General features: G+C 72.5%; 110 protein-coding genes. 66 read left to right on the plus strand and 44 right to left on the minus strand.

Translation table 11 applies throughout. From position 1 onward, the window contains the following. The 3 genes from ACIP4P_RS30550 to ACIP4P_RS30560 all read left to right on the plus strand — a co-directional run. Window positions 1-803, plus strand: an 803-nt coding sequence (locus ACIP4P_RS30550; RefSeq protein WP_400923966.1) for an ALF repeat-containing protein, incomplete at its 5' end; no start/stop codon positions are given. An 88-nt stretch (window positions 804-891) separates the two neighbouring features. After that, entirely contained in the window at window positions 892-1,422 is a 531-nt protein-coding gene (locus ACIP4P_RS30555; protein ID WP_400923968.1) for a GNAT family N-acetyltransferase, read from the plus strand. Window positions 1,423-1,776: 354 nt separating this feature from the next. After that, window positions 1,777-2,673: a ribosome-inactivating family protein gene (locus ACIP4P_RS30560; protein WP_400923970.1), complete on the plus strand. Its 897-nt coding sequence runs from the start codon at window positions 1,777-1,779 to the stop codon at window positions 2,671-2,673. A gap of 58 nt (window positions 2,674-2,731) precedes the next feature. Here the strand turns inward: ACIP4P_RS30560 and ACIP4P_RS30565 are convergent, their stop codons facing one another. The 3 genes from ACIP4P_RS30565 to ACIP4P_RS30575 form a co-directional block, all read right to left on the minus strand. After that, entirely contained in the window at window positions 2,732-2,926 is a 195-nt protein-coding gene (locus ACIP4P_RS30565; protein WP_400923972.1) for a DUF397 domain-containing protein, read from the minus strand. Between the two features lie 61 nt (window positions 2,927-2,987). Then, entirely contained in the window at window positions 2,988-3,182 is a 195-nt protein-coding gene (locus ACIP4P_RS30570; RefSeq protein ID WP_400923974.1) for a DUF397 domain-containing protein, read from the minus strand. Between the two features lie 2 nt (window positions 3,183-3,184). Further along, the gene (locus tag ACIP4P_RS30575; RefSeq protein ID WP_400923976.1) at window positions 3,185-4,054 is read right to left on the minus strand and encodes a helix-turn-helix domain-containing protein; all 870 of its coding nucleotides are present in this window, start codon (window positions 4,052-4,054) and stop codon (window positions 3,185-3,187) included. Between the two features lie 155 nt (window positions 4,055-4,209). Between ACIP4P_RS30575 and ACIP4P_RS30580 the strand changes: the two genes are divergently transcribed. Further along, window positions 4,210-4,581 carry an ATP-binding protein gene (locus tag ACIP4P_RS30580; RefSeq protein ID WP_400923978.1) on the plus strand — a complete coding sequence of 124 codons (372 nt, stop codon included), beginning with the start codon at window positions 4,210-4,212 and terminating at the stop codon, window positions 4,579-4,581. Then, window positions 4,578-4,823, plus strand: a complete 246-nt coding sequence (locus tag ACIP4P_RS30585) for a hypothetical protein (RefSeq protein WP_350517180.1) — start codon at window positions 4,578-4,580, stop codon at window positions 4,821-4,823. Before ACIP4P_RS30580 ends, ACIP4P_RS30585 begins: the two co-directional genes overlap by 4 nt. A 48-nt stretch (window positions 4,824-4,871) precedes the next feature. On the opposite strand, the gene ACIP4P_RS30590 is transcribed toward ACIP4P_RS30585, so the two are convergent. Beyond that, a complete protein-coding gene (locus ACIP4P_RS30590) occupies window positions 4,872-5,465 on the minus strand; it encodes a TetR/AcrR family transcriptional regulator (protein ID WP_400924156.1) in 594 nt (197 codons plus the stop codon). Between the two features lie 86 nt (window positions 5,466-5,551). Here ACIP4P_RS30590 and ACIP4P_RS30595 point away from each other — a divergent pair, with 86 nt between their 5' ends. The 5 genes from ACIP4P_RS30595 to ACIP4P_RS30615 all read left to right on the plus strand — a co-directional run bounded on the left by ACIP4P_RS30595 (window position 5,552) and on the right by ACIP4P_RS30615 (window position 9,649). Next, window positions 5,552-7,051 (plus strand): MBL fold metallo-hydrolase, encoded by a 1,500-nt coding sequence (locus ACIP4P_RS30595; RefSeq protein ID WP_400923981.1) that lies wholly within the window; start codon window positions 5,552-5,554, stop codon window positions 7,049-7,051. Window positions 7,052-7,176: 125 nt separating this feature from the next. After that, window positions 7,177-7,635, plus strand: a complete 459-nt coding sequence (locus tag ACIP4P_RS30600) for a MarR family winged helix-turn-helix transcriptional regulator (protein ID WP_400923983.1) — start codon at window positions 7,177-7,179, stop codon at window positions 7,633-7,635. Between the two features lie 64 nt (window positions 7,636-7,699). After that, entirely contained in the window at window positions 7,700-8,227 is a 528-nt protein-coding gene (locus ACIP4P_RS30605; RefSeq protein ID WP_400923985.1) for a hypothetical protein, read from the plus strand. Between the two features lie 130 nt (window positions 8,228-8,357). Next, window positions 8,358-9,221 (plus strand): alpha/beta hydrolase, encoded by an 864-nt coding sequence (locus ACIP4P_RS30610; protein ID WP_400923987.1) that lies wholly within the window; start codon window positions 8,358-8,360, stop codon window positions 9,219-9,221. Between the two features lie 74 nt (window positions 9,222-9,295). Continuing rightward, window positions 9,296-9,649: a hypothetical protein gene (locus ACIP4P_RS30615; protein WP_350517847.1), complete on the plus strand. Its 354-nt coding sequence runs from the start codon at window positions 9,296-9,298 to the stop codon at window positions 9,647-9,649. Between the two features lie 72 nt (window positions 9,650-9,721). Here ACIP4P_RS30615 and ACIP4P_RS30620 read toward each other — a convergent pair whose 3' ends face one another. After that, window positions 9,722-10,282, minus strand: a complete 561-nt coding sequence (locus tag ACIP4P_RS30620; RefSeq protein WP_400923990.1) for an NIPSNAP family protein — start codon at window positions 10,280-10,282, stop codon at window positions 9,722-9,724. Beyond that, on the minus strand, window positions 10,279-10,755 hold the full coding sequence (locus tag ACIP4P_RS30625) for a hypothetical protein (protein WP_400923992.1): 477 nt from the start codon (window positions 10,753-10,755) through the stop codon (window positions 10,279-10,281). Before ACIP4P_RS30625 ends, ACIP4P_RS30620 begins: the two co-directional genes overlap by 4 nt. Window positions 10,756-10,811: 56 nt before the next feature. Here ACIP4P_RS30625 and ACIP4P_RS30630 point away from each other — a divergent pair, with 56 nt between their 5' ends. Further along, window positions 10,812-11,738 carry a helix-turn-helix transcriptional regulator gene (locus ACIP4P_RS30630; protein ID WP_400923994.1) on the plus strand — a complete coding sequence of 309 codons (927 nt, stop codon included), beginning with the start codon at window positions 10,812-10,814 and terminating at the stop codon, window positions 11,736-11,738. Between the two features lie 32 nt (window positions 11,739-11,770). Here the strand turns inward: ACIP4P_RS30630 and ACIP4P_RS30635 are convergent, their stop codons facing one another. After that, on the minus strand, window positions 11,771-11,968 hold the full coding sequence (locus ACIP4P_RS30635) for a DUF397 domain-containing protein (protein ID WP_350517851.1): 198 nt from the start codon (window positions 11,966-11,968) through the stop codon (window positions 11,771-11,773). Window positions 11,969-12,166: 198 nt separating this feature from the next. On the opposite strand from ACIP4P_RS30635, the gene ACIP4P_RS30640 reads away from it, so the two are divergent. From ACIP4P_RS30640 to ACIP4P_RS30650, 3 genes are read left to right on the plus strand one after another with little or no spacing between them, the layout of a single operon-like run. After that, window positions 12,167-13,615, plus strand: a complete 1,449-nt coding sequence (locus ACIP4P_RS30640) for a TIR-like protein FxsC (RefSeq protein ID WP_400923997.1) — start codon at window positions 12,167-12,169, stop codon at window positions 13,613-13,615. Then, window positions 13,612-17,613: an FxSxx-COOH system tetratricopeptide repeat protein gene (gene fxsT / locus ACIP4P_RS30645; RefSeq protein ID WP_400923999.1), complete on the plus strand. Its 4,002-nt coding sequence runs from the start codon at window positions 13,612-13,614 to the stop codon at window positions 17,611-17,613. The genes ACIP4P_RS30640 and fxsT overlap by 4 nt, the downstream gene beginning before the upstream one ends. Window positions 17,614-17,644: 31 nt before the next feature. Then, a complete protein-coding gene (locus ACIP4P_RS30650; RefSeq protein WP_350517853.1) occupies window positions 17,645-18,613 on the plus strand; it encodes a D-glycerate dehydrogenase in 969 nt (322 codons plus the stop codon). Between the two features lie 13 nt (window positions 18,614-18,626). On the opposite strand, the gene ACIP4P_RS30655 is transcribed toward ACIP4P_RS30650, so the two are convergent. The 3 genes from ACIP4P_RS30655 to ACIP4P_RS30665 form a co-directional block, all read right to left on the minus strand. Next, window positions 18,627-19,481, minus strand: a complete 855-nt coding sequence (locus tag ACIP4P_RS30655) for an alpha/beta fold hydrolase (protein WP_400924158.1) — start codon at window positions 19,479-19,481, stop codon at window positions 18,627-18,629. A gap of 22 nt (window positions 19,482-19,503) precedes the next feature. Beyond that, a complete protein-coding gene (locus ACIP4P_RS30660; protein WP_400924001.1) occupies window positions 19,504-20,442 on the minus strand; it encodes a DUF4231 domain-containing protein in 939 nt (312 codons plus the stop codon). A 184-nt stretch (window positions 20,443-20,626) separates the two neighbouring features. Next, window positions 20,627-21,391: a sugar isomerase domain-containing protein gene (locus ACIP4P_RS30665; protein WP_350517855.1), complete on the minus strand. Its 765-nt coding sequence runs from the start codon at window positions 21,389-21,391 to the stop codon at window positions 20,627-20,629. A gap of 221 nt (window positions 21,392-21,612) precedes the next feature. On the opposite strand from ACIP4P_RS30665, the gene ACIP4P_RS30670 reads away from it, so the two are divergent. After that, complete coding sequence (locus tag ACIP4P_RS30670; protein ID WP_350517856.1) at window positions 21,613-22,305, plus strand: metal-dependent transcriptional regulator; 693 nt, start codon at window positions 21,613-21,615, stop codon at window positions 22,303-22,305. Between the two features lie 477 nt (window positions 22,306-22,782). On the opposite strand, the gene ACIP4P_RS30675 is transcribed toward ACIP4P_RS30670, so the two are convergent. Further along, window positions 22,783-23,487, minus strand: a complete 705-nt coding sequence (locus tag ACIP4P_RS30675; protein ID WP_400924004.1) for a bifunctional DNA primase/polymerase — start codon at window positions 23,485-23,487, stop codon at window positions 22,783-22,785. A gap of 305 nt (window positions 23,488-23,792) precedes the next feature. On the opposite strand from ACIP4P_RS30675, the gene ACIP4P_RS30680 reads away from it, so the two are divergent. Beyond that, window positions 23,793-25,169 (plus strand): transcriptional regulator, encoded by a 1,377-nt coding sequence (locus ACIP4P_RS30680; protein WP_350517858.1) that lies wholly within the window; start codon window positions 23,793-23,795, stop codon window positions 25,167-25,169. A gap of 164 nt (window positions 25,170-25,333) precedes the next feature. After that, window positions 25,334-26,575 (plus strand): hypothetical protein, encoded by a 1,242-nt coding sequence (locus tag ACIP4P_RS30685; RefSeq protein ID WP_400924007.1) that lies wholly within the window; start codon window positions 25,334-25,336, stop codon window positions 26,573-26,575. Window positions 26,576-26,605: 30 nt separating this feature from the next. On the opposite strand, the gene ACIP4P_RS30690 is transcribed toward ACIP4P_RS30685, so the two are convergent. Further along, window positions 26,606-27,910, minus strand: a complete 1,305-nt coding sequence (locus ACIP4P_RS30690) for an ABC transporter substrate-binding protein (protein ID WP_400924009.1) — start codon at window positions 27,908-27,910, stop codon at window positions 26,606-26,608. A 175-nt stretch (window positions 27,911-28,085) separates the two neighbouring features. On the opposite strand from ACIP4P_RS30690, the gene ACIP4P_RS30695 reads away from it, so the two are divergent. Then, the gene (locus tag ACIP4P_RS30695; RefSeq protein ID WP_400924011.1) at window positions 28,086-28,601 is read left to right on the plus strand and encodes a hypothetical protein; all 516 of its coding nucleotides are present in this window, start codon (window positions 28,086-28,088) and stop codon (window positions 28,599-28,601) included. 160 nt (window positions 28,602-28,761) lie between these two features. After that, window positions 28,762-29,628 (plus strand): formyltetrahydrofolate deformylase, encoded by an 867-nt coding sequence (gene purU / locus ACIP4P_RS30700; RefSeq protein WP_350517862.1) that lies wholly within the window; start codon window positions 28,762-28,764, stop codon window positions 29,626-29,628. A gap of 44 nt (window positions 29,629-29,672) precedes the next feature. Here the strand turns inward: purU and ACIP4P_RS30705 are convergent, their stop codons facing one another. Together ACIP4P_RS30705 and ACIP4P_RS30710 are read right to left on the minus strand one after the other, a co-directional pair. Further along, entirely contained in the window at window positions 29,673-30,944 is a 1,272-nt protein-coding gene (locus tag ACIP4P_RS30705) for a zf-HC2 domain-containing protein (RefSeq protein ID WP_400924013.1), read from the minus strand. Continuing rightward, on the minus strand, window positions 30,941-31,522 hold the full coding sequence (locus ACIP4P_RS30710) for a sigma-70 family RNA polymerase sigma factor (RefSeq protein ID WP_400924015.1): 582 nt from the start codon (window positions 31,520-31,522) through the stop codon (window positions 30,941-30,943). The genes ACIP4P_RS30705 and ACIP4P_RS30710 overlap by 4 nt, the downstream gene beginning before the upstream one ends. A 679-nt stretch (window positions 31,523-32,201) precedes the next feature. On the opposite strand from ACIP4P_RS30710, the gene ACIP4P_RS30715 reads away from it, so the two are divergent. Then, window positions 32,202-32,675, plus strand: a complete 474-nt coding sequence (locus ACIP4P_RS30715; protein ID WP_400924017.1) for an ATP-binding protein — start codon at window positions 32,202-32,204, stop codon at window positions 32,673-32,675. Window positions 32,676-33,157: 482 nt separating this feature from the next. Here ACIP4P_RS30715 and ACIP4P_RS30720 read toward each other — a convergent pair whose 3' ends face one another. After that, window positions 33,158-34,129 (minus strand): GlxA family transcriptional regulator, encoded by a 972-nt coding sequence (locus ACIP4P_RS30720; protein WP_400924019.1) that lies wholly within the window; start codon window positions 34,127-34,129, stop codon window positions 33,158-33,160. A gap of 134 nt (window positions 34,130-34,263) precedes the next feature. On the opposite strand from ACIP4P_RS30720, the gene ACIP4P_RS30725 reads away from it, so the two are divergent. The 4 genes from ACIP4P_RS30725 (at window position 34,264) to ACIP4P_RS30740 (ending at window position 37,920) form a co-directional block, all read left to right on the plus strand. Further along, window positions 34,264-35,628 (plus strand): MFS transporter, encoded by a 1,365-nt coding sequence (locus tag ACIP4P_RS30725; protein WP_400924021.1) that lies wholly within the window; start codon window positions 34,264-34,266, stop codon window positions 35,626-35,628. Window positions 35,629-35,742: 114 nt separating this feature from the next. After that, a complete protein-coding gene (locus tag ACIP4P_RS30730) occupies window positions 35,743-36,270 on the plus strand; it encodes a GNAT family N-acetyltransferase (RefSeq protein WP_400924023.1) in 528 nt (175 codons plus the stop codon). Window positions 36,271-36,450: 180 nt separating this feature from the next. Further along, window positions 36,451-36,795, plus strand: a complete 345-nt coding sequence (locus ACIP4P_RS30735; protein WP_400924025.1) for a DUF4229 domain-containing protein — start codon at window positions 36,451-36,453, stop codon at window positions 36,793-36,795. Window positions 36,796-36,813: 18 nt separating this feature from the next. Then, the gene (locus tag ACIP4P_RS30740) at window positions 36,814-37,920 is read left to right on the plus strand and encodes a LacI family DNA-binding transcriptional regulator (RefSeq protein ID WP_400924027.1); all 1,107 of its coding nucleotides are present in this window, start codon (window positions 36,814-36,816) and stop codon (window positions 37,918-37,920) included. A 135-nt stretch (window positions 37,921-38,055) separates the two neighbouring features. On the opposite strand, the gene ACIP4P_RS30745 is transcribed toward ACIP4P_RS30740, so the two are convergent. Further along, the gene (locus tag ACIP4P_RS30745) at window positions 38,056-39,264 is read right to left on the minus strand and encodes an MFS transporter (protein ID WP_400924029.1); all 1,209 of its coding nucleotides are present in this window, start codon (window positions 39,262-39,264) and stop codon (window positions 38,056-38,058) included. Between the two features lie 450 nt (window positions 39,265-39,714). On the opposite strand from ACIP4P_RS30745, the gene ACIP4P_RS30750 reads away from it, so the two are divergent. Next, window positions 39,715-41,037, plus strand: coding sequence for a dicarboxylate/amino acid:cation symporter (locus ACIP4P_RS30750; RefSeq protein ID WP_400924031.1), 1,323 nt, complete (start codon window positions 39,715-39,717; stop codon window positions 41,035-41,037). A gap of 262 nt (window positions 41,038-41,299) precedes the next feature. Here ACIP4P_RS30750 and ACIP4P_RS30755 read toward each other — a convergent pair whose 3' ends face one another. After that, on the minus strand, window positions 41,300-41,503 hold the full coding sequence (locus ACIP4P_RS30755; protein WP_030287184.1) for a cold-shock protein: 204 nt from the start codon (window positions 41,501-41,503) through the stop codon (window positions 41,300-41,302). A 396-nt stretch (window positions 41,504-41,899) separates the two neighbouring features. Between ACIP4P_RS30755 and ACIP4P_RS30760 the strand changes: the two genes are divergently transcribed. The 7 genes from ACIP4P_RS30760 (at window position 41,900) to ACIP4P_RS30790 (ending at window position 49,899) form a co-directional block, all read left to right on the plus strand. Then, window positions 41,900-42,820 carry a menaquinone biosynthesis protein gene (locus tag ACIP4P_RS30760; RefSeq protein WP_350517872.1) on the plus strand — a complete coding sequence of 307 codons (921 nt, stop codon included), beginning with the start codon at window positions 41,900-41,902 and terminating at the stop codon, window positions 42,818-42,820. 219 nt (window positions 42,821-43,039) lie between these two features. After that, window positions 43,040-44,722 carry a serine/threonine-protein kinase gene (locus ACIP4P_RS30765; RefSeq protein WP_400924034.1) on the plus strand — a complete coding sequence of 561 codons (1,683 nt, stop codon included), beginning with the start codon at window positions 43,040-43,042 and terminating at the stop codon, window positions 44,720-44,722. Window positions 44,723-44,850: 128 nt separating this feature from the next. Then, entirely contained in the window at window positions 44,851-46,071 is a 1,221-nt protein-coding gene (gene mqnC / locus ACIP4P_RS30770) for a cyclic dehypoxanthinyl futalosine synthase (protein WP_400924036.1), read from the plus strand. A 33-nt stretch (window positions 46,072-46,104) separates the two neighbouring features. Continuing rightward, window positions 46,105-46,740, plus strand: coding sequence for an imidazolonepropionase-like domain-containing protein (locus tag ACIP4P_RS30775; RefSeq protein WP_400924039.1), 636 nt, complete (start codon window positions 46,105-46,107; stop codon window positions 46,738-46,740). Window positions 46,741-47,002: 262 nt separating this feature from the next. Then, complete coding sequence (locus tag ACIP4P_RS30780) at window positions 47,003-47,590, plus strand: hypothetical protein (RefSeq protein WP_350517876.1); 588 nt, start codon at window positions 47,003-47,005, stop codon at window positions 47,588-47,590. A 122-nt stretch (window positions 47,591-47,712) separates the two neighbouring features. Next, the gene (locus ACIP4P_RS30785; RefSeq protein ID WP_350518850.1) at window positions 47,713-48,408 is read left to right on the plus strand and encodes a demethylmenaquinone methyltransferase; all 696 of its coding nucleotides are present in this window, start codon (window positions 47,713-47,715) and stop codon (window positions 48,406-48,408) included. A 201-nt stretch (window positions 48,409-48,609) separates the two neighbouring features. Continuing rightward, window positions 48,610-49,899 carry a geranylgeranyl reductase family protein gene (locus ACIP4P_RS30790; protein WP_350518851.1) on the plus strand — a complete coding sequence of 430 codons (1,290 nt, stop codon included), beginning with the start codon at window positions 48,610-48,612 and terminating at the stop codon, window positions 49,897-49,899. Between the two features lie 90 nt (window positions 49,900-49,989). Here the strand turns inward: ACIP4P_RS30790 and ACIP4P_RS30795 are convergent, their stop codons facing one another. The 3 genes from ACIP4P_RS30795 to ACIP4P_RS30805 all read right to left on the minus strand — a co-directional run bounded on the left by ACIP4P_RS30795 (window position 49,990) and on the right by ACIP4P_RS30805 (window position 52,059). Beyond that, window positions 49,990-50,400 (minus strand): MazG-like family protein, encoded by a 411-nt coding sequence (locus ACIP4P_RS30795; RefSeq protein ID WP_400924042.1) that lies wholly within the window; start codon window positions 50,398-50,400, stop codon window positions 49,990-49,992. 138 nt (window positions 50,401-50,538) lie between these two features. Further along, entirely contained in the window at window positions 50,539-51,249 is a 711-nt protein-coding gene (locus ACIP4P_RS30800) for a peptidylprolyl isomerase (RefSeq protein WP_400924044.1), read from the minus strand. A gap of 153 nt (window positions 51,250-51,402) precedes the next feature. After that, a complete protein-coding gene (locus tag ACIP4P_RS30805) occupies window positions 51,403-52,059 on the minus strand; it encodes a TetR/AcrR family transcriptional regulator (RefSeq protein WP_400924046.1) in 657 nt (218 codons plus the stop codon). 93 nt (window positions 52,060-52,152) lie between these two features. Here ACIP4P_RS30805 and ACIP4P_RS30810 point away from each other — a divergent pair, with 93 nt between their 5' ends. Both ACIP4P_RS30810 and ACIP4P_RS30815 read left to right on the plus strand, forming a co-directional pair. Continuing rightward, the gene (locus ACIP4P_RS30810) at window positions 52,153-52,818 is read left to right on the plus strand and encodes a CatB-related O-acetyltransferase (protein WP_400924048.1); all 666 of its coding nucleotides are present in this window, start codon (window positions 52,153-52,155) and stop codon (window positions 52,816-52,818) included. Between the two features lie 176 nt (window positions 52,819-52,994). Beyond that, a complete protein-coding gene (locus ACIP4P_RS30815) occupies window positions 52,995-54,032 on the plus strand; it encodes a DMT family transporter (protein ID WP_400924050.1) in 1,038 nt (345 codons plus the stop codon). A 13-nt stretch (window positions 54,033-54,045) separates the two neighbouring features. Here ACIP4P_RS30815 and ACIP4P_RS30820 read toward each other — a convergent pair whose 3' ends face one another. Next, window positions 54,046-54,621, minus strand: coding sequence for a hypothetical protein (locus tag ACIP4P_RS30820; RefSeq protein WP_400924052.1), 576 nt, complete (start codon window positions 54,619-54,621; stop codon window positions 54,046-54,048). 194 nt (window positions 54,622-54,815) lie between these two features. Here ACIP4P_RS30820 and ACIP4P_RS30825 point away from each other — a divergent pair, with 194 nt between their 5' ends. The 20 genes from ACIP4P_RS30825 to ACIP4P_RS30920 all read left to right on the plus strand — a co-directional run bounded on the left by ACIP4P_RS30825 (window position 54,816) and on the right by ACIP4P_RS30920 (window position 79,211). Continuing rightward, window positions 54,816-55,937: a sensor histidine kinase gene (locus ACIP4P_RS30825; RefSeq protein ID WP_400924054.1), complete on the plus strand. Its 1,122-nt coding sequence runs from the start codon at window positions 54,816-54,818 to the stop codon at window positions 55,935-55,937. Next, window positions 55,934-56,629: a response regulator gene (locus ACIP4P_RS30830; RefSeq protein ID WP_400924056.1), complete on the plus strand. Its 696-nt coding sequence runs from the start codon at window positions 55,934-55,936 to the stop codon at window positions 56,627-56,629. The genes ACIP4P_RS30825 and ACIP4P_RS30830 overlap by 4 nt, the downstream gene beginning before the upstream one ends. A 922-nt stretch (window positions 56,630-57,551) precedes the next feature. Next, window positions 57,552-57,911 (plus strand): NADH-quinone oxidoreductase subunit A, encoded by a 360-nt coding sequence (locus ACIP4P_RS30835; RefSeq protein ID WP_030060100.1) that lies wholly within the window; start codon window positions 57,552-57,554, stop codon window positions 57,909-57,911. Window positions 57,912-58,127: 216 nt separating this feature from the next. After that, entirely contained in the window at window positions 58,128-58,682 is a 555-nt protein-coding gene (locus ACIP4P_RS30840; protein WP_031079294.1) for an NADH-quinone oxidoreductase subunit B family protein, read from the plus strand. After that, complete coding sequence (locus ACIP4P_RS30845) at window positions 58,679-59,392, plus strand: NADH-quinone oxidoreductase subunit C (protein ID WP_400924059.1); 714 nt, start codon at window positions 58,679-58,681, stop codon at window positions 59,390-59,392. The genes ACIP4P_RS30840 and ACIP4P_RS30845 overlap by 4 nt, the downstream gene beginning before the upstream one ends. Then, window positions 59,392-60,768: an NADH-quinone oxidoreductase subunit D gene (locus ACIP4P_RS30850; protein ID WP_400924061.1), complete on the plus strand. Its 1,377-nt coding sequence runs from the start codon at window positions 59,392-59,394 to the stop codon at window positions 60,766-60,768. Before ACIP4P_RS30845 ends, ACIP4P_RS30850 begins: the two co-directional genes overlap by 1 nt. Then, window positions 60,765-61,610 (plus strand): NADH-quinone oxidoreductase subunit NuoE, encoded by an 846-nt coding sequence (gene nuoE, locus ACIP4P_RS30855; protein WP_400924063.1) that lies wholly within the window; start codon window positions 60,765-60,767, stop codon window positions 61,608-61,610. The genes ACIP4P_RS30850 and nuoE overlap by 4 nt, the downstream gene beginning before the upstream one ends. Further along, window positions 61,610-62,971 (plus strand): NADH-quinone oxidoreductase subunit NuoF, encoded by a 1,362-nt coding sequence (gene nuoF, locus ACIP4P_RS30860; protein WP_350516921.1) that lies wholly within the window; start codon window positions 61,610-61,612, stop codon window positions 62,969-62,971. The genes nuoE and nuoF overlap by 1 nt, the downstream gene beginning before the upstream one ends. Before the next feature lie 35 nt (window positions 62,972-63,006). Beyond that, entirely contained in the window at window positions 63,007-65,499 is a 2,493-nt protein-coding gene (locus ACIP4P_RS30865) for an NADH-quinone oxidoreductase subunit G (RefSeq protein WP_400924066.1), read from the plus strand. Beyond that, window positions 65,496-66,827, plus strand: coding sequence for an NADH-quinone oxidoreductase subunit NuoH (gene nuoH, locus ACIP4P_RS30870; protein ID WP_400924068.1), 1,332 nt, complete (start codon window positions 65,496-65,498; stop codon window positions 66,825-66,827). Before ACIP4P_RS30865 ends, nuoH begins: the two co-directional genes overlap by 4 nt. A gap of 6 nt (window positions 66,828-66,833) precedes the next feature. Further along, window positions 66,834-67,436 (plus strand): NADH-quinone oxidoreductase subunit NuoI, encoded by a 603-nt coding sequence (gene nuoI, locus ACIP4P_RS30875; protein WP_350516918.1) that lies wholly within the window; start codon window positions 66,834-66,836, stop codon window positions 67,434-67,436. Next, window positions 67,436-68,320 (plus strand): NADH-quinone oxidoreductase subunit J, encoded by an 885-nt coding sequence (locus ACIP4P_RS30880; RefSeq protein WP_350516926.1) that lies wholly within the window; start codon window positions 67,436-67,438, stop codon window positions 68,318-68,320. The genes nuoI and ACIP4P_RS30880 overlap by 1 nt, the downstream gene beginning before the upstream one ends. Then, entirely contained in the window at window positions 68,317-68,616 is a 300-nt protein-coding gene (nuoK, locus tag ACIP4P_RS30885; RefSeq protein ID WP_350516917.1) for an NADH-quinone oxidoreductase subunit NuoK, read from the plus strand. The genes ACIP4P_RS30880 and nuoK overlap by 4 nt, the downstream gene beginning before the upstream one ends. Before the next feature lie 14 nt (window positions 68,617-68,630). Further along, window positions 68,631-70,526, plus strand: coding sequence for an NADH-quinone oxidoreductase subunit L (nuoL, locus tag ACIP4P_RS30890; protein WP_400924071.1), 1,896 nt, complete (start codon window positions 68,631-68,633; stop codon window positions 70,524-70,526). Between the two features lie 34 nt (window positions 70,527-70,560). Next, window positions 70,561-72,207 (plus strand): NADH-quinone oxidoreductase subunit M, encoded by a 1,647-nt coding sequence (locus ACIP4P_RS30895; RefSeq protein WP_400924073.1) that lies wholly within the window; start codon window positions 70,561-70,563, stop codon window positions 72,205-72,207. Beyond that, window positions 72,204-73,841, plus strand: a complete 1,638-nt coding sequence (gene nuoN, locus ACIP4P_RS30900) for an NADH-quinone oxidoreductase subunit NuoN (protein WP_350516914.1) — start codon at window positions 72,204-72,206, stop codon at window positions 73,839-73,841. The genes ACIP4P_RS30895 and nuoN overlap by 4 nt, the downstream gene beginning before the upstream one ends. A gap of 254 nt (window positions 73,842-74,095) precedes the next feature. Further along, window positions 74,096-75,106: a polyprenyl synthetase family protein gene (locus ACIP4P_RS30905; RefSeq protein ID WP_350516913.1), complete on the plus strand. Its 1,011-nt coding sequence runs from the start codon at window positions 74,096-74,098 to the stop codon at window positions 75,104-75,106. A 160-nt stretch (window positions 75,107-75,266) separates the two neighbouring features. Beyond that, window positions 75,267-75,929, plus strand: coding sequence for a response regulator transcription factor (locus ACIP4P_RS30910; protein ID WP_350516912.1), 663 nt, complete (start codon window positions 75,267-75,269; stop codon window positions 75,927-75,929). Window positions 75,930-76,176: 247 nt separating this feature from the next. Continuing rightward, window positions 76,177-78,144, plus strand: a complete 1,968-nt coding sequence (locus ACIP4P_RS30915; protein ID WP_400924161.1) for a 2-oxoacid:acceptor oxidoreductase subunit alpha — start codon at window positions 76,177-76,179, stop codon at window positions 78,142-78,144. Beyond that, window positions 78,141-79,211, plus strand: coding sequence for a 2-oxoacid:ferredoxin oxidoreductase subunit beta (locus ACIP4P_RS30920; protein WP_400924077.1), 1,071 nt, complete (start codon window positions 78,141-78,143; stop codon window positions 79,209-79,211). The genes ACIP4P_RS30915 and ACIP4P_RS30920 overlap by 4 nt, the downstream gene beginning before the upstream one ends. Before the next feature lie 69 nt (window positions 79,212-79,280). On the opposite strand, the gene ACIP4P_RS30925 is transcribed toward ACIP4P_RS30920, so the two are convergent. The 3 genes from ACIP4P_RS30925 to ACIP4P_RS30935 all read right to left on the minus strand — a co-directional run bounded on the left by ACIP4P_RS30925 (window position 79,281) and on the right by ACIP4P_RS30935 (window position 81,868). Continuing rightward, window positions 79,281-79,661, minus strand: coding sequence for a VOC family protein (locus tag ACIP4P_RS30925; protein WP_400924079.1), 381 nt, complete (start codon window positions 79,659-79,661; stop codon window positions 79,281-79,283). Window positions 79,662-79,875: 214 nt separating this feature from the next. After that, window positions 79,876-81,531, minus strand: a complete 1,656-nt coding sequence (locus ACIP4P_RS30930; RefSeq protein WP_400924081.1) for an LCP family protein — start codon at window positions 81,529-81,531, stop codon at window positions 79,876-79,878. Continuing rightward, window positions 81,524-81,868 (minus strand): DUF6542 domain-containing protein, encoded by a 345-nt coding sequence (locus tag ACIP4P_RS30935; protein ID WP_400924083.1) that lies wholly within the window; start codon window positions 81,866-81,868, stop codon window positions 81,524-81,526. The genes ACIP4P_RS30930 and ACIP4P_RS30935 overlap by 8 nt, the downstream gene beginning before the upstream one ends. Before the next feature lie 427 nt (window positions 81,869-82,295). Between ACIP4P_RS30935 and ACIP4P_RS30940 the strand changes: the two genes are divergently transcribed. Beyond that, entirely contained in the window at window positions 82,296-82,937 is a 642-nt protein-coding gene (locus ACIP4P_RS30940) for a TetR/AcrR family transcriptional regulator (protein ID WP_400924085.1), read from the plus strand. Window positions 82,938-82,996: 59 nt separating this feature from the next. Here the strand turns inward: ACIP4P_RS30940 and ACIP4P_RS30945 are convergent, their stop codons facing one another. The 4 genes from ACIP4P_RS30945 to ACIP4P_RS30960 all read right to left on the minus strand — a co-directional run bounded on the left by ACIP4P_RS30945 (window position 82,997) and on the right by ACIP4P_RS30960 (window position 88,410). Beyond that, on the minus strand, window positions 82,997-83,707 hold the full coding sequence (locus ACIP4P_RS30945; protein WP_400924087.1) for a hypothetical protein: 711 nt from the start codon (window positions 83,705-83,707) through the stop codon (window positions 82,997-82,999). Window positions 83,708-83,978: 271 nt separating this feature from the next. After that, window positions 83,979-84,761 carry a GNAT family N-acetyltransferase gene (locus tag ACIP4P_RS30950; protein ID WP_400924089.1) on the minus strand — a complete coding sequence of 261 codons (783 nt, stop codon included), beginning with the start codon at window positions 84,759-84,761 and terminating at the stop codon, window positions 83,979-83,981. Window positions 84,762-84,830: 69 nt separating this feature from the next. Further along, window positions 84,831-85,283: a CAP domain-containing protein gene (locus ACIP4P_RS30955; RefSeq protein ID WP_400924091.1), complete on the minus strand. Its 453-nt coding sequence runs from the start codon at window positions 85,281-85,283 to the stop codon at window positions 84,831-84,833. 208 nt (window positions 85,284-85,491) lie between these two features. Further along, the gene (locus ACIP4P_RS30960; protein WP_400924093.1) at window positions 85,492-88,410 is read right to left on the minus strand and encodes an AfsR/SARP family transcriptional regulator; all 2,919 of its coding nucleotides are present in this window, start codon (window positions 88,408-88,410) and stop codon (window positions 85,492-85,494) included. A 140-nt stretch (window positions 88,411-88,550) separates the two neighbouring features. Between ACIP4P_RS30960 and ACIP4P_RS30965 the strand changes: the two genes are divergently transcribed. Then, the gene (locus ACIP4P_RS30965; RefSeq protein WP_400924095.1) at window positions 88,551-89,975 is read left to right on the plus strand and encodes a BTAD domain-containing putative transcriptional regulator; all 1,425 of its coding nucleotides are present in this window, start codon (window positions 88,551-88,553) and stop codon (window positions 89,973-89,975) included. A 35-nt stretch (window positions 89,976-90,010) separates the two neighbouring features. Here ACIP4P_RS30965 and ACIP4P_RS30970 read toward each other — a convergent pair whose 3' ends face one another. Both ACIP4P_RS30970 and ACIP4P_RS30975 read right to left on the minus strand, forming a co-directional pair. Next, window positions 90,011-90,487 (minus strand): hypothetical protein, encoded by a 477-nt coding sequence (locus ACIP4P_RS30970; RefSeq protein ID WP_400924097.1) that lies wholly within the window; start codon window positions 90,485-90,487, stop codon window positions 90,011-90,013. A 222-nt stretch (window positions 90,488-90,709) separates the two neighbouring features. Continuing rightward, entirely contained in the window at window positions 90,710-91,195 is a 486-nt protein-coding gene (locus ACIP4P_RS30975) for a hypothetical protein (protein ID WP_400924099.1), read from the minus strand. A 180-nt stretch (window positions 91,196-91,375) separates the two neighbouring features. Here ACIP4P_RS30975 and ACIP4P_RS30980 point away from each other — a divergent pair, with 180 nt between their 5' ends. Next, window positions 91,376-92,062: a hypothetical protein gene (locus ACIP4P_RS30980; RefSeq protein ID WP_400924101.1), complete on the plus strand. Its 687-nt coding sequence runs from the start codon at window positions 91,376-91,378 to the stop codon at window positions 92,060-92,062. Window positions 92,063-92,213: 151 nt separating this feature from the next. On the opposite strand, the gene ACIP4P_RS30985 is transcribed toward ACIP4P_RS30980, so the two are convergent. The 9 genes from ACIP4P_RS30985 to ACIP4P_RS31025 all read right to left on the minus strand — a co-directional run bounded on the left by ACIP4P_RS30985 (window position 92,214) and on the right by ACIP4P_RS31025 (window position 97,647). Next, window positions 92,214-92,381: a hypothetical protein gene (locus ACIP4P_RS30985; protein ID WP_400924103.1), complete on the minus strand. Its 168-nt coding sequence runs from the start codon at window positions 92,379-92,381 to the stop codon at window positions 92,214-92,216. A 161-nt stretch (window positions 92,382-92,542) separates the two neighbouring features. Beyond that, complete coding sequence (locus ACIP4P_RS30990) at window positions 92,543-92,683, minus strand: hypothetical protein (RefSeq protein ID WP_400924105.1); 141 nt, start codon at window positions 92,681-92,683, stop codon at window positions 92,543-92,545. 107 nt (window positions 92,684-92,790) lie between these two features. Next, window positions 92,791-93,282, minus strand: coding sequence for a hypothetical protein (locus ACIP4P_RS30995; RefSeq protein WP_400924107.1), 492 nt, complete (start codon window positions 93,280-93,282; stop codon window positions 92,791-92,793). A gap of 162 nt (window positions 93,283-93,444) precedes the next feature. Next, complete coding sequence (locus tag ACIP4P_RS31000; RefSeq protein WP_400924109.1) at window positions 93,445-93,591, minus strand: hypothetical protein; 147 nt, start codon at window positions 93,589-93,591, stop codon at window positions 93,445-93,447. Between the two features lie 119 nt (window positions 93,592-93,710). After that, on the minus strand, window positions 93,711-94,880 hold the full coding sequence (locus ACIP4P_RS31005) for a methyltransferase domain-containing protein (RefSeq protein ID WP_400924111.1): 1,170 nt from the start codon (window positions 94,878-94,880) through the stop codon (window positions 93,711-93,713). Between the two features lie 216 nt (window positions 94,881-95,096). Beyond that, entirely contained in the window at window positions 95,097-95,945 is an 849-nt protein-coding gene (locus ACIP4P_RS31010; protein WP_400924113.1) for a helix-turn-helix domain-containing protein, read from the minus strand. Window positions 95,946-95,951: 6 nt separating this feature from the next. Further along, window positions 95,952-96,470, minus strand: a complete 519-nt coding sequence (locus ACIP4P_RS31015) for a DUF6879 family protein (RefSeq protein WP_400924115.1) — start codon at window positions 96,468-96,470, stop codon at window positions 95,952-95,954. An 84-nt stretch (window positions 96,471-96,554) separates the two neighbouring features. Continuing rightward, complete coding sequence (locus ACIP4P_RS31020; protein WP_400924117.1) at window positions 96,555-96,755, minus strand: DUF397 domain-containing protein; 201 nt, start codon at window positions 96,753-96,755, stop codon at window positions 96,555-96,557. A 10-nt stretch (window positions 96,756-96,765) separates the two neighbouring features. Next, complete coding sequence (locus ACIP4P_RS31025) at window positions 96,766-97,647, minus strand: helix-turn-helix domain-containing protein (protein WP_400924119.1); 882 nt, start codon at window positions 97,645-97,647, stop codon at window positions 96,766-96,768. A 185-nt stretch (window positions 97,648-97,832) separates the two neighbouring features. On the opposite strand from ACIP4P_RS31025, the gene ACIP4P_RS31030 reads away from it, so the two are divergent. From ACIP4P_RS31030 to ACIP4P_RS31050, 5 genes are all read left to right on the plus strand, one after another. Then, window positions 97,833-98,201, plus strand: a complete 369-nt coding sequence (locus ACIP4P_RS31030; RefSeq protein ID WP_400924121.1) for an ATP-binding protein — start codon at window positions 97,833-97,835, stop codon at window positions 98,199-98,201. Continuing rightward, a complete protein-coding gene (locus ACIP4P_RS31035) occupies window positions 98,198-98,458 on the plus strand; it encodes a hypothetical protein (RefSeq protein WP_400924123.1) in 261 nt (86 codons plus the stop codon). Before ACIP4P_RS31030 ends, ACIP4P_RS31035 begins: the two co-directional genes overlap by 4 nt. A 105-nt stretch (window positions 98,459-98,563) precedes the next feature. Next, window positions 98,564-98,851 carry a hypothetical protein gene (locus tag ACIP4P_RS31040; protein ID WP_350516883.1) on the plus strand — a complete coding sequence of 96 codons (288 nt, stop codon included), beginning with the start codon at window positions 98,564-98,566 and terminating at the stop codon, window positions 98,849-98,851. Between the two features lie 12 nt (window positions 98,852-98,863). Further along, the gene (locus ACIP4P_RS31045; RefSeq protein WP_400924125.1) at window positions 98,864-99,313 is read left to right on the plus strand and encodes a hypothetical protein; all 450 of its coding nucleotides are present in this window, start codon (window positions 98,864-98,866) and stop codon (window positions 99,311-99,313) included. A 99-nt stretch (window positions 99,314-99,412) separates the two neighbouring features. After that, window positions 99,413-99,862, plus strand: coding sequence for a VOC family protein (locus ACIP4P_RS31050; protein WP_400924127.1), 450 nt, complete (start codon window positions 99,413-99,415; stop codon window positions 99,860-99,862). 61 nt (window positions 99,863-99,923) lie between these two features. Here the strand turns inward: ACIP4P_RS31050 and ACIP4P_RS31055 are convergent, their stop codons facing one another. Continuing rightward, the gene (locus ACIP4P_RS31055; RefSeq protein ID WP_400924129.1) at window positions 99,924-100,394 is read right to left on the minus strand and encodes a hypothetical protein; all 471 of its coding nucleotides are present in this window, start codon (window positions 100,392-100,394) and stop codon (window positions 99,924-99,926) included. Between the two features lie 253 nt (window positions 100,395-100,647). Between ACIP4P_RS31055 and ACIP4P_RS31060 the strand changes: the two genes are divergently transcribed. After that, on the plus strand, window positions 100,648-101,154 hold the full coding sequence (locus ACIP4P_RS31060) for a SigE family RNA polymerase sigma factor (protein ID WP_350516880.1): 507 nt from the start codon (window positions 100,648-100,650) through the stop codon (window positions 101,152-101,154). A gap of 11 nt (window positions 101,155-101,165) precedes the next feature. Then, window positions 101,166-101,810: a hypothetical protein gene (locus ACIP4P_RS31065; protein WP_400924134.1), complete on the plus strand. Its 645-nt coding sequence runs from the start codon at window positions 101,166-101,168 to the stop codon at window positions 101,808-101,810. A gap of 32 nt (window positions 101,811-101,842) precedes the next feature. On the opposite strand, the gene ACIP4P_RS31070 is transcribed toward ACIP4P_RS31065, so the two are convergent. Further along, window positions 101,843-102,382, minus strand: coding sequence for a hypothetical protein (locus ACIP4P_RS31070; protein WP_400924136.1), 540 nt, complete (start codon window positions 102,380-102,382; stop codon window positions 101,843-101,845). Window positions 102,383-102,558: 176 nt separating this feature from the next. Here ACIP4P_RS31070 and ACIP4P_RS31075 point away from each other — a divergent pair, with 176 nt between their 5' ends. Then, window positions 102,559-103,677, plus strand: a complete 1,119-nt coding sequence (locus ACIP4P_RS31075) for an alpha/beta hydrolase (RefSeq protein WP_400924138.1) — start codon at window positions 102,559-102,561, stop codon at window positions 103,675-103,677. 88 nt (window positions 103,678-103,765) lie between these two features. On the opposite strand, the gene ACIP4P_RS31080 is transcribed toward ACIP4P_RS31075, so the two are convergent. Then, entirely contained in the window at window positions 103,766-104,476 is a 711-nt protein-coding gene (locus tag ACIP4P_RS31080) for a DsbA family oxidoreductase (protein ID WP_400924141.1), read from the minus strand. Window positions 104,477-104,621: 145 nt separating this feature from the next. Beyond that, window positions 104,622-105,161 carry a GNAT family N-acetyltransferase gene (locus tag ACIP4P_RS31085; RefSeq protein WP_400924143.1) on the minus strand — a complete coding sequence of 180 codons (540 nt, stop codon included), beginning with the start codon at window positions 105,159-105,161 and terminating at the stop codon, window positions 104,622-104,624. A 160-nt stretch (window positions 105,162-105,321) separates the two neighbouring features. Here ACIP4P_RS31085 and ACIP4P_RS31090 point away from each other — a divergent pair, with 160 nt between their 5' ends. Next, on the plus strand, window positions 105,322-106,290 hold the full coding sequence (locus tag ACIP4P_RS31090) for an oxidoreductase (RefSeq protein WP_400924145.1): 969 nt from the start codon (window positions 105,322-105,324) through the stop codon (window positions 106,288-106,290). A gap of 34 nt (window positions 106,291-106,324) precedes the next feature. On the opposite strand, the gene ACIP4P_RS31095 is transcribed toward ACIP4P_RS31090, so the two are convergent. Continuing rightward, the gene (locus ACIP4P_RS31095) at window positions 106,325-106,882 is read right to left on the minus strand and encodes a hypothetical protein (protein WP_400924147.1); all 558 of its coding nucleotides are present in this window, start codon (window positions 106,880-106,882) and stop codon (window positions 106,325-106,327) included. Window positions 106,883-107,050: the final 168 nt, after the last annotated feature.

Below are 107,050 nucleotides of genomic sequence, written 5' to 3' on the forward strand. Positions count from 1 at the left end.
TGCGGGAGGCCGGGGAGAAGGCGCTCGCGGGTGACGCTGCCGCCGTGCGGCACTTCCTGGAGAAGGAGTTGGCCGAGCAGCGTTTTGTGGACAACCGGGTGCGGGTCTCCCAGGTGATCAACAATGCCGGGCCGGTGCTGAGGGAGGCCGCCAAGGCGGTCCTGCGGCATGGCACGGCCGCTGAGCTGGAGAAGTTCCTCAAGGAGGGCCAGCACAAGGCTCGGGCGGAGGATGAGGACCGGGCCGAGGTGGCGCGGATCCTGGCTGACAAGGAGTCCGGTCCGGGTGTGCGGGAGGCCGGGGAGAAGGCGCTCGCGGGTGACGCTGCCGCCGTGCGGCACTTCCTGGAGAAGGAGTTGGCCGAGCAGCGTTTTGTGGACAACCAGGTGCGGGTCTCCCAGGTGATCAACAATGCCGGGCCGGTGTTGAAGGAGGCCGCCAAGGCGGTCCTGCGGCACGGTACGGCCGCTGAGCTGGAGAAGTTCCTCAAGGAGGGACAGTTCAAGGCCCGCGCCGAGGACGAGGCCGCGGCCGCCCGCAAGGGCGGTACGGACCGCACCCCGGACCCGGCCGGGCAGCCGGAGCCGCAGCCGGGCCAGGGGGTCAAGCCCGTCGCGGTGACCACTGGTGCTGGTGCGGGTGCCGGTGACACCTCCGGCGCCGTGGTGTCGGCCGGTCATGCCGGTCAGCTGGCCGCCACCGGCAGCGAGGGTCTCGGCTGGGAGGCCGGTGGCGCGGCCGCCGCCCTGGCCGCGGGTGCGGCGCTGGTGGTCGCCTCCCGCCGCCGCTCCACCGAGGACTGACCCGCTCCGACGAATCCCCGGGCACCGTTCGATCGGTGGCCGGGGACTCTTCAATTCCTGTCCGGCGTGCGCCTGTTAGCGTGGACGCATGGACGATCTTGAAGGTGTGGTCTGGCCGCCCGAACCGATCAGGACCGAGCGACTCGTACTCCGTGTGCCCGAGGCCCGGGACCGGGCAACGTTCATCGACCTGCACGCCTCGCCGGAGGTGCACACCTACCTCGGCGGCGCCCGGGCGCGGGACGAGCTGGAGCAGCTGGTGCCCGAGGAGCCCGAGGGGTGGCCGGGGAACTTCGTCGTCGAGCTCGACGGGACGATGATCGGACAGGTGCTACTGAGGAGGGCGACGGGCCACCAGCGCCCGGCGGCCGATGGGAAGGCCGACCTCGGCTACCTGTTCCTGCCGCAGGCCTGGGGGCGCGGGTACGCCACCGAGGCGTGCACGGCGGCGCTCGACTGGTTGGCGGGCGCCCTGCCGGGGGAGCCGGTGGTGCTCACCACCCAGAGCGCCAACCTCGGATCGATGCGGCTGGCCGAGAAGTTGGGGTTTGTCGAGGTGGAACGGTTCGATGCCTGGGACGCCGAGCAGTGGCTCGGCATGCGGGCACCGGTTCGCTAGGGCGGACCGGGCGCTCACTGCCTACGCGCAGGAAGTCGACCCCGTCGACTTCCTGCGCTCGCCGTGATGCCGGAACAGCTGCCGTGAACCCGTCGCTCCCGACTCCCCGTTGGCATGAATGAGCCAATCGGCTCACGGAGGTCGCCCGCGCCGGACTTCAGCGGTCGACCGCCGGTCAACGACAGTCGCACCGGCAGCGGATTCCGCCCGACGGGTAGTCACGCCCGCCCGGCCTCGGGATCCTGCTGCGCCACCACCGCCGACTGGTAGCTCAACAGGAACAACTGACACATGGCAGCCCTCTCACCCGTACGTCGACTCCTCCGCCGAATCGTCGCCGGCACCGTGGCCCTCGTGGCCGCCGTCGGCGTGTCGCAAGGCCTCTCCGCACAGCCCGCCCAGGCCCTCCCCACCGGCCTGTGGACGTTGGTCGACTGGGACATCAGCAACCTGACCTCGGACACGTGCAGTTGGTCGGCAAGTCTGGCCTACAACGACATGATCAGCACCGTCCGGAACGTCTCGGGCCAGCCCATCGGCAACGGAATGTCCGACAGCGTCACCACCACCGAGCATGGCCGCTACATCGAGGTCCGTCTGATGGATCACGGTGCGAACCGGCTGTCGATCCTCCTGCGGGCCGACAACCTGTACATGGACGGCTTCATCAACGCCTACGGCCGCTTCGTCTTCAGGGGCACCAACACCGCGCCCCTGGCGACCGCGCTGCTGAGCAGGTACCCGAACACCCCCACCCCGATCACCTTCCCTGAACTTCCGTGGAACGAGAACTACAACTCGTTCTCCAGCGACAGCTGGCGCCGGAACACCCCGTTCACCGCGCTCCGCTCGCAGGTGAACACGCTCATCGACATGCAATCGTCCCCCCGGTCAGGGAACGCGCAGGGAAACAACGTCGCCCAGGCGCTCACCCAGCTGGTCGCCGCGACCTCGGAGGCAGCCCGGTTCCCGTGGATCCAGCGCCGGATCGCGAACACCATCGGCAATGGCGGGGACTATGACACGAACGGCCTGCAGACCACGCTCGGCCCGTTCGGGGCCGAACTGGAGAACAACTGGAGCACCCTCTCCGTCCTGCTCCGCCTGAACGCCGCAGGCCGGACCGGCGCCCCCGTCACCGTCGACGGCCGGATCTACCGGAACCACACCGACATCGAACTCGGGAACTCGAACGTCGCCGCGCCCGCGATCGGCCCGATGCTGACGCTGGGATCGGTTCCGCTTCCCTAACCGACGCCCGGACCGCCCACCGGGGTTCCCCGGTGGGCGGCCCGCTGCGGTGCCGCGATCAGGTGGTGAGGTGGTCGAACTCGCCGGCCTTGGCGCCGTTGATCCAGGCGTTGAGCTTGGCGCGGGTGGTGGTGACGATGGTGGTTGGGTCGTCGGACTCGCGGATATGGACCAGCTCACCGGCGGAAGCGACTTCGATGCAGTTGGCCTGGTCACTGCTGAAGCTGGACTTCTGCCAGCTGAGCTGATTCATGTTCACTCTCCCGGTCTGTACTCGCGGCTTCCGCCGCCTTCACGGGCCTGGGCGCAGGGGGTTAGGCGGTGAGGTGGTCGAACTCGCCGGCTTTGGCGGCGGCGAGCAGGGCGTTGAGCTTGGCGCGGGTGGTGGTGACGATGGTGGTTGGGTCGTCGGACTCGCGGATGTAGACGAGGCTTTCGGCGGAAGCAATTTCGATGCAGTTGGCCTCGTCGCCACTGAAGCTCGATTTCTGCCAGGTGAAGTGGTGCATGGTCACCATCCTTGGACCTTGTATCGGATGTGCTGGATCAAGCCCAGCGAGTCACGATAGGTGGCGGACGACGTAGGTGTGGAAGCGGAGAGGGGAGGAAGCGCCAGCCCCCTGATCCGGTCGAACTTCTGGTCAAACTTAGCCACAGACTCAGGATCGCCGACGAAGCTCCCGCCGTGGGGCTGTTCGAGTAGAACCGTGTGGAGTCGATGGTGTGGCCCACGAAGCAGCATGAACGGCGTGTCGGTCGACGCGAAGCTCGTGCAGTCGAACGGAAGGATCTGAATCGTCACGTTCGGCAGCCGACTCACCTCGATCAGATGGCTCAGTTGGTCCCGCATGACCGTCGGACCGCCATACATCATGTGAAGTGCTGCTTCATGGATCACTGCGCGAAAGGGTGGAGCATCCTCACCACTCAGCAGCTTCTGACGCCGGTGGCGGAACTCGACCTTCCTCTCGTTGTAGCCATGGATGACCTCGCTGTAGGACCTGGTCTGCAAGAGGCCGGGGATCAGGAGGGTCTCGTAGCTGTCCAGGGCCGTCGAGTTCGCTTCGGCTTCGGCGAGATCGAGTGCGCGGCCGATCACGTCATGCTTGAAGTCGGTCCACCAACCTTTTCCAGAGCTCTCGCTCATGGCGCTGAGACCGGCTCGGTAACCCGGATCGTCGATCGCACAAAGGTCCAGCCAGGTGTTCAAGCGTTCAAGTGTGAGGCCGATCCGTCCAGCCTCGATGTGGCTGATGTTCGGGCCCTTCACGCCCAGCGCCTCGCCGACTTCTGATGCGGATAGCCCAGCAGCGTCGCGAGCTCGGCGAAGTTCCTCGCCAACACGGCGCTGTCGCTCGTTGATTCCACTCCTGAATCCCATCGAACGTCCCCTCCTTGCAGACTGTCGCCAACGCAAAGTGTAGGGGCATGTGCGGAGCGTGTTGAAATCTTCCGGCGTATGGCTCTAAAGTCTTAGTGAACCGCGCACCGTGGGTGGATCCGGTGCGTTTCGACTACACCGCTGGGAGACTCCCCATGTGTGACCCCAACCTCAACTCCCCTTCCCTCACCGTCTCGCGTGAGGTGTTGCGCGACGTCATGGAGCGCGCCCGCTTCGTCCGCTCCTCCATCGCGGATGCCGAAGTCGCCCTGGTCGAACTGATCTCCAACGCCTGGCGGCACGGCAAGACCCCCTCGCCCGCGGTCGCCATCACCGTCGAGAACCGCACCCTCCGCGTCATCGTCGGCGACCGCAGTTCCGCCCTCCCGCAGCCCTGCGCGACCGCCGAACTCGCCGAGTCCGGCCGTGGGTTGCTCCTGGTGGAGGGCCTCACACACCGGTGGGGTGTCGAGCCGCAGAAGCTCGGCAAGCGGGTCTGGTTCGAGCTGGACGGTGACGTCGCGTGAACGCCCTCCATCCCATCCACCCCGCCGATCCGGCGATCCACCACCTCACCACCCCGCAGCTCACCGAGCTCATCGTCGAACTCCGGACCGAAGGGCGCGAGTTCGGGCTCCTCTGGCCGTCCGCGAAGCCGGGCGAGACGGTCCTCAACGGTCGCGTCCTGGTCGACCTCGGCAACGTCCCGGCCAGCACGGTGATCAACCTCCTCGCTCTGCTGCGGGAGTTCAAGCGGCACCGGGGCTGAGTGTGGCAGTCGACGCCGGGTGCCAATATTGCTCCCAGTAGGTCCGCGTCAGGCCGCGAACCCGCCCGCGAGGACCTCCAGCCGGCCGAGCAGGTTCTCGGCCAGCGAATAATCACCATCGGCGGCGAGCCAGCGGACCACGGCCGTCACATATGCGTCGGCGATCAGGTCGGCGATGGCCTCCGCGCTGACGTCGTCGCGGAGTTCCCCGTCGGCCTGCCCCCTTGCCACGGTGGCCAGGATCGCGCGGGGCGTCCTCGCCCCGGCGCCGAACACGACCTGCAGCACGCCGCCGTCGAACAGCCCCTTTGCCAGTTCGTACTCCTCGACCATCAGGTCGGAGAGCTCCTTCAGCACGTCCGCGAGGGCCTCCACGGCGGACCGGCCGGCGGCCGTGTCCGCCGCCTCCCGCCGGTCCAGCAGCTCGTGGCGCTGCTCGATCCAGGCGGTGACGAAGTCCTCTTTCCGCCGGAAGTAGTTGAAGGCCGTCTGCCGCCCCACGTCCGCGCGTTCGGCGATGTGGTCGTAGGTGGTGGCCGCGTACCCCTGGGCGGCGAACAGTTCGAGGGCTGCCGCCAGCAGCCGTTCCCGGGTCGCGGTGCGGCGCTGTTCGCGGCGGTCGATCCCGCCCTGCGGTGTCATCGGGGTCACTCCATGACTGTACTTGAATCCATCGATGTACTGGAGTACATCTTGTACTCCAGTACATCGAGCGAGGAGTTCGAGAGATGGACGTCCCCTACGCCCTCGGCCTGCACGAGGTCGCCGCCGACACCTATGCGTACCTCCAGCCGGACGGATCCCTGGGCCTCAGCAACGCCGGGCTGGTCGTCTCCGGCAACGAGGCGCTGCTCGTCGACACCCTGTTCACCGTCCCGCAGACCCGGGACCTGCTCACCGCCGTGACCCGCGCCCTCCCCGGCGTCGCCCTCACCACCCTGGTCAACACCCACAGCGACGGCGACCACTGGTGGGGCAACCAACTGCTCCCGGACGCCGAGATCATCGCCTCCGAGGCCGCCGCCGCCGACATGCGCGCCGACCACCTGCACGAACTGCTCGCCGACCCCGGTGATCTCCAACTCCCCGGCGTCGTCGCGGGCCTGCGGAAGGCCTTCGACTTCACCGGCATCACCCCGACCTTCCCGACCCGGACCTTCAGAGGCGAGCTGGAGCTCACGGTGGGCCGGCGCACCGTGCGGCTGATCGAAGTCCCGTACGCCCACACCCGGGGCGACGTCCTGGTCCACGTCCCCGACGCCGGGGTGCTGTTCACCGGGGACCTGCTGTTCATCGGCGGCCACCCGGTGATCCACACCGGCCTGATCGGCAACTGGATCGCCGCCTGCGAGCTGATCCTCGGCCTGGACGGCGTCGAGACCATCGTGCCCGGACACGGCCCCGTCGTCGGCAAGGCGGAGGTCCGCCGCTTCCGCGCCTACCTGGAACGGGTCCGCGACCACTCCACCGCCGCTCACCGCGCGGGCACGCCCGTCCTCCAGGCCGCCCTGGGGACGGACCTGACCGGATTCACCGACCTCGCCGACCCCGAGCGGCTGCTGCTCAACGTCGGCGCCGTCTACCGCGAACTCAACGGCGACGGCACCCCGACCGAGGAGGAACTCTTCGGCCTGTTCGACCACTGGACCGTCCCCACCCCGCGCCTGGCCCCGCGCCCCGCCGCCGAGTTGGCCGCCCTCGCCGAACGCGCCACGGGTCCCGCCGCCCGGCTGCTCGGCGGCGGCGACCCCGAGGTGCTGGACGGGCACCCGGTGCCCAATGTGCTGGCCGTCATCGGCCACCACCCCGAGCTGCTGATCGCCCTGGCGCCCCTGCTCGTCCAGCTCAACCAGGGCCTGCTGCCGCCCCGCACCCGGGAGTTGGCGATCCTGCGGACCGCGCACCGGTCCGGCTCGCCGTACGAGTGGCAGCACCACGTCCGGATAGCGGGCGGGGTCGGGCTGACCAGGGCGGAGATCGCCCGGGTCCCGGAGGGGCCGGAGCATCCGGACTGGGACGCGAATGACCGGGCACTGCTCCGGGCCGTCGACGAACTCCACGACGGACACCGGCTCTCCTCGGCCGTTTGGCGGGCGCTGCTCGAACGGCACTCCGAGGCACAGCTGTTGGAGCTGCTGGCGCTGGTCGGCACGTACCGGACCGTCGCGGGGATCCTCAACACCTGCCGGGTGCCGATCGACGACTGGCTCGCCGGGGCGCCTTCCTAGCGAGGTCCGGTCGTGGCGGGCGTGCCGGCGGTGGTGGTCGCGGTGACGGCGCTTGACCTCAAGTCGGCTTCACCTTCTAGTTTCGGTCGCGCCGAAGCGATCGACGAGAAGGGGAGGCCCCGGTCATGGAGTACTCGCACAGCGACGCCGAAATGATCAAGCAGCCGATCGGATACTGGAGCTGGGCCGCCTACGACGCCGTCGTCAGCCGTACCCGCGGCGCGCTGGCCGAGCTCGGCGCCACCCAGCCGCAGTGGTGGGTGCTCGCCCAGCTGGGCAGGGCCGAGGGGCCGAGGAGTCGTGCGGACGTCTCCGCCGTTCTGCGCGGCTACCTCGACACCGGGCAGGAGGCGCTGGATGCGGAGATCGACGCGACCGTCGGGCGCGGCTGGGTCACCGAGTCCGCCGGGGGCCGGGTCGACCTGACGCCCGAGGGGCGGGCGTTCTTCGACCGGCTGGCCGCCCGGCAGGACGAGTTGTGGGCGGAGCGTCACGCCGGGATCTCCGACGACGAGTACCTGACCACGATGAAGGTCCTGCAGCGCTTCATCCGCAACACGGGGGGCCGGGCCTGGCACCACTGAGGATCCGGGTCCGACAGGTCCGGCAGGGCCCGGGCTGTCGGACCCCGCTCCTACGATCGGCGCCATGCCCGATGCCTTCACCGTTCTCTGGACCCAGGACACCTGCCGCGCGCTGCTCAAGGCGGGCCGCGAGGGCGAACGCCCGCCGGTCGCCTTCAGCGGGACGCACCAGTCGCTGCCCGCCTGGTCGACCGCCCGCGCCGGGGACGAGGTGTACGCGCTGCTCGTCCAGCAGCGTGAGGTGTTCGTGGTGAGCCGGATGCGGGTGGTCGACCAGGAGCGCGGGGAGTGCTGCGGGGCCGCCCCGGAGAACTGGGGGGACCCGGGGTTCCCCGGACACCTGGACTGGTCGGCCCTCGGGGCCGGCGGTTGCGGCGCCACGGCGGTGCACGTGGACGCGACCCCCGTGCGCTTCGACCTGCCGATACCGGGGGAGCGGCTGGGGGAGCTCACCTGGCGCAATCAGCGCGGCCGGGTCCGCGGCCTCAAGTACGTGGTGGACGGCCGCCTCGAACGGTTCGTCAGCCTCCAGGGCTTCTACCGGCTGACTCCGGAATCGGCCGACGAACTGGCGGCGCTCGTCGGCCCGTGAGCCGCCCGGGAGAGTGCGCAGGTGAGGGGCCGTCGGCCCTGGTGCGGATGATCTTGCGTCAGTAGGGTGGACGCCAAGTCGGGGCCGGTCGTTCGCATGCCGTCCCCCGGGGGACAGGGAGTCAGAACAGATGCAGCCGACCTTCGTACTGGTCCACGGAGCCTTCGCGAACTCCTTCTCGTTCGCGCCGCTCCAGGCCGAGCTGGGGCTGCTCGGGCACCGCTCGGTCGCCGTCGACCTCCCGGGACACGGCTTCGCCGCGACGTACCCGCGGGCCTACCAGGCGCCGCAGGACCTCGCCGAACTCGCCGCCACGCCCGGCGCGATCAAGGGCGTCACGCTCGCCGACAACGTCGCGCACCTGATCGGGATCCTGGAGCGGGCCAAGCGCAACGGGCCGGTCATCCTGGTCTCGCACAGCCGAGGCGGCCTGACGGCCACCGTGGCGGCGAACCGGCGGCCCGACCTGATCGACCGCATCGTCTACGTCTCCGCCTGGGCGCCGGTCGACCTCCCGGTCGGCGGCTACTACGCCGAGCCCGAGATGGCCACGGTCGACGCCGGGGCGATGGCGGCGGCGCTCGCCGGCAACCCGGCCGAACTCGGCGTGCTGCGCTGCAACTTCCGCACCGCGGACCCGGCCGTCCTGGCCGGCTTCAAGGCGGCGTTCCTGGCGGACGGGACGGACGACGAGTTCCTGGCCTTCCTCAACACCTTCCAGCCCGACGAGAACCTCGACACCGGCACGCCCGAGGACCGGGCGCAGCGCGACAGTTGGGGCCGGATCCCCCGGACGTACGTGCGGCTGGCCGAGGACACCAGCATCCCGCCGGCCATGCAGGACCGGATGATCCGCGAGGGCGACGCCCTGACGCCGGACAACCGCTACGACGTCCGCACGCTCGCCGGCAGCCACCTGAAGTGGCTGGTCGACCCGGCCCCGGCGGCCCGGGTGCTGGACGAGGTCGCCGCGCTGCTGGTCGAAGGGGCCTGACCCACCGGGCCGCCGGGGCACAGGAAGTCGGCCCGGCCGACTTCCTGTGCACCGGCAGCGGCACAATCGGTCCCGTGATCACGTGGGCGAGGAACAGGCGGCGGCGCCGGGAGGCGGCGCTCGTGGAGGAGCGCGTCGTGGTGGCGGCGGGCGCCGACGAGCCGTTGACGGTGGTGTTCGAGCCGATGGGGAGCCTCTACGAGGTGCCCGCGGGGGAGCGGCTGACGGTCGTGTTCAGGTCCCGGCCCGGTCACTCCGGCGAGGTCGAGTACCGGCCGGACCACGCCTCGGCCTGCGCCGGGGCGGGAGGCACGATGGCCGCGTGGACGGCCTCGGGGGCGGAGATCGACCTCGGTACGGGCGAACCGGAGGATGCGGGGCCGGGAAGGACGTACTGGTACGGCCCGCCGGTCGATCTGGAGGCCTGACCCACCGGGCTGCCGGTGCGTGGGAAGTCGGTCCGGCCGACTTCCCGCGCACCGGGAACCCGGCCCGGCGGCTCAGCTCGTCACCGGCTCCAGCCGGAGCTGCCGGCACGCCCCCGGCGGCTCGACCTCGACCGGGCCGAACCAGACCCGGACGTCCTCGCCGGTGCGGACGGGCAGGGCCGGGAAGTCGTTCTCGGCGTGCTCGGTGCGGTGCAGGGCCTGCTCGGTGCCCAGGTGGGCGGCGGCCCAGGCGTCGAAGGCGTCGAAGGCGGCCGGGGCCGGCTGGCAGACGGTGGCGAGCACCTCGCGGGCCCCGGCGGGCGGCAGGTAGTTCGGGCCGCGCAGCAGCAGGACGTCGTCGCTGTCGATCATGGTCGCGTTGGCCGCCTCGCGGTGCGCCCGCCAGACCGGGCCGCCGTAGAAGGCCTCCAGTGCGCGCCGGCGCTCGGCCATGGACGGGAAGGCGCGCAGCCAGACGAAGCGGTCCGGGTCGTCCAGGTCGCGGAAGCGGCCGCCGAGGGTCATGCCGACGGCCTCCTGCCCGGTCACGAACTCGCGCTCGAACAGCTCGATCAGGGTCTCGCGGGCGCCGGGGTGCAGGGTGTACCGGCGCAGTTCGACGATCAGGCTCATGCCGCCAGCCCCTCGAAGGCCGGGCCGGTGCGGGTGAAGTCCATCGTCCAGTTCGGCTCCCAGCCGTGGCCGCCGTCGACGGAGAACTCCTGCTCCCAGCGGGCGGTGTCCGGGCCGAGGCGGTGCCAGGTGAAGTGCACCCGGATCGGGCTGCCGGCGTAGTGGTCCTCGCCGTAGAAGTCCCCCCGGTCGCCGGTGAAGCCGCCGACCACCGGCGGGTCCAGCCGGCCGGTGCGGCTGTCGGACCAGAAGATCGACCACTGCCGCGTCCCCTGGTCGAAGAGCCGCAGGGTCACGCCCCGGCGGGCGAGGGTGGGGAAGAGGATCTCGTCGATGTTGCCCGCGCCCCCGAAGAGCGGCCGGACCACGGAGCGGCCGGGGAACTCCTCCCAGGTACCGCCGCCGTCGAGCGGCGTGCTGAGGCGGCGGTTGGCCACGTCCCAGGTGCCGTGCAGGAAGTCGAAGTCGTTCATGCGGCGCAGGTTAGGGGCACTCCCCTGACAACCGCTGTCAGTGGATACTGGCCGATGTGCGCGCGAGTCGACTGGTCACCCTGCTCCTGCTGCTCCAGAACCGGGGCCGGATGACCGCCCGGCAGCTGGCCGACGAACTGGAGGTCTCCGTCCGTACCGTCTACCGGGACGTCGAGGCGCTCGCCGCCGCCGGGATCCCGCTGTACGGCGAGGCCGGGCACGCGGGCGGCTACCGGCTGGTCGACGGCTACCGCACCCGCCTCACCGGGCTGACCGCCGACGAGGCCCAGGCCGCCTTCCTCGCCGCGCTCCCGGGCACCGCCGCCGACCTCGGCCTCGGCGGGGCGCTGGCCACCGCCCAGCTCAAGCTGCGGGCCGCGCTCCCCGCTGAACTGCGCGAGCACGCCGGGCGGATCCAGGAGCGCTTCCTGCTGGACGCCCCCGGCTGGTACGGCCGCGCGGACGAGACCCCGCACCTGGCGGCGGTCGCCTCGGCGGTGTGGGCGCGGCGGGCGGTGGTGCTGCGCTACCGGCGCTGGCGGGCGCCGGAGGAGATCGAGCGGCGGGTCGAGCCGTACGGGCTGGTGCTCAAGGCGGGCCGCTGGTACCTGGTGGCCGGCGGGGCGTCGGGGACGCGCACCTACCGGGTGGACCAGGTGCTGGAACTCACCGGGACGGACGACGGGTTCGCGGTGCCGGACGGTTTCGCGCTGGCCGCCTACTGGCAGGCCTACCTTGCGGACTTCCGGGCCCGGCTGCACACCGGGGAGGCGCTGGTGCGGCTCAGCCCGGAGGGGGCCCGACGGCTGGGGCTGACCGCCCCGGAGCGGGGCTGGACGGAGGCCCAGGTGCCGATCGAGTCGATCGACCATGCCCACGGGGAGTTCCTGCGCCTCGGTGCCGAGGCCGAGGTGCTGGAACCGGCCGAGCTGCGCGAGCGGATCGCCGCGACGGTGCGCGAACTGGCCGCCCGCTACCGGTAGGAGAGCGTTCAGAGCCCGACTCAGAGCCCGACTCAGAGCCCGACGAAGTGGTCGAACTCGCCGTCCTTGGCGCCCAGGATCCAGGCGTTGAGCTTGGCCCGGGTGGTGGTGACGACCAGGTCGTGGTTGTCGGACTCGCGGATGTAGACGAGGTCGCCCTCGGAGGCGATTTCGAGGTAGTTGGTCTCGTTCTCGACGAAGCTGGACTTCTGCCAGGTGAGGTGGTCCATTCTTCTTCTCCTCCTTGCGCGTGGCGTGGCCGGAACGAGGGTACTGCTTCGCGAGTACGACGGCGGCATCGTTTCGGTCATGTCAATTCGTGCGAGGCGTTGTGCTATTCCATTGGGGTGTCAGTCGTTCCTACACTGAGACCCCGCCGCACGGGGGCTGCGGGAACCAGGTTGCCGACGGGCCCGGGGGAGGCACGTGTGACTGACCGGGGCTGGGACGAGGACGAGGCCCGGCCGTACTTCTTCCTCTCCTACGCGCACACCCCCAAGTCCGGTGCGCGCGGAGCCGGTGACCCGAACCACTGGGTCAGACAGCTGTACCGCGACCTGTGCGAGGCGGTGCTGCAACTCACCACCGTCCCCGCCGGGGTGCCGGTCGGGTTCATGGACGAGTCCATGCACCAGGGCGAGTTGTGGGCCGAGCGGCTGTCCGAGGAGTTGGCGACCTGCCGGGTGTTCGTACCGCTGTACTCGCCGCGGTACTTCAACAGCGTTCCGTGCGGCCAGGAGTGGCACGCCTTCACCCGCCGCCCGGTCTATCCGGCGACCATCGACGCGGAGCGCACCAGCGGCATCGTCCCGGTGCTGTGGGCGCCGATGAGCCGCTACCGGCTGCCCCAGGTGGCCAGTGAACTCCAGTTCAACCATGCGGGCTTCGGGCCGGACTACGCCACCGAGGGCCTGTACGCGCTGATGAAGCTCAGCTACTTCCGCGCTGCCTACGAACTGGCCGTGCACCGGCTGGCGGCGCGGATCGTCCAGGTGGCGGAGGAGACGGTGATCCCGGTCGGGCGGCGGCTGGGGTTCAACGGGCTGCCCAGCGCCTTCAACGTGACCGCCCCGACCAAGCAGCTGCGGATCTCGGTACTCGCCTACCACCAGGGCGAGTTGCCCACCGACCGCAACCCCGACTTCTACGGCGCCCGGCGCACCGACTGGCACCCCTACCGCCCGGCCGGGTCGCCGATCGCCCAGCACGCGGTGCGGCTGGCCCGGCAGTTGGGGTTCCAGCCGACCGTGCACGAGTTCGACGACGAGGCCGAGTCGATCATCGAGGGCAACGCCGAGGCCCCCGGGCTGCTGCTGCTGGACCGGTGGGCGCTGCGCGACCCGCACCGGCGTGAACTGGTCCGCCGCTTCGACCGCTCCGACGCGACCTGGGTCAGCGTGCTGGAGCCGTGGAACACCGACGACCGGGAGTGCCTCGAACGGGACGGCGAGTTCAGCGGGTTGAGTGACCAGACCCTGCGCAAGACCCGGCGGGCCGGCCGCCCGAGCTTCCTCGGCGTGACCGGCCCGACCGGGCTGAACAGCCTGGAGGACTTCGACGACGCACTGCCCCGCGCCGCGATGAAGGCCAAGTACGCCTTCGAGAGCCGGACCAGGGCCGAACCGGAGGAGCCGTCGGCGTCCCGGCCGAGCCTGCGGGAGGCCTTCCGCCCCGGCCCGGGCACGGACGGCTTCGGCGGCCACCGCACGGAACCGTACGGACCGGGCTCCTTCGACCGCGACCGCGACCGCGACTACGACCGCGACGACAGCACCGACCGCACCGCCCGTGACAACGATCGCTACCACCGCAACGACCGTGACGACGGCGATGACCCCGATGACGGGATGGCGCCCTTGGGAGGACCGAACCGATGAGCGACAACACCACCAGGAACTTCCGCCTCGGCGCCGCCGAACTGGCCGCCGCCCGCGAGGCCGCCCGGCAGGCCGCGGAACAGGACCGCAACGGCCGGATCATCACCTTCTACTCCTACAAGGGCGGCACCGGCCGCACCATGGCCCTCGCCAACACCGCCTGGATCCTGGCCGCCAACGGCTTCCGCGTCCTCACCGTCGACTGGGACCTGGAGGCACCCGGCCTCGCCAAGTTCTTCCACCCCTTCCTCGACCCGGCCTCCCTGGCCGGCACCACCGGGATGATGGACCTCATCGCCGAGTACCGCGAGGAGGCGCTGCGCCCGGTCGAGCACGCCGAGGGCTGGCACCTGGACTTCGCCCGGGTGCACCCGCACGCCCTCTCGCTCTCCTGGCCGCACTTCCCGGCCGGCGGCAGTCTGGACTTCCTCTCGGCCGGCCAGTTCAACCGCGACTACTCCGAGGCCGTCACCCACCTCGACTGGGACATCTTCTACGACCGCTTCGACGGCGGGCAGTTCTTCGACGCGCTCAAGGCCGACATGGCCAAGCGCTACGACTACGTGCTGATCGACTCCCGCACCGGCCTGTCCGACATCGCCGAGATCTGCACCGTCCAGATGCCCGACGACCTGGTGGTCTGCTTCACCCTCAGCGACCAGTCCATCGACGGCGCCTCCCGGATCGCCCAGCACATCCACGACCGCTACCGCGACCGCGGCATCCGCATCCTGCCCGTCCCGATGCGCATCGACGAGGGCGAGAAGGAGAAGGCGGACGCCGGCCGCGCCCTCGCCCGGGTCCGCTTCGACGGCCTGCCGGCCGGCCTGAACGGCGACGAACTCGCCGGCTACTGGGGCTCGGTGGAGATCCCGTACCGGCCGTTCTACGCCTACGAGGAGATCCTCGCCACCTTCGGCGACCAGACCGGCAGCCCCACCTCGATGCTGGCCGCCTGCGAACGCCTCACCTCGATGATCACCGAGGGGCGGGTCACCGGCCTGCCGACGGTCGAGGAGGAGGTGCGGCTGCGCTACGTGGACGCCTTCACCCGCCGCCGCCCGTCCGTCCCCGCCGACCTCTACCTGTCCTACGTGCCCGAGGACCGGATGTGGGCGGACTGGATCGAGTCCGTGCTGACCCGGGCCGGCTTCCGGGTGCTGCCGCGCGACCTCAGCGCCGGCACCGACCCGCGCGAGGAGACCGAACGCGGCATCGACTCCGCGTTCCGCACCGTCGCCGTGCTCTCGCCCGCCTACCAGCGCTCCCCGCAGGCCCGGGCGCTCTGGGAGTCGGTGGTCAACTCCGACCCGTCCGGCACCCGGCGCCAACTGCTGCCGGTGCGCGTCGGCGACGTCCGGCTCACCGCGCCGTTCAGCAACCGCAACCCCGTCGACCTGGTCGGCCGCGACGAGACCCAGTCCATCCAGAGCCTGCTGCGCGCCCTCGGCCGCGGCGACACGGTGCTCGACGACGCCCCCAGCGGCGGCCCCCGGTTCCCCGGCAGCAAGCCCTCGGTCTGGGACGTCCCGCCGCGCAACCCCTCCTTCACCGGCCGCGCCGCCGTCCTCGAACAGCTGCGCAACCAGCTGCGCGGCGGCATGGCGGCCGTCCTGCCCACCCCGCAGACCCTGTACGGGCTCGGCGGCGTCGGCAAGACCCAGGTGGCGCTGGAGTACGCCCACCGCTTCATGTCCGACTACGACCTGGTCTGGTGGATCGACGCCGAACAGACCGAACTGGTCGCCCCGGCGCTCGCCGAACTCGCCCGCCGGCTCGGCCTGCGGGTCGGCGACTCGGTCACCGAGGCCGCCGAGGCCGCCCGCGAGGCGCTGCGCCGCGGCGTACCCACCTCGCGCTGGCTGCTGATCTTCGACAACGCCGACGAGCCCGCCGAGATCCGCCGCTTCTTCCCCGGCGGCTCCGGCCACATCCTGGTCACCTCCCGCAACCAGGCCTGGACCGGGCACGCCGAGGCCCTGGAAGTCGACGTCTTCACCCGCGGCGAGAGCGTCGAGCACCTGTGCCGGCGCGCCCGCAGCCTCTCCCGGCCGGACGCCGACCGGGTCGCCGAGGCCGTCGGCGACCTGCCGCTGGCCGTCGAGGTCGCCGCCGCCTGGCTGGACACCACCGGCACCCCGGTGGACACCTACGTCGCCCAACTGCACGCCGAGGCCGCCCGCGCCCTCGCCGTCGACCACCCCACCGACTACCCCACCCCGGTCGCCGCGACCTGGAACGTCTCGATCGGACGGCTGCGCCAGCAGTCCCCGGCCGCCGTGCGACTGCTCCAGCTGTGCGCCTTCTTCGCGCCCGAGCCGATCTCCATGAACCTCTTCTACAGCGACCAGATGATCAGGGCGCTGGTGAAGTACGACGCCGACCTCAGCGACAAGTTCATGCTCGGCAAGGTCATCCAGGCGATCGGCCGGTACGCGCTCGCCAAGGTCGACGCGGGCAGCAACAGCTTCCAGGTGCACCGGCTCGTCCAGGCGGTGATCCGGGCCGGGATGACCGACGACGAGCAGGAGATCGCCGTCCACGAGGTGCACCGCATCCTCACCGGCGCCCGACCCGTCCTCGGCGACACCGACGACCCGGCCAACTGGCCCGCCTTCGACGAGATCTGGCCCCACCTGTCGCCCTCCAAGGCGCACAACTGCGACGAGGCCGACACCCGCCAGCTGCTCATCGACCGGGTCCGCTACCTGTGGAAGCGCGGCGAACTCGACCGTGCCCGCGACCTCGGCCACGCCCTCGACGACGAGTGGACCCGCAAGCTCGGCGAGGACGACCGGCAGACCCTGCTGCTCCGCTTCCAGCTCGCCAACGTCCTGCGCTCGCAGGGAAGTTACGCCGAGGCGCTGTCCCTGGACGAGGCCACCCTGGAGCGCCAGCGGGTGCTGCTCGGCGAACACCACCCGTACACCCTGATGACCGCCGGCTCGCTCGGCGCCGACCGCCGGGCACTCGGCCGCTTCCAGGCCGCCCTCGACCTCGACCGGGAGATCCTCGACCAGTTCCGGGAACTGTTCGGGGACGACAACCCGCGCACCCTCTCGATGGCCAACAACCTGGCGATCGACTACCGGCTGGTCGGCGAGAGCGAGGCCGCCCGCGAACTCGACCAGGAGACCCTGGACCGGCGCACCGCCGTGCTCGGACCCAAGCACCCGTACACCCTGATCACCAAGTCCGCCCTGGCCCGCGACCTGCGCGAACTCGGCGACTACCGGGGCTCGGTGGACCTGCTCCAGGAGGTGATGACCGACTTCGGCGACGGACAGCTCGACCCGGGCCTGCCGGAGAGCCTGCGCAACGCCAAGTCGCTGGCCGTCTCGCTGCGCCGGATGGGCCAGCTCGCCGACGCCCGCCGGATCACCAAGGAGACCTACGAGCGCTACCTGGAACGCTACGGCGCCGACGCCCCCGACGCGCTCGCCTGCGCGCTCAACCTGGCCGCCGACCACAGCGCCTTCGGCGACAAGGAGGCCGCCCGCGACCTCTGTTCCACCGTCTTCGACGGCCACCGGCGGCTGTTCGGCGACGAGCACCCCTTCACCCTGGCCTGCGCCAACAACCTGGGCATCTACCTGCGCGGCAGCGGCGACGTCCCGGGCGCCATCGACCGCGGCCGGCTCACCGTCGAGGGACTCACCGAGTCGGTCGGACCGGAGCACCCGTACACCCTCAACGCGATGATCAACCTGGCCAACGCCTACGGCGACGACGGGCAGAACGACGTCGCCGAACAGCTCGGCCGGGCCGCCTACACGGGCCTTTGCGAGCGCTACTCGGCGCAGCACCCGGACGCGGTGGCCTGCGAGGCCAACCTGGCGATCACCCTGCGCGCGGCCGGCCGGCACACCCAGGCCGCCGAACTGCGCGCCCGGGCGATCGCCGAACTGATCCGGCAGTTCGGCGAGGAGCACCCCAACACCGTCGCCGCGCGCGGCTGGAAGCGGATCAACCGCGACCTGGAGCCGCAGCCGGTGTGACCCGGGAGGGGGCGGGGTACGCTGCCGAGCCATGAACACCCCGCCCCCGCCCCCGGTCCTGGTCACCCGGCAGCCCGCCCCCGGCGTCATGGCACGGCTCACCGACCGGTACGCCGTCACCCTCAACGAGGCCGACCGGGACCTGGACCGGGCCGAACTGCTGGCCGCCGTCCACGGCCGCCGGGCCGTGCTCACCACCCTCAACAACCGGGTCGACGCCGAGTTCCTGGACGCGGCCGGCCCGCAGCTGGAGATCGTGGCCAACCACGCCGTCGGCTACCACAACATCGACCTCGCGGCCTGCGCCGACCGCGGCGTCCTGGTCACCAACACCCCCGGCGTCCTCACCACCGCCACCGCCGAGACCACCTGGGCGCTGCTGCTCGCCGCCGCCCGCCGGCTCGGCGAGGGCGAACGCCTGCTGCGCTCCGGCACCCCCTGGACCTGGGGGCCGAACTTCCTGCTCGGCCTGGAACTGGCCGGCACCCCGCTCGGGGTGCTCGGGATGGGCCGGATCGGGCAGGCGGTGGCCCGCCGGGCCCGCGCCTTCGACATGCCGGTCGGCTACCACAACCGCCGCGCGCTGCCGCCCGAGCAGGCCGAGGGCGCGGAGTGGAAGCCGCTGGAGGACCTGCTCGCCACCTCCACCGTGCTGGTCGTCACCTGCCCCTGCACCGAGGAGACCCGGCACCTGCTGGACGCCCGTCGGCTCGCCCTGCTGCCGCCCGGGGCGGTGGTGATCAGCATGACCGCCGGGGTGGTGGACGAGGAGGCGCTCGCCGCCGCGCTGGAGTCCGGTGCGCTGTTCGCCGCCGCCGTGGACAACTTCGAGCACGAGCCCAGTGTCCCGTCCGCGCTGCTCGCCCAGGAGCGGGCCGTCCTCGTCCCGCACCTGGGCAGTGCCACCGTGCGCACCCGGCAGGCGATGGGCGGCCTCGCGGTCGACAACATCCTGGCCGTGCTGGACGGCGGCGAACCCCTCACCCCGGTGAAGCGCTGACCCCGGTGAAGCGCTAACCCGCCGCCCAGGCCAGGGCCGTGGTCAGCACCCTGAACGCCCCGAAGTGCGCGGCGCCGGGCTCCAGGAAGAGCTCGGCGCCCGGGATGTGGTCGGCCAGCCAGCGGGAGTGGTCGACCGGCGAGAACTGGTCGTCCGCGCCGTGCCACAGCCAGGTCGGCACGCCGATCGACCCGACCTCGAAGCCCCAGTCGGCGGTGAAGGCCAGCATGTCGTCGATCCAGCCGTCCGCGCCGTGCCGGAACGCCTCCCGGTAGTTGCTCTGCAGCATCCCGCGCAGCCCGCTGTCCGCCACCACCGCCCGGTCGGCGGGGGAGAGTTCGGTGCGCAGCCCGTTCAGCAGCCGGACCGGGTCGTCCTTGATCTGCCGGGAGCGGAACTCCATCGCGTCGGCGATCCGCCCGTGCCCGCGGTCCGCCTCCCGGTAGGCGCGGACGTTGGACGGCGTCATCCCGGCGTACCAGTCCAGGCCGGCCGCGTTGCGCGGCGCCAGCCCCACCAGCACCGCCACCCGGTTGACCCGCTCCGGCAGCAGCGCCGCGCAGGCCAGCGCGTGCGGTCCGCCGCCGGACCGGCCCAGCACGGCGAAGCCGCCCAGCCCCAACTCGTCGGCGATGGTGCGCACATCGGCCGCCGCGTGGGACACCCGGCGGCCGAGCAGCCGGGTCGAGTCGCCGTACCCGGGCCGGTCGTAGGAGATCAGCCGCACCCCCAGCCGGTACAGCACGGTGCTGCGCGGGTGCGGTCCGACCCTGCTGCCCGGCATGCCGTGCAGCAGGAACACCGGACGGCCGCGCGGGTCGCCGAGGGACTCGACGGCGAGGGCCCGGCCGTCCGCCGTTTTGACCATCCGTAACGCCACGCGTTCCTCCTCAGTGCTCCCGGTCAGTGGTGGTGCGCACCTCCCGGCGGGCCTGCCAGGTGGTGTGCTCGCGGGACACCGCGTCCTCGGCGTCCCGGGCCAGCCGGGCCCAGATCTCCTCGGCGTCCATCGACTCCAGGTCCAGCCGGGCGAGTTGGAGGCGGATCAGCTCCAACTCCTCGGCCGCCAGCCCGTACGCGGCGGCCAGCGGGCGGTACTGGCGCAGCTGGGCCCAGGCGGTGACCGAGGCCGCCACCGCGGAGACCGTGCCCAGCGCGTCGTAGCCGAACGCCCCGAACGCCCGCAGCACCGCCAGTGCCAGGCCCAGCGCCGGCAGCAGCACGCCCAGCACACCGGCCCAGTACCCGGCGCGGGCGCAGTGGCGGGCCTTGCTCCGGTACCACTCGTGCTGCACCCGGATCCGCTCGTTCAGGTACACCTCGCGGCGCACCGCCAGCGGCTGCCCGCGCAGGTCGCGCATCGCCGCGGTGATCCCGGCGCGCTCGACCCCGGGCGCGGGCACGGCCACCGGGGAGTGCCGGAAGGCGCCCAGCACCCGCTCCAACTGGAAGCGGTACAGCCCCTCGGCGTCCGGCAGGCTGCGCGGCGGCGGCTGGTAGGCGTCCGCCCGGACGGCGAACTTCCAGGCCAGCGTCTTCACCGACTCGGCGGCCGCCCGGCCCTCGTACCACAGGCCCTGCGGGTTCTGCCGGCCGATCATCACCGCCAGCGCCACCGCGCCCAGGTAGGCCGCGGCCGCCGACCAGGCCCACGGCTCGCCGTCGGCCGAGCCGGTCGCGGCGGCGGCCAGCAGCAGGGCCAGCTCCCAGGCGGAGAGCAGCACCGAACGCCGCTGGCCGCGCAGCGAGGCCGCGTCGGCGGCCCAGAAGAACTCGGGCAGCAGCTCCCGTTCGCGCACCCAAGCGGTCCGCCCCGCACCAGATGCCATGCTCGGCCCCCACCCGTCGCTCCGGTCCCTCCGCTCTCCTGCCCCGGGCGGCTTCCCGGTACGCCTGGCGACGGGCGGGGCGGCGCGCAATGGCCGGGAAGACCCGGTGGATTGTCCGGGACGCCGCGTAGTCGTACCGGTACGGAACGTCATCGGGTGGCGCGGTGGGGGCCCCGGCACGGTCTCAGTAGGTGTAGAGGATGCGCTCGGCGTTGTCGGCCATCTGCTTGGCGTTCCACTCGGTCCCCCCGGGGACGTTGCCCGAGCGGAACAGCGGCGGCGCGGGGGCGTCCCCGGCGGCCGCCCGGTCGGCCAGCCGGCCGACCGCCGAGGCGACCACGGCCTGCATCAGCGCGCTGGTGACGATGGTGGAGACCGGTCCGAAGGAGGTCTCCGCGCCCGGGTGGGTCAACTCGCCGTCGCCCACCGCGACCTTGCTGTCCAGCACCACGTCGCAGTGGTCCTTCAGATAGGTGCCGGAGGGGTGCGCGGAGGGCACCTCCGCCGGGTAGGCCAGCGAGGTCACCCCGATCACCCGCAGCCCGCGGTCCCGGGCGTACCGGGCCAGCTCGACCGGCATCACCTGGCGGCCGGACAGCGAGATCAGGAACAGCAGGTCCCCGCTGGTCGCCGGGGTCAGGTCCAGGGTCGAGGTGGCCAGCCCGGACACCCGCTCCAGGGCGCTGGCCAGCGGCGCGGGCATCATCGTCACCCCGGCCATCCCGGGCACGTTCAGCAGGTTCATCGGGACCAGCCCGCCGGCCCGGTAGACCACGTCCTGGGCCGGCAGCGAGGAGTGCCCGGCGCCGAAGGTGAAGACCCGGCGACCCTCGGTGATCGTCTCGGCCAGCAGGGCGGCCGCCGCCTCGATGGTGTCGCCCTCCTCCGCGCGGACCCGCTCCAGGTGGGCGATCGCGGCGTCGAAGTACCTGCCGACCAGGTCGTTCATCGGTTGCCTTCGCTCTCTGCCGGTGGGGGAGCCGGCCGGGTGGGGCGGCCGGAACGGGCCGGACCGCCAGTGGAGAAAGCTACGGCGAGCACGGTCGCGCCCCGGCGGCACCGCTGTCAACAGGAACGAAAACCGGTACCGGAAAGCCCCGGGCGGGCCCGGTTGTCGGTGCGGTACGTCAGAATTGGCGGTGAGGACACCGAAGAACGGAGCCAGCGGCGATGTCTGGGCTGATCGACACCACTGAGATGTACCTTCGCACCATCCTGGAGCTGGAGGAAGAGGGCATCGTGCCGATGCGTGCCCGGATCGCGGAGCGGCTGGAGCAGAGCGGCCCCACGGTCAGCCAGACGGTCGGCCGGATGGAGCGCGACGGCCTGCTCCAGGTCGCCGGGGACCGCCACCTCGAACTGACCGAGGACGGCCGGCGGCTCGCGGTCCGCGTCATGCGCAAGCACCGGATCGCCGAGTGCCTGCTGGTCGACGTGATCGGCCTGGAGTGGGAGCAGGTCCACGAGGAGGCCTGCCGCTGGGAGCACGTGATGAGCGAGACGGTCGAGCGCAAGGTGCTCGCCATGCTCGGCCACCCGACCCAGTCCCCGTACGGCAACCCGATCCCGGGCCTGGACGAGCTGGGCGACACCAAGGCCGAGGGCGAGGGCTTCGACGCCGCGCTCGTCCCGCTGGACACCGTCAAGCCCGGCGAGGCCGGGGCCGACGTCGTGGTCCGCCGGATCGGCGAGCCGATCCAGACCGACAGCGAGCTGATGAGCACCCTGCGCCGGGCCGGCGTCCGGCCGGGCTCCACGGTCAAGGTCAGCATCGCGGCCGGTGGCGTGCGGGTCGGCACCGGGGACAACGCGGCGGAGCTGGGCAAGGACATCGCCCAGCACGTCTTCGTCGCCCAGGCCTGAGCCCGCAGTCCGGACTCTCGGGCCGGTATCTCCGGCAGGGCCGGCTGCTTCGCCTCGCGCTCGCCCCGTAGCGACGGGCGGGGCCCGCTGCTCCCCGTGCAGCGGGCCCCACTCGCCCTCCCCGGCTCCCTCCCGGTCCCCTCCGTCCCTCCCGCTCCCTCCCGACCCCTCCACCGCCTCGCCCGGCTTCCCCGTCCGAGCGACCCTTCCGGCGTCCCCACACAACGCCATTCCTCCCCTCGGCCGATCATGGCAATCCTTGAGCGCTGTCACTCGTACGAGGGGCTTTCCCGGTTGACCAGCGGGTAGACCGAGGCCTTATCCGCACATGCGTATGACGGGCCCCGTCTCCGGTGGGAGACAAGGCCCGTCACTCGCGCGCGGGGGTGTCGCGCGGTGCGCGCCCTCACCCGATCGGCGGTGGGCGGCAGGTTCCGGGGAGGCGTCCGGGGGCGTCCGGCGAGGAGGCCGGACGGCTCAGACGCCGGCGGGCTGGGCGGACGGGACCGCCTGGGCGGGCGCCTCACGGCCGCAGGCGTACGCCAGCGGGCTGATCAGCTCGGCGGCGTCCGGCAGCCAGCGGTTGGACTCGGAGGGGGAGCGGGCCCACTGGGCGTAGCCGGTGGAGCCGATCCGCGACGGCGGGGCGACCGTCCAGTCCCCCTCGCCGCGGGCGACCAGGTCCAGCCGTCCGGGCGGCCAGCCGAGCTTGCGGAGCATCTCCGGCAGCTTGGCCGCGACCCCGGGCAGCACCAGGAAGTGCAGCCGCCGTCCGACCCGCCCCGGCGAGGTGGGCAGCACCACGACCGGGCCGAGCTGGAGGTCCATCCGCTCCATCCGGGCCAGCGCCAGGCACCCGGCCGTCTCCGGCACGTCCAGGACGTCGAAGGACCGGCCGGTGGGCAGCAGGATCGAGGCCTTCGGCCGTTCGGTCCACCAGCGCCGCACCGCGCCCGGTCCGGCGCTCGCCTTGCGCGCCCAGTCCGCGTCCAGCGGGTGGGCGCCCGGCTGGGTGCAGCGCTGGTCGCCGCAGGAGCAGCGGGCGGGCCCGTCGCCGTCGATCAGCCAGGCGCCCGGGGCCACCTCCCAGTGGCGGTTCTCGGCGTAGCCGACGGCTTCGATCAGCAGCGGGGGCAGGCCGGCGTTCTTGTCCTGTCCGGGGGAGTCGGGGATGTCATCCACGGGCTGCTCAACTACCGTGTGTGAGGCTGGTTACGGGCCGACGGGCCCCGGTCGGCCGCATCCCCGCAATGTCACCCGAACCGGTGACTCAAGCGAGTTGGGGCGGGCGGAGGCAGGCGCAGCGGGGGCGCACAGAGGCATTTCCCAGGGCGCGCGGGGGGTGCGGTTCGTCACCGTGGGTATCCCGCTGACGTTGCTGATCGCTAACCTGGTGTCAGATTCCTTGGACGGTCGGACAGTCGGCAACAGATCAGCACATCGTCGCCCGCCGGCCGGGACCGGAGGGTGTGGGGAGGCGAAGCCCAATGGCCGCGAGACCACTCGTCGCACGACAGCCCAACGAGCGCCTGCAGCAACTGATCCAGGAGGCCAGCTGCTCCAACGCCGGACTGGCCCGCAGGGTCAATCTGTGCGGCGCGGAGCACGGGCTGGACCTGCGCTACGACAAGACCTCCGTCGCCCGCTGGCTGCGCGGGCAGCAGCCGCGCGGGCAGGCGCCGGCCGTGATCGCCGAGGCCCTCGGGCGCAAGCTCGGCCGCAGCGTGTCGGTCGAGGAGATCGGCATGGCCGACGGCAAGAACCTCAGCTCCGGCATCGGGCTGCAGTTCGCGCCGACCCTGAACGCGGCCCTGGAGCAGGTGTGCGAACTGTGGCGCAGTGACGTCGGCCGGCGGGACTTCCTGACCGGGGCGACGGTCGCCGCCTCCGCGCTGGTGGAGCCCAGCCGGGACTGGCTGATCACCCCGCCCGACCCGGTGGTGGCCCGGGCCGGCGGTCCCCGGGTCGGCCCGACGGACGTGGCCGCGATCAAGGCGACCACCGCGATGCTGGTCGACCTGGACCACCGCTTCGGCAGCGGGCACGTCCGCCCGGTCGTGGTGCACTACCTCAACTCGGTGGTCTCCGGCCTGCTCGGCGGCGCCTACCGGGAGGAGACCGGACGCCAACTCTTCGCGGCGGTGGCCCGGTTGACCGAACTGGCCGGCTACATGGCGGTGGACACCGGCCAGCCCGGCCTGGCCCAGCGCTACTACATCCAGGCCCTGCGGCTCGCCCAGGCCGCCGACGACCGCGGCTACGGCGGCTATGTGCTGGCCGCCTCGATGAGCCACCTGGCGGCCACCCTCGGCAACCCGCGGGAGATCGCCCAACTCGCCCGCGCCGCCCAGGAGGGCGCGCGCACGGTGGCCACCCCGACGGCGATGGCGATGTTCTACGCCGCCGAGGCCCGCGGCCACGCCCTGCTCGGCGACGCCCGCTCCTGCGAGGCGGTGTCGGCCAGGGCGCTGGAGATGATGGAGAAGCGCCGCCCCGAGGACGACCCGGACTGGATCGCCCACTTCGACGACGCCTACCTCGCCGACGAACTCGCCCACTGCCACCGGGACCTGGAACAGGCCGGCCCCGCCGAGCACTACGCCCGCCGGGCGCTCGACCTCCACCCGCCGACCCGGGTCCGCCGCCGCGCGGTGGACCTGGTGCTGCTCGCCACCGCCCAGCTCCAGCAGCGCGACCTGGAACGCGCCTGCGAGACCGGCACCCAGGCGGTGCGGCTGCTGAGCGGGCTGCGCTCCAACCGGGGCGTGGAGTACCTGGACGAGTTCCGGCGCCGGCTGGAGCCCTACCGGGAGCAGCGGGTGGTGCGCGAGTTCCACGCCAGGGCGGACGCGGAGGCCGCCTGAGGACCCTCTGTGCAGGGAGCGTGTGGGAATGTCCCGCCCACGTGGTCACCCGGTGAGGCGAACCGGTAGCGTGGGCGCGACGTCCAAGGAACTGTGATGCTCCCAAGAACCGACGAGATGTGGTCCGCCGCCAGTGCGCGGTCCTGCACAGGTGAGGAATCGCGTTGAGTCAGCGCCGCTCGTACCCCAACTCGGGTGACTTCAACCTGGACGACCTGTTCCGCCCCGAGCCCGGCCAGACCCAGGGCCAGGGCCAGCCGGGCCAGCCGCAGGGCCCCACGGCCGTGCCGCCGGTGGGTCAGCCGTCCGGGCAGCCCGAGTACCTGGGCGAGGGCGCGCACCCGCTGCCGACCCAGGGCGGGCCCGCCCAGCAGCCCCACTGGGGTGCCGCGCCGCAGCCCGGTTACGGCGTTCCGGCGCAGGCCGACCCGGCCCCCGAGACCCAGTACCTGCCGCCGTACCCGGCCGGCGACCCGCAGGGCGGCTACGGCGTGCCGCAGCCCGGCTACGGGATCCCGCCGCAGGCCGCCCAGCCGCAGCAGCCCGGCTACCCGGGGCACCAGGGCTACCCGACGGCCGGGCACCCGCAGCAGCTCCAGCACCCGCAGCACCCGCAGCAGGCCGGTTACCCGGCGCAGGGCTACGCGCCGCAGGAGGCCTACGGCCAGGACGGGTACTCCCAGGACGGGTACCCGCAGAACGGCTACGGCCAGGACGGCTACGGCCCGGACGCCACCCAGGCCGGGCGCCCGGCCCGCGGCGGCCGTCCGTCCAACAAGCTGGTGATCGGCGGCGTGGTGGCGGCCTTCGCGGCGGCCGGCGTCCTGGTCGCCGTGCTGGTGGGCGGCGACGACAAGACCAAGACCGACCAGAAGACCTCCCCGGTCGCCGCCACCGGCAGCACGGCCCCCGGCGCGGCGAGCGCCAGCGGCTCCGGTGCGGCGGTCGACCCGGAGGTCAAGGCGCAGGCGCAGCCGCTGTCCGACCTGCTGGGCACCGCGAGCGACAGCCGCAGCGCGGTGGTCTCCGCGGTCGCCTCGGTGCAGAAGTGCGACAAGCTCCCCGACTCCCAGCAGGCGCTGGCCGCCGCGGCCGGCAAGCGGCGCGAGCTGCAGACCAAGCTCGGCCAGCTGAAGACCGACAAGCTGCCCGGCGCCCAGCAGCTGGTCGAGCAGCTCAACGCGGCCTGGACCGCCTCGGCCCAGGCCGACGACGAGTACGCGGCCTGGGCGACCGACGCCCAGTCCTCCTGCGACCCGAAGAAGCCGGACACCGGCAACCAGCACTACAAGAACGCGGTGCAGGCCAGCGGCACCGCGACCACCGCGAAGAAGCAGGCCTCGACGCTGTGGAACGCGATCGCCACCCAGACCGGCCTGCCCAGCCGCGGCGACGGCGACCTGTAGGGCCGCCGGGCCGCGGGGCGTGCGCCGGGGTCAGCTCGGCGAGCGGGCCCCGGTCAGCACCCAGCGGACGTCCACGAAGCCCGGCTGCTGCAGGGTCATCCGGCCGCCCTTGACCACCTGGTAGGTGACCCAGGTGTTCACCAGCCGCGGGGACTCGGTGCTGGGCAGCATGTTGGTGGTGCCCCAGTTCAGCGGCGGGGTGAGGCCGACGTCGACGCCCTCGCCGCTGTCCAGCAGGGCGGCGATGGTCTTCGCGGAGACCGGCTTGCCGGCCGACGACAGCTTGTCCGTCACCACCCGGAACACCTCGTAGGCGACCCAGGTGGTCTCCACGCCCGGGTCGGAGACGTCGATGCTGTGCCCGTCGGTGGCCTGGGAGCGCACCACCGCGCGCAGCCCGTCCCAGGTCTTGGCCGACTCCGGCGGGTACCAGCTGGTCACGAACGCCCCGGCCAGCGGCCCGGAGTCGCCGCCGGTGGAGTCGACCACGGACTGCTGGACGCTGCCGATCACCGAGGCGATCCGGGTGTTCTTCGCGTTCTGCCGCCGGTAGGCGTCCAGCAGGTTGCTGGTCGGCTCGGCCGCCAGGGCGCTGGTGACGCAGTTGCCCGGCTCGTCCTTGCCGATCGCCTTGCGGACCACCGGGGTGTAGTCGGAGGACTGCTCGGGCGCCTTGACGTCCAGCAGCTTGATCCCGGCCGGCCTGAGCGCGTTGCCCAGGTAGCCGAGCAGGTTGTCGCCGGCCGGGGTGTCCGGGCGGATCAGCGAGACGGCCTTGCAGCCGGCGTCGACCAGTTGGCGACCGCTGCCGGCGATCAGCGCGGGCATGCCGCCGTCCACCGGGTAGGAGAGCGGGCTGGAGAACTCGGGCTGGGACAGCCCGTACCCGCCGATCAGCGGGATGCCGGCCCGCTCCAGCACGGGCATGAAGGCGTCGCCCCACTGGCTGTAGGAGCCGAGCACGGCGATCGCCTTGGCGTCCACCGCCCGCTGGGCGCAGGCCTTGGCCCCGTCCGCGGTGTTGTGCTCGTTGCAGGTGATCACGTGCAGCCGGTGGCCGTTCAGCCCGCCCTGGAGGTTGACGTCCCGGCCGATGGCCTCGGCGAGGGCGGTCATCCCGGGGCGGTCCGCGGAGCCGGTGCCGGACGGGGCCCAGGTCATCACCGTCAGCTCGTCGTCCGTCCCGGCGGAGGCACCGGCCGGTCCGCCGCACGCGGCGGTCGAGAGGAGGGCGGGGAGCAGCACCGCGGCGGTGGCGGCGAGGGCGAGCGGGCGCCGCCGGCGGCGCCCGGCGATCGCCGGACGGCCCGGGAAGGAGTCCCATCGGCTGGTCATCGGTCTTCCCTCTCTGGGCGCCGTCCGGCGCACCGGGGACAGCCAAGCCCCGGAGCCACAAGCCGAGAGGACCGCAATACGAACACTGGGAAAACGGCCGCCGAAATCCGGGTCCGTACGCGTGTAGATCCCGCGAGTGGAGCACGAACGGACGGGGAACGTACGATCGTTCATCATGTCCGCCAGCACAGATTCTTCGCACCGGTCCGCCCGAAACCCTTCTCGTCCGGGCCACCGCTCCAGCACCATGGGCGGCATGCCGCTCAACGACCTGCCCTGGTGGCGCTGGCGAGCCCGACTGCGCTCCGCGCTGCACATGCTGTCCGACCCCGCCTTCCAGCACGAGGCCTGGCTGACCGGCCGGGAGGGCTACGGAGACGTGACCGACGCCGTCTACCGGCTGGTCGAGGACACCTGGCTGGACCGCTGGTCCGCCGAGAAGTACGTGGGCACCATCTTCCGCGACTCCACCGAGGCCGCCCTGGTCGACGGGGCGGTGCTGCGCGCGGTGCAGATGCTGCACGAGGTCGGCGCCGACGCCCCGGCCTCCGCCTACCTCGGCCACCCCGGCTGGCCGGAGACCGTCCGGGCCGCCCGGGAGGCGCACGTCGCCCTGGCGGTGGGCGACGGGGACGATCCGGACGCGGCCCCCAAGTCGCTGGACGTGCTGCGGATCCTCACCCAGGTCTGAACCCGGGGCCTGGACCCGGGGCCGGGGCCGGGCCTGGTCGGGCCGTCCCGCAGTACGGGCAGCGGGGCGGCGACCGTCCGGAATGTGACACGCTGGACCATTCAGCACGCGACCGACGACCGCTCGCGCACTCGCACGACCTCAGGACGGGACACCCCCAGTGGAACAGCAGCCGGCCAGCGCCCAGTACGTCCTCACGCTGTCCTGCCCCGACAAGCAGGGCATCGTCCACGCTGTCTCCAGCTACCTCTTCATGACCGGCTGCAACATCATCGACAGCCAGCAGTTCGGCGACGGGGACACCGGACTGTTCTTCATGCGGGTGCACTTCTCCGCCCCCGAGCCGGTCACCGCCGACAAGCTGCGCGCCAGCTTCGCCGCGATCGGCGCGTCCTTCGGGATGGACTGGCAGATCCACCCCACCGAGCAGCGGATGCGGATCGTCCTCATGGTCAGCAAGTTCGGGCACTGCCTGAACGACCTGCTCTACCGCACCCGGATCGGCGCCCTGCCGGTGGAGATCGCCGCGGTGGTCTCCAACCACACCGACCTGCGCGACCTCACCGAGAGCTACGGCGTCCCGTTCCGCCACATCCCGGTCACCAGGGACACCAAGGCCGAGGCCGAGCGCGAGCTGCTCGACCTGGTCGCCAAGGAGAACGTCGAACTGGTCGTGCTGGCCCGCTACATGCAGGTGCTCTCCGACCAGCTGTGCACCGAGCTCTCCGGCCGCGTGATCAACATCCACCACTCCTTCCTGCCGAGCTTCAAGGGCGCCAAGCCCTACCACCAGGCGCACGCCCGCGGCGTGAAGCTGATCGGTGCCACCGCCCACTACGTCACCGCCGACCTCGACGAGGGCCCGATCATCGAGCAGGAGGTGGCCCGGGTCACCCACGACGTCAGCCCGGACCAGCTGGTCGCGCTCGGCCGCGACGCCGAGTGCCAGGCGCTGGCCCGCGCGGTCAAGTGGCACAGCGAGCACCGGGTGCTGCTGGACGGGACCCGGACGGTCGTCTTCGCCTGAGTCCTGAGTTTTGAGCGCTGGCTGCTCGGGCCTCGGGCCTGCGGCTACGGCCGCGACAGCAGCGGCAGCGCGTGCAGCACCTCGCGCACCGCGGCCCGGTCACCGTGCTCGCCCACCGGCAGCCGGTCCGGGTCGCGGTGGGCGGCCGCCAACTGGCACAGCTCCAGGCCGTCCAGCACCATCGAGGCCACCGGCTCCCCGTCGGCCGGCCCGGCCTGCCCGCCGTCCAGCGGCACCAGCCACTCGCCCGCCGCCGGGCCGTCCACCACCAGCCGCAGCCGGCGCCCGCCGACCGGTCCGCCGGGCGCCACCGGCACCCCGGCCGGCTCGGGACGCGTCGCGCGCAGCCCGGCCAGCGCACCCGGCAGCAGCCGCACCACCAACTCCACCATCTGCCGCAGGTGCTGCGGCGCCGGCGGGGCGTACGGGTAGGCGACCGCGCGGGCCACGTCCTCCCCGTGCACGAAGCACTCCAACGCCCGGTCGACGAAGGCGTCCCGCAGCGGCAGCACCGCGAAGCCCAGATCGACCGGGGTGCTGCCCTGCGGCGCCAACGCGGCGCTGCGCACCAGGTCGTGGGTCTGCTGGCGCCACCGGGCGCGCACCGACTGCGGCGGCAGGGCGGCCTGGTCGGCCAGCAGCCGGGCGCTGCGCGCGGCCACCGCCGCGTACCGGCCGCCCTGCGGCGGCACCCGCGGCGCCGGGACGGCCGCCTCCTGCGGTGGCACCCGCCGCCCCGCGGCCGGGCCGTCCCCGGGACCGGACCCCGGGCGGGTCAGCGGGTCGGGCAGTCCGCCGGGCAGCAGGCCGGTCAGTGTGCCGGGCACCGGATCGGGCAGGCCGAGGGCGAGTGCCAGCACGCCGTCCACCGCCGTCAGCCGGCCCAGCACCTCGGCCGGACGCAGCCGCTCGGTGCCGCCGTGCCAGGGCAGTTCGGCCACCTCCTGCCACTCCTCCGGGCCGAGGTCGCGCAACAGGGCGTCCAGCTTGGCGGTCTCCGCGGTGTACGGCATCCCCCAGGCGGGGACGGGCAGTTCGGCCGGCCGGCGGGCCAGGCACCAGTCCAGCACCTGCTGGCGCAGCGAACCGGGCTGGTCCAGCGGCTCGTCCAGGGAGAGCCAGCCGGCCGCCTCGCGCAGCCGGGCCGCCTCCTCGGCGCACTCCGGGCAGCCGCGCAGGTGCTGCTCCAACTCGGCGGCCTCGCGCGGCGGGCAGGCGCCCAGGGACCAGGCGCCGAGCAGCGAGCGCAGCGCGTCGTGCTGCTCGTCCGACTGCTCCCCGGGCCGTTGCGCGGGCCGTTGCCCGGAACCGTTCACCTGCCCCCGCCCCCATCCCCGTCCTGCTCCTGCCGGGCGCGTTCGTCGGCCAGTTCGGTGGCCAGCAGCTCCAGGCCGAGCCGCATCCGCTGCTTGGCGGCCTGCTCGCTGATGCCGAGCAGCCGGGCCGTCTCCTGGTAGGTGCGGCCGTCGTAGTACGTCACCGCGATGGTCTCACGCAGGGGTTGGGGCAGGGAGTCGACCACGTACTGCATGCGCGCGGCGGTGGCCACGGCGCGGATCTCCTCCTCGGCCGTGCCGTCGCCGCACCCCGGGGACGGATCGGTGCCGCGCCGGTCCCGCAGCCGTTCGACCGCTCGGCGGTGGGTGAGCGCGCCGAGCCAGGAGCGCAGCGAGCCGTGGGCGGGGTCGAAGTCCTCGGGGTGCTCCCAGACGTGGGCGAAGACCTCCCGGGTGAGCTGGGCGGCGGCCGTCTGGTCGGCGAGTATCCGGCCGGCCAGGCCGTGCACCATCGGCGCGAGCCGGTCGTAGAGTTCGCCGAGCGCGGTCTCCTCGCCGCGGGCGATGCGTCGCTGCAACTGCTCGTCCCAGCGCGGGATCCGGTCCGGGGCGGCCATCGAGAACCACCCTCCTGACCGGTCCTTGGCGTTACCCAACGGTATCCCGTGGCCGGTCGGCGGTGGGAGGTAATCCGGCAAGAACGGAACGCCGTCTCATGGTTCGACGACCGCTCCGGGGCCCGGTGCACGGCCGCTCCGGGTCCGGCGGCCGGACGGTCCGGCATCCGGTGGCCGGCCGGTCCGGCATCCGGTGGACGACGGATCGTCGGCGGACGGGCTCGTCATATCGTGGGACGGTCCGCCGATGCCGCTGTTCGAGAGCCCCTGGACATATGTCGCACGGGTGGTTCGCGAGTGGCGGGCGGGGAGTCGGGGGTGTCCGGCGGTAGGTTCCCGCCCAGGGCGTGTCCGACACGCCCCACCGGCGTCGGCCCGGGCCGGCCGAGCGCCGGTGCGAGGCTCGCGAGAGTGAGCGGGACAGTATGCACTGCCCTGTCCCCCGATCGCCGGAATATGCCCGAAGCGCTTGCTGCGGTCCGTCGGCCCACCCATCCTGAGGCGTATTCGTGTCGCGGCCAGTGCGCGACCGACGAGTTGGCACGGGCGAGTGGCGCGGGCGGACGGGTCGGCGATCGCCCGGGTGAGCCCCGGGTGGCACCGGGACGAGGGCCCCGCCGGCCGGCTGAGCCGGCCCGATCGGGACGTTGGCCGAACTGCGAGTGCGGGTGGTGGAGCGGTGCAGGTTCTTCAGGTACAGCTTGCGGTGCAGGCGGACCCCGCCGAGGTCGGCCGAGCCCGTCGGTGGGTGCGCTCACGGCTGCTGAACCACGGGGTCGACCCGGACGCGCCGATGGCCGAGACGGTGGTGCTGGTGGTCTCCGAGCTGGTCACCAACGCCGTGGTGCACACCGGCTGTCCGGCCGTGCTGAGACTCTGTCTGCCGGTGGCCGAGGACTGCGACCGGGCCGGTGCGCCCGGACCGCTGCGGGTGGAGGTGGCCGACGCGAGCCGCACCGCCCCGGCCCCCCGGCACGCCGGACCGGACGAGGACGCGACCAACGGGCGGGGACTGGAACTGGTCGAGCTGCTCTGCGAGCGCTGGGGCTGGTACCCGGACGGCTCGGGCAAGCGGGTCTGGTGCGAGATCGGCAGCGGGGCCGGGCCGGCCGATCCGCTGGCCGGCGTGGACTGGGCGGCTTTGGCGCAATAGCGGCTACCGGGCCCCTGCCGGGTCGCGTCCCCGGTGTTGTGACGGGCCGTGTCGATCACCGGCCGAAAGCTGACGCAACCATTCCGAATTTCCGACTAGCCATTGACGTGACGTATCCGACTGATCACGCTTGGGTGCGGCGCTCCGTTGCGAGGGGACGCCGAGGGGACGTCCGTCCACCGCCACGGTGCTGCTGTCCAGGGGGATCGCGTCAGCAGGGGGGACCGTGGCACACCGGGCGCGGCCCGCTCCTCGGCGAGTGCGGAGGGCGCGGCGCGGGTGCAGGGTCCGCGCGCCGCGATCGGACGGCGGCCCGGCACGCTGCGCTCGCTGCGCAGGCGGCCGGCCGCCGTCCGCTGCGCCGTTGTCGCGGGGCGGTTTCCGGCCAGGCGTCGGCCCGTCCGGTGGCGGTCAGGTCGGTTGGCCCGTCCGGTGGCGGTCAGGTCGGTTGGCCCGTCCGGTGGCGGTCAGGCCGGTTGAGGTCAGGCCGGGCCGGTCCGGAAGGTGCGCCGGTAGGCGCTCGGCGCCACGTCCAGCCGCCCGCGCAGTTGCAGCCGCAGCGAGGCGGCGGTGCCGAAACCGGACTCCCGGGCGACCTGGTCGATGCTCAGATCGGTGCGCTCCAGCAGCTGTCGGGCCCGCTCGGTGCGCTGGGTGGTGATCCACTGGCCCGGGCTGGCGCCGGTCTCCTCCCGGAAGCGCCGGGTGAAGGTCCGCACGCTCATCCCGGCCCGGTCGGCGAGTTGGCGCAGTTGCAGCGGTTCGTCCAGGTGCTCCAGCGCCCAGGCGCGGACCGCGGCGGTGCCGGGCCCGCCGGTGTCCACCGGGCTCGGGGCCACCACGTACTGCTTCTGGCCGCCGTCGCGCCACGGCGGCACCAGGCAGTTGCGGGCCACCGCGTTGGCCACCGCGCTGCCGTGGTCGCGGCGCACCACGTGCAGGCAGAGGTCCACCCCGGCGGCCACCCCGCCGGAGGTGAGGATGTCGCCGTCGTCGGTGTAGAGCACGTCCGGGTCCAGCAGGACCTTGGGGAAGGTCCGGGCGAAGACCTCGGTGTAGCGCCAGTGGGTGGTGGCCGGGCGGCCGTCCAGCAGGCCGGCGGCGGCCAGCAGGAAGGAGCCGGTGCAGATCGACATCAGCCGGGCGCCGGGCCTGATCCGGCCCAGGGCGGCGGCCAGTTCGGGACCGAAGGGGGCGTCCACGCCGCCCGGGAGGGCGTCGTGGCAGGCCGGGAGCACCACCGTGTCGGCCCGCTCCAGCAGTTCGGGGCCGTGGTCGACCGAGATCCGGAAGTCGGCGCTGGTGGCGACCGGCTCGCCGTCCAGGGTGCAGGTGGCCACCCGGTAGAGCGGGCGGCCGGATTCGTCCCTGGCGTTGCCGAAGATCCTTGCGGGGATGCCGAGTTCGAAGGCGATCACGCCCTCCAGAGCGAGTACCGCGACCAGGTGCGCCATGCCGTTCCTTCCCGATCCCCAGCCCCTTTGCGTGCGGGTCCGGGTCAGGGTACGCCGGAAGGTGGCCCGATCCTTGCGAAAACTGTCATTCAGGCCACTCGTCCGGGCGCGGCGGGCTCGGGAGACTCGTCCACGTGACCGAACGCCGTGTCCTCGCCGCCTCCACGCCCCCCGACGCCCCGATACCCGACGCCTCGACGCCCGACACCCCGATACCCGCCGCCTCGACGCCCGGCCGGCGCCCCCGGGTGCACTACGCCTGGGTGGTGGCCGCCGTCGCCCTGCTCGTCCTGCTCGGCTCGGCCGGCTTCCGCTCCACGCCCAGCCTGATGATGGACGCCCTGCACAACGAGTTCGGCTGGTCGCTAGGGACGATCGCCGGCGCCACCTCCGTCAACCTCACCCTCTACGGCCTCACCGCCCCCTTCGCCGCCGCCCTGATGGACCGTTTCGGCGTGCGCCTGGTGGTGGTCTGCGCCCTGCTGACCATCTCGGTCGGCGCCGGCCTCACCATGCTGATGCGCCAGCCCTGGCAACTGATCCTCTGCTGGGGCGTGCTGGTCGGCCTCGGCAGCGGCTCGATGGCCGGCGCCTTCGCCACCACCATCACCGGCCGCTGGTTCCAGGCCCGCCAGGGGCTGGTCACCGGGGTGCTCACCGCCGCCGGGGCGGCGGGCAACCTGGTCTTCCTGCCGGTCGGCGCCTGGCTGGTCGAGCAGCACGGCTGGCGCTCGGCCGTGGTCGTGGTCTCGCTCGCCGCCAGCGCCGTCGCCGTACCGGTCCTGCTGCTGATGCGCGAGCGTCCCGCCGACGTCGGCCTGCTTCCGTACGGCGCCACCGAGGCCCCGCCCGCGCCGGTGCGGGACACCCGCGCCCTGGCCCGCACCCTGCGGGTGCTGCGCGACGCCGCCCGCACCCGGCCGTTCTGGCTGCTGGCCGGCTCCTTCGCGATCTGCGGCGCCACCACCGCCGGCCTGGTCGGCACCCACTTCATCCCGGCCGCGCACGACCACGGCATGCCCGTCACCACCGCCGCGAGCCTGCTCGCCCTGATCGGCCTGTTCGACGTGCTCGGCACCGTGTTCAGCGGCTGGCTCACCGACCGGGTCGACTCCCGGCTGCTGCTCACCGTCTACTACGGGCTGCGCGGCCTGTCCCTGCTCCTGCTGCCGCAGCTGCTGGCCGGCTCGCTGCAGCCGCCGATCCTCGCCTTCGTGGTCTTCTACGGCCTCGACTGGGTGGCCACCGTGCCGCCGACCGTCGCCCTGTGCCGCCGGCACTTCGGCGAGGACGCCCCGATCGTCTTCGGCTGGGTGCTCGCCGCCCACCAGATCGGCGCGGCCGTGGTAGCCGGACTGGCCGGCCTGGCCCGCGACGCGCTCGGAAACTACGACCTCACCTGGTACGGCGCCGGCGCGCTGTGCGTGGTCGCGGTCGGGCTCTGCCTGGCGCTGCGCGGCGGACGGCCCGCGGACCGGGTGGTGCCGGCGCTGTCCTGAGGGGGTGTCGCGGCGGGGTCGGGGGGCCTCGCGGCGGGGTCGGAGGGGGCGGCCGGGCGGCGGCGGGCGCCCGGCCCGGCGGGGGTGTCGCAGCGGAGGTCTAGGCTCCGGTTCATGGCGCTCACCTTCACCCTGGACCCCAAGCCCGACCCCGACCTGCGCACCGCCGTGGTGCGGCTGTGGGCGGACGTGACCAACGCCGGCGGCGCGGTCGGCTTCGTGGCCCCGGTCACCGAGGACCAGGTCTGGGACACCGCCGACCGCCAGTTCGCCGGGCTCGCCCCGGACGGCCCCGACCGGCTGCTGGTCGCGCACGAGAGCGCGACCGGCCGGCTGGTCGGGGTGCTGTTCTTCGCGTCGATGCGGTTCGAGCTGATGGAGCACTGGCGGATGCTCAGGCGGGTCATGGTGCACCCCGACTTCCAGGGCCGCGGCTACGGCGCCGAACTGCTCGCCGAGGCCGAGCGGGTCGCCCGTGACTGGGGTCTGGAGTCGCTGCGGCTCACCGCGCGCGGCGGGCTGGGCCTGGAACGCTTCTACGAGCGCTGCGGCTGGCGCGAGGTCGGCCGGGTGCCGGCCGCGATCCGGGTCGCCCCCGGGGACGACCGGGACGACATCACCATGTGGCTCGACCTGCGCTGACCCCTCCGCGGGCGCTCGGCCGGACCTCCGTCGGACTTCCGCCGCACCTCCGCCGCACCTCGCGTCGGCCTCGTGTCGGCCTCGTGCGGTGGGGGACGGAGCCCCCTGCCCCGGGCCGGGTGTCAGGCATGCTTGACTGGAAGGCCCCGTCCCCGGCCCGATCCAGAAGGATGTGTCCCAGTGAGCAGCAACGGCCCGCAGAAGTCGCACGCCACGCTCCGCTACACCTCCATGCGGGCCAGCATCTTCCTCGGCTGCCTGCTGGTGGCCCTGCTGCTCGGGCACTTCGGGATCATCCCGGTGAGCGGCGAGGCCGGGGTGATCTTCCTGTTCCTGCTGGCCGCGATCGTCTCCGCGCCGCTCAGCTACGTGCTGCTGAGCAAGCAGCGCGACGAGATGTCCTCGCAGATCTCCACCAAGGTCGCCGGGATGCGCAGCCGCACCGCCGAGCGGATCGCCACGCAGAACGCCGAGGAGGACGCGGTGGACGACGCCGCCCGCGCGGCCGCCTCCGGGCAGCACTGACCCCGGGCGCAGCCCACCGTGCCCGCTGACCAGCAGCTGAGCGCCGAGGACTCCCCGCCGGTCGGGGCCGAGCAGCCCGTCGGGGCCGAGCACCCGGGCGGAGCCGAGCGCCCCGCCGGGACCTGGCCGGCCCCCGTGCGCCGGCCCACCGGGCGGGACGTGGCCCGGCTGGCCGGGGTCTCCCAGGCCACCGTCTCCCTGGTCTTCTCCGGCGCCGAGGCCGGCCGCCGGGTCTCCGACGCGACCCGCGACCGGGTCCGCGAGGCCGCCCGTAGCCTCGGCTACCGCCCGCAGGCGGCAGGCCGGCAGCTGCGGCTGGGCCGCAGCGGGATGATCATGCTGGCCGTCCCCAACCTCCAGGGCCCGTTCTTCGGCCGGGTGCTGGAGGGCGTCCACCACGAGGCCGGCCGACACGGGCTGGCGGTCGTGGTCAGCTCCGGCTGGGGCAGCGGGACCCTCGCCGAGGCCGCCACCGGGGGCCGCTTCGACGGCCTGCTGATCTGCTCCCCGGACGACAGCCAACTCGGCGAACTGCCGCCGGACACCCCCGCGGTCTTCCTGGACGCCGACCCCGGCACCGACCACGCCCGCCCGACCGTCGAGCTCGACGTGGCCGGCGGGATGCGGGCGGCCGTCGAGCACCTGGCCGCCCTCGGCCACCGCCGGATCGGGCACCTGCGCTCCACCCACGCCGCGTACACCTTCCGGGTCCGGCAGGCTGCCTTCGAGCAGGCCGTCCGCGAACTCGGCCTGGACGTCGTGGAGTTGGGAGTGAGCCTGAACGAGGGGTACGCGGCCGCGCGGAGCGTGGCGGCGGAGCTGCTGGAGCGGGCGGACCGTCCGCGTGCGGTGGTCTGCGACGACGACGTGGTCGCCTCCGGGGTCTACCAGGCCGCCGCCGAGCGGGGGTTGCGGGTGCCGGACGACCTGTCGGTGGTCGGCATGGACAACGTCGCGGTCGCCGGGCTGCTCGCCCCGCCGCTGACCACCGTCGACCTGCCGGGGGAGGAGCTGGGCCGGGTCGGCGCGGCCGCGCTCGCCGGACTGCTGCGCGGTGAGCCGGTGGCGCCGGTCGCGCCGTTGGCCACCTCGCTGGTGCAGCGCTCCTCGACCGCCCGGGCGTGACGGCGCCGGACCGCGACATCGCAGGACCGAGGCATCGCCGGACTGCGACGTAGCCGGACTGCGCCGGCGCCGGGAGAAGGACTGCGCCCGCCGGGCCAGACCCCCGGCGGGCGCAGTCGTCTGTGGGGTGGGCGCTCAGCCCACCGGGACGGGTTCGGCGAGCGGGGCGACCGGTGCGCCGTGGAACCAGCGTCGGGCGCCGAACAGCACCAGTCCGCCGAGCGCGATGCCGCCCGCCGCGCACACCGCCACCGGGCGCAGTGAGCCCTCGGCGAGGTGGCCGGAGACGGCGTAGCCGAGCGAGTTGCCGGTGGCGAACAGGGTGACCAGCCAGGCGAAGGCCTCGGTGACCGTCCCGGCCGGGGCCAGCTCGGCGACCAGCACGAAGGCCGCCGCCAGCAGCGGGGCCAGCACGATGCCGGACAGGAAGGCCAGCGCGGCCATCGGGTACGGGCCGGGCAGCGTGACCAGCGGCAGGTAGGAGGCGGCCATCGCGAGGGCCATCATCCAGGTGCGGGTCGCGGTGCTCCGCCGCCACCGGACCATGCCGTAGGCGAGCGCGCCGAGCAGTCCGCCGAGCGCGGCCAGCGCCAGCAGGGTGCCCCCGCCGCCGGGCAGGTCTCCGGCGTGCTGCTCGGCGTAGGCGATGAACAGCACGTTCTGTGCGCCGACCGCCCAGCCGGCCCCGGCCAGTCCGATCAGCAGCAGCACCAGTCCGGGGGAGCGCAGCGGGCCGAGCAGTCCGGCGGACTGCTCGCGGGCGGGGGCCCGCCAGGCCCGGGCGGGCGCCGCGGTGGCCACCACCAGGGCCCCGGCCAGGCCGAGTCCGGCGGCCACCCAGAGCGCGGCGACCGGGCTGAACAGGCCGGCGATCCCGGCGACGGCCAGCGGTCCGGCCACGTAGAGGATCTGCTGGGAGGCGGAGTCGAAGGCGTACGCGGTGTCGAGCTGCTCCTCCTCGACCACGTCCGGCCAGAGCGAGCGCAGGCAGGGCTCCAGCGGCGGCATCGCGAGGCCGGCGACGGCGGCGCCGAGCGGCGCGGCGACCGAGGAGCCGGGGGCGAGGGCGAGCAGCGTGTACCCGCCGCCGGCCACGACGGCGGAGGCGAGCAGGACGCGGGGCTGGCCGGTGCGGTCGACGATCCGTCCGAGCACCGGTCCGCCGACGGCGGCGGCGATCGCGTAGGCGGCGGTGGCCAGGCCGATCCGGCTGTACGGGACGCCGGCCTCGCGCAGGGCGAGGGCGATCACCAGGGCGGTCATACCGGCGGGCAGGCGGCCGAGCAGGGTGCCGAGCAGGAGTCGGGTGACGTGCGGGGCGCGGAGCAGGGCGAGGTAGCCCATCGGTGGTCTTCTCCGGTCAGGGCAGGGGAGGGCGGGGGTGCCGTTCAAAGTTATACGTATAACCGGCAGTCGGTCAATCTGACCGGAGGGCGGAGCTGATGGTGCGTCAGCCTCGTTCGTGTCCGGATCTCACCCCAAGTCGGCCTTGGAGTGAGGCCTGATCTCAAACAAGTACTTTGAACATCTCAAACCTTTACTGCTAACGTGTCGACCGTGACCACCTCAGACGCACTGCCGACGTACGGCCCGGGCCCGCTGCCCGTCGCCGCCCGCCGGGGTGCCCTGACCGGTGCTGTGGACAGCCCGCGCCGTTGTCGCGCCATGAGCTGTATCGCGGCGGCACGCCCCTGAGACGGGCCCCGGCCTTCCCCGTCCGGCCCGCGCCGTGCCGCCCACCCCCCCGCCTCGCCCCCCACCGTCAGCAACGCCCTCCCCCGGAGTCGCACCCCCATGTCCACAGCGCCCGAGGCGACCTCGTCGCCGTCCGTGCTCACCCGCATCCGCAAGACGCCGTTCTGGGTGCAGATCGTCGCCGGCCTCGTGTTCGGCGTCGGCCTCGGCTACCTGGCCCGCGCCGCCGACATCTCCTGGCTGGCCACCACCCTGGAGACCATCGGCAAGATCTTCGTCCAGCTGCTCAAGCTGGCCGTGCCCCCGCTGGTCTTCACCGCGATCGTGGTGAGCGTCGCCAACCTGCGCAACGTCACCAACGCGGCCCGCCTGGCCACCCGCACGCTGCTCTGGTTCATGATCACCTCGCTGATCGCGGTCGGCATCGGCCTCGGCCTCGGCCTGCTGACCAACCCCGGCCAGGGCACCAACCTCAAGACCGAGGGCCTCAAGGCGCTCGACTCCAAGGGCAGCTGGATCGACTTCCTGACCGGGATCTTCCCGACCAACATCGTCGACGCCTTCGTCAAGGTGAACGTGCTGCAGATCGTCTTCATGGCGGTCGTGGTCGGCGCCGCGATCATCAAGCTCGGCGCCAAGGCCGAGCCGGTCCTCAAGATCAGCGAGTCCGTGCTGGAGCTGACCCAGACCGCCCTGTGGTGGGTCATCCGGCTCTCCCCGCTCGGCACCCTCGGCCTGATCGGCAAGTCCGTCGCCAAGTACGGCTGGGACCTGCTCAAGCCCTTCGCCACGTTGACCCTCGACATCTACGTCGGCTGCGCGCTGGTGCTGTTCGTCGTCTACTCGCTGGTGCTGCGCTTCGCCGCGGGCCTCAACCCGGTGCACTTCTTCAAGGGCGCCTGGCCCGCCATCCAGCTGGCCTTCGTCTCCCGCTCCTCGGTCGGCACCCTGCCGGTCACCCGTCGGGTCACCGAGCGCCTCGGCGTCCCGAGCGAGTACGCCTCGTTCTCGGTGCCGTTCGCCGCCACCACCAAGATGGACGGCTGCGCCTCGATCTACCCGGCGGTCGCCGCGATCTTCGTCGCCCAGGTCTACAACATCGAGCTGGGCATCAAGGACTACATCCTGATCGCCTTCGTCTCGGTCGTCGGCTCGGCCGCCACCGCGGGCCTCACCGGCGCGATCATCATGCTGACGCTGACCCTGTCCACCCTGGGCCTGCCGCTGGAGGGCGTCGGCCTGCTGCTGGCCATCGACCCGATCCTGGACATGATGCGGACCGCCACCAACGTCGCCGGCCAGGTCGCCGTGCCGGTCGTGGTCGCCGCGCGGGAACGGATCCTGGACCTGAACGCGTACAACAACCCGTCGGGGGACCTGTACGAGGAGGACGCGCCGAAGGTCGCCGTCGCGGCGGCGTAGCGTTGAAGTAATGGAGAAAGGGCTCTTCCCCGGACGGGGGAGAGCCCTTTCGGTGTTGCCCGGTGCTGCGGCTCTGCGGGTGTCGCCCGGCATTGCTGCTCTGAGGTGTCGCCCGGCGGTCTGTTCCGCGCGGAAAAGGCAGGGGGCCCGCCGCGATGGGCAGGCCCCCTTGGGTGCTGCGCTCTTGTGCTCACGGTGACGGCTGTCGGGAGCCGTCGTCGGACCCGAAGGGGTCCCGAGCGATCAGAACATCAGAGGATGGTCAGACAGCGGTGACGTTCTCCGCCTGCGGGCCCTTCGGGCCCTGGGTGACGTCGAAGGTGACCGCCTGGTTCTCCTCCAGCGAACGGAAGCCGTTCGCGTTGATGGCGGAGTAGTGGACGAAGACGTCGGGGCCGCCGCCCTCCTGGGCGATGAAGCCGAAGCCCTTCTCAGCGTTGAACCACTTGACGGTTCCCTGAGCCATGCCGTTCTCCTTGCGATGCGTGTCGGGGGCCACACCGTGTGGTCCCCGGTCCGCTGCGCTGATCGCCCTGCCTCCGGACGAGTCCGAAGTTTTTCGATATTGCTGAAAAACTACAAAAAGCCTGCGGTTACATGCTCCGCAGGCTTCAAGTACTGCAAGGGGAATCAAACTGCAACTGAGGGCAACGCTAGCATGCGGCCGCTGTGACGACCAGGGGTCACTTGCACGCCGGACGGCGCGTGTCGTGGGCCCGGAAGCGGGCGCACGAAGGGGTGTTGAGGCCCCCGGCGCGCGGGCCGAGCCAGCCCCGCGCGCGTGTCGGGTGGCCGGTGCGAGCCGCCGTGAGCAGCGGGCATACGCTGCGGGGAAGCGCACGAACAGCAAGGGAGCGGCGCAGTGGCAGCACCGGACGTACGAACGCGGGAGCCCGAACCCGAGGAGAACACCCCGGTCAGGCCCAGGGTCGGCCATATTCAGTTCCTGAACTGCGTCCCCCTCTACTGGGGCCTCGCCAGGACCGGCAACCTGCTCGACCTCGACCTCACCAAGGACACCCCCGAGAAGCTGAGCGACCAGCTCGTCGGCGGCTCCCTCGACATCGGGCCGATCACCTGCGTGGAGTACCTGCGCAACGCCGACGACCTGCTGGTCCTGCCGGACATCGCGGTCGGCAGCGACGGCCCGGTGATGTCCTGCCTGATCGTCAGCAAGGTGCCGCTCGGCGACCTCGACGGCCGCCGGGTCGCCCTCGGCTCCACCAGCCGCACCTCGGTCCGGCTCGCCCGGCTCCTCCTGGAGGAGCGCGAAGGCGTGCGCCCCGACTACTTCAGCTGCCCGCCGGACCTCAGCGCGATGCTCGCCGAGGCCGACGCCGCCGTCCTGATCGGGGACCCGGCCCTGCGCGCCTACCTGGGCCAGGCCGCCGACCTCGGGCTGACCGTGCACGACCTCGGCGAGATGTGGAAGGAGTGGACCGGCCTGCCGTTCGTCTTCGCGGTCTGGGCCGTGCGCCGCGAGTTCGCCGAGCGCCGCCCCGAGCTCACCGCGGCCGTCCACCGGGCCTTCCTGGAGTCCCGCGACCTGTCGCTGGTCGAGGCCGCCAAGGTCGCCGAGCAGGCCGCCCGCTGGGAGGCCTTCGGGGCGGACGTGCTGGAGCGCTACTTCAGCGAGGCCCTGGACTTCTCGCTCGGCGGGCGGCAGCTGGCGGGCGTCGCCGAGTTCGCGCGCCGGGTCGCGCACGACAGCGGCTTCGAGCCGGACGTCGCGGTGCGGCTGCTGGAGCCGGTGGCGCTGCCGGTCGCGGAGCAGCAGCTGTAGGGGCGGGACCCGGGGCGGGGAGCCGGGGCGGGGACCCGGGACAGGGGACCAAGGGAAGGGGACAGGGGCGGGGCCGGGCGGTGGGTCGGTCCGGCCCGGTACGGTCTGCTCCCGAGGCGCGTCCGGCGGGCACAGCGCGGGGCGCGGTTCGGGAGCGGCGTACGCGGCCGGGCACCCGCCCGGGGCCGCGCGTGCGCGTGCGAGGGGAGCGTGCGGGGCATGCGGGCACTGGGAACGGACGATCCGCGACGGGTGGGCGGCTACCGGCTGCTGCGGCGGCTCGGCTCGGGCGGGATGGGCCGGGTCTACCTCGGCCGGACGGCCGGCGGGCGCACCGTCGCCGTCAAGGTGGTGCGGACCGAACTCGCGGACGACTCCGAGTTCCGCGCCCGGTTCCGCCAGGAGGTCGCCGCCGCCCGCCGGGTCGGCGGCACCTGGACCGCGCCCGTCCTGGACGCCGACACCGAGGGCGAGCAGCCCTGGGTCGCCACCGGCTACGTCGCGGGCCCCGCGCTCTCCACCGCCGTCCAGGCGCACGGCCCGCTGCCCGAGGCCGCCGTCCGTGCCCTCGGCGTCGGACTCGCCGGGGCGCTCACCCACGTGCACGGACTCGGCCTGGTGCACCGCGACGTCAAGCCCTCCAACGTGCTGCTCACGCTCGACGGCCCGCGGTTGATCGACTTCGGGATCGCCCGGGCCCTGGACGCGACCAGCGGGTTCACCCGTTCGGGGTATGTGGTGGGGTCGCCGGGCTTCATGTCGCCCGAACAGGCGAACGGGCAGACGGCGGGCCCCGCCGGGGACGTCTTCTCGCTCGGCGCCGTCCTGGCCTTCGCCGCCACCGGCGTCCACCCCTTCGGCGAAGGGGTCAGCGCGGCCGTCCTGCTCTACCGGGTGCTGCACGAGGAACCGGACGTCACCGGACTGCCCGAACCGCTGCGGGTGATCGTCCTCCACTGCCTCGCCAAGGACCCCGCCGCCCGGCCCACCCCGCAGCAGCTGGCCGGCTGGCTGGACCCGGACGGTGCCGCCGCCGACCGGCTCGCCCGGGGCGACTGGCTGCCACCGGCGCTGGCGGCCGGGGTCGGGCGCAGTGCGGTGGAATTGCTGGACCTGGAGGGGGAGCTGCGGGAGGGGGAGGTACCGGGGAGTGCGACGGCGCGGGACCAGGCCGTTCGGGACCGGGCTGGGAGCGGGGAGGCGGTGCGGGAGGGAGAGGGCGACGGGGGCGGCCTGCCGCCGGGAACGGGGGAGCACTCGGAGCTCGCCGGGCGGCGCCGACGGCGGCGGGCCCGGACGGCGGCGGCGGTGGTGCTGGGGGTCGCGGTGCTCGGCGGCGGCGGGTACGGGCTGTACGCGATGACCCACCGGCCGGGTCCGGTGGTGTCGGCGCCCTCAGCGGGGCCGGTGCCGCCCCTGTCCGCCTCGCCGTCCGCTTCGCCGTCCTCGTCGACGGTTTCGTCGACTGCTTCGGTCTCGCCGTCCGGGACGTCCGGCGCGTCCGCGGCGCCCGTCGCGGGCGGGCCGGACGTAGTGCCGGCGGCGTTCCTGGGCACCTGGACCGGCGACATGGTCACCGACAAGGGCCTGCCCGGCGGCACCACCACGCTCACCGTCCGGCAGGCGGCGATCGGCCAGGAGACCACCAGCAGCCGGAACGCCGCCACCGGGCTGATCTCGATCAGCTGCGAGGGCGCCTGGACGCTCAAGTCGGTCTCCGACACCACGCTGGTGTTCCAGTCCCGGCTGGTGCACTCCTCGATCCCCGGCGCCTGCACCAGCGGCTCCAACGCGGAGACCCTCACCCTGCAGTCCGACGGGACGATCCGCTTCAGCTCCGCCGACCCGGCGGCCGGGAACCCGGTCGGCACGATGCGCAAGGCGGGCGCCACGCCCCGGTGAGGGCGCGCGGACGAGGCCGTCCGACCGGTCGGGGCGCAGTTCAGCGGGCTGACGCGGGCGCCCGAAAGGCCTGGCGTAGGCTGGTTCGGCCGTACCCGAGTAGCACTTGAGAGAGAGAAGGCCGCCAGGTGACCGAGCTCGCAGCGACCACCCTCGATGCGTCCAGCACCGACCTGCAGGCCGTGCTCGACCGGGCCGCCGCCGGCGGCCGGATCACCCCGGAGGAAGCGCTGGAGCTCTACCGCTCCGCGCCGCTGCACGCGCTCGGCTCCGCCGCCGACGCCGTGCGCCGCCGCCGCTACGCGGGTACCGAGCACATCGCGACGTACATCATCGAGCGCAACATCAACTACACCAACGTGTGCGTCACGGCGTGCAAGTTCTGCGCCTTCTACGTGCCGCCGAAGAGCGACAAGGGCTGGTCCCGCGAGCTCGACGAGATCCTGCGCCGCTGCGCCGAGACGGTCGAACTGGGCGGCACCCAGATCATGTTCCAGGGCGGCCACCACCCCGACTACGGCGTGGAGTACTACGAGCGCGCGTTCTCGGCCATCAAGGCCGACTTCCCGCAGCTGGTGATCCACTCGCTCGGCGCCTCCGAGGTCGAGCACATGTCCCGGATCTCGGGCGTCTCCATCGAGGAGGCCATCACCCGGATCCACAAGGCGGGCCTGGACTCCTTCGCCGGCGCCGGCGCCGAACTGCTCCCCGAGCGGCCGCGCAAGGCGATCGCCCCGCTCAAGGAGTCCGGCGAGCGCTGGCTGGAGATCATGGAGGCCGCGCACGGCCTCGGCGTGGAGTCCACCTCCACCATGCTGATGGGCACCGGCGAGACCAATGCCGAGCGGATCGAGCACCTGCGGATGATCCGTGACGTGCAGGACCGCACCGGCGGCTTCCGCGCCTTCATCCCGTACACCTACCAGCCGCAGAACAACCACCTCAAGGGCTCGACCCAGGCCACCGTCTTCGAGTACCTGCGGCTGATCGCGATCTCCCGGCTGTTCCTCGACAACGTCGCCCACATCCAGGGCTCCTGGCTCACCACCGGCAAGGAGGCGGGCCAGCTGTCGCTGCACTACGGTGCGGACGACCTCGGCTCCGTGATGCTGGAGGAGAACGTCGTCTCGGCGGCCGGTGCCAAGCACCGCTCCAACCTGACCGAGCTGATCCACCTCATCCGTGCCGCCGACCGCGTCCCGGCGCAGCGCTCGACCACGTACGAGCACCTGCGGGTGCTGGACGACCCGGCGAACGACCCGGTCGACCCGCGGGTCGCCTCGCACATCGCCTCCTCGGCGATCGAGGGTGGCACGGCGCACCCCGAACTGAAGATCCTGGACAACTGAGTTGTCCTCGGTGTCCTCGGTGTTGTCGTCACCGTGCTGACGCTGCACCGGGCGGCGTTGCTGCTGCCCGACCCGGCCGATCCCACCGCCCCGTCCCTGGTCGACGGGGCGGTGGTGGTGCGGGGCGAACTGGTCGAGGCCGTCGGTCCGTACGAGGAGCTGGCGGCGGCGCACCCCGCGGCGCGGGTGCGGGACTGGGGCCCGGCCGTGCTCACCCCCGGGCTGTGCAACCCGTGCGGGCAGCGGCTGTTGGAGCGGGACTACCACCCCGACCCGCGGGAGGAGATCGGCGTCGAGCCGGTCGTGGACGGGCTGGTGGGCTGCACCGACGAGACCCGGTACGGGGCGAGCGCGCGGCGAGGGCTGCAGCGGATGCTCGGGTTCGGGGTGACGGCGGTGGCCGGGCCGTTCGAACGGGCTTCGGTGCGGACGGCGGTGGGTCGGTCGGGGCCGGTGGCGCTGCCCGGGCCGGTGGCGCTGCCCGGGCCGGCAGTGTTGGACCCGTTGACGGTGCTGCCGTTGGCGCGGGCCGTGCACGGGCGGGTGGCAGTCGGTGGGCGGGCGGATTTCGCGGTGTTCCCGGCGTCCCCGGCGTCCCCGGTTTCTCCGGCGGCCGGTGGGTGCCTGGCGACCGTGCTGGGCGGGCGGTTGGTGTACCGGCGGCGCTGAGGCCCGCCGGGGGGCGTGCGAACGGTCCGATGTGACGTACTCGTCAGTAGTCGGATTGCCTTGTGGTGCACGGGACTTCCTTCGTGTGCACCCGAACTGCCGTGCCCGTTGCGGGGAGTGATTGCCGCTTCGCCGTGACCTGAGGGCCCGCCAGCGGATACGATCCCGGACAGCTCACTCCGTACCCTCACCACACCATCATCCGTGCCCGCGGGTGGCGGGGCCGTGTCCCAGGCCCCGGAGGCAAGCCAGGACAGGAACCATGCGAACCGCGACCGTTCCCCCGCCGCGATCACCGCGGTTGGGCCGTGGTTGGTACCTCGCCGCCGTGCTCAGCGCCGTGCTGGCCGTCGGGATGTGCCTGCTGGGTTGGCGCCAGGCCGACCAGGCCGACCGGATCGAGGCCCACCCGGTGAGAGTCGAGGGCGTCGTCACCCAGCTGCCCACCGGCGGCGGCACGTACAGCGCCGTCAGCTACAAGGTCAGCGGCCAGCCGCACACCGCCGCCGCGCTGCCGCTCGCCGACGGCGCCAGGGTCGGCGACGCGGTCTGCCTGGAGCACGCGGCCGACGACGCCGGCGCGGTGCGGATCTGCGGCGACACCTACCCGCAGCCCGTCGGCGTGGGGCTGGCCCGGTTCAGCGTGCCGGTCGCCGTGGTGCTGTTCGTCATCTGCATGCTGCGGATCCTGCGCCACCGGCGGGCCGTCGCGGTCCGCAGCGGGAAGGGGCGGCTCGCCGCCAACCTCGCGCTGGCGACCGGGGCGCTGGCCGAGGGGATGCCCGCGATAACCCAGGGCAAGCGCTCGCGGCGCCGGCGGCGCGCGGGCGGGCGGCGGGGGGCGCACTAGCGCGGGGCCGCCGGGCCGGGGTGCCTGTCGGGGGTGTCGCCGACGCCGCCGTGGACGTCCCGGTCGGCCTCCTGGTGAGCCCCGTTGGCCGGGGCACCCGTCGCAGGGTGAACAATGGGGGCGTGACCCGAGCCTCCCTGGACAAGCAGCCGCATGAAGTCGCCGCCATGTTCGACGACGTCGCGGCCAAGTACGACCTCACCAACGACGTGCTCTCCCTCGGCCAGGCCCGCGCCTGGCGCCGGGCGGTGGCCGAGGCGGTGGCCGCCGGACCCGGGGACCTCGTGCTCGACCTCGGGGCCGGCACCGGTACCTCCTCGCTGCCCTTCGCCGAGGCCGGGGCCAAGGTCGTCCCGTGCGACTTCTCGGTCGGCATGCTCACCGAGGGCAAGCGCCGCCACCCCGAACTGCCGCTCACCGCGGGCGACGCCACCCGGCTGCCGTTCGCGGACGATACCTTCGACTCGGTGACGATCTCCTTCGCGCTGCGCAACGTCCAGGAGACCGAGGCGGCCCTGCGCGAGATGCACCGGGTCACCAAGCCCGGCGGCAAGCTGGTCATCTGTGAGTTCTCCACGCCGACCTGGACGCCGTTCCGGACCGTCTACACCGAGTACCTGATGCGCGCGCTGCCGCCGGTCGCCACCGCGGTCAGCAGCAACCCGGACGCGTACGTCTACCTCGCCGAGTCCATCCGGGCCTGGCCGGACCAGGCCGGGCTGGCCTCCCGGATGCAGGAGAACGGCTGGTCGAAGGTCGCCTGGCGGAACCTGACCGGCGGGATCGTCGCGCTGCACCGCGGGTACAAGCAGGCCTGACGGGGCGGTGGCGCCGAGGCGGGACGCGGGCGGGAGCCCGGGCCGGTGGCGTCGAGGCGGGGGACCCTGGGGCGGGGGAGCGGGCTCCGGCGGCTCCGGCGGCTCGGGTGGTGTGAGCGGAACTAGACTGCCGGAGACAAAAGCCGCCATCCCCCGCCGCAGCTCCAGGAGTGTGTCCACGTGTCCGAGACCGCAGCCGATCTGACGAAGCCGGACAGCACGGTCGAGAGCACCGCCGACGTCATCGTGGTCGGCGCGGGCCCGGCCGGCGCCACCACCGCGTACTACCTCGCCCAGGCCGGGCTGGACGTGCTGCTGCTGGAGAAGACCGCCTTCCCGCGCGAGAAGGTCTGCGGCGACGGCCTGACCCCGCGCGCCACCAAGCAACTGGTGGACATGGGCATCGACGTCTCCACCGAGAACGGCTGGCTGCACAACAAGGGCCTGCGCATCATCGGCGGAGGCGTCCGGCTGGAACTGGACTGGCCCGAGCTGGCCTCCTTCCCGGACTACGGCCTGGTCCGCAAGCGCGCCGACTTCGACGAACTCCTGGCCCGCCAGGCCGAGAAGGCCGGCGCCCGGCTCTACGAGCGCTGCAACGTCAGCGGCCCGGTCCTGGACGAGCGCACCGGCCGGATCGTCGGCGTCACCGCCAAGCTCGGCGAGGAGAAGCGGCCGGTCACCTTCCGGGCCCCGCTGGTCGTCGCCGCCGACGGCAACTCCACCCGGCTCTCCCTCGCCATGGGCCTGCACCGCCGGGAGGACCGCCCGATGGGCGTCGCCTACCGCACCTACTTCAACTCCCCGCGCCACGACGACGACTACCTGGAGTCCTGGCTGGAGCTGTGGGACACCCGCGGCGGCCAGCGCAAGCTGCTGCCCGGCTACGGCTGGGTCTTCGGCATGGGCGACGGCACCTCCAACGTCGGCCTCGGCATCCTCAACTCCTCGCCCGCGTTCGGTGAACTCGACTGGCGCGAGGTGCTCAAGGCCTGGTGCGCCAGCATGCCGGAGGAGTGGGGCTACACCCCCGACAACATGACCGAGCCGATCCGCGGCGCCGCGCTGCCGATGGCCTTCAACCGGCAGCCGCACTACACCCGCGGCCTGCTGCTCGTCGGCGACGCCGGCGGCATGGTCAACCCGTTCAACGGCGAGGGCATCGCCTACGCGATGGAATCCGGCCAGATCGCCGCCGGGGTCATCGTGCAGGCCCACGCCCGGGTCACCGAGGGCGGCCGCGAACGCGCCCTGCAGGCCTACCCGCGCATCCTCAAGGACGTGTACGGCGGCTACTACACCCTCGGCCGGGCCTTCGTGAAGCTCATCGGCAACCCCAAGGTGATGCAGCTGGCCGCCCAGCACGGCCTGCCCCGGCCGCTGCTGATGCGCTTCACCCTCAAGCTGCTCGCCAACCTCACCGACCCGGCGGGCGGCGACGCGATGGACCGCCTGATCAACGGGCTGGCGAAGGTCGCGCCCAACGCCTGACGGTGGTGCGGGCGGTGGGCGGTGCCCGCTGGTGTCCGGTGTCGGGTGGGGCCGCCGGGCGTCGGATGACGAGTCCGGCGCCGCGGTGACTCAGCGCGCCTCCGGTGCCGCCACCGTCTGTTCGGTCCCCTCCGCTTCCGGCGTGTCGTTCGCGTCCTTCGCCGCCTCCCGTCCCGTCGTGTCGCGGGAGGCGGCGGAGCGCTGCTCGACGTAGGCGAGGCGCTCGGCGAACACCCGGGCCGCGTCGGGGGTGAGCGTCCGCAGGGCGACGAGGGCGCTGAAGACGACGTCGCAGAGCTCGTACTGAACGTCCTCCCAGGTGTGGGTGACGCCCTTGCGCGGGTTCTGCCCGGTCGCGCCGATCACGGCCGCGCCGACCTCACCGACCTCCTCGGAGAGCTTGAGGAGCCGCAGCAGCCGTTCCTCCTGCGGCGACTGCGTGCTGTGCTCGTCCAGCCAAGCGACCAGGTGGTCGACGCTCTCCCAGATCCGGCTGTCCATGCGGTGCTGCTCCCCTGCGGTGACGTTGGTGCTGCCACCGTACGGGAGCGGTGGTGGGGGTGAGGCCGGGCCGGTTCGCCCGGCCCTCCGCCGCTTGGACGGCCGCTTGGTCGGCTGATTGGTCGCTCGGCCGACGGGTCAGTGCTTGCTGATCTTCACGTGGCGGATGTTCACGGGGACGTTGGGGTAGCCGTCGCCCGGGCCGTTCTGGTCGTCCTCACCGGCGGCGGCGATCTTCTGCAGGACGTCCAGGCCCGCCGTGACCCGGCCGAACGGGGTGTAGGCGGGGGACAACTTGGTGTCCTTCCAGACGATGAAGAACTGGCTGCCGTTGGTGTTCGGACCGGCGTTGGCCATGGCCACGGTGCCGGCCGGGTAGGTGGCTCCGGTCAGGTTCTCGTCCGGGAAGGAGTAGCCCGGACCGCCGCTGCCCGTCCCGGTCGGGTCCCCGCACTGCAGGACGTAGATCCCCTGGGTGGTGAGGCGGTGGCAGTGGCTGCGGTCGAAGTAGTCGTGCTCGGCGAGGAAACGGAACGAGAAGGTGGTGCAGGGCGCCTTGTCGGTCAGGGCCTCGAAGGTGATCGCCCCTTGGTTGGTGCGCAGGGTGGCGTGATACGGGCGGGCGGCCTTCGCGGCGTCGAAGACCGGGATGCCCTTGAAGTTGTCGGCCGGGACGGCGGGTGTGTAGGTGCAGGCCGCGCTCGGGGCGGGGGTGGTGCCGGAGGGGGCTGCGACGGCGGTGCCGGTGCCGGCCGCGAGCGGGAGGACGGTGGCGGCGGCGACCAGCGCCCAGAGCTTGCGCTTCACGTGACGGGCCTTCCGTGGGGTGGTGGACGGCGTGCTTGTCATGCGGGCATCATCCACGGCCCGGCGGGTCTCCGGTAGGGGGCGGGACGGCTGGGGCTCCTTCGGTCGGTTGGCGGTGATGGGCGGTCATGTTGCCTGTGGGGTCGATGAGTTCGATCACCCGTCGATCTTTGCGGTGGTGCTCGGCAGGTGCTCCTACGGGATGGGCGCCTCCCTTGCGAACAGTCCGGCGCGGGCCGCCAGGGCGGCGGCGTCGGCGGCCCGCTCGGCGGTGCGGGCGTCCAGTGGCTCGCCGGTGACGAACAGCCGGTAGTAGAGCGGCGCGGTGGCGGCCCTGACCACCTCGGTGCCGTCCGTTCCGGCCGGCAACTCACCTCGGGCGACGGCCCGTTCGGCGACATCGGCGGCCTGACGGTGTCGGGTCGCGAAGAACTCGCGCAGGGCGGTCGCGCCGAGGTCGGAGCGCTGGGCGGCGGAGATCAACGCGGTGGGCGTGGGGCCCTGTTCGGGGTCGGTGAACACGGTGAACACCTCCTGGGTGATCCGGCGGAGGTCCTCCTGGAGGTCTCCGGTGTCGGGCAGGGGCCAGGGCTGGTCGGCCGAGGCGGTCAGTGCGTCCGCGACCAGGCCGTCCACCCCGCCCCATCGCCGGTAGAGGGTCGCCTTGTGGACCCCGGAGCGCGCTGCGACCGCCTCGGCGGTGAGCCCGTCGTAGCCCTTCTCCGTGACCTCGGCGAGCGTGGCGGCGACCACGTCCGCGCGAACCCGGGCACTGCGGCCGCCCGGGCGCGGGGTCGGCGGGCGGGGGGTCGGTGTGAGCGGGTGCTGATCGAGGTGGGGCGCAGTGCTCAAAGTCGACTCCAGTCGCGTTAGTGCTTGCCGTGAATTGGCGGGCATGCCATGCTCATCGTAATGCGACGCGAGTCGCATTACGAGAGGAGCCTTGTGACCACCCCTGCCATCCCAGACCCGACCGCTCTCCACCCGCTCGCCGGACACGACCGGGTGGTCCTGCTGCGCCCCCTCGTCACCGACCCGAGGATCGAGGTCGGCGAGTACACCTACTTCGACGACCCCGACGGAGCCACCCGCTTCGAGGAGCGCAACGTCCTCTACGCGTACGGCCCCGAACGGCTGGTGATCGGCAGGTACTGCGCGATCGCCACCGGCACCCGCTTCCTGATGGCCGGGGCCTCCCACCCGACCATCGGCGTCTCCACCTTCCCCTTCACGATGTTCGGCGGCAGCTGGACCGAGCAGACCCTCGACATCGTCACGGCGCTGCCCAGCCGGGGCGACACCGTGGTCGGCAACGACGTCTGGTTCGGCTTCGGCGCCACCGTCCTGCCGGGGGTCCGGATCGGAGACGGAGCGATCATCGCGGCCGGTGCGGTGGTCACCGCCGACGTCGCGCCCTACACGATCGTCGGCGGCAACCCCGCCCGCCCGATCCGGCGCCGCTTCGACGACACCGACATCGAACGCCTGCTCCGCGCCGCGTGGTGGGACTGGCCGGTCGAACTCGTCACCGAGCACGTCCGAACCATCATGTCCGGCACCCCAGCGGACATCGAGGCCATCGCCGAGACGAACGGCGCGCTCGCCTCCTGACCCGCCGGCATCCGGAACGGGCATTGATCACCGGCGGGCCGGTGCGCAAGGATGGCGCCCCCTTGTTCCATCCCTCGCCCCTTCCACCGCTGAGCCACACGCCCAGCTCCCGGGTCCGTCCGACGCCGTACGGTCCTCGCACCCGCCGGTTCCGTTCGTTCGGAGGGATCCTCCTCATGCGTGCCTCCCTGTCCTCGTCCTCATCGGTCCTTCGTGATCTACCGGTCCTGCTCGTGGCAGTGGTGTGGGGTTCGAGCTTCCTCGCCGTCCAACGGGTGGCCGAGCCGGGGACGGTGGTGGCGATGCTCGTGCTGCGCTTCGGGCTGGTCCTGCCGCTGCTCGGACTCGCCGCCCGGCGGGCCCTGCGGAAGCTGAGCCGCACCGAGTGGCTCGGTGGCGCCGCACTGGGCCTGGTCCTCAGCGGGATCTTCCTGCTGGAGACCTACGGCGCCGTGCACACCTCCGCCACCAACGCCGGGCTGATCATCAGCCTCGCCATGGTGCTCACCCCGCTCGGCGAGAGCGCCCTCGGCCGTACCGCACCACCGCGCACCTTCCTCGCGGCCGCCGCACTGGCCGTCCTCGGCGTCGCCCTGCTCACCGGCGACGGAGGGCTGCGCCCACCCGCGCTGGGCGACCTGCTGGTCCTGGGCGCCGCCCTGGTCCGCTCGGCATACGTCCTGGCCATGGCCCGCAGCCGGGCCGTCCGCAACACCGACATGCTCGCCGTCACCTGGGTCCAACTGGCCGTCGCGACCGCCGTGTTCTCGGTCGTCGCCCTCGCCGTCGGGCCCATGCCGTGGACCGTCGCACTCTCGTACGGAGCCGGCCAGTGGGCCTGGCTGCTGCACCTGTCCTTGTTCTGCACCCTGTTCGCCTTCTTCGTCCAGATGTGGGCCGTCCGGGCCACCTCGCCGTCCCGGGTCAGCCTGCTGCTCGGCACCGAACCGCTGTGGGCCGCAGTCTTCGGCATCACCATCGCCGGGAACCGGATGGGCCCGCCCGCCCTGCTCGGGGGTGCCCTGGTGCTGGTCGCGACCGAGTGGGGCCGCCGGACCGCCCCCGCACCTACTCCTGCCCCTGCACCCGCTCCCGCCCCCACCCTCGCTCCCGCACCGCACCCGATCGAGGCCGAAGCCGCGGGCGAGGCCGCAGGTGACCTCGCGGGAGGAGTCGGCAACGCGGGGCCGAGCCCCCAGCCCGCCCGGGCCTGACCCACCGCCGTGCTCATCGGACCCACAGGGTTCGACGGGCGTAGTCGAGGGCGACCGCGCCGAGCAGCGGCCCCCATATGACCAGGGGCAGATAGGCGAGGGTCATCACCAGGCCGCCGAGGCCGTGCGGCGAATCCGGCTCGGCCAAGTTCCTGGCCCAACCGCCGAACAGGGCGAGCAGCCCCACTCTGGTCAGGACGAGCGAGCCCAGAAGGGCCGGAACGACGGCCAACAGCGGACGCACCCTCCGGCCGCCGATCAGCGGGATCCAGCGCGGCACCACCTGGCCCCAGGGTCGGACCAGGCCGACGGTCAGGAAGGCCAGGCCCTCGGCCAGCGCGCTCAGCAGCACGCAGTAGACCGTGCCCCACCCCGGTTGGTGCGCGGCGAAGTCGGAGTAGGTCGCACCGGTGAAGCCGACCGGGACTCCGAAGCCGAACGCGATCCGCCACAGCCCCGAGGAGACCGTGCTCAACGCGGCGGCCCTGGCCGCCAGTTCGGCCCAGCGCGGTGCCGGCGGGACGACGCGGGCCGTGCCCGCCGGCGCCGTACGGTCGGCCGCCCGGGCCTTGATCACGAGCTTCGACATGGCGGTGAACTCCTCCCCGGCTCGGCCCCGGTGGCCGATCCGATGGCTCAAGACTGGCGCTCCCGGGGCGTCGGCGGCAGATGCCGATCGGCCTGTTCTCCCAGGTCAACACCCCTGGGAAATATGCCGATCGGCACAGGCCTCCCCCCTTCGCCGACCCCTAATGTGGTCGCCGTGGAAGGAAGGTGGTGACGATGAGCCAGATGCTCTCGGTGGTCGTCCCGGTCGTGCTGCTGATCGGGTGGGCGACCCGATCGCGCTACGGGCTGGCGTTGGTCACGGGCGTGTCCGGAGCCGTCTCCGCGGCGGTCACGGTGGGCGTCTGGCTCGCCGGCCGGTGGTCCGACGCGGACCGCTGGCCGGGTGTGGTCGGCCTGTTCGAGTTGGCGGGCCTGTTGCTGCTGGTGGTGCTCACCCTGAGGGCCGAGGACGGGCGGGCGTGCGCGGCAGCGGTCTGGACGGTGGGCGGCGCGGTCTCGCTCTGGGTGTCCCGCTTCGCCTTCGCGAGCGGCCCCGAGTCCGTCCTCACCCTCTTCGGCTTCGGCGCGTCCTTCTCCCTGCCGGCCGTCCTGATCGGGCTCTACCTGCGCGGGCTCGACGAGGGCCGCCGCGGCGCCGTGGCCGAGGCCCGGCGGGCCCAACGGCTCGAACTGGCCCACGACCTCCACGACTTCGTGGCGCACGACGTCAGCGGGATGGTCGCCCAGGCCCAGGCCGGTGCCTACCTGGCCGCGGTCGACCCGGTCCGGGCGGTGGCCATGTTCGAGCGGATAGAGCAGGCCGGGCAGCGGGCCCTGGCATCGCTGGACCGGACGGTCCAGCTACTGCGCACGGAGGAGGGGACCGGGCGCAGCCCACAGCCGGGGATCGCGGAACTCACGGAGGTGACCGAGCGGTTCACCGCCTCGGGCGGCCCGGGGGTACTCCTCGAACTGCCGGACCAGCCGGTGCCGCGGGAGGTGTCGGGGACGGTCCACCGGATCGTCGTCGAGGCACTGACCAACGTCCGAAGGCACGCCCGGGGCGCCCGTCGGATCGAGGTCCGGGCGCGCTGTGTCGGCGACTGGTTGGAGCTGACCGTGATGAACGACGGCTCGGCGCCCGATCCGGCCGACCAGCCCCGTCGAGGTGGCGGCAGCGGACTGCCGGGGCTGGCGGCTCGGGTGGAGGCGTTGGGCGGCACCTTCGAGGCAGGGGCGAACGAGCAGGCGGCCTGGTGCGTGACAGTGAGGCTGCCGTTGGCAGGGCGGGAGCAACCGGAGCGGCCGGTGCCCCCGACGAGGACTGGTACGGGTGTGAGGGAGCGGAGCAGATGAGCAGAAGCACGGGGTCGATCCGGATCCTGGTCGCCGACGACCAGGTCGATGTCCGCAGCGCGTTCCGGATGATCCTGGACGTACAGCCGGACATGACGGTGGTGGCCGAGGCAGCGGACGGTGCCGCGGCGGTGGCGGAGGCGAAGAGGCTGCGGCCGGACGTGGTGCTGGCGGACATCCGGATGCCGAAGCTCGACGGGTTGGAGGTCACGCGGCAGTTGGCGGGCCAGTGCAAGGTGATCGTGGTGACCACCTTCGATCTGGACGAGTACGTGCACACGGCTCTGCGGCACGGCGCGGCGGGCTTCCTGCTGAAGCGCTCGGGGCCGGTGCTGCTGATCGAGGCGATCCGGGCGGCGATGGCCGGGGACGCGTTGATCAGCCCGCAGATCACCGTCCGGCTGCTGCGGCACATGGCGCTGTCGGACGCCGCTCCGGTGCCCGGGGCCGCGGTCGGGGCAGGCGTACCGGGCCCGTTGATAGCCGGCCCGGTGGAGGAACTGACCGAGAGGGAAAGGGAGATCGCTGAGCTGGTGGCCGACGGAGCGACCAATGCCGAGGTCGGCGCCGGGCTCTTCATCTCACCGGGAACGGTGAAGAACCACCTCGCCAACATCCAGCGCAAGCTCGGCGCCCGTAACCGGGTGGGCGTCGCGGCCTGGGTGTGGGAACGGGCAGCTGCCAACCGGTAGGCGGCCCCTGGCCCGTAAGGCGAGAGGTATCGGCGGAGGAGCCCCGCACAAGGGCGTAGCCCGAGGACGAGAGCGAAAGGGAGGCTGGGGCGGAGGTGGTGGCGGGCCCGGGACTGTGAGGGCCGCATCGGGAAGTTAAGCCTGCCCACAACGGGAGGCGGCGCCGCGACCGCGGCGGAGGAGGAAGGCAAGCGCCGAGAGCCGGCGGAGGAGGAGGGCAGGGACGAGGGCAGGCCCCCAGGGGCCCACAGGCCGCCGGGGCTGCGAGCGCGCAGCAGCCCCGCGCTGGGACCGGCCGGCCCAGCGCAGGTGACACCGGCGGCAGGTGGGCAACCCTGGCGCGGGCGGCGTTGCGGCGGGCGGCGTTGCGGCGTTGCGGCGGGCGGCGGGCGGCGGGCGGCGGGCGGCGGGCGGCGGGCGGCGGGCGGGTGGGGGGGTGGGGGGGTGGGGGGTGGGGGGAGGGGGAGGGGGAGGGGAACCCCCACGAGAACTTCGACCCCTTGTGAACGAAGGGTCAAGCAAGCGTTCCTCCCCCCACCACCCCTCCGAGTGAGCCGCTATAACACGTCAACATGAAGCCCCGAGATTTGCCAGCCCCGGAGCATAGTTGATATAGGAACACGCCCCTGACCAGCCGCTTCAAAGATAATTGCGACTGCTTGTGATCATTTGACTCCTTTGCGTTGACAACTCTGGGCATGTTCACATTCGCCACCATTCACATGGTGGCGTAGATCACAAAGATGACGATGAACTGCGTGTCGCAGATCACAAGCCACCGGGCATAGGATGCGCTCGTTCCAGGCTTTGTGAACTGCCTCACATGAGGTGGATCTCGGGAACTGGAACGCGGGTTCACCTCAGCGTGACCCGCCGGTTCCGATCTGCAGTCAAGGACGACTGGACGGAGGGAGCGGGGGCTATGAATGCCTACGCGCCGATCCTCGTACTCGGTGCCATCGCGGCGGCGTTCGCGGTCGGTTCCGTCGTGATGGCCTCACTCACCGGCCCCAAGCGCTACAACCGGGCCAAGTTGGAGGCGTACGAGTGCGGCATCGAGCCGACCCCGCAGCCCGTGGGCGGCGGTCGGTTCCCGATCAAGTACTACCTGACGGCGATGCTCTTCATCGTCTTCGACATCGAGATCGTCTTCCTCTACCCCTGGGCGGTGACCTTCGACGCCCTGGGGATCTTCGGTTTGGTCGAGATGCTCCTGTTCATCGCCACCGTCTTCGTCGCGTACGCCTACGTCTGGCGCCGTGGCGGCCTGGAGTGGGACTGAGCCGGCCGGGCGCGACGCCGCCGTCGGAACGCCGTGCCCCGCGGTGCCGTCGACGGGACCGCCACACCTAGCGGCTGCGCCTTGTGAACGGGTGGACAAGCGCGAGCGGGCCGGACGTCCCCCGGGACGCCGACGCACCAGGGCACCGCACACCAGAGGGCTGACGCGCCAGAGGACCGACGTACCAGAGGACTTGAGGGCATTGAGAGGGATCTGATGGGAATCGAGGAGAAGCTGCCGAGCGGCTTCCTGCTCACGACCGTGGAGACGGCCGCCGGTTGGGTGCGCAAGGCGTCACTCTTCCCCGCCACCTTCGGTCTGGCCTGCTGCGCGATCGAGATGATGACCACCGGCGCCGGTCGCTACGACCTGGCCCGGTTCGGCATGGAGGTCTTCCGGGGCTCCCCCCGGCAGGCCGATCTGATGATCGTGGCGGGCCGGGTGAGCCAGAAGATGGCCCCGGTGCTGCGCCAGGTGTACGACCAGATGGCCAACCCGAAGTGGGTCATCTCGATGGGCGTCTGCGCCTCCTCCGGCGGGATGTTCAACAACTACGCGATCGTCCAGGGCGTCGACCACATCGTCCCGGTGGACATCTACCTGCCCGGTTGCCCGCCCCGTCCGGAGATGCTGATGGACGCCATCCTGAAGCTGCACGACAAGATCCAGCACGAGCCGTTGGGCGTGAACCGGCGCCGTGCCGAGGAGCTCGGCGAGGCCCTGGCCCTCAAGGCCACCCCGATCAGCGAGATGCGGGGGCAGCTGCGATGAACGAGCAGGTACCCGAGACCCGCCGCGAGCAGCCGGTCCGCGAGATCCCGGTCGAGGTGGTCGGCCGCCGCCAGGGCATGTTCGGCGCCCAGGGCACCGGAGACACCTCCGGCTTCGGCGGCCTGGCCGCCCCGATCGTGCTGCCCGGCCCGAGCGAGCGCCCGTACGGCGGCTGGTTCGACGAGGTGGCCGACGAGTTCGAGGGCGCCCTGGAGGAGCAGGGCCTGGACCCGGTCGAGGTGATCGGGAAGACCGTGGTCGACCGCGGCGAGCTGACCTTCCACGTCGAGCGCGCCCACCTCCTGAAGGCGGTGCGCATCCTGCGCGACGACCCGGCGCTGCGCTTCGAACTGTGCCTGGGCGTCAGCGGCGTGCACTACCCGGGGGACCAGGGCCGCGAGCTGCACGCGGTCTACCACCTGCGCTCGATCACCCACGGCCGGCTGATCCGGCTGGAGGTCACCGCGCCGGACGCCGACCCGCGGATCCCCTCCGTGGTGAGCGTCTACCCGACCAACGACTGGCACGAGCGCGAGGCCTACGACTTCTTCGGCCTGGTCTTCGACGGCCACCCGGCGCTCACCCGGATCATGATGCCGGACGACTGGTTGGGCCACCCGCAGCGCAAGGACTACCCGCTCGGCGGCATCCCCGTCGAGTACAAGGGCGCCCAGATCCCGGCACCCGACCAGCGGAGGTCGTACAGCTGATGAGCACTCAGCACTTCGAAGGCGCCGATCAGGAGGCCCGCACGGCGGCCCCCGGTGCGGCCGAGGAGGCGCAGGCCCGGGACACCACCGAGGGCCGGGTCTTCACCGTCACCGGCGGCGACTGGGGCGAGGTGGTGGAGGCGGTCGGCCGGGCCGACGACGAACGCATCATCGTCAACATGGGCCCCCAGCACCCGTCCACCCACGGCGTGCTGCGGCTGATCCTGGAGATCGACGGCGAGACGGTGAAGGAGGCCCGCTGCGGCATCGGCTACCTCCACACCGGCATCGAGAAGAACATGGAGTTCCGCAACTGGGTCCAGGGCACCACCTTCGTGACCCGCATGGACTACCTGACGCCGCTGTTCAACGAGACCGCCTACTGCCTGGCGGTCGAGAAGCTGCTCGGCATCACCGAGGAGATCCCGGACCGGGCCAGCGTCATCCGGGTGATGATGATGGAGCTGAACCGGATCGCCTCGCACCTGGTCTGCCTGGCCACCGGCGGCATGGAGATCGGCTCCACCACCCTGATGATCTACGGCTTCCGGGACCGCGAGCTGATCCTGGACGTCTTCGAGCTGGTCACCGGCCTGCGGATGAACCACGCCTACGTGCGCCCCGGCGGCCTGGCCCAGGACCTGCCGCCCGGCGCGGTCGACCAGATCCGCGAGGCGGTCCGCACCTTCCGCTCCCGGATGCACGAGTACGACAAACTCGCCACCGGCAACCCGGTGTTCAAGGCCCGCCTGGTCGACGTCGGCTTCCTGGACCTGGCCGGCTGCCTGGCCCTGGGCGCCACCGGCCCGATCCTGCGCGCCGCCGGTCTGCCGCACGACCTGCGCAAGTCCGACCCGTACTGCGGCTACCAGGACTACGACTTCGAGGTCGCCACCGCCGACACCGCCGACTCCTACGGCCGCTTCCTGATCCGGCTGGAGGAGATGCGGCAGTCGCTGGGCATCGTCGAGCAGTGCCTGGACCGGCTGCGGCCGGGCCCGGTGATGGTGGCCGACAAGAAGATCGCCTGGCCGGCCCAACTGGCGGTCGGGCCGGACGGGATGGGCAACTCGCTCGACCACATCCGCAAGATCATGGGCACCTCGATGGAGGCCCTGATCCACCACTTCAAGCTGGTCACCGAGGGCTTCCGGGTCCCGGTCGGCCAGGCGTACGTGGCGGTCGAGTCACCCAAGGGCGAGCTGGGCGTGCACGTGGTGAGCGACGGCGGGACGCGCCCCTACCGGGTGCACTTCCGCGATCCGTCCTTCACCAATCTGCAGACGATGGCGGCGATGTGCGAGGGCGGCCAGGTGGCCGACGTGATCGTCGCGGTGGCCGGGATCGACCCGGTGATGGGAGGCGTGGACCGGTGACCGAAGTCGACCTGGGACTGCCGGCGCTGCCGGCCCCGCCGTACCCCGAGGAGGTGCGGGCCCGGCTGGCCGCGGACTCGGCCGAGCTGATCGGCCGCTACCCGCAGGCCCGTTCGGCGCTGCTGCCGCTGCTGCACCTGGTGCAGGCCGAGGAGGGCTTCGTCAGCCCGACCGGGATCCGGTTCTGCGCCGAGCAGTTGGACCTGACCACCGCCGAGGTCACCGCCGTCGCCACCTTCTACACGATGTACCGGCGGCGCCCGGCCGGGAAGTACCACGTCGGGGTCTGCACCAACACCCTGTGCGCGGTGCTCGGCGGCGACCAGATCTTCGCCGAGCTGCAGCAGCACCTGGGCATCGGCAACAACGGGACCACCGAGGACGGCGCGATCTCGATCGAGCACATCGAGTGCAACGCCGCCTGCGACTACGCCCCCGTGGTGATGGTCAACTGGGAGTTCTTCGACGACCAGACCCCGGACAGCGCCCGGAAGCTGGTCGACGACCTGCGGGCCGGCCGAGAGGTGCGGCCCACCCGCGGTGCCCGGCTGTGCGGCTTCAAGGAGACCGCCCGGATCCTGGCCGGCTTCCCCGACGAGCGCCCGGGCGCCAACGACGAGTCCGGCGCCGGCGGCGCCCCCTCGCTGGCCGGCCTGCGGCTGGCCCGCGGCGAGGCCCTGCCCGGCACCGGCGGCACCAAGGTCGTCGCCCCCCGCCACGAGGCCCCCCGCCACGACGAACCCCGGCACGACGAGCCCCGGCACGACGAGCCCCGCCACGACGAGCCCCGGCAGGAAGAAACGGGTCAGGAAGAAACGGGCCAGGAAGGGACCGAAGCGTGATGACCTCCGCCGAGCCGGCCGAGAAGCTGCTCACCCCCGTCCTCTCCGACCCCTGGGACGACAGCCGCCCCTGGACGCTCGCCACCTACCGCCGCCACCACGGCTACGAGGGCCTCAAAGCGGCCCTCGCGATGCCCCCGGACGACGTGATCGCCCTGGTCAAGGACTCCGGCCTGCGCGGCCGCGGCGGCGCCGGCTTCCCCACCGGGATGAAGTGGCAGTTCATCCCGCAGAACGACGGCAAGCCGCACTACCTGGTGGTGAACGCGGACGAGTCCGAGCCGGGCACCTGCAAGGACATCCCGCTGCTGTTCGCCAACCCGCACGCGCTGATCGAGGGCATGGTGATCGCCTCCTACGCGATCCGCTGCGAGCACGCCTTCATCTACCTGCGCGGCGAGGTCGTCCCGGTGCTGCGCCGGCTGCACGCGGCGGTCGCCGAGGCGTACGCGGCCGGGCTGCTGGGCCGGGACGTGCTGGGTTCCGGGATGAACCTGGACATCACCGTGCACGCGGGCGCCGGCGCCTACATCTGCGGTGAGGAGACGGCGCTGCTGGACTCGCTGGAGGGCCGCCGCGGCCAGCCCCGGCTGCGGCCGCCGTTCCCGGCGGTGGCCGGCCTGTACGCCTGCCCGACGGTGGTGAACAACGTCGAGTCGATCGCCTCGGTGCCGCCGATCCTGGCCCGGGGCAAGGAGTGGTTCAAGGGCCTGGGCACCGAGAAGTCCCCGGGCTTCACGCTGTACTCGCTGTCCGGCCACGTCACCAACCCGGGCCAGTACGAGGCCCCGCTCGGCGTCACCCTGCGCCAGCTGCTGGACCTCAGCGGCGGCGTCCGGGCCGGGCACCGGCTGAAGTTCTGGACCCCGGGGGGCTCGTCCACCCCGATGTTCACCGACCAGCACCTCGACGTCCCGCTGGACTACGAGGGCGTCGGCGCGGCCGGCTCGATGCTCGGCACCAAGGCGCTGCAGGTCTTCGACGAGACCACCTGCGTGGTGCGGGCGGTGACCCGCTGGACGGAGTTCTACGCCCACGAGTCCTGCGGCAAGTGCACCCCCTGCCGGGAGGGCACCTACTGGCTGGTCCAGCTGCTGAAGCGGATCGAGGCGGGCGAGGGCGTCGACGGGGACCTGGAGAAGCTCCTCGACATCGCCGACAACATCAACGGCAAGTCCTTCTGCGCGCTGGGCGACGGCGCGGCCAGCCCGATCGTCTCCTCGCTCCAGTACTTCCGGGCCGAGTACGAGCAGCACCTGGCCGAGCGCCGCTGCCCGTTCGACCCGGCCGCCTCCACCGTCTGGGCCGACGGCCCCCGCCCCGGCCACCAGTCCGCCACCGAAAGGGAGGTGCACGCGTGACGATCACAGAGCCATCCGCCTCCACGGGAGAATCCATGGGCGAGGAATCCATGGGCGAGAAGCCCGCGGTCGAACTGGTCACGCTCACCATCGACGGCGTCGAAGTGCGGGTCCCCAAGGGGACCTTGGTGATCCGGGCCGCCGAGACGATCGGCACCCAGATCCCGCGCTTCTGCGACCATCCGCTGCTGGACCCGGCCGGCGCCTGCCGGCAGTGCATCGTGGAGGTGGAGGGCCAGCGCAAGCCGGTGGCCTCCTGCACCATCCCGGTGGCCGAGGGCATGGTGGTGCGCACCCAGCTGAGTTCGCCGGTGGCCGAGAAGGCCCAGCGCGGGGTGATGGAGCTGCTGCTGATCAACCACCCGCTGGACTGCCCGGTCTGCGACAAGGGCGGTGAGTGCCCGCTGCAGAACCAGGCGATGTCCAACGGCGCGGCGGACTCCCGCTTCGAGGGCATGAAGCGCACCTACGCCAAGCCGCTGCCGATCAGCAGCCAGGTGCTGCTGGACCGGGAGCGCTGCGTGCTGTGCGCGCGCTGCACCCGGTTCTCCCAGCAGATCGCCGGGGACCCGTTCATCGACCTGGTGGAGCGCGGGGCGCTGCAGCAGGTGGGCACCGGGGAGGGGGACGACTTCGAGTCGTACTTCTCCGGGAACACCATCCAGATCTGCCCGGTGGGCGCGTTGACCTCGGCGGCTTATCGTTTCCGCTCGCGCCCGTTCGACCTGGTGTCCTCGCCGAGCGTGTGCGAGCACTGCGCGTCGGGCTGCGCCCAGCGCACCGACCACCGGCGGGGCAAGGTGCTGCGCCGGCTGGCGGGTGAGGACCCGGCGGTGAACGAGGAGTGGAACTGCGACAAGGGCCGGTTCGCGTTCCGGTACGCCCAGCAGCGGGACCGGCTGACCTCCCCGCTGGTGCGGGAGGACGGCGAGCTGGTGCCGGTCTCCTGGCCGGAGGCGCTGGCCCGGGCGGCCGAGGGGCTGCGCGGGGCGCGGACGGGCGTGCTGGCGGGCGGCCGGGTGACGGTGGAGGACGCGTACGGGTACGCGAAGTTCGCCCGGGTGGTGCTGGGCACCAACGACGTGGACTTCCGGGCGCGTCCGCACAGCGGTGAGGAGGCGGACTTCCTGGCCGCGGCGGTCGCCGGGCGCGGGGTCGACCTGGACGGTGACGGTCCGACCTACGAGCGGCTGGAGCAGGCTCCGGCGGTGCTGCTGGCGGGTCTCGAACCGGAGGAGGAGTCGCCGATCGTCTTCCTGCGGCTGCGCAAGGCGTCCAGGGCGGGCGATCTGAAGGTGTTCTCGGTGGCGGCGTTCGCCTCCCGGGGGCTGGCGAAGCTGCGCGGTGCGCTGCTGCCGGCGGCGCCGGGGACGGAGCCGGAGTGGTTCGCGGCGCTGGCGGCGGACGAGCCGTTGAACGACGAGGCCGGGCGGGCGGCGGAGCTGCTGCGCCGGCCGGGCGCGGTGATCCTGGCGGGTGAGCGGCTGGCGTCGGTGCCGGGGGCGTTGACGGCGGTGCTGCGGCTGGCGCACGCGACGGGTGCGGCGCTGGCCTGGGTGCCGCGCCGGGCGGGGGAGCGCGGGGCGGTGGAGGCGGGCGCGCTGCCGGGCCTGCTGCCGGGCGGCCGTCCGGTGGCGGCGGAGGCGGCGCGGGCGGAGGCGGCCGCGGTGTGGGGGGTGGCGGAGCTGCCCTCGCGGCCGGGCCGGGACACCGGTCAGATCCTGACCGCGGCGGCCCGGGGCGACCTGGACGCGCTGCTGGTGGGCGGGGTGGATCCGGACGACCTGCCGGATCCGGCGCTGGCCGCGGAGGCCCTGGCGGCGGTGCCGTTCGTGGTGTCGCTGGAGCTGCGGCCGTCGGCGGTGACGGAGCGCGCGGACGTGGTGCTGCCGGTGGCGGCGGTGGCGGAGAAGGCGGGCACCTTCCTGGACTGGGAAGGCCGGGTGCGGATGTTCGAGGTCGCGCTCAAGCCGGATCAGCAGATGGGCCGTCATCTCCAGTCGGACCTGCGGGTGCTGGCGATGCTGGCGGACGCGCTGGGCGCCCGGTTGGGTCTGCCGGACGTGCGGGCGGCCCGGCTGGAGCTGGACCGGTTCGGGCCGTGGCGGGGTGACCGCGGGGTGGTTCCGGCGGCGCACCCGGGGGTGCTGCCGCGGCCGGCCACCGGGCAGGCGGTGCTGGCGGGTTGGCGGTTGCTGCTGGACGAGGGGTCGCTGCAGGACGGCGATCCGCATCTGGCGGGCACCCGGCACCGGGCGGTGGCCCGGGTCTCGCCGGTGACGGCGCAGGAGATCGGCGCCGATCCGGCGGGGTCGCTGCGGCTGACCGGTCCGGCGGGTTCGCTGACCCTGCCGTTGGAGGTCACCGATTCGATCCCGGACCGCACGGTCTGGGTCCCGCTCAACTCCACGCCGGGCGGCGCCCATCGCGCGCTCGGCACCACCGTGGGCCATCTGGTCACCATCGCCGCGGCCGGGCCGGAGCCCGCGGCGGCGGCGCGGGCCGAGGGCGAAGGGGAGGTCCGATGACGACTCCGCAGCCGTACGAGACGCTGCACTTCTTCGGCCAGGACCCCTGGTGGCTGGTGCTGTTGAAGGGGGTGTTCTGTTTCGCGTTCCTGGTGCTGACGGTGCTGATCGCGATCGTCTGGGAGCGCAAGGTGGTGGCCTGGATGCAGTTGCGCATCGGGCCGAACCGGCACGGGCCGTGGGGGCTGCTGCAGTCGCTGGCGGACGGTGTGAAGCTGGCGCTGAAGGAAGACCTGGTGGTCAAGGGCGCGGACAAGGTGGTCTACATCCTCGCGCCGATCGTCTGCGCGATCCCGGCGTTCATGGCCTTCGCGGTGATCCCGTTCGGTCCGCCCGGGAACGAGGTGTCGATCTTCGGCACCCGGACGCCGCTGCAGTTGACCGATCTGCCGATCGCGCTGCTGTACGTCCTGGCGACGGCCTCGATCGGGATCTACGGGATCGTGCTGGCGGGCTGGTCCTCGGGTTCGACGTACCCGCTGCTGGGCGGGTTGCGTTCGGCCGCGCAGATGATCAGCTACGAGATCGCGATGGGTCTGTCCTTCGCGGCGGTGTTCATCTACTCGGGTTCGATGTCGACCTCGGAGATCGTGGCGCACCAGCAGCCGAAGTGGTTCGCGGTGCTGCTGCCGGTGTCGTTCATCGTGTACGTCATCGCCATGGTCGGGGAGACCAACCGGGCGCCGTTCGACCTGCCGGAGGCCGAGGGCGAGCTGGTGGGCGGCTTCAACACCGAGTACTCCTCGCTGAAGTTCGCGATGTTCATGCTGGCCGAGTACGTCAACATGGTGACGGTCTCGGCGGTGGCCTCGACCCTGTTCCTGGGCGGCTGGCGGGCGCCGTGGCCGGTGTCGGAGTTCTGGGCGGGCGCCAACCACGGCTGGTGGCCGATGCTCTGGATCACGCTGAAGATCCAGCTGCTGCTGTTCTTCTTCATCTGGCTGCGCGGCACGCTGCCCCGGCTGCGCTACGACCAGTTCATGAAGCTGGGCTGGAAGGTGCTGATCCCGGTCTCGCTGGTGTGGCTGGTGCTGATCGCGAGCGTGCGGGCGCTGCGCAACGAGGGCTACGGCTTCGGCGAGGTGGTGCTGTACGTGGGTGCGCCGGTCGGCGCGATCCTGCTGCTGGCGCTGGTCCGGGACTTCCTGCGCAAGCAGCCGGAGGAGGAGCCGCAGCCTCCGAAGGGCGAGTTCGACCCGATGGCGGGCGGGTACCCGGTGCCGCCGCTGCCCGGGCAGGTGCTGCCGCCGGTGCCGCGTCGGCCGAGCCGGGCGCCGAAGCAACTCCAGGACGCCCTCAACGGGGCCGACCATTCCGAAGGGAGCTGATCCGCGATGGAGTCCGAGCAGACGGGCCGGCCCGAGCGGGCCGACCGGCCGTCGGTCCTGGGCCCGGCCGCAGGCTTCGGCGTGACCTTCAAGGCCATGTTCAAGAAGCGGCTGACCGAGCAGTACCCGGAGCAGAAGAAGCCGACCGCGCCGCGTTTCCACGGCCGGCACCAGCTGAACCGGCATCCGGACGGTCTGGAGAAGTGCGTCGGCTGCGAGTTGTGCGCGTGGGCGTGCCCGGCCGACGCGATCTACGTGGAGGGCGCGGACAACCGGGACGAGGAGCGCTACTCGCCGGGTGAGCGCTACGGCGCGGTCTACCAGATCAACTACGCCCGCTGCATCCTGTGCGGGCTGTGCATCGAGGCCTGTCCGACCCGGGCGCTGACCATGACCAACGAGTACGAGCTGGCGGACTCCTCCCGCAAGGACCTGATCTTCACCAAGGAGCAGCTGCTGGTGGGGCTGTCCGAGGGCATGGTGGACAGCCCGCACGCGATCTTCCCGGGCACCGACGAGGGCGCGTACTACCGGGGCGAGATCACCGCGGCGGCGCCGGGGACGGTCCAGCAGGAGCGGACCGACCGGGAGAAGGAGGTGCGGCCGTGATCGGACAGCTGGCGGCGGCGGCCGGGACGACCTCCACGGGTGAGGCCGTCCAGTTCTGGGTGCTCGCGGTGATCGCGGTGGGCGGCGCGCTGGGCATGCTGCTGATGCGCAAGGCCGTGCACAGCGCGTTGTGCCTGGCGGCCACCATGATGGCGCTGGCGCTCTGCTACCTGGCGCAGGGCGCGGTGTTCCTGGGCGTGGTGCAGATCGTGGTCTACACCGGCGCGATCATGATGCTGTTCCTGTTCGTGGTGATGCTGGTCGGCGTGACCGGCGAGGACTCGCTGAAGGAGCAGTTGAAGGGGCAGCGGTTCGCGGCGGTGCTGTGCGGGCTGGGCTTCGGGGTGCTGCTGATCGCGGGGATCGCCAACGCGAGGCTGGACCACTTCACCGGGCTGGGCGAGGCGAACGCCGAGGGCAACGTGCCGGGTCTGGCCCGGCTGATCTTCACCCGTTACGTGTGGGCCTTCGAGGTCACCGGCGCGCTGCTGATCACGGCGGCGGTCGGGGCGATGGTGCTGACCCACCGGGAGCACGTGAAGCCGCCGAAGACCCAGCGCGAGCTGGCGGAGCAGCGGGTGCGGGACAACCTCCAGGTGCCGCCGCTGCCGGCGCCGGGCGTGTACGCGCGGCACAACGCGGTGGACGTGCCGGGGCTGCTGCCGGACGGCACGGTCGCCGAGGACTCGGTGATGGCGACGCTGCGCGAGCGCGGCCAGGTCCGGGACGTCAGTCAGTCCATGCTGCGGCGGATGGCGGAGCTGGAGAACAGCACGGCGGACTGGCTGGGCCGGCCGTCGTCGGAGCGGCCGGCGGTGGCGGCTCCGCGCAAGCCCCTGGAGCCCGTCCCGAACCACCCGGCCGACGAGGAGGGCGCGGAGTGAACCCGGTCAACTACCTGTATCTGTCAGCTCTGTTGTTCACCATCGGCGCGTCGGGGGTGCTGATCCGGCGCAACGCGATCGTGCTGTTCATGTGCGTCGAGCTGATGCTGAACGCCTCGAACCTGGCGCTGGTGACGTTCTCCCGGTTGCACGGGACCCTGGACGGCCAGGTGATCGCGTTCTTCACGATGGTGGTCGCGGCGGCCGAGGTCGTGGTGGGCCTCGCCATCATCGTCTCCATCTTCCGGACCAGGCACTCCGCTTCGGTCGACGACAGCAACCTGATGAAGCTGTAGGCGGAGGACCTTCGGTGAACTCTCTCATTCCGCTGCTGGTGGCGGCCCCGCTGGCCGGTGCCGCACTGCTGCTGCTGGGCGGCCGGGCCCTGGACCGGTTCGGCCACTGGCTGGCCACCGCGCTCGCCGCGCTCTCGTTCGGCTTCGGCCTGGCGCTGTTCTCGGACATGCTGGGCCGGGACGCCGAGCACCGGGCGGTGACGAAGCACCTGTTCAGCTGGGTGCCGGTGAACGGCTTCCAGGCCGATGTCTCGTTCCGGCTCGACCAGTTGTCGATGACCTTCGTGCTGCTGATCACCGGGGTGGGCACGCTGATCCACCTGTACTCGGTGGGCTACATGGCGCACGACGAGCGCCGGCGCCGCTTCTTCGCGTACCTGAACCTGTTCCTGGCCGCCATGCTGCTGCTCGTGGTGGCGGACAACTACCTGCTGCTGTACGCCGGTTGGGAGGGCGTGGGGCTGGCCTCCTACCTGCTGATCGGCTTCTGGCAGCACAAGCCGAGCGCGGCGACGGCGGCGAAGAAGGCCTTCATCGTCAACCGGGTCGGCGACATGGGGCTGTCGATCGCGATCATGCTGATGTTCGCGGAGTTCGGCTCCTTCGCCTTCACCCCGGTCTTCGGCGGGGCGCAGCAGGCCAGCGAGGGCAAGCTGACCGCGATCGGCCTGATGCTGCTGCTGGCGGCCTGCGGCAAGTCGGCGCAGGTGCCGCTGCAGTCCTGGCTCGGGGACGCGATGGAGGGCCCGACCCCGGTCTCGGCCCTGATCCACGCGGCGACCATGGTGACCGCGGGGGTCTACCTGATCACCCGCTCCTCGGCGATCTTCGACCTGGCGCCGGACGCGCAGACCGCCGTGGTGGTGGTCGGCGCGGTGACGCTGCTGTTCGGTGCGATCGTCGGTTGCGCCAAGGACGACATCAAGAAGGCGCTGGCCGGCTCGACCATGTCGCAGATCGGCTACATGGTGATGGCGGCCGGGCTGGGGCCGATCGGCTACGCCTTCGCGATCATGCACCTGGTGACCCACGGCTTCTTCAAGGCGGGGCTGTTCCTCGGTGCCGGGTCGGTGATGCACGGCATGGACGACGAGGTGAACATGCGTCACTACGGCGGCCTGCGGAAGTACATGCCGGTCACCTTCGTCACCTTCGGCCTCGGCTACCTGGCGATCATCGGCTTCCCGGGCCTGTCGGGCTTCTTCTCCAAGGACAAGATCATCGAGGCGGCGTTCGCCAAGGGCGGCACCGAGGGCTGGATCCTCGGCCTGTGCGCGCTGGTCGGCGCGGCGGTCACCGCGTTCTACATGACCCGGGTGATGCTGCTGACCTTCTTCGGCGAGAAGCGCTGGCAGGCGGATGCGGCGGGCAACCTGCCGCACCCGCACGAGTCGCCGAAGACGATGACCGTCCCGATGGTCCTGCTGTCCTTCGGCTCGGTGTTCGCGGGCGGGCTGTTCGCCTTCAACTCCTCCTTCCTGCACTGGCTGGAGCCGGTCACCGGGCACAGCGAGGGCAACTCCCCGCTCGGTTCGTGGACCGTCACCGCGCTGACCACGGTCTGCATGCTGGTCGGGGTCGGCCTGTCGTACGCGATGTACGGGCGCTCGCCGGTGCCGGTGGTGCCGCCGGTCGGCTCCCCGCTGACCCGGGCGGCCCGCCGCGACCTGCTGCAGGACGACTTCAACCACGCCGTGCTGGTGCGGCCGGGCTCGGCGCTCACCGCGACCCTGGTCTACTTCGACAGCCGCGGCCTGGACGGCTTCGTCAACGGCCTGGCCGCCCTCATCGGGGGACTGTCGGGCCGGCTGCGGCGGGTCCAGAACGGCTTCGTCCGCACGTACGCGCTCTCCATGTTCGGCGGCACGCTGGTGCTGGTCGCCTCGACTCTCCTGATGAGGTCCGTCTGATGACTCGCGCAGATTCCGCAAGGGGGGTCAGGTCATGAGTGTGCTGTTGACCGCCACCTGCGCCGTCCCGGCGGCCGGCGCGGTGCTGACCGCCGCCCTGCCCGCCGGGACGAGCGAGGCCCGGCGCCGCACCACCAAGACCGTGGCGCTGGCCGTCTCGGCCGTCACCCTGGCGCTGACCGCCCTGGTGGCGGTGCGCTTCGACCCGCACGGCGCCCGCTACCAGCTGACCGAGTCGTACAGCTGGATCCGCTCCTTCGGCATCAGCTTCTCGCTGGGCGTGGACGGCATCGGCGCGGTGCTCGCGCTGCTGACGGCGGTCCTGGTGCCGGTGGTGATGCTGGCCTCCTGGCACGACGCCGACCCGGCCCCCGCCGTGGCCCCGGCCGCGCCGGCCGGCGGTGCCGACCCCGACACCTTCGAGGGGCGCCGCCGCACCCAGGCCTTCTTCGCCCTGATCCTGGCGGTCGAGGCGATGGTGGTGGTCTCCTTCTACGCCACCGACGTCTTCCTGTTCTACGTGTTCTTCGAAGCCATGCTGATCCCGATGTACTTCCTGATCGGCGGCTTCGGGGACCGGGCGGGCGGCCCGGAGTCGGCGCGCCAGCGCTCCTACGCGGCCGTCAAGTTCCTGCTGTACAACCTGCTCGGCGGCCTGGTGATGCTGGCCGCCGTGATCGGGTTGTACGTGATCGGCCAGGAGCAGGGCCTGGGCACCTTCGACCTGCCGACGCTGACCAACGCGATCGCCGACGGCAGTCTGAAGCTGTCCGGCACCGCCCAGGACGCGCTGTTCCTGGGCTTCTTCTTCGCCTTCGCGGTGAAGGCCCCGCTGTGGCCGCTGCACACCTGGCTGCCGAACGCGATGGGCGAGGCGACGGCCGGCACCGCCGTGCTGATCACCGCCGTGGTGGACAAGGTCGGCACCTTCGCGATGCTGCGCTTCTGCCTCGGGCTGTTCCCGGACGCCTCGAAGACCTTCGCCCCGGCGATCCTGGTGCTGTCGCTGATCGGGATCGTCTACGGCGCGCTGCTGGCGGTCGGCCAGAAGGACATCAAGCGGCTGGTCGCCTACGCCTCGATCTCGCACTTCGGCTTCATCATCATGGGCATCTTCGCCCTGACCAGCCAGGGGCAGAGCGGCGCGACCCTCTACATGGTCAACCACGGCCTCTCCACCGCCGCGTGGATGCTGGTGGCCGGCTTCCTGATCTCCCGCCGCGGCTCCCGGCTGATCGCCGACTACGGCGGTGTGCAGAAGGTCGCCCCGGTGCTCGCCGGGACCTTCCTGATCGGCAGCCTGGCGACCCTGTCGCTGCCCGGACTGGCACCCTTCGTCAGCGAGTTCCTGGTGCTGGTGGGCACCTTCACCCGCTACCCGGCGATCGGGATCGTCGCCACCTTCGGCATCGTGCTGGCCGCGCTGTACGCCCTGCTGCTGTACCAGCGCACCATGACCGGCCCGGTGAAGGACGGGGTCCGGTCGATGCCCGACCTCAAGGTCCGCGAACTCGCCGTGGTGGCACCGCTGGTGGCGCTGACGATCCTGCTCGGCGTCTACCCCAGGCCGCTCACCGACCTGGTCAACCCCTCGGTGGACGCGACGCTGTCGCAGGTCCACCGGACCGACCCGGCGCCGGCCCACCCGGTCGCCGCCACCTCAGGAGGTGAGCAGAAGTGAGTGCCAGCGCAGTGCTCGCCGCCGCCGGCGGCAACACGTCGGGCATCCCGGCCCCGCACATCGAGTACGGCCAACTCTCCCCGATGCTGGTGGTGTTCGCCGCCGCCGTGGCCGGCATCCTGGTCGAGGCGTTCGTCCCGCGCCGGCTGCGGCACTGGACCCAGGTCTCGCTCTCGCTGGTCGCCCTGGTCGGCGCCTTCGTCGCGGTGGTGGTGCTGGCCGCGCAGGGCCACGGCGCGCCCCGGATCGACCTGCTGGCGATGGAGTCGGTGGCGCTGGACGGCCCGGCGCTGTTCCTCCAGGGCGTGATCCTGCTGGTCGCCGTGGTCGCGGTGCTCACCTACGCCGAGCGGAGGCTGGAGCCCAAGGCCGGCGGGGTGCCCGCCGACGCCTTCGCCGCCCAGGCGTCCGCCACCCCCGGCGGGGAGCAGGAGCGGGCCGCGGTCCGGGCCGGCTTCACCACCACCGAGGTGTTCCCGCTGACCCTGTTCGCGGTCGGCGGGATGCTCCTCTTCCCGGCCGCCAACGACCTGCTGACCATGTTCGTGGCGCTGGAGGTCTTCTCGCTCCCGCTGTACCTGCTCTGCGCGCTGGCCCGGCGCCGCCGGCTGCTCTCCCAGGAGGCGGCGGTCAAGTACTTCCTGCTGGGCGCGTTCGCCTCGGCGTTCTTCCTGTTCGGCACGGCGCTGCTGTACGGCTACGCGGGCAGCGTGAAGCTCGGCGACATCGCGGACGTCATCGCCGGCAAGGCGATGACCACCCCGGCGCAGCTGTCCAGCACCCGGACCGACGCGCTGCTGCTGACCGGTCTGGCGATGCTGGCGGTGGGCCTGCTGTTCAAGGTCGGCGCGGTGCCGTTCCACTCCTGGACCCCGGACGTCTACCAGGGCGCGCCGACGCCGGTGACCGGCTTCATGGCGGCGGCCACCAAGGTCGCCGCGTTCGGGGCGTTCCTGCGGCTGTTCTACGTGGCCTTCCCGGGCCTGCGGCTGGACTGGCGGCCGGTGCTGTGGGGCGTGGCGATCCTGACCATGGTGGTCGGCGCGGTGCTGGCGGTGACCCAGCAGGACGTCAAGCGGCTGCTGGCGTACTCCTCGATCGCGCACGCCGGGTTCATCCTGACCGGGGTGATCGCGGTCAACAAGCAGGGCCTGTCCTCGGTGCTGTTCTACCTGGCGGCGTACTCCTTCGTGACGCTCGGCGCCTTCGCCGTGGTCACCCTGGTGCGGGACTCCAAGGGCGAGGCGACCCACCTGTCCAGCTGGGCCGGGCTGGGGCGGCGCTCGCCGCTGGTGGCGGCGGTGTTCGCGCTGTTCCTGCTGGCCTTCGCCGGGATCCCGCTGACCTCCGGGTTCACCGGGAAGTTCGCGGTGTTCCAGGCGGCGGCGGCCGGCGGGGCGACCCCGCTGGTGATCGTCGGTGTGCTGAGTTCGGCGGTGGCCGCGTTCTTCTACATCCGGGTGATCGTGCTGATGTTCTTCTCCGACCCGAAGCCGGGCGGGCCGACGGTGGTGATCCCGAGCGCCTTCACGGCGACCGCGATCGGCGTCGGGGTGCTGGTCACGCTGGGCCTGGGCCTGCTGCCGCAGTACTTCCTGGACCTCGCGTCCAAGGCCTCGCTGTTCGCGTACTGAATCGGCCCGGGCCGATTCGCCGCAGGCCGGTCCGGATCCGCCGGACCGGTCTCCGGCCTTTATTCCAGGATGAATTCGCCCCCACCGCCGCTTCGCCCGCGAACCCGTGCTGACCAGGGCTTCCGGCTCGGGCATGACGGGATCCGCACGCCCGTGCAGTGATCCACTCCCGACCGGATACCCTGCCTGTATGGCCAGCGGCGGCACTCAGGGACCAGGCCGCTAGATCGACCAGGGACAGAGGAGTGGTCTTCGTGACCGTCGTGGGACCCTTCGGGCTCGCCGTGCAGGACCGCGACCTGACCCGGGACGTCCAGGTCGGACTGGACGCGGTGGAGGCGGCGCTCTCCGAGGCCGTCAAGAGCGACGTCCCGTTCATCACCGTCACCGCCAGCCACCTGATCGAGGCCGGCGGCAAGCGCTTCCGTCCGCTGCTCCTGCTGCTGGCCGCCCAGTTCGGCGACCCGGGGGCGCCCGGGGTGGTGCCGGCCGCGGTGGTGGTGGAGCTGACCCACCTGGCCACGCTGTACCACGACGACGTGATGGACGAGGCCCCGGTGCGCCGCGGCGCGGAGAGCGCCAACTCCCGCTGGGACAACTCGGTGGCCATCCTCACCGGCGACTTCCTGTTCTCCCGCGCCTCCCAGGTGCTGGCCGACCTCGGCCCGGAGGCGGTGCGGATGCAGGCCGAGGCCTTCGAGCGGCTGGTCACCGGCCAGATCCTGGAGACCCGCGGCCCGGGCCCGGAGGGCGACCCGCTGCTGCACTACCTGGACGTGCTGGAGGGCAAGACCGGCTCGCTGATCGCGGTCTCCTGCCGGATAGGAGCGCTGGTGGCCGGCGCCGAGCCGTGGGTGGTGGACACCCTGGGCGAGTTCGGCGAGCGGATCGGCATCGCCTTCCAGCTGGCCGACGACGTGCTGGACGTGGCCAGCGACGGCCACGAGTCCGGCAAGACCCCCGGCACCGACCTGCGCGAGGGCGTGCCGACCCTGCCGACCCTGCTGGTGGAGCAGACCCCGGTCGACCCGTCCGACCCGGACGACGTCCGGCTGCGCGAACTGCTCGCCCAGGACCTCTCGGACGACGACCTGCACGCCGAGGCGCTGCGCCTGCTGCGCGCCCACCCCGCCCTGGAGCGGGCCCGCCGGGAGACCCTGCGGCACGCCGAGGAGGCCCGGGCGCTGCTGGCCCCGCTGCCGGACTGCGCGGCGAAGGCGGCCCTGGACGGGCTGTGCGACGCGGTGGCGATCCGCACCATGTGACCGCGTCCGCCGGGCGGTGCGGGCCGCGACCCGCACCGCCCGGGGGCGGCGCGGAACCGGTCGGCCACCGTCCGGCGGTGATCCCGGGTTCGGCCCGCGGCGCCCGGCCGGGATGGGGGAGACTGACTCCCGTCAGCTCACGCCTGCCCGGAAGGTCGCCATGCGCCGCGTCGTCATCGCCGAGGACTCCGTACTGCTGCGGGAGGGTCTGACCCGGCTGCTCACCGACCGCGGCCTGGAGGTCGTGGCGGGCGTCGGGGACGGCGACGCCCTGGTGAAGACGATCCACGACCTGGCGGCCGCCGACGCCCTGCCGGACGTGGTGGTCTCGGACGTGCGGATGCCCCCGAGCCACACCGACGAGGGCCTGCGGGCCTGCGTGGAGCTGCGCGCCCGCTACCCGCAGCTGGGCGTGCTGGTGCTGTCGCAGTTCGTCGAGGAGCGGTACGCCTCCGAGCTGCTGGCCGGCTCCACCCGGGGTGTCGGCTACCTGTTGAAGGACCGGGTCGCCGAGGTGCGCGAGTTCGCCGACGCGGTGGTGCGGGTCGCCGAGGGCGGCACCGCGCTGGACCCGGAGGTGGTGCAGCAGTTGCTCAGCCGCAGCCGCAAGGGCGACGTTCTGGCCAATCTCACGCCGCGCGAGCGCGAGGTGCTCGGGCTGATGGCGGAGGGGCGCACCAACGCGGCGGTGGCCAAGCAGCTGGTGGTCTCCGACGGCGCGGTGGAGAAGCACGTCAGCAACATCTTCCTCAAGCTCGGGCTGGCCCAGAGCCCGGAGGACCACCGCAGGGTGCTCGCGGTGCTCACCTACCTCAACTCCTGACTGCCGTCCCACCGCCGCGAGGGGCGGAATGATCTCCGGCGCGGGCGCGTTGTGATGGTGCGGGGTACCCGCGTGGGGCGGGTGAAATTCCGGCCGTGGTTCCCGTCGGAGTTCCCGGCGGGCCCGAGTTCGCGCGCATAGGATGCCACCGGTGCACCAGGCGGACGGGGCACGGGGCCGCGCCCGCGGTGGTGTGCCCACGAGGAGGTCCGCGGCAGTGACCAGTCAGGTCGATCAGTCAGAGGCAGTGGACGGGTCGGGCGACGACGAGGGTCGTACCGGCAGCGGTGCGGGACGCCCCGGAGCGGCCGACCCCGCCGGTCCGCTCGCCCCGGGCGGCCCACCGGAGCGGCGGGACAAGCCCGTTCGCAGACTCGACCGGGTGATCATCCGCTTCGCGGGCGACTCCGGTGACGGCATGCAGCTCACCGGTGACCGGTTCACCTCGGAGACGGCCGCGTTCGGCAACGACCTCTCCACCCTGCCGAACTTCCCGGCCGAGATCCGGGCCCCCGCCGGCACGCTGCCCGGGGTGTCGTCCTTCCAACTGCACTTCGCCGACCACGACATCCTCACCCCGGGCGACGCCCCGAACGTGCTGGTGGCGATGAACCCGGCCGCCCTGAAGGCGAACCTGCCGGACCTGCCGCGCGGCGCGGAGATCATCGTCAACACCGACGAGTTCACCAAGCGGGCGCTGGCCAAGGTCGGTTACCCGGCGGACCCGCTGGGTGACGGCTCGCTGGACGGCTTCCACCTGCACCGGGTGCCGCTGACCACGCTCACCCTGGAGGCGCTCAAGGAGAGCGGGCTGGCCCGCAAGGACGCCGAGCGGGCGAAGAACATGTTCGCGCTGGGGCTGCTGTCCTGGATGTACCACCGGCCGACCCAGGGCACCGAGACCTTCCTGCGGAGCAAGTTCGCCAAGAAGCCGCAGATCGCCGAGGCGAACATCAGCGCCTTCCGGGCGGGCTGGAACTTCGGCGAGACCACCGAGACCTTCGCGGTCTCCTACGAGGTGGCGCCGGCCGCGCTGCCGCCCGGCCGCTACCGCAACATCTCCGGCAACCTGGCGCTGTCCTACGGGCTGATCGCCGCCGCCGAGCGCTCCGGACTGCCGCTGTACCTGGGCTCGTACCCGATCACCCCGGCCTCGGACATCCTGCACGAGCTGTCCCGGCACAAGAACTTCGGGGTGCGCACCTTCCAGGCCGAGGACGAGATCGCCGGCATCGGCGCGGCGCTCGGCGCGGCCTTCGGCGGGGCGCTGGGGGTGACCACCACCTCCGGTCCGGGCGTGGCGCTGAAGTCGGAGACGATCGGCCTGGCGGTCTCGCTCGAACTGCCGCTGCTGGTGGTGGACATCCAGCGCGGCGGACCGTCCACCGGCCTGCCGACCAAGACCGAGCAGGCGGACCTGCTGCAGGCGATGTTCGGCCGCAACGGCGAGGCCCCGGTGCCGATCGTGGCCCCGGCCACGCCCGCCGAGTGCTTCGACGCCGCGCTGGAGGCGGCCCGGATCGCGGTCACCTACCGCACCCCGGTGTTCCTGCTCTCGGACGGCTACCTGGCGAACGGCTCGGAGCCCTGGCGGATCCCGGAGGTCGGTGAACTGCCGCTGATCGACCCGAAGTTCGCGACCGGCCCGAACCGCGAGGACGGCGCCTTCTGGCCGTACCTGCGGGACCCGCACACCCTGGCCCGGCCCTGGGCGGTGCCCGGCACGGCGGGCCTGGAGCACCGGATCGGCGGCATCGAGAAGCAGGACGGCACCGGGAACATCTCCTACGACCCGGCCAACCACGACCTGATGGTGCGCACCCGGCAGGCGAAGGTGGACGGCATCACGGTCCGGCCGGTCGAGGTGGACGACCCGACCGGCGACGCCCGGGTGCTGGTGCTCGGCTGGGGCTCGACCTACGGCCCGATCACCGCGGCGGTGCGCCGGGTGCGCGCGGACGGCGGCGAGGTCGCCCAGGCGCACCTGCGCAACCTCAACCCGTTCCCGGCCAACCTGGGCGCGGTGCTGCGCAGTTACGAGAAGGTCATCGTGCCGGAGATGAACCTGGGGCAGCTCGCGCTGCTGCTGCGGGCGAAGTACCTGGTGGACGCGGAGTCCTACAACCAGGTGCGCGGACTGCCGTTCAAGGCGGCGCAGTTGGCGGACGTGCTGTCGGCGGCGATCGGCAGCCTGGACGAGGAGGACCACCGATGAGCGACGTCGACTCCGCGGGGCGCGGCTTCCCGTCCCTGAAGCTGGTGCCGAAGGCCGAAGGGCCGCAGAGCGCCCGGGACTTCAAGACCGACCAGGAGGTGCGCTGGTGCCCCGGCTGCGGGGACTACGCGATCCTGGCGGCGGTGCAGTCCTTCATGCCGGAGCTCGGCATCCGGCGCGAGAACACGGTGTTCGTCTCCGGCATCGGCTGCTCCTCGCGCTTCCCGTACTACATGAACACCTACGGGGTGCACTCGATCCACGGGCGGGCGCCGGCCATCGCGACCGGGCTGGCCTCCTCCCGGCGGGACCTGAGCGTCTGGGTGGTGACCGGGGACGGCGACGCGCTGTCGATCGGCGGCAACCACCTGATCCACGCGCTGCGGCGGAACGTCAATCTGAAGATCCTGCTGTTCAACAACCGGATCTACGGCCTCACCAAGGGCCAGTACTCGCCGACCAGCGAGCTCGGCAAGATCACCAAGTCCACTCCGATGGGCTCGCTGGACGCGCCGTTCAACCCGCTGTCGCTGGCGATCGGCGCCGAGGCCTCCTTCGTGGCCCGCACCATCGACTCGGACCGCCAGCACCTCCAGTCGGTGCTGCGGGCGGCGGCCGAGCACGAGGGCACCGCGCTGGTGGAGATCTACCAGAACTGCAACATCTTCAACGACGGCGCCTTCGAGGTGCTCAAGGACGCCGGCACCCGGGACGAGGCGCTGATCCGGCTGGAGCACGGCAGGCCGATCCGCTTCGGCGCGGACGCGGCCGGCGGGGTCTTCCGCGGCCCGGACGGCGAGCTGTTCACCGCCCCGGTCACCGCGGAGAACGAGGCGCGGCTGCTGGTCCACGACGCCCACGCGGACAGCCCGGCCACGGCCTTCGCGCTGACCAGGATCGCCGACGCGGACACCCTGCACCACACCCCGATCGGGGTGCTGCGCGACGTCCGGCGGCCGGTCTACGACGAGTTGATGGAGAGCCAGTTGGCCACCGCGGCCGCCCACCGCGGGCCGGGCGACCTGGCGACGCTGCTGGCGGGCAACGACACCTGGACGGTGGGCTGACCGTTCCGGCCGCGCGCCGAGGCGCCCCCGTCCGCTCATCGGACGGGGGCGCCTCCGCGTCCGCGGGAGCTACTGCTGCACCCACTCGACCAGCTCGACCAGGACCCCGTTCGGGTCGGTGACCTGGAACAGCCGCTCGCCCCACGGCTCCTCGCGCAGCGGCAGGGTGATCGCGACCCCCTCGGCGCGCAGCCGCTCCTGCTCGGCGGCCGCGTCCTCGACGGTGAAGGCCAGGATCACCCCGTCCGCGACGCGGTCCCGCTGCCCCTCGGGCAGCACCTCCAGTCCGCGCCGCAGGTAGACGACGTCGACCCCGCCGCCGGGGTGGCCGAGCGAGACGAAGCCGTCGGCGGACATCCGCTCGGTGTAGCCGAAGTGCCGCTGGAGGAAGGCGGCGGAGGCCTCGGTGGACTCGACGGTCAGGGCGACGGCGGTGCTGGTGATCTGCATGGAGGGGTCCTCTCGGCACGGCGGACACGGCTGCGGACATGCTGGGGCGCACTGCGGACAGTTATTCCGTACGAAGTACACTATACATAGTACGGAGAAACTTGCCAGGGGTCGACGCGGGTCGGCCGCGGACGGAAGTTTGGGAAAGACTTGAGGGAGGCCCCCGATGGGGACCTCCCTCTAGTGTGGTGCGGGTCTCGTCAGAGGACGCGCATCAGAAGACGCAGGGGATGCCGCCGTCCGACTCCGCGTCCACGCCCGGTCCCTGCATCGGCAGGTTGGCGGCCGGGTCGCCGCTCGGGGCGGGGCCGGGGGCGGCGGGCTTGTCGCCCGCGACGCCGGTGAAGGAGGAGCCGAGGGTGACCACCACGTGGTCCGCGGCGACCGCGGCGGACTCGGTGGCGGTGACGCCGTAGCGGGCCGCGACCTGGTCGGCGGCGTCCTTGCCGCCCTTGCCGTAGGTCACCGTGGTGGCCTTCTGCTTGGTGCGCGCCGGCCCGGTGGCGCCCTCCTTGAAGCCCATCGCGACCAGGGCCTTGGCCTCGTTGGCGGAGGAGACCCCGGCGGCCGAGGAGCCGTTGAACACCTCTACGGTGGCCGGGGAGGCCGCCTTGGCCGGGGTGGTGGCGCTCGGCGTCGGCGCGGGGGCCTCGGTGGTCGGGGTGTCGGTGGCGCCGTCGCCCGGGGCGGGGGCGGCGGCGTCGGCGTAGCCGAAGACCTGCTTGACCACCTTCTGGATCTTCGACGGGGTGACCAGGTTGACGTCCTGGCCGTTGCGGGTGCCGAAGCCGTCGAAGGTCAGGGTGTTGAACTCCACGTTGCCGCCGGTGAGCGCCGGGGCCTGCTGGGCGAAGTCCAGCACGTTCCACTCGTTGTCGATCACCAGGTCCTTCTGGACGACCCCGAACAGGTCCTTGAGTTTGCCCAGGTCGCTGATGATCCCGTCCTGCTTGAGCTTGTGCACGACGGAGGAGATGAAGGCCTGCTGGCGGTGGGTGCGGGCGAAGTCGCCGGTGTTGCCCTTGCCGTCGTCCAGGTTGTGGCGCTGGCGGACGAAGGCGAGCGCCTGGGAGGCGTTGAGGGTGTTGATGCCCTTCTTGAAGTCGGCGCCGGAGCCCTGGCCCTCCATGGCCGGGTCCTTGGTGTCGTGGGTCAGGCAGACCTGGATCGGCTCGACGGCCTTGGCGATGTCGTAGAAGCCCATCAGGTTGACCTCGGCGACGTGGTCGACCGGCTGGTTCACGAAGGTCTGGACGGTGCGGATGGTGGCCGCGCGGCCCGCGTCGCGGCCGGCCTTCTCCAGGTCGGCGCCCTTCAGCCCCTTGGCCTTGGAGCTGCGGTCGAAGGCGTCCTTGGCGTTGCCGTACGCCTCCTTGATCTTGTGCATGCCCTGCTGGGAGCCGTCCCCGTTGTAGGTCATGACGTAGTCGTCGCGGGGGATGGAGATCGCCTGCACCTTGCCGCCGTTGGCCGGTATGTGCAGCAGGATCAGGGAGTTGGTGTTGTAGCCGCCGATGTCCGAGCTGTGGCCGGCGTGCAGTTCGTCCTGGACGAACTCCGGGGGCAGGTCGGAACCGTCCATGTTCTTGCGGCTGTCCAGGCCGATCAGCAGCAGGTTGACCGAGTTGTCCAGGTGCTTGGGGGCGTCCTTCTTGGTCTGCTCGATCGCGTTGGACGTGGTCATCCCGTCGGTGAGCGAGGTGTACTCGTACCAGACCACCCCGCTGGCCGCGAAGACCGCGAAGCCGACCGTGGTGGCGACCACCCGGCCGGCGATCAGCAGTGGGGAGTTGCGGCGGCCCGCCGGGGCCTCGGCGGCCTTGCGGGCGGCGGCCCGGCCGCCCTCCTGCCGCTCACGCTCGTCAGCCATGCTGCTGCCTCCTCCGGTCCCGGATCACCCGGATCACGATCACCAGCAGGGCCGCCGCGGCGGCCTGCGCCATCACCGGGAAGCCCTGGACGACCCACTTCGCGGAGCCCGTCGCCAGTTTGCTGCCCTGGTACTTCTCAGTGTTCGCCGAGAATTCGACGACGGCCGTCACGCCGAGCACCACCAGCGGCGAGGCGGCGGCCACCCACCACCAGCCGCGGCGGGTGCAGAGCGCGGCCGCCAGGCCGGTGCCGAGCGCCGCGCAGAGCGCGAAGGCCAGGCCCATGCCCGGCCCGGAGAGCTCGTCGATCACCGCGCCGACCAGTGGCAGGCCCACGGCCGCCACCGCCGGCAGGGCCGGACCGCCGGAGAAGGGACGCTCGGGGCCGGTGGGCCGGCTCGTCGCCCGCCGTCGTGAACCCTGGTCGGACGACCGACCTCGCTGCCCCGCCACTCACTCACCCCCGGGTGTTCCCGTGCTAGGCGCGCCACCTCGGCGCTGCGCCGGTCTGCTGTGGAGAGCGGAGACGGCGCTGCCAGTACGGGACGCTGGTGTTCGGCCGGCCGGTTCCCGTTCTCGGTTTCCCGCTACTGCTCGGGGGCAGGCACGTTTTCGGATTTGCTCTACAGAGGTGTAGAGATCGTACGCAGCATAGAGCACGCCTGTTCGGTGGCAAGTCCGCTTGTGAACGGGGCCTGCATACACTACACCGGGCAGTTTCTGAGAGGGTTGGCGGGTCCGCCGACGGAGAAGGAGGAGGGTCGTGGCGACCACGGGCGGAGCGGGACGGCCGGAGAAGCGCAAGGCGATCACCCGGGCCGCGACCACGGTGTTCGGGCGGGAGGGCTACGTCCGGGCCAGCATGGACGCGATCGCGGCCGAGGCCGGGGTGTCCAAGCGCACGGTCTACAACCACTTCGCCGACAAGGAGACCCTCTTCCTGTCGGTGGCACTCCAGAACTCCGCCGAACTCACCGAACGCATCCGTGAGTTGATGGCCGAGCACCTGGACCGGGTGGTGGACCTGCGGCGCGACCTGGCCGGGTTCGCGGTCGAGCGGGCCGAGGCGGTGCTCTCCGCGGGCGAGCACGGGGCGCTCGGCCGGGCCATCCGCGCCGAGGTGGCCAACATCCCGGCGGACGTCCTGGAGGCCTGGCTGGAGGCCGGTCCGGTGGCCTCCCAACGCGACCTCGCGGAGCGCTTCGCGGCGCTCACCGGCAGCGGGCGGCTGGCCGCGGCCGATCCGGAGCTCGCCGCCGAGCAGTTCACCCTGCTGACCTTCCACGGCGTGGCCGAACGCTCCTTCTGGGGCGCCCTGCCGGTGGCCGACGAGGAGGTCCGGCGGATCGCGGCGGAGGGCGTGGAGGCCTTCCTGAAGATCTACGGCCCGCCCGCAGCGGGCTGACCGGGGCGGCCGGACGGGCGGGACGGCACCGGGCCGCCCCGCCCGCCGACCGGCGCGGGTCACTTCCAGTTGACGCCCTTGCCCAGGGTGTACGGCTCGCCCCAGTACTCGGCGCCGGTCACCTTGGTCGCCTGCGGGGCCAGGGCCAGCACGCAGGAGGTGATCGACTGGCCGTTGGTGAAGCCCTTCGGGAAGGACGGGTGCGGGCACTTGTCGAAGGTGCCGATCAGCATCACCTCGCTGGCCTCCGAGCCGTCCGGCAGGAGGCCCTTCACCTGGGTCAGGCTGGCGAAGGACAGGTCGGTGCTACCGGTGTTGGTGACCTTGAAGTTGACGTAGTACGGGACCATGCCCGCGGCCTTGTCACCCAGCTTCAGCGGGGTGAGGTCGGCCGGGTCGCCCTTGTCGATCGAGGTGACCGCGAGCGAGACGGTGCCCTTGGTGCTGCCCGAGCTGAACGGGATGGTGGCGGCGGTGCCGATCTTCACCGTGCTGCCGGGCGCCGCGGTCGGACCGGACTGGGCCGGGGCCCCGCCGGTGGTGCCGCCCGTCGCCCCGCCGGCGGCCGCGGAGGTCGGCGCGGCCGCCGTGATGGAGGGGGCCGGGGTGCTCGGCGCGGCCGAGGACACGGCCGGCGGCTGGGTGGCCGGCGGGGTCTTCGCGGTGTCCGACGACGCGGCGTCGTCGTTGCAGGCGGTCATGGTGAGCGCGCCGATCACGGCCAGCCCGGCCACGGCCATGGTGCTGCGGCTGGTGCGGATGGTCTTCAAGTGACGTCCCCCGTCAGGTGTGTCTGCTGGGACCACCGTGGCGGCGGTCCTCCTGAGGGACGTTCATAGCGCAGTGGGAAACCGGGACGCCAGATTTTTGATGCCGTCTTGACCGGGCCGTGACGAGTCCCACGCGACTCCGTGACAAGGGATGCCGAGTCGTGATCACACGTACCCGAACCGCCTCCCACCTGGGTCGATGGCCGCCGTGCGATTCTGTTCGCCATGACCGGGGCGGTACGGCGCCGTGCTCCGACGGCCCCGGGCGGCCTCAGACGGCCCGGAGCACCAGCTCGTTGTACGTCAGGACGGTGCTGAAGCCGAGCCGCTCGTAGAGCCGGATCGCCGGGGCGTTGTCGGTGCGGACGTGCAGGCCCAGGTGGTCGGTGGTCGGGCCGAGCCGGCGGCACAGCGCGGTGACGCAGCTGCGGGCCAGGCCCCGGCCGCGGGCGTCGGGGTGGGTGACCACGTTGCCGAGCACGGCGACCCGGTGGGCGGGGGAGTGCACGTGCACCCCGGCGACGGCCACCAGCCGGCCCGCCTCCCGGACGCCGACGTAGCCGCCGGCCGCGAGCAGCCGCCGGTCGAACCAGGACTCGGGGTAGCCCGCGGCCAGCAGGTCCCGCAGGGCGTCCAGGTCGGAGAGGTCCAGGGGCTCGACCGGGTGCGGGAGTTCGGCCGGCAGGCGCCCGGTGTCCGGCAGGATCATCCGCAGCAGCGGGGTGCGGCGCTCGACGGCGTAGTCGGGGGCGAGGGCCCGCTCGGCGCCGTCCGGCAGGCCGGCGGTGAAGCGGCGCGGCAGGAAGGGGCGCATCGCGTCCAGCAGTTCCGCCAGCGCGGCCCGGCCGGCCTCCCGGACGAAGGCGAGCAGGACGGGGGTGTCGCCGCCGCTGTAGAGCAGGGCGACCGGGCCGTGGTCGGGATCCGCCGTGTACCAGGCGGTGTTGGGCCACAGGGTGTCGTCGAGGTCGCCGAGTTCGAACAGGTGCAGGGCCGGGTCGGTGCGGAACCGTTCGGCGAGTGCGGCGCGGTCGTGCAGGCTGATCAGGGGCACGGTTGTGAGGATAGGCCCGGTCGGCGGCTCCGTGCCGAGCCGCCGACCGGGAGTGCGGGGGCCGCCGGGTCAGACCTGGCCGAGGGTCAGCACGCAGCGTCCCGGGGCGCCGCCGCCGGCGGGCGCGTAGCCGAGGCCGAGGTGGGTGAAGCGTCCGTCGAGCAGGACGGCGCGGTGCGCGTCGCTGTGCATCCACTGCTGCATGGCCTGCGGCACGCTGTCGGCCGGGGCGACGAGTTCGGCGGCGAAGCGGAAGGCGAAGCCGGCCGCGCGGACCCGGCGCCAGGGGCTGCTGCCGTCGGTGCCGTCCTGCTGGAGGAGGTCGTGGACGGCGAGGTCGGCGGCGTGCCGCTGGGCGGCCCGGTCCAGTCGGGCGTCCGGGTGCAGCGGTCGGGCGCCGGCGTGGACCCGCCGGAAGTTGGCGGAGATCAGCATCTCGGTGCGGAGGTCGACGCCGGTGGCCGGACCGCGGGTGGTGCCGGGGGCGTCCGGCCCCCGGCCGGTGCTGATGAGCGTGGTCATGGGGTGCGCTTCTCCTCTCGGGCCCCGGATCGTCCGGGGACGGCCCCGGGCCGCGGGGGCTGCGGTCCGGGGCCGGACGGGAGGAACGTTGCCGCAGCGCGGTAGACGGCCGGTCAACGCGCGCGGCCGGACCGCCGGTCGACGCGTGCGACCGAGGCGCCGGTCGACGCGTGCGGTCGGACCTCCGGTTGACGCGCGTAGCCGGTGGTCAGCCGAGTTCGGCGAGCTGCCCCTCGACCTGGGTCGCGTCCTCGGTGAGCCCGAGCCGCCGGTACACCTCCAGCGCCTCGGTGAGCAGCGCCCGGGCCCGGCGCGGGCGGCCGAGGCCGGTGAGCGCGGTGCCGAGGGTGCGCAGCAGGGCGGCCTCCAGGGCGGCGCTGGTGCGGCGGGCCTGCGGCAGGACGGCCTCGGCGAGGTCGGCGGCGAGCAGCCAGCGGCGGGCCTCGGCGTGGATCCGGGCGGCGAGGTCCCCGGCGGCGGCCTCGAACACGGTGACCTGGAGGGTGGCGAACTCCTCCCGGGCGCCGAGCGCGTGGGCGAGGGCGGTCTCCGGGTCGCCGCACAGCCGCAGGACCCGGGCGAGGTAGTAGCGGCCGATCGCGGCGGAGACCGGTCCGGAGTCGGTCATCAGCTCGGCGCTGCGTTCGGCGGCGTCCCGGGCTTCGGTGAGCCGTCCGGTCTGGGCGGCGCTGAAGGCGAACTCGCCGAGCGCGCTGCCCTCGGCGCGTCGGGCGCCGAGGCGGTGGAACAGTTCGGCGGCGCGGCTGGCGTGTTCGGCGGCCTCGGCGTAGCGGCCGTTGATCCGGGCGTTGCCGCCGAGGTTGATCAGGGCCTTGGCGAGCACCCGTTCGGTGCGCGGGTCGGTGCACAGGTCGACGGCCCGGCGGATCTCCGCCTCGGACTCGGCGTAGCGGTTGATGTGCCAGAGCATGGTGCCGCGCAGGTAGCGGGCGAGGGCGAGCGGGCCGCGTTCGCCGCGGGCCTCGGCCTCCTCGGCGAGCCGGCCGGCCAGGTCGACGATGACGCCGGTCCGGTCGCGTTCGGCGAGCACGGCGCCCATCCGGTCGGCGAGTTCGGCGGCGCGGTCGAGCGGCAGGTCCGGGTCGGCGCAGCTGAGGGCGATGGCGGCGGCGTGGGCCTCGGCCTGGTCGCGCATCCAGCGGACCGCCGCGGCGCCGTCCGGGATCCGCCGGCCGGTGGCGGTGACGGGTGCGTCGAGCAGGCTGATCTCGGCGTCCTCGGCCTTGCGGGCGGCCCGGTCGGCGTTGCGGGCGGTGGCGAGGCAGAAGTCGATGAACCGGTCGGCGGCGGCGGTGTGTTCGGCGGGGTGCTCCTCGGCGGCGAGCCGGCCGCGGGCGTAGTCGCGGACGAGGTCGTGGAAGCCGTAGCGGCCGAACCGGGGGGAGTGCACCAGGTTGAGGTCGACGAGGGTTTCGAGGAGCCGGTCGGCCTCGTCCTCGGTGCGGCCGAGCAGCGCGGCGGCGCAGGGCAGTGGCAGGTCGGGGGCCTCGGGGAGGGAGAGCAGCCGGAAGGCGCGGGCGAGTTCCGGGTCGAGGCGGTGGTAGGAGAGGGCGAAGGTGGCCTCCACGGTCCGTTCGCCGTCGCTGAGTTCGGCGAGGCGGTGTTCGTGGCGGAGTCCTTCGGCGAGCCCGGCCAGGGTGAGCGCGGGGTCGGCGGCGAGCCGGGAGGCGGCGATCCGGACGGCGAGCGGCAGCAGTCCGCAGGCCCGGACGACCTCGTCGGCGGCCTCCGGTTCGGCGGCGACGCGTTCGGCGCCGACGATCCGGGTGAGCAGTTCCAGGGCCTCGGCGGGCGGCAGGGTGTCCAGTCGCAGGTGGTGGGCGCCGGAGAGGCCGGTGAGCCGCAGCCGGCTGGTGATCAGGACGGCGCAGCCGGCCGCGCCGGGCAGCAGCGGTTCGACGTGGTCGGGGGTGGCGGCGTTGTCGAGGACGACCAGGACGCGGCGTCCGGCGAGGGCGGAGCGGTAGAGGGCGCTGCGTTCGCCGGTGTCCGGCGGGATCTCGTCGGGGGCGATGCCGAGGGCGCGCAGGAAGCCGGACAGCACGGCGCCGGGGTCGGTCGGGGTGCGGTCGGCGCCGCGCAGGTCGGCGAAGAGCTGTCCGTCGGGGAAGCGGTCGCGGACCTGCCGGGCGAGGTGCACGGCGAGGGTGGTCTTGCCGACGCCGCCCATGCCGTCCAGGGCGGAGACCACCACGGCCCGGCCGCCGGCGCCGCCGAGCTGGTCGGCGAGGGCGCCGAGTTCCTCGGTGCGGCCGGTGAAGTCGGGCAGTCCGCCGGGCAGCTGGTCGGGGGCCTGCCAGGTGTCGGCGGCGGGTTCGGGTTCGGCCCTGGGCGGCAGCAGGGTGGCGTCCTCGCGCAGGATGCGCAGCTGGAGCCGGGCGGGTCCGGGCCGGTCGGCGGGCAGGGTGGGGCGGGCGTCCTCGTAGACGGCGAGCGCCTCGGCCTTGCGGCCGGCCTGGTAGAGGGCGTGCATCAGGACGGCGGTGAGCCGGGGGCGGCCGGGGTGCTCCAGGGCGAGGGCGGCGGCCTCGGCGGTCAGGTCGGTGCGGTCGCCGAGTTCGGCGTCCAGTTCGAGCTGGGTTTCCTTGGCCGATATCCGCTGTTCGGCGAGCCGGGCGCGAAGGGCCTCGGCGTGCGGTCCGGGGAGTCCGGCGAGGGGTTCGCCGGTCCACAGCCGCTGGGCGCGGAGCAGGACCTCCCGGACGTCCTGCGCGGGCGTGTCCGTCCGGCGCAGTTCCTCGGCCTCGGTGAGCAGGGCCTGCCAGGCGTGGGCGTCGACCTCGGCCTCGGGCACCCGCAGCGCGTAGCCGTCGCCGACCCGGATCAGCGGCATCCGCTCCGGGTCGTCCCCGGCGTAGGGGCGGAACGCGGTGCGCAGCCGGGAGACGGCGAGTTGGACGGCCTTGCGGGGGTCGGCGGGCGCGGCCCCGCCCCACACCCCCTCGACCAGCACCGGGACGGCGGCGGTGCGGCCGGCGGCGTCCAGCAGTACGGCGAGCACGGCGCGCTGCTGCGGCCGGCCCAGTTTCAGTTCCTGTTCGCGGTACCAGGCCCGCAGCGGGCCCAGCAGTCCGAAGCGCAGTCCGGCGCCCCCCGTGTCAGTCATGTCCCGTCCTGAAAGTCGTTCGTACGCCGGTATCCCGCCACTTCCGTCCCGGCAGCGGCGCCCCTGTCTTCCGGCGACATATGCTCTGTCACAGATTGTGCACCGGGGGGACCGGATTCCGAGTGTTCGAGGGGTGGGCTGTGCGGCTCGAATTCCGCGTGCTGGGGCCGTTGAGCGCCCGGTGCGACGGTGGTGAGATCGAGCTCGGTCGTCCGCAGCAGCGGGCGGTGCTGGCCGCGTTGCTGCTCGCCCCCGGGCAGTTGGTGCCGACGGACCGGCTGGTCGAGGGCCTGTGGGGGGAGGACGACAGCCGCTGGCCGAAGGATCCGGTCGGGCAGATCGGCACCCATGTGCACCGCTTGCGGCGGGCGTTGGGCGCCCCCGAGCTGCTGGTGGCGGCGGCGGGCGGGTACCGGCTGGCGGTGCCTCGGGACACGGTGGACCTCTTCTGCTACGAGGCCGCGGTGGCGGAGGCCGTCGCGCTGCGTCACCGGGAGCCGTCGCGGGCGCGCGAGTTGCTGGGGCGCGCGCTGGACGCCTGGACGGGCGACCGGGCGCTGGACGGTGTGCCGGGGGCGTTCGCCGAGCGGGCCCGGGAACGGTTGGCGGCCGGCCGCTTCGCGGCGGTGAAGGCACTGCTGGACCTGGACGTGACGCTGGGGCGGCACGCGGAGGCGGTGGAGCCGCTGGCGGTGCTGGCCGCCGGGCATCCGCAGGACGAGGAGGTGCACCGGCTGCACCTGCTGGCCCTGCACCGCTGCGGCCGGACGGCGCAGGCGCTGGCGGCGTACGAGGAGCTGCGGGAGCGCCTGGACCGCGAACTCGGCCTCGAACCGGGCGCCGCGGTCGCCGAGTTGGCGGAGCGGATCCGGTCCGGGGAGCCGGTGGCGGCGCCGGTCCGGGCGCTGCCCCGGCCCTGCCAGCTGCCGCCGGACATCCGGGACCTGGTCGGCCGGGCGGAGCTGGCGCAGGAGGCGGAGCAGGTGCTGCGCTCCGGCGCCGCGCCGGTGGTGGGCCTGTCGGGGCCGTCCGGCAGCGGCGCCTCGGCGCTCGCCGTGCACGTGGCGCACGCGGTGCAGGACGCCTTCCCGGACGGCCAGTTGTACGCGGCCGGCGGTGAGGCCGGGCCGGTGCTGGCCGGGTTCCTGCGCGCGCTGGGGGAGCGGCCGGCCCCGGACGCCGGGGCCGACCGGCTGGGTGGGCGCTTCCGCGAGCTGCTCGCCGGGCGGCGGGTCCTGGTGGTGTTGGACGGGGTGGCCGACCCGGCTCCGCTGCTCCCGGGGGTGCCGGGCTGCGCCGCGGTGGTGGCCGGTGCGGAGCCGGGGGTGCTGCCCGGCGGCGTCGTGCGACTGGCGGTGGGACCGCTGGAGTCGCACGACGCCTACGAGTTGCTGGCCCGGATCGTGGGCGCGGAGCGCATCCGCCGGGAGCCGGACGCGGTGGCGGAGCTGGCCGCGCTCTGCGGGTACCTGCCGGTCCTGCTGCGGACGGCGGCGACCCGCCTCGCGGCCCGGCCGCAGTGGTCGGTGGCCGACCTGGTCCGCTGGTTCGCGGAGCGCGGCTGAGGCGGGCACCGGCGACGGTGTCGGCGGCGTCGGCGTCAGTACAGGTCCGTGCTGCGCACGGTGATGGTCGCGGTGCTGGCGCGGGGCGGGTAGGAGAACTGGACCGTGAGGCCGCCGTGGTCGGAGACGACCAGGGAAGCCGTGCTGTTGGGGTCGGACTTGAAGGTGTTGCTGGCCCAACAGACCTTGTTGGAGGCGTTGTAGACGACGAAGTTCCCGTCGCCCTGCATGATCGCCTTGTAGCCGCAGCTCCAGGTGCCCGCGGCGGACCACACCGCGACGGGGTTCGGCGTCTGGTAGTTCCGGTAGATGACCAGGTTGCCGTCGAGCTGCAGGATCAGCCGGGTGTCGTCGGTGTTGAGGCTGCTGCCCTGGTAGAGGATCCCGGGCTCCCTCATGCTCACCGAGCTGTCGGCCTGGGCCGTCCCCGCCGAGGCCACCGTTCCGGCCAGCGCCAGTGCGCCGGCCGCCGCCGCCATGGCCGTGCGTCGCATCGTCTTCTTCGCCTTCATGTCCCCGTGCTGCCTCTCTCGCCCGTGCTCGCGCCCGTGGAAGTGACGGGCGCCCTGTGGTGGGGATGATCATGGCGTGAGGTTGTAGACGGACGATAAACGCCGCATTGAGGCGCCGGCCTTCCGGACGGCCGCCCGGCCCCGGTCGGTGGACGACCGGGGCCGGGCGGTGGGGCTGTCTCGTACGGGTCGGTTAGGACGGGTCGGTCCCGTACGGGTCGGTTAGTACGGGTCGGTGCTGGCGATCTTCGCCCAGGACAGGCCGCGCGCCGGCGAGCTGAAGTAGAGGGTGAGTCCGCCGTAGCCCCAGAGCTTCATGGAGACCCCGTTGTTGAACTGCTTGGTGTTGCTGGACCAGCAGACGTAGGCGTTGTTGCCGTAGACGACGAGGTTGCCGTCGGGCTGCAGGATCGCCTTGACGCCGCAGCCCCAGGTGTTCGGCGCGGCCCAGACCGCCGTGTACTGGCCGTTGTTGGTCTTGTAGGTGACGAAGTTGCCGTCGCTCTGGAGGATCAGCCGGGTGGAGCCGGTCTCGATGTACTGGTTCTGGAGGAGGGTGAAGGGGGCGTCCACGGACAACTGCGGAGCCTGGTCGGGCGGGGTGATGTCCGCGTGCGCGCTCCCCGCGGCCGTCACCGTCCCGGTCAGCGCCAGGAGTCCGGCCGCCGCCGTCATGGCCATGTGCCGGAGGGTCTTCTTCGTCTTCATGTCCCCGTGCTGCCTCTCTCGCGTGTGCTCGCGCCCGTGGAAGTGACGGACGCCCTGTGGTGGAGCCGATCGTGGCGGAGGGCGGTAGACGGACGATGGACGTGACGGCGGGGTGCGGGGCCGACCTGCGTACGGACCTTTGTCGATTACACGTCAACCGGGCCGCGGGAGTCTCGGGCCATGGAGAACACCACCACCGCAACCGCGGGCGCCACCGTCGGCGCCCGCACGAAGCGCCCGCTGCGAGCCCTCGCCGCCACCGCCGTGGCGGCCGCCGCGCTCGCGCTCAACCTCGTCTCCGCGGCGCCCAGCAGCGCGTCCGCGCCCGGCTGTTCGGGGGTGCCGTCCGGCTGGGACCACCTCACCCAGGGCATGTGCCTGCGGGCCGGCGAGCGGATGTCCTCGCCGATCCAGTACGGCAGCTCGGGCCTGGTGACCACGGAGGAGGCCGATGTCATCAGCTACCAGCGGGACGGCAACCTGGTCGTCTCGCACTGGAAGACCTGGATCCCGCCGGAGGTCGGCGGCGCGCCCGACTTCAGCTCGCTGGTCGAGATGATCGAGCGGTGCGCGGCGTCCAACGACTGCCAGGACGGCGACACGGTGATCGACATCCTGTGGAACTCCGGCACCCAGGGCCGCAGCACGGGCGAGGCCGTCATGCAGGCCGACGGCAACTTCGTGGTGTACGACGGCGACGGCAACCCGGCGTGGAGCAGCGGCACCTACCAGTGCGGCAGTTCCTACGTGTGGGGCCGGATGCAGACCGACGGCAACTTCGTGCTCTACAAGGGGCACGCGGCGGGCGACAACAACTGGAAGGCGGTCTGGTCGACGAAGTTCGGGCGCACCGCCGAGCCCTGCTGAACACCCGGGGGCGCAGTGCGGAAAGGGGGCGGGACGGCCGTGGGGGTCGTCCCGCCCTCGCCTGCGCCCGGTCTCATCCGGGCGTCGGCGAGCCGGAGGGACGGGCGGCCCGTCCGCCTGCCACGTCCGGCTGCGTCGGCGGGTGGACGTCCTAGCCGTTCGTGTAAGGACACGTTCCGGTCAGGATCTGCCACGAGGTGCAGAAGCCCACGCCCCCGTCGCGGGCGGACGGAGTGGACGGAGTGGCTGCTGCGGCGGGCACGGTCAGCATCCCGAGCAGGGCGCAGGTGCCGAGGGCGAGTGCGGCGATACGGCGCACGGCTGTTCCTTCCGGTGAAGCGGCTGGACGAAGCGGCTCTACCCGCAGCCTCGGGCCGCATGCCCGACGTCCCCCCTGTGGGTGAGGTCCGGACGAAGCCCGTGCGTCGAGCGCGCGCCCCCGCCGTTCCGGGCGGAGGCTCTGCGTCGGCGGGTGGTACGTCAGCAGCAGCCGCCGCCGACGGCCCCGGCGAGCTGGGAGTGCGGGGAGGGCGCCGGGGCGGCGTTGCCGGACGTGGTGGCGAACAGGAGCGTGGCGGTGAGCGCGAGGCCGCCGACGGCGGCGATCAGCATCTTGCGCATGGTGAGGTCCCCCTGATGGTTGATCGGTTCGGGGCTCACCTAAGCGGAGGTGGCGGAGGACTGTCAATGGATTCGGGTCCGCCCGAGTCGTCGGCGGTCGAGGCGGTTTAGTACGGGTCGGTGCTCTTGAGCTCGACCGTGCCCCCGCTGCTCTCGAACCGGGAGGTGTACTTGATCCGGAGGCCGCCGTAGCCCCAGACCTCCAGGGTGGCCCGGTCGTTGGGGGAGTCCTTGTAGGTGTTGGTGGCCTTGCAGACGTTGTTGTTGTAGTTGCCGTAGACGACGAAGTTGCCGTCGCCCTGCAGGATCGCCCGGTTGCCGCAGCCCTTGGTGTCCATCGACCACTTCCGCTCGTACCGGTTGTCGGTCCGGTAGAGGACGAGGTCGCCGTCGCTCTGCAGGATCAGCCGGGTCTTGCCGGTGTCGAGGGACTGGCCCTGGTAGAGCACGAACGGGTCGTTCACGGTGATCCGGGGCTGCTGCTCGGGGTCGAGCGAGTCGGCCTGTGCCGTCCCCGCCGCCGTCATCGTCCCGGTCAGCGCCAGGATGCCGGCTGTCGCCGTCATGGCCATGTGCCGCATCGTCTTCGTCGTCTTCATGTTCCCCGTGCTGCCTCTCTCGCAAGTGGGGGCGCCCGTGAGTGTGGTCGGGCGCCCGGTGACGGGGATGATCCTGGCGGAGAGCGATAAACAAGACGTTGAGGCGACAGCCGGGCCCGCTCGTTGGAGGCCAACGAGCGGGCAGGGCTTCGGGGTGGCGCGTCAGCAGCAGCCGCTGCCGGAGCCCCCGGCGATCTGGGTGTGCGGCACGGTGGCGGGCGCCGGCGCGGCGTTGCCGGGCGCGGTGGCGAAGAGCAGCGTGGCGGCGAGCGCGAGGCCGCTGGCGGCGGCGATCAGCATCTTGCGCATGGTGAATCCCCCTGGTGTGACGGTGTGTTGGAAGCGCCAGCCAAGCGGAGGTGTCGGGGGCCTGTCAACGGATTCGGGGCCGTCCGGGTCGTTGGCGGGCCAACGACCCGGACGGGGTTTCAGGTGAGGTGGTCGAACTCGCCGGCCTTGGCCCCGAGGGGGAAGCCGCGGTGTCCGGGTTCGTCGAGCCAGACGAGCTGATCGCCGGAGGCCGTGACGGTCAGCCCGAAGCGGGTCAGCTCCGGCCTGCCGTCCTCCAGCCAGGCCCGGTGTGCGGCGACCACCTCGTCCCACAGGCGGCGGGGGCCGGTCTGGTGAACGGCGTCGGCGCCGTCCCAGTCGTGGAAGCGTGCGGAGGTCCAGGAGCCCGCATCGTCCGAGAGGTGGAAGCGGTGGGTGCCGGAGGGGTCGGCCGCCTGCCAGCTGTGCAGGGTCCGGACGCCCGGCACCCGCAGGCCGATGGCGAACGCCGCGTGGACGTTCTCCTCCGCCAGGTCGGGGTCGAGCGGCGACGGGCCCCGGTGGTCCGGCGGTTGGTCCGGAGTCGCGACCGGATGGGGGCGCTGGGCCCGCATCCACATGAAGGAGACGTCGCCCACGAATCGCCCGTGTGATTCCTGCCCCGGCTCGCCGACCTCCAGCCGGAGCAGCCCGGCGTTGGCGTACGGGGTGCCCCAGGGGGTCACGATGATGCCGCCTGGGCGGGTCTGTTCGACCCACGCGAGCGGCACCCGCTGAACGGCGGCCGTCGAGTGGATGCGGTCGTAGGGTCCACCGGCCGGGTGGCCGAGCAGGCCGTCTCCGACGATTCGGTGGGGCTTGAGCCCGAGTTCCGCCAAGCGTTCCCCGGCAGCGGCGGCCACCGCAGGGTCGACCTCGATCGTGGTCACGGCGTCGTCGCCGAGTCGGCAGCAGAGGAGGGCGCTCGTCCAGCCGGTGCCGGTGCCGATGTCGAGCACCGTGTCGCCGTCCGCGACGGTCAGGTGGCGGAGCATGGACGCGACCAGGGACGGCATGGACCCGGACGAGGTGGCGACGCCGGGCCCGTCCGTCCGGCCGTCGTCGAGCTGGGTGACGACCTGTCGGCCGGAGTCGACCTCCGCCCTCCAGCCGACCGGGTCCGAGGTTTTGCTGAGCAAGCGGTACCCGTTGGGGGCCTCGGTGTCTTCGACCCAGATGTCGTCCGGCACGAAGGCAGAGCGCGGGGCGCGCTCGAAGGCGCCCCGCCACTCCTCGCCCAGCGCGCCGGACTCGGTGAGAGTCGCTAGCAACTGTGCGTACTGGTCCATCAGTTCGGACTCACTTCTTGGGCGGGTTGGTGACGGGCTTGGTCCACTGCCCGTCCGACTCCTTCGGGGACTGCTTCTTGTCCCCGGATTCGCCGCCCTTGCCATCACCGTGCGTGCCCATGGTCGGCCACTCCCTCGGAGTCGCTGGAATCGATGGCAACACGCTAGGGAGGGAAGTGAGGTGGGATCCAGGCGATTCTGCGGGATTGCACGTCATCACCCGATCGAAGCAATCGCGGCCGCGATCAACCCGCGAGCCTTGGAGCCGTACACCGCCAGGTCGGCCAGTACGGCGAACGTGTCGGCGTACATCGCCACTTCGGTCGGCTGTGTCAGGGTGAGGTGCCCGGAGACCAGCTCCACGTTCACCTGGGTCGTGTCGAAGATCCAGAACCCTTCCACGGGCATCCGTGCGCGGTGCAGCCGGGTGGGGACGATCCCGACGCTGACGTTCGGCAGAGCGCTCGCCGTGATCAGCCGCTCAAGCTGCTCGGTCTGGGTGTCGGCGTCGCCGAGCCCGTTGCGAAGGACCGACTCCTCCAGGAGGAACGCGAAGCGCCGGTGCCCCTCACGGAGCACGCGTTGCCGTTCCATCCGGACGGCCACGGCATCGGCCACGTCATCGACCGGCACTCGCCGGAGCTGGACGGCGCGCAGCACGTCCTCGGTGTAGCCATGAGTCTGGAGGAGCCCGGGAACGAGCCACGACGAGTAGGCCCGGAACCAGCGCGTCCGCTCGAACAGGGGCAGTACGGCTTCCTGCGCCCTTCGCAGTCCCGCGCGTTCCATGCGGCGCCACTCGACCCACATGCCTTCCACGGCTCGAAGGGAGGCCACCAGGTCGGCTTCCTGGTCTTCTCTGCCGCACGCGCGGCACCATGCGCGCAGGTCGTCGGCGGACGGCGAGGTCTTGGCTCCGGCGATCCGGGACACCTTGGACGGATGCCAGCCGCACGACGCCGCAAGCTGCTTGCCGTCCAGCCCGGCGTCCTTGCACATCTCCCGAAGGCGATCTGCGAGGACGCGCCGGGCGGCCTGGACGTGGGACGATCCCGAGACGGACATCAGGGGTCAGGTCAGCTTGTAGTCCTCGTGCGGCGTGGCCCGTTCCCAGACGGTCTCGAAAGCGGAGCCGACCAGGTCCACGGCGGCCTGGTCGGTGCGCAACTCCCTGTCCACGACCTCGCCCGCGCCGGAGAAGTACGTGAACAGCACGGCCGATCCGTCGAACATCCAGAGATCCGTTCCCGGCAGGGCGATGTCGGCAGCGCGCCGCCGGGGCAGCCAGCGGACCAGTTCGCCTGCGGCGACGTTGGCGAAGGTGAGGTCGTGTTCGTACCGGATGTAGTCCGTCACCGGCTCCGAGACGATCCGGGCCCGTCGCATGACCACGCCGCGCCCGGTGGTCTCGGCGACCAGGTCGGCCCAGGCGCCCCACCAGTCGGGCAGTTCGGCCGGGTCGCCGGCGTACCGGTGGCCGGCGCGCCAGCGGGCGAACTCCGGATCGTCCGGCGTGTAGCTGTCGCGCATCTCCAGGTGCACGGCGGAGTGGCGAGCGTTGGCCAGGCCCTCACGTACGGGGTACTTCACCGGTTTCGTCCTCCAGTCCGGGCGGGTGAGATGAACCCGCCCGCTCGTTGGGGGCCAACGAGCGGGCGGGGAAGGAGGGTTGGTTCAGGCGAGGTGGTCGAACTCGCCGGCCTTGGCGCCGAGGAGGAAGCCGCGGAGCTTGGTGGCCGAGGTGGTGATGGTGAGGGAGGGGTCGTCGGATTCGCGAACGTAGCGGAGATCCCGTTCTCCTTGCGCTAGTTCGAGGCAGGCGTCGGCGCCTTCTGCGTCGCTATGCGACGACTTCTGCCAGACGAGGTGGGACATCGGACGCCTTTCATGTCTGAAGCTCGTAGAGGAGGTGGTGAATGAGCCCCCAAGAGTCACGCGTATCGAGCTTATGCATGGCGTCGGTGTGATTGACAGGCGGTAGTGCCAGCTCGCTCAGCTGCTGGAACTTCCGGTCGTAGGCATCAACCTCGGTCGGATCGCCAAGGTGCTCGGTTCGCTTGGGTCCGGACAGGATGATCGTGGATAGTTCGCGGCATCCGGGATTGCAGAACAGGAAAGAGGCTGAGAGCGGCGCATGCTTGGGTGCGGTGAAAGGCAGCACCTGGATGCTGACATTCGGCATTTCTGCAGTTCCGAGCAAGTGGAGAAGCTGCGCCCGCATCACTGCGTCTCCGGCAAAGCGCATGCGCAACGCAGCTTCATGGATGACGAAGCTGAACTGCTTGTCCTGGGTGAGGATCCTCTGCCGATCCATGCGGAAGCGAACCTGTGTCTCGGGTGCCCATGGACTTCCGAGGGCTCCTTCGTAGATCGCCATCGCGTACTCGGGCAGCTGTAGGACGCCGGAGATGTAGAGCGAGTCGTAGCTGTGCAGCCGGACTGCGCGGGATTCCGCTTCGGCCAGATCCAGGGCGAGGCTCGGGACCTTCCCCTTGTACTCGGTCCACCAGCCCTTTCCGTCGCTTGTGCCGAGCTCGCGCAGCAGAGCGATATAGGTCTTATCCGTGCACCCATAGCCATCGAGCAGAACCATGAGTCGCTCGGGATCGAGCGAGGTCCGGGCGGCTTCGATGTGGCTGAGCTGCGGGCCGACGATGCCGATGAGTGCGCCCGCATCCTTGACCGCCAGGCCTGCTGCCTCGCGCAACCTTCTCAGCTCGGCGCCGAACCGCCGCTGCCGTTCGCTGATTTGGGTCCTGAGTGCCAAGACGCGTTCCTTCCGTGTCGGGCCAGTCTCCACCCACACGAGTGAGCTTAGCCAAGTCGGGCGAGGTTTCTCGGCGTTCAGGTTGCACGCGTAAGACCTCCAGCCCTACTCTCAGTGTTGCACCGATCACATGACGAAGTGTCAGCTTCGTCGATTCCCCTCCTCTCCCATCCCTGGGGTCTCTCATGTGTGCTCTCAACCCTCCCGACTGGTCCCCCGCTCGCAGCGAGCTCTCCGACCTCCTCTCCTCGGCCGGGTGGCCGCCCTCCCTCATCTCCGACGCCGACTTCGCCCTCCATGAACTCGTCGTCAACGCCTGGGAGCACGCCAACAGCCCGGCGCCGCTCTGCACCTTCTCCCTCTCCCCGGCCCGCCTCCGCGTCCTGGTCTGCGACGACAGCCCGGTGCTCCCGCCCGAGCCGCAGCTCCCCGCCGACCCGCTGGCCACCTCCGGCCGGGGCCTCCACCTGGTCCGTGCCCTCACCCACCGTTTCGGCGTCGACCCCCGCAAGCACGGCAAGGCCGTCTGGTTCGAGATGGAGCCCCACGCGTGAACCGTCCTCGCAACCCCATGCAGCCCACCGACCCCCGGATCCGGGCCTACACCGACGAGCACATCCGCACCCTCCTCGCCGAACTCCACGAGCGCGGCCGCAAGTTCGGCCTGATCTTCCCCTCCGCGACCACCGACAAGACCCTCGACGGCCGCGTCCTGGTCCGTTTCAACACGGCGCCCGCCTCGACCTTGTTGAACCTCCTGACCCTCCTCCTCGACACCGACCGAGACCGCGAGCGCCCGTGCGGTTCCTGATCGCCGTTGCCTTCCTCGTCCTCCTCGCCCTGGCGTTCGCCACCGTCGCCCTGGGCGTCATCACCGCGCTCAACGTTGCAAAGGCCGACGACAAGGAGCCCTGAGATGCTCGACCCCGCCCTCAAGAACGCCCTCGCGGCCACCCAGTACGCGGTGGCCGCCGCCTTCAACTCCCTCACTCCCACCCCCGTCACCCCGCCCGTCCCCGACGACTTCGACTGGCCCGAGCTCGAAGCCTTCCTCTTCCGCCTGGGCTTCGCCGCCGACAGCTCCGACGCCGCCCTCGACCTCCACCGCCTGCTCTTCTCCGTCCAGCGCATCGCCTACCGCGAGGCCGCCGGCCGCAACGCCCCCTGGCCCGCCACCCGCCTCCACCTGCGCTCGCCGGTGTGAAACCCTCGCCGCATGGACGAGTTCAGCCGCCGCCTCGACAGTGCCTGGGAGTGGTGGGACGCCGCCGTCGAGGATTCCCAGGAAGGCCGGTGGATCCGCAGCGACGCCGAGCGCCGGATGATCGACGACATCGCCGCCGCCACCGTCGGCTGCCCGCCCTCGTCCACCGAACTCCCCTGGCCGGCCCGGCTCGCCCGGATCGTCCGCTGGGCCGCCGTGCTGCGGCTCGCCGCCGGGGCCGGCGGCTGGGAGCTGACGCCCGTCACCGGCGCGGCCCCGCCCCGGCCCGCCGGGATGGCGGTCCTGCTGTCCGGCGTCTACGCAGTCGGCGAGCAGGGCGAGCTCTGGCGCGACGCCCTCCCCACCACCGGCCCGCCGCCGGTCGCCGAGGTCGTCAAGGCGGAGGCCTTCCTCTTCGGCCCCGGCTCGGTCGAGGACCTGCGCCAATTCTTCTACGACTGACCGGCGGCCCCGACACTCCCGGACGTCGAGAACCCGGCGCCGGCTCCGTTCCGGGTGTAGCAGTAACCGGATCGGACCGCGACGCAGAAGGAGCCCCTCATGGCGATCCAGCGGATGGACAACGTAGGCATCGTCGTCGACGACCTGGCGGCCGCCGTCGCCTTCTTCACCGAGCTCGGCATGGAACTGGAGGGCGAGACGCAGGTCGAGGGCCCCTGGGTGGACGAGATGATCGGCCTCGACGGGGCCCGCAGCGCCATCGCGATGCTGCGCACCCCGGACGGCCACGGCAAGCTGGAGCTGAGCGAGTTCCACGCCCCCGAGGCAATCACCCCCGCCCCGGTCGACCCGCCGCCCAACACCCTGGGCCTGCACCGGGTGATGTTCGCCGTCGACGACATCGACGACACGATTGCCCGCCTGCGCCGCCACGGGGCCGAACTCCTCGGCGGGGTGGCGCAGTACGGGGACGCCTACCGGCTCTGCAACCTCCGTGGCCCCGCGGGGATCATCGTCGCCCTGGCCGAACGGATCGGCTCCTCGGGCTGAACCCGCGGTGCCGGGCCCGGCATCCACCGGCGTGCGGTGGCAGCGGAAGCCGGGGCGCCACTCAGCAGCAGGCGCTCGGGCTGCCGACCATCAAGCCCATGCCGGCGAGGGCCTCCGCGTGGCCGAGGTAGTACAGCGCGGCCCGCAAGCGGCCGCGGGCTGCTTCGAGGGCGGCCATACCGACCCACGCCACCGCCCCGTCGTCCTTGAGATGGCCTGGCTCAAGCCCGTGCAGGGTGCAGAGCCGCTCGTGCGCCGCCGAGAGGTAGGCCGCCCAGCCGTCGTGGTCCGCGAGGTCCAGGCCGCCCAGTCGGCCGAGCCAGGCATCGACATGGGCCCGCAGAACGACCTCCGGCTCGCGGAAGTCGTGCACCCATCCACAGCGCTGGCCGACGTTCTCGTACGCCCGCAGCAGCCGGTGGAAGTCCTCCAGCCAGGCTTCGGCCGCTCCACGGTGGCTGTCGCACACGGTGACCGTGACGCTCGGGCCCGAACCGGCGAGAGCATCCTCGGCGGACTCGAACCCGTCCATGACGACGACGGGGGCTTCATCACAGCGATGAATGGCCCGCAGCACCGCATTCACCCGCAACCCCCTGACCGAATCCGCGACCAGCGCAAGGGTAGAGCACCCGCCGGTCACGTCCGACCGTCCGTGCCGGGCCCGTCGCCATCGCTCGGCGACCGCGCCGTGACCCAGTTCACAGGGCGGAGGTGCATAGCGGGCCGGGCTCCAACGTCTTTTCACAGGTGCAGGCGTTCGGAGGACGGAAAGGTGGTGCTGGATGAGGCAGTCGCGAGCGGACGGTTTCGATGAGTTCGTCGAGGCCCGCTGGTCGGCGCTGTTCCACCTCGCGCGCCTGCTCACCGGCGGGGACCGGCACCGGGCCGAGGACCTGCTGCAGGAGGGGCTCCTCAAACTGTGGTCCGCCTGGCCGAAGGTCGCGGGCCAGGCCCCCGAGGCCTACCTGCGGCAGATCCTGGTCCGTGCGGCGGCCCGCTCGGCCCGCCGGCGCTGGTGGGGCGAGCGTCCCACCGAGGAGCTGCCCGAGACGCCCGGCAGCCAGGACCTGGCCGCCGTCGTGGAGGAACGCACCCGGCTGGAGGCCGCACTCGCGCTCCTGCCGGCCCGCCAGCGGGCCGCGGTCGTCCTGCGCTACTACCAGGACCTGCCGGAGGGGCAGGTCGCCGAGGTGATGGGCTGCCCGGTGGGCACCGCCCGCTCCCTGACGTCGCGCGGGGTGGCGAAGCTGCGGGAGGCTCTGACCGAGGCCAGCGAGTCGGCGAGGTGAGGGAGGAACCCATGGATGATTTCGAACAGGAGCTGGCCCGCATGATGCGCGACACCCAGGAACACGTCCCCTTCGGCCCCCACCACCACGAGCGCCTGCAGGCCCTGCTGCGGGCCCGGCGCCGGGCCCGGGCGGCGCTGATGGCCGGCGGCTCGCTCCTGCTGCTCGCGGGGGTCTGCGTGGGGCTGCCCGTCGCCCTCGCCGCCCAGGAGCACCACGGCACCCCCCCGGCCTCCACGCCCACGTCCACGCCCAGCTCCGGTCCCACGTCCGGTCCGACGGGGGGACCGACGGACTTCCCCACGGACGCCCCGACGTCCGGGGGCACCCCCGGGGCCTGGCCGGGGACGCCGGGGACTCCGGGGGCTGTGGGCACCCCCGGCGGATCGGGCGCGCCGGCCGCGCCGACGCACAACGGCACGTCCGGCACGTCCGGCCCGTCCGGTCCGACGGCGCCGCCGCCGTCCGGTCCGACGTCCGGCCCGACGACCGCCCCGACCTCTGCGCCGACGTCGGTTTCCGGCTACGACCCGACGACGGCCCCGACCTCCGGCCCGACGGCCACCGCCGCTCCGACCGCCGGCCCGACGGCGACCCCGATGACGTTCGGCAGCTCCGGTCCGACCGGGACCCCGACGCCCTTCCCGTCCCGCTAGGGCGCGTACGCGGATCACGACCCAAGGCGCACCTAGCAGTACACGTTGCCCCGGATGTCCCAGATGGCCTGGCGGTCGTCCGTGCCGCGCTCGTAGCGGTAGATCACCACGTTCTCATCGCTCTCCACGTGCAGTTGGTTGATCTCGTACAACGCCCGGCAGCGGTTCGTCCCGGTGGCCCAGTACGCGTCACCGTCCGGGTTGTAGAGCACGAAGTTGCCGTCGTTCTGCATGCTCGCGCGGAAGGCGGGCTGGCCGGCGGTGCCGCTGGACCACAGGGCCTCCCCGTCCCAGCGGTAGAGCACCAGGTTGCCGTCCGACTGGTACTTCAGGGTGGCGGTCCAGCCGTCCTCGTTGAGGACCCGGCCGCCGGGGGCCAGGCAGTTGCCCTGGTCCAGCAGGCCGTTGACGGGGGTGTGGTCGGTCCAGATGTACCCGGTCTCGATGCCGCAGTTGCCGTACTCGACGGGCGCCCGGCCGGCCGCGGCGGCGGGTGCGGCGGCGGGGGTGAGGACGGCGGCGGCGCTCAGCAGGGCGGTGGCTGCACGGAGCCACCCACGTGAGGTGATCATGCGCCAACAGATACCGGCTGTGCGCCCACGCACCGCTGAGCGTCGCCCGCCCGAGGGCGCGTCGCCCGGGCATTGACGGGCTCGCGGCGCGGGAAGTCGGCCCGTCCGACTTCCTGTGCCCCACTCGTCCCGCCCCGGGTGCAACCGAACACCCGTACACACCCGTTTCAGCTGGTGTGAAGCTGACCGGCACCCCGTTCTTCGTCCTCTCGCTGCTCCTCCTCCCGCTCTCCGTGGCCCTGCTGATGTACCTCTGGAACCGGGTGCGCGGGCCACAGGCCCTGCGCTTCGGCTCCCGGCTGCTGATGGTGCTCTTCGCGCAGGTCACGGCGGTGACGCTGGTGTTCGTCGTGGTCAACAACGACAACCAGCTGTACAGCAGTTGGGACGACCTGCTCGGCACCGGCAGCCACGTCCGCGCCGTGCCCGTCCCGCCCCCGGCGGATGCGACGGCGGCCGCGAACGGGCCCGAACAGCCCAAGGTGACGCAGCAGTTCGGGCCGGTGGACGACAGCGCGGTACCGAAGGACGTGAAGACGACCCAGCTGAAGGGCCGGGTGTCCGGCGTGGACGGCGAGGTGCTGGTCTGGACGCCGCCGCAGTACGACGACCCGGCCTACAAGGACAAGAAGTTCCCGGTGGTCGAGCTGCTCGCGGGCTTCCCCGGCTCGTCCAGCGCCTGGTTCGGCAGCATGAACGTCTCCAAGCAGCTGGCGCCGCTGATGAAGTCCGGGCAGGTCGCGCCGTTCATCCTGGTCTCGCCGCGGGTCGTGCTGCTCGGCGGGCACACCGACACCGGCTGCGCGGACGTGCCGGGCAAGGTCAACGCCGAGACCTGGCTGGCCCGCGACGTGCCGCAGATGGTGCTGGACAACTTCCGGGCCGAGCCCGGGCCGGAGCGGTGGGCGGTGGCCGGCTACTCGGCGGGCGCGCACTGCGCGGTGCGGCTGGCGCTGGGGCACCCCAACCGGTACCACGCGGGGGTCAGCCTCTCCGGGTACAACGACCCGATGGGCGAGTCCGATTCGCTCACCGCCAAGGACCCGCACCTGCGCGAGGTCTCCAACCCGGTCTACCTGCTCCAGCACGCCCAGACGCCGCCGAACGTCGCCCTGTACGCCACCGGCAAGAAGGGCGACGGCTACGAGGACGCCCTCGCGCTGCAGAAGAACGCCAAGGCGCCGACCACCGTCACCCCGGTGGAGGTCAACGGCCCGCACCTGACCTCCACCTGGCAGCCGCTGGTGCCGTCCGTGTTCACCTGGCTCACCCAGACCGTCGGCAAGGGCGCCTGAGGCCGCCACCGCTCGTCCTCGGGAGCTTCGGAGCAGGAAGTCGGCCCGGCCGACTTCCCACTCCGAAGGGCCCACTGCCGGGGCCGGGTCACCGCTGGGGCAGCTCGCAGCCGTCCGGCCCGCAGGCCTCCCCGCCCTCGGCCAGGGCGACCAGCGCCGTCGGCACCCGGCTCTCCCAGGCCTGCTCCAGCGCCCGGGTGAAGGTCTCCGCGGGCTGGGCGCCCGAGACCCCGAGCCGCCGGTCCAGGACGAAGAACGGCACGCCCGTCGCCCCCATGGCGGCGGCCGTCTCCTCGTCCTCGCGCACCGCGTCCGCGTACGCCTGCGGATCGGCCAGCACGGCGGCCGCCGCCCCGCCGTCCAGCCCGGCCCCGACGGCCAGCTCCACCAGCCGCGCGGGGTCGAAGGCCGAGCGCTCCTCGGCGAAGTTGGCGCGGTACAGCGCGTCCAGCAGCTCCGGCTGCCGCCCCTGCTCCTTCGCGAAGTGCAGCAGCCGGTGCATGTCGAAGGAGTTCGCGGCGTCCCGCCCGGCGGACAGGTACGGCAGGCCCTCGCCGCGCGCGTTCTCGGCGATCCGGGCCTCCGCCGCCTCGGCCTGCTCCGGGCTCAGCCCGTACTTCGCCGCGAGCAGCGGGAGCACCGGACGGGCCGCGCGCGGGGCGTGCGGGTCCAGCTCGAAGGAGCGGTGGACGACCTCCACCTCCTCGCGGTGCGGGAACGCGGCCAGCGCCTGTTCGAACCGGGCCTTGCCGACGTAGCACCACGGACAGTTGATGTCGCCCCAGATCTCGACGCGCACGGCGCGCACTCCTTCCAGCCTCGCGCGGACACGGACCCTCCGCGCCGACGTCCTACCGGAACGCATTCGTCCGCCTGAATATTTCTCGTCCTGAAATATTCAGGTCCGGTCCGGTCCGGCGCGGCCCTTCGTCGCCGTCGGCCGGCTACCGGGCGACCGGCCGTTCGTAGCGGCTCATCCAGAGGACCGGGACGTCCTCCGTGCGCTGCCCCGGGAGGCCGGGCCAGCGCGCGTCGCCGCGGTGGAGGAAGCCGCGCCCCTGGTAGTAGTCGCGCAGCGAGCGGTTGTGCGCGACGCAGTCCAGCCGCAGCGCGTCCACCCCGCGCTGCCGGGCCCGGTCCTCGGCCCAGCCGAGCACCACCGCGCCCAGTCCGCGGGCCCACCGGCGCACGGCCAGCCGGTGCACATAGCCCGCCGAGCCGCCGACGTCCGCCCACAGGGCGTCGGCCCAGTCCAGGGTGACCGTCCCGGCGGTCTTGTCGCCGACGTCCACCAGCCAGGTCTCGCCGCGCCCGATCGCCCCGGCCACCCACGCGGGCGGGAAGCGGTCCGGCCACTGGCGGATGCCGCGGTCGCCCAGCCAGCCGGCCGCCTCGTCGAGCACGTCCAGTACCTGGTGGGTGTGCTCCTCGGCCGCGGGCCGGAACGACACCTGGTCACCGGCCCACACGGTCGAACCGTTCATCGTCACTGTCCTCTCGGTACGAAGGGCTGACACGGGACGCCCCGCCGCCCAGCGTTCCAGTCCGCCCCCGGCCGAGTCCACCGGCCCCCGGGTCGGCGGGCGCTCCACCCCGACCACAGGACTTGAGCTAGACCGCGGTCGAGCTCCTAGCGTCCTCACCATGACCACGAACGACCAGCGGCCGCTCGGCTCGCCCTTCTCCGCCACCAGCACCGCCGAAGCCGTGACGGCCGGCGTCGACCTCTCCGGCCGGACCGCCGTGGTGACCGGCGGCTCCGCCGGCCTCGGCCTGGAGACCGTCCGCGCGCTGAGCGCGGCCGGCGCCCGGGTGATCGTCCCGGCCCGCCGTCCGGACGCCGCCCGCACCGCGCTGCGGGACCTCGACGGCTGCGAGGTCGTCCCGATGGACCTCACCGACCTGGCCGGCGTGCGCGCCGCCGCCGCGCGGATCGCCGGCACCACCGACCACGTCGACCTGCTGTTCGCCGTCGCGGGCGTGATGGCGACCCCGGAGCGGCGGGTCGGCCCGGGCTGGGAGGAGCAGTTCGCGGCCAACCACCTCGGACACTTCGTGCTCGCCTGCGAACTCCACCCGCTGCTCGCGGCGCGCGGGGCCCGGGTGGTGGTCAACAGCTCGGCCGGGCACGCCCTCACCGACATCCGCTGGCACGACCCGCACTTCCGCAGCGGCTACGACAAGTGGCTCGCGTACGGCCAGTCCAAGACCGCCAACGTCCTGTTCGCCGCGCACCTGGACGCACTCGGACGGGCCGACGGCGTACGGGCCTTCGCGCTCCACCCCGGCAAGATCATCACCGGTCTGCAGCGGGAGCTGACGCTCCGGGAGCAGATCGACCGCGGCTGGGTGGACGAGCACGGCACCGTCGTCGGCGCCGACTTCAAGTCCCCCTCCCAGGGCGCCGCCACCGGCCTGTGGGCGGCGACCTCCCCGCTCCTGGCGGGCAGGGGCGGGCTCTACCTGGAGGACTGCGACGTCGCCCGGCTCGCCGCCCCGGGCGACCCGATGGACGACGGCGGCGTACGCCCGTACGCCCTCGACCCCGACGCGGCGGCCCGGCTCTGGGACGTCTCCCTCGCCGCGACCGGCGCCACCCCGATCACCGGCTGAACCGGCTGAACCGGCCGGGCCCGCGGAGCGGCCGCTACAGGCAGATCCAGCAGTACAGCCGCTCGCCCGCCGCCCGCGCCCGGCGGGCGAGCGCGATCAACTCCTCGGCCAGCGGCAGCAGATCGGTCGGATCCGCGCCGTCCCACTCCTCCGCCTCGGCCCACCGCCGGACGGCCTCCGGTATCCGGTCGTCGGCCACCCCGGCGAGCGCGTCCCTGGTCGCCTCGTCGAGCTCCGTCACCCAGGGGCCGGTCGCCCATGGATCGTCCTCGCCGCCGGCCGGCCCGTCCGGCCCGGGCGGGGGAGTGGTCGGCCAGACCGGCACCTCCGCCACCAGGTCGACCCGCCACGGCTCCGCCCGGATCGCCGCGACGAGCTGCCCCAGCACCACGCCCGGATCGACCCGCTTGGCCTCGACGCCGTCGAAGGCCCGGCCGATGTCGCCGTCGAACCCTCCGCCCTCCGAGCCCCCGTCGTCGGACCCCCCGCCCGGCCCGGCGCGGAACTCCGGCCGTGCACCCCCGGTCAGCTCCAACGCCCGTGCCACCGCGGCCGCGTCGGGCGCACGGAAGTAGTCGGTCAGCACACCCATCCCGACTGCCACCCCCTCGTCTCGGTCCTGGGAGCAGTCGAGCAGACGCCACTGACATTGATGCTGATACTCAGGTTCCGGTGGTCGTGGCTCTGCCACTGACTGACGCCCTGCTGGGCTGTCCTCGGGTTGTTCTGTCCGGCTGCCGGGACCTGTTCTCATGGCTCC

It is taken from the genome of Kitasatospora sp. NPDC089509, from assembly GCF_044749365.1.
Lineage (GTDB): Bacteria > Actinomycetota > Actinomycetes > Streptomycetales > Streptomycetaceae > Kitasatospora.

Coding starts and splice junctions, on each gene's coding strand:
- ACIP4P_RS30555 (WP_400923968.1), top strand. CDS start 892: ATGGACGATCTTGAAGGTGTGGTCTGGCCGCCCGAACCGATCAGGACC.
- ACIP4P_RS30565 (WP_400923972.1), bottom strand. CDS start 2,926: ATGAATCAGCTCAGCTGGCAGAAGTCCAGCTTCAGCAGTGACCAGGCC.
- ACIP4P_RS30570 (WP_400923974.1), bottom strand. CDS start 3,182: ATGCACCACTTCACCTGGCAGAAATCGAGCTTCAGTGGCGACGAGGCC.
- ACIP4P_RS30575 (WP_400923976.1), bottom strand. CDS start 4,054: ATGGGATTCAGGAGTGGAATCAACGAGCGACAGCGCCGTGTTGGCGAG.
- ACIP4P_RS30580 (WP_400923978.1), top strand. CDS start 4,210: ATGTGTGACCCCAACCTCAACTCCCCTTCCCTCACCGTCTCGCGTGAG.
- ACIP4P_RS30590 (WP_400924156.1), bottom strand. CDS start 5,465: ATGACACCGCAGGGCGGGATCGACCGCCGCGAACAGCGCCGCACCGCG.
- ACIP4P_RS30595 (WP_400923981.1), top strand. CDS start 5,552: ATGGACGTCCCCTACGCCCTCGGCCTGCACGAGGTCGCCGCCGACACC.
- ACIP4P_RS30600 (WP_400923983.1), top strand. CDS start 7,177: ATGGAGTACTCGCACAGCGACGCCGAAATGATCAAGCAGCCGATCGGA.
- ACIP4P_RS30605 (WP_400923985.1), top strand. CDS start 7,700: ATGCCCGATGCCTTCACCGTTCTCTGGACCCAGGACACCTGCCGCGCG.
- ACIP4P_RS30610 (WP_400923987.1), top strand. CDS start 8,358: ATGCAGCCGACCTTCGTACTGGTCCACGGAGCCTTCGCGAACTCCTTC.
- ACIP4P_RS30620 (WP_400923990.1), bottom strand. CDS start 10,282: ATGAGCCTGATCGTCGAACTGCGCCGGTACACCCTGCACCCCGGCGCC.
- ACIP4P_RS30625 (WP_400923992.1), bottom strand. CDS start 10,755: ATGAACGACTTCGACTTCCTGCACGGCACCTGGGACGTGGCCAACCGC.
- ACIP4P_RS30635 (WP_350517851.1), bottom strand. CDS start 11,968: ATGGACCACCTCACCTGGCAGAAGTCCAGCTTCGTCGAGAACGAGACC.
- fxsT (WP_400923999.1), top strand. CDS start 13,612: ATGAGCGACAACACCACCAGGAACTTCCGCCTCGGCGCCGCCGAACTG.
- ACIP4P_RS30650 (WP_350517853.1), top strand. CDS start 17,645: ATGAACACCCCGCCCCCGCCCCCGGTCCTGGTCACCCGGCAGCCCGCC.
- ACIP4P_RS30655 (WP_400924158.1), bottom strand. CDS start 19,481: ATGGTCAAAACGGCGGACGGCCGGGCCCTCGCCGTCGAGTCCCTCGGC.
- ACIP4P_RS30660 (WP_400924001.1), bottom strand. CDS start 20,442: ATGGCATCTGGTGCGGGGCGGACCGCTTGGGTGCGCGAACGGGAGCTG.
- ACIP4P_RS30665 (WP_350517855.1), bottom strand. CDS start 21,391: ATGAACGACCTGGTCGGCAGGTACTTCGACGCCGCGATCGCCCACCTG.
- ACIP4P_RS30670 (WP_350517856.1), top strand. CDS start 21,613: ATGTCTGGGCTGATCGACACCACTGAGATGTACCTTCGCACCATCCTG.
- ACIP4P_RS30680 (WP_350517858.1), top strand. CDS start 23,793: ATGGCCGCGAGACCACTCGTCGCACGACAGCCCAACGAGCGCCTGCAG.
- ACIP4P_RS30690 (WP_400924009.1), bottom strand. CDS start 27,910: ATGACCAGCCGATGGGACTCCTTCCCGGGCCGTCCGGCGATCGCCGGG.
- ACIP4P_RS30695 (WP_400924011.1), top strand. CDS start 28,086: ATGTCCGCCAGCACAGATTCTTCGCACCGGTCCGCCCGAAACCCTTCT.
- ACIP4P_RS30710 (WP_400924015.1), bottom strand. CDS start 31,522: ATGGCCGCCCCGGACCGGATCCCGCGCTGGGACGAGCAGTTGCAGCGA.
- ACIP4P_RS30720 (WP_400924019.1), bottom strand. CDS start 34,129: ATGGCGCACCTGGTCGCGGTACTCGCTCTGGAGGGCGTGATCGCCTTC.
- ACIP4P_RS30730 (WP_400924023.1), top strand. CDS start 35,743: ATGGCGCTCACCTTCACCCTGGACCCCAAGCCCGACCCCGACCTGCGC.
- ACIP4P_RS30745 (WP_400924029.1), bottom strand. CDS start 39,264: ATGGGCTACCTCGCCCTGCTCCGCGCCCCGCACGTCACCCGACTCCTG.
- ACIP4P_RS30750 (WP_400924031.1), top strand. CDS start 39,715: ATGTCCACAGCGCCCGAGGCGACCTCGTCGCCGTCCGTGCTCACCCGC.
- ACIP4P_RS30755 (WP_030287184.1), bottom strand. CDS start 41,503: ATGGCTCAGGGAACCGTCAAGTGGTTCAACGCTGAGAAGGGCTTCGGC.
- ACIP4P_RS30765 (WP_400924034.1), top strand. CDS start 43,040: ATGCGGGCACTGGGAACGGACGATCCGCGACGGGTGGGCGGCTACCGG.
- ACIP4P_RS30780 (WP_350517876.1), top strand. CDS start 47,003: ATGCGAACCGCGACCGTTCCCCCGCCGCGATCACCGCGGTTGGGCCGT.
- ACIP4P_RS30795 (WP_400924042.1), bottom strand. CDS start 50,400: ATGGACAGCCGGATCTGGGAGAGCGTCGACCACCTGGTCGCTTGGCTG.
- ACIP4P_RS30800 (WP_400924044.1), bottom strand. CDS start 51,249: ATGACAAGCACGCCGTCCACCACCCCACGGAAGGCCCGTCACGTGAAG.
- ACIP4P_RS30815 (WP_400924050.1), top strand. CDS start 52,995: ATGCGTGCCTCCCTGTCCTCGTCCTCATCGGTCCTTCGTGATCTACCG.
- ACIP4P_RS30820 (WP_400924052.1), bottom strand. CDS start 54,621: ATGTCGAAGCTCGTGATCAAGGCCCGGGCGGCCGACCGTACGGCGCCG.
- ACIP4P_RS30825 (WP_400924054.1), top strand. CDS start 54,816: ATGAGCCAGATGCTCTCGGTGGTCGTCCCGGTCGTGCTGCTGATCGGG.
- ACIP4P_RS30830 (WP_400924056.1), top strand. CDS start 55,934: ATGAGCAGAAGCACGGGGTCGATCCGGATCCTGGTCGCCGACGACCAG.
- ACIP4P_RS30835 (WP_030060100.1), top strand. CDS start 57,552: ATGAATGCCTACGCGCCGATCCTCGTACTCGGTGCCATCGCGGCGGCG.
- ACIP4P_RS30840 (WP_031079294.1), top strand. CDS start 58,128: ATGGGAATCGAGGAGAAGCTGCCGAGCGGCTTCCTGCTCACGACCGTG.
- ACIP4P_RS30845 (WP_400924059.1), top strand. CDS start 58,679: ATGAACGAGCAGGTACCCGAGACCCGCCGCGAGCAGCCGGTCCGCGAG.
- ACIP4P_RS30850 (WP_400924061.1), top strand. CDS start 59,392: ATGAGCACTCAGCACTTCGAAGGCGCCGATCAGGAGGCCCGCACGGCG.
- nuoF (WP_350516921.1), top strand. CDS start 61,610: ATGACCTCCGCCGAGCCGGCCGAGAAGCTGCTCACCCCCGTCCTCTCC.
- ACIP4P_RS30865 (WP_400924066.1), top strand. CDS start 63,007: ATGGGCGAGGAATCCATGGGCGAGAAGCCCGCGGTCGAACTGGTCACG.
- nuoH (WP_400924068.1), top strand. CDS start 65,496: ATGACGACTCCGCAGCCGTACGAGACGCTGCACTTCTTCGGCCAGGAC.
- nuoI (WP_350516918.1), top strand. CDS start 66,834: ATGGAGTCCGAGCAGACGGGCCGGCCCGAGCGGGCCGACCGGCCGTCG.
- ACIP4P_RS30895 (WP_400924073.1), top strand. CDS start 70,561: ATGAGTGTGCTGTTGACCGCCACCTGCGCCGTCCCGGCGGCCGGCGCG.
- ACIP4P_RS30910 (WP_350516912.1), top strand. CDS start 75,267: ATGCGCCGCGTCGTCATCGCCGAGGACTCCGTACTGCTGCGGGAGGGT.
- ACIP4P_RS30920 (WP_400924077.1), top strand. CDS start 78,141: ATGAGCGACGTCGACTCCGCGGGGCGCGGCTTCCCGTCCCTGAAGCTG.
- ACIP4P_RS30925 (WP_400924079.1), bottom strand. CDS start 79,661: ATGCAGATCACCAGCACCGCCGTCGCCCTGACCGTCGAGTCCACCGAG.
- ACIP4P_RS30930 (WP_400924081.1), bottom strand. CDS start 81,531: ATGGCTGACGAGCGTGAGCGGCAGGAGGGCGGCCGGGCCGCCGCCCGC.
- ACIP4P_RS30955 (WP_400924091.1), bottom strand. CDS start 85,283: ATGACCACGCTCATCAGCACCGGCCGGGGGCCGGACGCCCCCGGCACC.
- ACIP4P_RS30960 (WP_400924093.1), bottom strand. CDS start 88,410: ATGACTGACACGGGGGGCGCCGGACTGCGCTTCGGACTGCTGGGCCCG.
- ACIP4P_RS30970 (WP_400924097.1), bottom strand. CDS start 90,487: ATGAAGGCGAAGAAGACGATGCGACGCACGGCCATGGCGGCGGCGGCC.
- ACIP4P_RS30975 (WP_400924099.1), bottom strand. CDS start 91,195: ATGAAGACGAAGAAGACCCTCCGGCACATGGCCATGACGGCGGCGGCC.
- ACIP4P_RS30980 (WP_400924101.1), top strand. CDS start 91,376: ATGGAGAACACCACCACCGCAACCGCGGGCGCCACCGTCGGCGCCCGC.
- ACIP4P_RS30990 (WP_400924105.1), bottom strand. CDS start 92,683: ATGCGCAAGATGCTGATCGCCGCCGTCGGCGGCCTCGCGCTCACCGCC.
- ACIP4P_RS30995 (WP_400924107.1), bottom strand. CDS start 93,282: ATGAAGACGACGAAGACGATGCGGCACATGGCCATGACGGCGACAGCC.
- ACIP4P_RS31000 (WP_400924109.1), bottom strand. CDS start 93,591: ATGCGCAAGATGCTGATCGCCGCCGCCAGCGGCCTCGCGCTCGCCGCC.
- ACIP4P_RS31005 (WP_400924111.1), bottom strand. CDS start 94,880: ATGGACCAGTACGCACAGTTGCTAGCGACTCTCACCGAGTCCGGCGCG.
- ACIP4P_RS31010 (WP_400924113.1), bottom strand. CDS start 95,945: ATGTCCGTCTCGGGATCGTCCCACGTCCAGGCCGCCCGGCGCGTCCTC.
- ACIP4P_RS31020 (WP_400924117.1), bottom strand. CDS start 96,755: ATGTCCCACCTCGTCTGGCAGAAGTCGTCGCATAGCGACGCAGAAGGC.
- ACIP4P_RS31030 (WP_400924121.1), top strand. CDS start 97,833: ATGTGTGCTCTCAACCCTCCCGACTGGTCCCCCGCTCGCAGCGAGCTC.
- ACIP4P_RS31040 (WP_350516883.1), top strand. CDS start 98,564: ATGCTCGACCCCGCCCTCAAGAACGCCCTCGCGGCCACCCAGTACGCG.
- ACIP4P_RS31045 (WP_400924125.1), top strand. CDS start 98,864: ATGGACGAGTTCAGCCGCCGCCTCGACAGTGCCTGGGAGTGGTGGGAC.
- ACIP4P_RS31050 (WP_400924127.1), top strand. CDS start 99,413: ATGGCGATCCAGCGGATGGACAACGTAGGCATCGTCGTCGACGACCTG.
- ACIP4P_RS31055 (WP_400924129.1), bottom strand. CDS start 100,394: ATGGACGGGTTCGAGTCCGCCGAGGATGCTCTCGCCGGTTCGGGCCCG.
- ACIP4P_RS31060 (WP_350516880.1), top strand. CDS start 100,648: ATGAGGCAGTCGCGAGCGGACGGTTTCGATGAGTTCGTCGAGGCCCGC.
- ACIP4P_RS31065 (WP_400924134.1), top strand. CDS start 101,166: ATGGATGATTTCGAACAGGAGCTGGCCCGCATGATGCGCGACACCCAG.
- ACIP4P_RS31070 (WP_400924136.1), bottom strand. CDS start 102,382: ATGATCACCTCACGTGGGTGGCTCCGTGCAGCCACCGCCCTGCTGAGC.
- ACIP4P_RS31085 (WP_400924143.1), bottom strand. CDS start 105,161: ATGAACGGTTCGACCGTGTGGGCCGGTGACCAGGTGTCGTTCCGGCCC.
- ACIP4P_RS31090 (WP_400924145.1), top strand. CDS start 105,322: ATGACCACGAACGACCAGCGGCCGCTCGGCTCGCCCTTCTCCGCCACC.
- ACIP4P_RS31095 (WP_400924147.1), bottom strand. CDS start 106,882: ATGGGTGTGCTGACCGACTACTTCCGTGCGCCCGACGCGGCCGCGGTG.